The organism is Sodalis sp. RH24 (genome assembly GCF_047324145.1).
Classification (GTDB): Bacteria; Pseudomonadota; Gammaproteobacteria; order Enterobacterales; family Enterobacteriaceae; genus Acerihabitans.
This window is the reverse complement of the sequence record NZ_CP178729.1, coordinates 4252127-4366018: the sequence shown is the minus strand read 5'-3', so window position 1 is coordinate 4366018 and position 113892 is coordinate 4252127. Positions and strand designations below refer to the sequence as shown.

102 protein-coding genes, 1 tRNA gene, 3 pseudogenes and 1 riboswitch (1 of these 107 running past the window's edge) are annotated in these 113892 nt (G+C 57.1%); of the genes and pseudogenes, 48 read left to right on the top strand and 58 right to left on the bottom strand.

Features of this window, described 5'->3' with window-relative positions:
- The first annotated feature begins 344 nt into the window (after positions 1 to 344).
- Positions 345 to 1256 (top strand): LysR family transcriptional regulator, encoded by a 912-nt coding sequence (locus ACL2XG_RS19850; protein WP_410013479.1) that lies wholly within the window; start codon positions 345 to 347, stop codon positions 1254 to 1256.
- Between the two features lie 73 nt (positions 1257 to 1329).
- On the opposite strand, the gene ACL2XG_RS19845 is transcribed toward ACL2XG_RS19850, so the two are convergent.
- The 9 genes from ACL2XG_RS19845 to ACL2XG_RS19805 all read right to left on the bottom strand — a co-directional run bounded on the left by ACL2XG_RS19845 (position 1330) and on the right by ACL2XG_RS19805 (position 11807).
- Positions 1330 to 2046 carry an ABC transporter ATP-binding protein gene (locus ACL2XG_RS19845; protein WP_413721476.1) on the bottom strand — a complete coding sequence of 239 codons (717 nt, stop codon included), beginning with the start codon at positions 2044 to 2046 and terminating at the stop codon, positions 1330 to 1332.
- Positions 2043 to 2918: an ABC transporter ATP-binding protein gene (locus ACL2XG_RS19840; protein ID WP_413721477.1), complete on the bottom strand. Its 876-nt coding sequence runs from the start codon at positions 2916 to 2918 to the stop codon at positions 2043 to 2045. The genes ACL2XG_RS19845 and ACL2XG_RS19840 overlap by 4 nt, the downstream gene beginning before the upstream one ends.
- Positions 2915 to 4285, bottom strand: coding sequence for a high-affinity branched-chain amino acid ABC transporter permease LivM (gene livM, locus ACL2XG_RS19835; protein ID WP_413721478.1), 1371 nt, complete (start codon positions 4283 to 4285; stop codon positions 2915 to 2917). Before livM ends, ACL2XG_RS19840 begins: the two co-directional genes overlap by 4 nt.
- Positions 4286 to 4296: 11 nt before the next feature.
- Positions 4297 to 5211 (bottom strand): ABC transporter permease subunit, encoded by a 915-nt coding sequence (locus ACL2XG_RS19830; protein ID WP_410013475.1) that lies wholly within the window; start codon positions 5209 to 5211, stop codon positions 4297 to 4299.
- A 188-nt stretch (positions 5212 to 5399) separates the two neighbouring features.
- Positions 5400 to 6521, bottom strand: a complete 1122-nt coding sequence (locus ACL2XG_RS19825) for a branched-chain amino acid ABC transporter substrate-binding protein (RefSeq protein ID WP_410016730.1) — start codon at positions 6519 to 6521, stop codon at positions 5400 to 5402.
- A 633-nt stretch (positions 6522 to 7154) separates the two neighbouring features.
- Positions 7155 to 8015, bottom strand: coding sequence for a D-amino-acid transaminase (locus ACL2XG_RS19820; protein ID WP_410013474.1), 861 nt, complete (start codon positions 8013 to 8015; stop codon positions 7155 to 7157).
- Between the two features lie 17 nt (positions 8016 to 8032).
- Complete coding sequence (gene dgcN, locus ACL2XG_RS19815; protein ID WP_410013473.1) at positions 8033 to 9025, bottom strand: N-acetyltransferase DgcN; 993 nt, start codon at positions 9023 to 9025, stop codon at positions 8033 to 8035.
- 669 nt (positions 9026 to 9694) lie between these two features.
- A complete protein-coding gene (gene thrP, locus ACL2XG_RS19810; RefSeq protein WP_413723496.1) occupies positions 9695 to 11083 on the bottom strand; it encodes a bifunctional threonine/serine APC transporter ThrP in 1389 nt (462 codons plus the stop codon).
- Positions 11084 to 11153: 70 nt separating this feature from the next.
- Positions 11154 to 11807 carry an NADPH-dependent F420 reductase gene (locus tag ACL2XG_RS19805; protein ID WP_410013472.1) on the bottom strand — a complete coding sequence of 218 codons (654 nt, stop codon included), beginning with the start codon at positions 11805 to 11807 and terminating at the stop codon, positions 11154 to 11156.
- A gap of 133 nt (positions 11808 to 11940) precedes the next feature.
- Here ACL2XG_RS19805 and ACL2XG_RS19800 point away from each other — a divergent pair, with 133 nt between their 5' ends.
- Positions 11941 to 12834, top strand: a complete 894-nt coding sequence (locus ACL2XG_RS19800) for a LysR family transcriptional regulator (protein ID WP_413721479.1) — start codon at positions 11941 to 11943, stop codon at positions 12832 to 12834.
- A gap of 2 nt (positions 12835 to 12836) precedes the next feature.
- Here ACL2XG_RS19800 and arsC read toward each other — a convergent pair whose 3' ends face one another.
- Both arsC and ACL2XG_RS19790 read right to left on the bottom strand, forming a co-directional pair.
- On the bottom strand, positions 12837 to 13196 hold the full coding sequence (arsC, locus tag ACL2XG_RS19795; RefSeq protein WP_410013470.1) for an arsenate reductase (glutaredoxin): 360 nt from the start codon (positions 13194 to 13196) through the stop codon (positions 12837 to 12839).
- A 326-nt stretch (positions 13197 to 13522) separates the two neighbouring features.
- Entirely contained in the window at positions 13523 to 13708 is a 186-nt protein-coding gene (locus ACL2XG_RS19790) for a general stress protein (RefSeq protein WP_410013469.1), read from the bottom strand.
- A gap of 650 nt (positions 13709 to 14358) precedes the next feature.
- On the opposite strand from ACL2XG_RS19790, the gene ACL2XG_RS19785 reads away from it, so the two are divergent.
- A complete protein-coding gene (locus ACL2XG_RS19785) occupies positions 14359 to 14517 on the top strand; it encodes a hypothetical protein (protein WP_410013468.1) in 159 nt (52 codons plus the stop codon).
- Positions 14518 to 14556: 39 nt separating this feature from the next.
- Here ACL2XG_RS19785 and ACL2XG_RS19780 read toward each other — a convergent pair whose 3' ends face one another.
- Positions 14557 to 15621 (bottom strand): DUF808 domain-containing protein, encoded by a 1065-nt coding sequence (locus ACL2XG_RS19780; RefSeq protein ID WP_413721480.1) that lies wholly within the window; start codon positions 15619 to 15621, stop codon positions 14557 to 14559.
- Between the two features lie 102 nt (positions 15622 to 15723).
- On the opposite strand from ACL2XG_RS19780, the gene ACL2XG_RS19775 reads away from it, so the two are divergent.
- Positions 15724 to 16020, top strand: a complete 297-nt coding sequence (locus ACL2XG_RS19775) for a putative quinol monooxygenase (RefSeq protein ID WP_410013466.1) — start codon at positions 15724 to 15726, stop codon at positions 16018 to 16020.
- Positions 16021 to 16161: 141 nt separating this feature from the next.
- Here ACL2XG_RS19775 and ACL2XG_RS19770 read toward each other — a convergent pair whose 3' ends face one another.
- From ACL2XG_RS19770 to ACL2XG_RS19745, 6 genes are all read right to left on the bottom strand, one after another.
- The gene (locus tag ACL2XG_RS19770) at positions 16162 to 17037 is read right to left on the bottom strand and encodes an alpha/beta hydrolase (protein ID WP_413721481.1); all 876 of its coding nucleotides are present in this window, start codon (positions 17035 to 17037) and stop codon (positions 16162 to 16164) included.
- A 652-nt stretch (positions 17038 to 17689) separates the two neighbouring features.
- Positions 17690 to 18649 (bottom strand): ABC transporter permease, encoded by a 960-nt coding sequence (locus ACL2XG_RS19765; RefSeq protein WP_410013464.1) that lies wholly within the window; start codon positions 18647 to 18649, stop codon positions 17690 to 17692.
- Entirely contained in the window at positions 18646 to 19626 is a 981-nt protein-coding gene (locus ACL2XG_RS19760; protein WP_410013463.1) for an ABC transporter permease, read from the bottom strand. Before ACL2XG_RS19760 ends, ACL2XG_RS19765 begins: the two co-directional genes overlap by 4 nt.
- Entirely contained in the window at positions 19619 to 21100 is a 1482-nt protein-coding gene (locus tag ACL2XG_RS19755; RefSeq protein ID WP_410013462.1) for a sugar ABC transporter ATP-binding protein, read from the bottom strand. The genes ACL2XG_RS19760 and ACL2XG_RS19755 overlap by 8 nt, the downstream gene beginning before the upstream one ends.
- Before the next feature lie 91 nt (positions 21101 to 21191).
- Positions 21192 to 22124, bottom strand: a complete 933-nt coding sequence (locus ACL2XG_RS19750) for an autoinducer 2 ABC transporter substrate-binding protein (RefSeq protein WP_410016728.1) — start codon at positions 22122 to 22124, stop codon at positions 21192 to 21194.
- Between the two features lie 317 nt (positions 22125 to 22441).
- Positions 22442 to 24034 carry an EAL domain-containing protein gene (locus ACL2XG_RS19745; RefSeq protein WP_410013461.1) on the bottom strand — a complete coding sequence of 531 codons (1593 nt, stop codon included), beginning with the start codon at positions 24032 to 24034 and terminating at the stop codon, positions 22442 to 22444.
- A 436-nt stretch (positions 24035 to 24470) separates the two neighbouring features.
- On the opposite strand from ACL2XG_RS19745, the gene ACL2XG_RS19740 reads away from it, so the two are divergent.
- A complete protein-coding gene (locus ACL2XG_RS19740; protein ID WP_410013460.1) occupies positions 24471 to 25202 on the top strand; it encodes a helix-turn-helix transcriptional regulator in 732 nt (243 codons plus the stop codon).
- 202 nt (positions 25203 to 25404) lie between these two features.
- Here ACL2XG_RS19740 and ACL2XG_RS19735 read toward each other — a convergent pair whose 3' ends face one another.
- On the bottom strand, positions 25405 to 26034 hold the full coding sequence (locus ACL2XG_RS19735) for an acyl-homoserine-lactone synthase (RefSeq protein ID WP_410013459.1): 630 nt from the start codon (positions 26032 to 26034) through the stop codon (positions 25405 to 25407).
- Between the two features lie 222 nt (positions 26035 to 26256).
- On the opposite strand from ACL2XG_RS19735, the gene ACL2XG_RS19730 reads away from it, so the two are divergent.
- Both ACL2XG_RS19730 and ACL2XG_RS19725 read left to right on the top strand, forming a co-directional pair.
- Positions 26257 to 26925 carry a carbapenam-3-carboxylate synthase domain-containing protein gene (locus ACL2XG_RS19730; protein ID WP_413721482.1) on the top strand — a complete coding sequence of 223 codons (669 nt, stop codon included), beginning with the start codon at positions 26257 to 26259 and terminating at the stop codon, positions 26923 to 26925.
- A 253-nt stretch (positions 26926 to 27178) separates the two neighbouring features.
- Positions 27179 to 28078 (top strand): SDR family oxidoreductase, encoded by a 900-nt coding sequence (locus tag ACL2XG_RS19725; protein ID WP_410013457.1) that lies wholly within the window; start codon positions 27179 to 27181, stop codon positions 28076 to 28078.
- Positions 28079 to 28138: 60 nt separating this feature from the next.
- Here the strand turns inward: ACL2XG_RS19725 and exbD are convergent, their stop codons facing one another.
- Both exbD and exbB read right to left on the bottom strand, forming a co-directional pair.
- A complete protein-coding gene (exbD, locus tag ACL2XG_RS19720; RefSeq protein WP_410013456.1) occupies positions 28139 to 28564 on the bottom strand; it encodes a TonB system transport protein ExbD in 426 nt (141 codons plus the stop codon).
- Between the two features lie 3 nt (positions 28565 to 28567).
- The gene (exbB, locus tag ACL2XG_RS19715; protein ID WP_413721483.1) at positions 28568 to 29524 is read right to left on the bottom strand and encodes a tol-pal system-associated acyl-CoA thioesterase; all 957 of its coding nucleotides are present in this window, start codon (positions 29522 to 29524) and stop codon (positions 28568 to 28570) included.
- A gap of 426 nt (positions 29525 to 29950) precedes the next feature.
- On the opposite strand from exbB, the gene metC reads away from it, so the two are divergent.
- Both metC and ACL2XG_RS19705 read left to right on the top strand, forming a co-directional pair.
- Positions 29951 to 31177 (top strand): cystathionine beta-lyase, encoded by a 1227-nt coding sequence (metC, locus tag ACL2XG_RS19710; protein WP_413721484.1) that lies wholly within the window; start codon positions 29951 to 29953, stop codon positions 31175 to 31177.
- A 90-nt stretch (positions 31178 to 31267) separates the two neighbouring features.
- Entirely contained in the window at positions 31268 to 31933 is a 666-nt protein-coding gene (locus tag ACL2XG_RS19705) for a DedA family protein (protein WP_410013453.1), read from the top strand.
- A 26-nt stretch (positions 31934 to 31959) separates the two neighbouring features.
- On the opposite strand, the gene ACL2XG_RS19700 is transcribed toward ACL2XG_RS19705, so the two are convergent.
- A complete protein-coding gene (locus tag ACL2XG_RS19700; RefSeq protein ID WP_410016727.1) occupies positions 31960 to 32829 on the bottom strand; it encodes an AraC family transcriptional regulator N-terminal domain-containing protein in 870 nt (289 codons plus the stop codon).
- 291 nt (positions 32830 to 33120) lie between these two features.
- Here ACL2XG_RS19700 and dkgA point away from each other — a divergent pair, with 291 nt between their 5' ends.
- On the top strand, positions 33121 to 33951 hold the full coding sequence (gene dkgA / locus ACL2XG_RS19695) for a 2,5-didehydrogluconate reductase DkgA (protein WP_410016726.1): 831 nt from the start codon (positions 33121 to 33123) through the stop codon (positions 33949 to 33951).
- Between the two features lie 113 nt (positions 33952 to 34064).
- Here the strand turns inward: dkgA and ftsP are convergent, their stop codons facing one another.
- The 3 genes from ftsP to parC form a co-directional block, all read right to left on the bottom strand.
- Entirely contained in the window at positions 34065 to 35477 is a 1413-nt protein-coding gene (gene ftsP, locus ACL2XG_RS19690) for a cell division protein FtsP (protein WP_410013452.1), read from the bottom strand.
- 5 nt (positions 35478 to 35482) lie between these two features.
- Positions 35483 to 36235 carry a 1-acylglycerol-3-phosphate O-acyltransferase gene (locus ACL2XG_RS19685; protein WP_410013451.1) on the bottom strand — a complete coding sequence of 251 codons (753 nt, stop codon included), beginning with the start codon at positions 36233 to 36235 and terminating at the stop codon, positions 35483 to 35485.
- Between the two features lie 162 nt (positions 36236 to 36397).
- Positions 36398 to 38686 (bottom strand): DNA topoisomerase IV subunit A, encoded by a 2289-nt coding sequence (gene parC, locus ACL2XG_RS19680; RefSeq protein ID WP_410013450.1) that lies wholly within the window; start codon positions 38684 to 38686, stop codon positions 36398 to 36400.
- A 223-nt stretch (positions 38687 to 38909) separates the two neighbouring features.
- On the opposite strand from parC, the gene ACL2XG_RS19675 reads away from it, so the two are divergent.
- The 7 genes from ACL2XG_RS19675 to ACL2XG_RS19645 all read left to right on the top strand — a co-directional run bounded on the left by ACL2XG_RS19675 (position 38910) and on the right by ACL2XG_RS19645 (position 46820).
- Positions 38910 to 39491, top strand: a complete 582-nt coding sequence (locus ACL2XG_RS19675) for an NAD(P)H-dependent oxidoreductase (RefSeq protein WP_410013449.1) — start codon at positions 38910 to 38912, stop codon at positions 39489 to 39491.
- Positions 39492 to 39533: 42 nt separating this feature from the next.
- Positions 39534 to 39845, top strand: a complete 312-nt coding sequence (locus tag ACL2XG_RS19670; protein WP_162366350.1) for a putative quinol monooxygenase — start codon at positions 39534 to 39536, stop codon at positions 39843 to 39845.
- A 288-nt stretch (positions 39846 to 40133) separates the two neighbouring features.
- Complete coding sequence (locus ACL2XG_RS19665) at positions 40134 to 41654, top strand: sugar ABC transporter ATP-binding protein (RefSeq protein WP_413721485.1); 1521 nt, start codon at positions 40134 to 40136, stop codon at positions 41652 to 41654.
- A gap of 8 nt (positions 41655 to 41662) precedes the next feature.
- Positions 41663 to 42649, top strand: a complete 987-nt coding sequence (locus ACL2XG_RS19660) for an ABC transporter permease (RefSeq protein ID WP_413723497.1) — start codon at positions 41663 to 41665, stop codon at positions 42647 to 42649.
- 229 nt (positions 42650 to 42878) lie between these two features.
- Complete coding sequence (gene glpT / locus ACL2XG_RS19655; protein ID WP_413721486.1) at positions 42879 to 44234, top strand: glycerol-3-phosphate transporter; 1356 nt, start codon at positions 42879 to 42881, stop codon at positions 44232 to 44234.
- A 254-nt stretch (positions 44235 to 44488) separates the two neighbouring features.
- Positions 44489 to 45559, top strand: coding sequence for a sugar ABC transporter substrate-binding protein (locus tag ACL2XG_RS19650; RefSeq protein ID WP_413721487.1), 1071 nt, complete (start codon positions 44489 to 44491; stop codon positions 45557 to 45559).
- Positions 45560 to 45569: 10 nt separating this feature from the next.
- Positions 45570 to 46820, top strand: coding sequence for an LVIVD repeat-containing protein (locus ACL2XG_RS19645; RefSeq protein ID WP_413721488.1), 1251 nt, complete (start codon positions 45570 to 45572; stop codon positions 46818 to 46820).
- A gap of 293 nt (positions 46821 to 47113) precedes the next feature.
- Here ACL2XG_RS19645 and mtnK read toward each other — a convergent pair whose 3' ends face one another.
- Complete coding sequence (gene mtnK, locus ACL2XG_RS19640; RefSeq protein WP_413721489.1) at positions 47114 to 48313, bottom strand: S-methyl-5-thioribose kinase; 1200 nt, start codon at positions 48311 to 48313, stop codon at positions 47114 to 47116.
- 127 nt (positions 48314 to 48440) lie between these two features.
- Here mtnK and mtnA point away from each other — a divergent pair, with 127 nt between their 5' ends.
- Positions 48441 to 49472 carry an S-methyl-5-thioribose-1-phosphate isomerase gene (gene mtnA / locus ACL2XG_RS19635; protein ID WP_410013443.1) on the top strand — a complete coding sequence of 344 codons (1032 nt, stop codon included), beginning with the start codon at positions 48441 to 48443 and terminating at the stop codon, positions 49470 to 49472.
- Positions 49473 to 49595: 123 nt separating this feature from the next.
- Here the strand turns inward: mtnA and ACL2XG_RS19630 are convergent, their stop codons facing one another.
- The 5 genes from ACL2XG_RS19630 to ACL2XG_RS19610 form a co-directional block, all read right to left on the bottom strand.
- Positions 49596 to 50141 carry a 1,2-dihydroxy-3-keto-5-methylthiopentene dioxygenase gene (locus tag ACL2XG_RS19630; RefSeq protein ID WP_410013442.1) on the bottom strand — a complete coding sequence of 182 codons (546 nt, stop codon included), beginning with the start codon at positions 50139 to 50141 and terminating at the stop codon, positions 49596 to 49598.
- Positions 50138 to 50827 carry an acireductone synthase gene (gene mtnC, locus ACL2XG_RS19625; protein ID WP_413721490.1) on the bottom strand — a complete coding sequence of 230 codons (690 nt, stop codon included), beginning with the start codon at positions 50825 to 50827 and terminating at the stop codon, positions 50138 to 50140. Before mtnC ends, ACL2XG_RS19630 begins: the two co-directional genes overlap by 4 nt.
- The gene (locus tag ACL2XG_RS19620; protein WP_413721491.1) at positions 50824 to 51438 is read right to left on the bottom strand and encodes a methylthioribulose 1-phosphate dehydratase; all 615 of its coding nucleotides are present in this window, start codon (positions 51436 to 51438) and stop codon (positions 50824 to 50826) included. Before ACL2XG_RS19620 ends, mtnC begins: the two co-directional genes overlap by 4 nt.
- Before the next feature lie 152 nt (positions 51439 to 51590).
- Positions 51591 to 52463, bottom strand: a complete 873-nt coding sequence (locus tag ACL2XG_RS19615; RefSeq protein WP_413721492.1) for an NAD(P)-dependent oxidoreductase — start codon at positions 52461 to 52463, stop codon at positions 51591 to 51593.
- 219 nt (positions 52464 to 52682) lie between these two features.
- A complete protein-coding gene (locus tag ACL2XG_RS19610) occupies positions 52683 to 53912 on the bottom strand; it encodes an MFS transporter (RefSeq protein WP_413721493.1) in 1230 nt (409 codons plus the stop codon).
- Between the two features lie 112 nt (positions 53913 to 54024).
- On the opposite strand from ACL2XG_RS19610, the gene ACL2XG_RS19605 reads away from it, so the two are divergent.
- Positions 54025 to 54639: a TetR/AcrR family transcriptional regulator gene (locus ACL2XG_RS19605; RefSeq protein WP_413723498.1), complete on the top strand. Its 615-nt coding sequence runs from the start codon at positions 54025 to 54027 to the stop codon at positions 54637 to 54639.
- Between the two features lie 81 nt (positions 54640 to 54720).
- On the opposite strand, the gene parE is transcribed toward ACL2XG_RS19605, so the two are convergent.
- The 5 genes from parE to nudF form a co-directional block, all read right to left on the bottom strand.
- Positions 54721 to 56616, bottom strand: a complete 1896-nt coding sequence (parE, locus tag ACL2XG_RS19600) for a DNA topoisomerase IV subunit B (RefSeq protein WP_410013437.1) — start codon at positions 56614 to 56616, stop codon at positions 54721 to 54723.
- A 95-nt stretch (positions 56617 to 56711) separates the two neighbouring features.
- On the bottom strand, positions 56712 to 57293 hold the full coding sequence (gene yqiA, locus ACL2XG_RS19595) for an esterase YqiA (protein ID WP_410013436.1): 582 nt from the start codon (positions 57291 to 57293) through the stop codon (positions 56712 to 56714).
- Positions 57293 to 58120 (bottom strand): 3',5'-cyclic-AMP phosphodiesterase, encoded by an 828-nt coding sequence (gene cpdA / locus ACL2XG_RS19590; protein WP_413721494.1) that lies wholly within the window; start codon positions 58118 to 58120, stop codon positions 57293 to 57295. Before cpdA ends, yqiA begins: the two co-directional genes overlap by 1 nt.
- 27 nt (positions 58121 to 58147) lie before the next feature.
- A complete protein-coding gene (locus ACL2XG_RS19585) occupies positions 58148 to 58573 on the bottom strand; it encodes a DUF1249 family protein (RefSeq protein ID WP_410013434.1) in 426 nt (141 codons plus the stop codon).
- Positions 58573 to 59205 (bottom strand): ADP-ribose diphosphatase, encoded by a 633-nt coding sequence (nudF, locus tag ACL2XG_RS19580; protein ID WP_410013433.1) that lies wholly within the window; start codon positions 59203 to 59205, stop codon positions 58573 to 58575. The genes ACL2XG_RS19585 and nudF overlap by 1 nt, the downstream gene beginning before the upstream one ends.
- A gap of 221 nt (positions 59206 to 59426) precedes the next feature.
- Here nudF and tolC point away from each other — a divergent pair, with 221 nt between their 5' ends.
- From tolC to ACL2XG_RS19565, 3 genes are all read left to right on the top strand, one after another.
- Complete coding sequence (gene tolC / locus ACL2XG_RS19575) at positions 59427 to 60956, top strand: outer membrane channel protein TolC (protein WP_413721495.1); 1530 nt, start codon at positions 59427 to 59429, stop codon at positions 60954 to 60956.
- A 195-nt stretch (positions 60957 to 61151) separates the two neighbouring features.
- Positions 61152 to 61832: a DUF1190 family protein gene (locus tag ACL2XG_RS19570; protein WP_413721496.1), complete on the top strand. Its 681-nt coding sequence runs from the start codon at positions 61152 to 61154 to the stop codon at positions 61830 to 61832.
- A gap of 7 nt (positions 61833 to 61839) precedes the next feature.
- Positions 61840 to 63000, top strand: a complete 1161-nt coding sequence (locus ACL2XG_RS19565; protein ID WP_413721497.1) for a glutathionylspermidine synthase family protein — start codon at positions 61840 to 61842, stop codon at positions 62998 to 63000.
- Positions 63001 to 63045: 45 nt separating this feature from the next.
- Here the strand turns inward: ACL2XG_RS19565 and ygiD are convergent, their stop codons facing one another.
- Together ygiD and norR are read right to left on the bottom strand one after the other, a co-directional pair.
- Complete coding sequence (ygiD, locus tag ACL2XG_RS19560) at positions 63046 to 63831, bottom strand: 4,5-DOPA dioxygenase extradiol (protein ID WP_410013429.1); 786 nt, start codon at positions 63829 to 63831, stop codon at positions 63046 to 63048.
- 194 nt (positions 63832 to 64025) lie between these two features.
- Positions 64026 to 65546 carry a nitric oxide reductase transcriptional regulator NorR gene (norR, locus tag ACL2XG_RS19555; protein ID WP_413721498.1) on the bottom strand — a complete coding sequence of 507 codons (1521 nt, stop codon included), beginning with the start codon at positions 65544 to 65546 and terminating at the stop codon, positions 64026 to 64028.
- Between the two features lie 255 nt (positions 65547 to 65801).
- Here norR and norV point away from each other — a divergent pair, with 255 nt between their 5' ends.
- The 3 genes from norV (at position 65802) to tehB (ending at position 69334) form a co-directional block, all read left to right on the top strand.
- Positions 65802 to 67208: an anaerobic nitric oxide reductase flavorubredoxin gene (norV, locus tag ACL2XG_RS19550; RefSeq protein ID WP_413721499.1), complete on the top strand. Its 1407-nt coding sequence runs from the start codon at positions 65802 to 65804 to the stop codon at positions 67206 to 67208.
- A gap of 9 nt (positions 67209 to 67217) precedes the next feature.
- The gene (gene norW / locus ACL2XG_RS19545) at positions 67218 to 68354 is read left to right on the top strand and encodes an NADH:flavorubredoxin reductase NorW (RefSeq protein ID WP_413721500.1); all 1137 of its coding nucleotides are present in this window, start codon (positions 67218 to 67220) and stop codon (positions 68352 to 68354) included.
- Positions 68355 to 68470: 116 nt separating this feature from the next.
- Positions 68471 to 69334, top strand: coding sequence for an SAM-dependent methyltransferase TehB (gene tehB / locus ACL2XG_RS19540; RefSeq protein ID WP_413721501.1), 864 nt, complete (start codon positions 68471 to 68473; stop codon positions 69332 to 69334).
- A gap of 223 nt (positions 69335 to 69557) precedes the next feature.
- On the opposite strand, the gene ribB is transcribed toward tehB, so the two are convergent.
- Positions 69558 to 70211, bottom strand: coding sequence for a 3,4-dihydroxy-2-butanone-4-phosphate synthase (gene ribB / locus ACL2XG_RS19535; protein WP_410013424.1), 654 nt, complete (start codon positions 70209 to 70211; stop codon positions 69558 to 69560).
- A 109-nt stretch (positions 70212 to 70320) separates the two neighbouring features.
- A riboswitch (FMN riboswitch) is annotated at positions 70321 to 70496 on the bottom strand.
- A 129-nt stretch (positions 70497 to 70625) separates the two neighbouring features.
- On the opposite strand from ribB, the gene ubiK reads away from it, so the two are divergent.
- Entirely contained in the window at positions 70626 to 71027 is a 402-nt protein-coding gene (gene ubiK / locus ACL2XG_RS19530) for a ubiquinone biosynthesis accessory factor UbiK (RefSeq protein ID WP_413721502.1), read from the top strand.
- An 85-nt stretch (positions 71028 to 71112) separates the two neighbouring features.
- Here the strand turns inward: ubiK and hldE are convergent, their stop codons facing one another.
- From hldE to ACL2XG_RS19515, 3 genes are all read right to left on the bottom strand, one after another.
- On the bottom strand, positions 71113 to 72546 hold the full coding sequence (hldE, locus tag ACL2XG_RS19525; RefSeq protein WP_410013422.1) for a bifunctional D-glycero-beta-D-manno-heptose-7-phosphate kinase/D-glycero-beta-D-manno-heptose 1-phosphate adenylyltransferase HldE: 1434 nt from the start codon (positions 72544 to 72546) through the stop codon (positions 71113 to 71115).
- A gap of 104 nt (positions 72547 to 72650) precedes the next feature.
- Positions 72651 to 75515: a bifunctional [glutamate--ammonia ligase]-adenylyl-L-tyrosine phosphorylase/[glutamate--ammonia-ligase] adenylyltransferase gene (gene glnE, locus ACL2XG_RS19520; protein WP_413721503.1), complete on the bottom strand. Its 2865-nt coding sequence runs from the start codon at positions 75513 to 75515 to the stop codon at positions 72651 to 72653.
- 45 nt (positions 75516 to 75560) lie between these two features.
- The gene (locus ACL2XG_RS19515; RefSeq protein WP_413721504.1) at positions 75561 to 76868 is read right to left on the bottom strand and encodes an inorganic triphosphatase; all 1308 of its coding nucleotides are present in this window, start codon (positions 76866 to 76868) and stop codon (positions 75561 to 75563) included.
- Positions 76869 to 77286: 418 nt separating this feature from the next.
- Between ACL2XG_RS19515 and ACL2XG_RS19510 the strand changes: the two genes are divergently transcribed.
- Together ACL2XG_RS19510 and ACL2XG_RS19505 are read left to right on the top strand one after the other, a co-directional pair.
- Entirely contained in the window at positions 77287 to 77907 is a 621-nt protein-coding gene (locus ACL2XG_RS19510) for a TIGR04211 family SH3 domain-containing protein (RefSeq protein WP_410013419.1), read from the top strand.
- A 158-nt stretch (positions 77908 to 78065) separates the two neighbouring features.
- Positions 78066 to 79319: a multifunctional CCA addition/repair protein gene (locus ACL2XG_RS19505; protein WP_413721505.1), complete on the top strand. Its 1254-nt coding sequence runs from the start codon at positions 78066 to 78068 to the stop codon at positions 79317 to 79319.
- 105 nt (positions 79320 to 79424) lie between these two features.
- On the opposite strand, the gene bacA is transcribed toward ACL2XG_RS19505, so the two are convergent.
- Both bacA and folB read right to left on the bottom strand, forming a co-directional pair.
- A complete protein-coding gene (gene bacA / locus ACL2XG_RS19500) occupies positions 79425 to 80243 on the bottom strand; it encodes an undecaprenyl-diphosphate phosphatase (RefSeq protein WP_410013417.1) in 819 nt (272 codons plus the stop codon).
- Positions 80244 to 80387: 144 nt separating this feature from the next.
- Positions 80388 to 80747 (bottom strand): bifunctional dihydroneopterin aldolase/7,8-dihydroneopterin epimerase, encoded by a 360-nt coding sequence (folB, locus tag ACL2XG_RS19495; RefSeq protein ID WP_413721506.1) that lies wholly within the window; start codon positions 80745 to 80747, stop codon positions 80388 to 80390.
- Between the two features lie 105 nt (positions 80748 to 80852).
- Here folB and plsY point away from each other — a divergent pair, with 105 nt between their 5' ends.
- On the top strand, positions 80853 to 81548 hold the full coding sequence (gene plsY, locus ACL2XG_RS19490) for a glycerol-3-phosphate 1-O-acyltransferase PlsY (RefSeq protein WP_413721507.1): 696 nt from the start codon (positions 80853 to 80855) through the stop codon (positions 81546 to 81548).
- Between the two features lie 11 nt (positions 81549 to 81559).
- Here the strand turns inward: plsY and tsaD are convergent, their stop codons facing one another.
- Entirely contained in the window at positions 81560 to 82573 is a 1014-nt protein-coding gene (tsaD, locus tag ACL2XG_RS19485; RefSeq protein WP_413721508.1) for a tRNA (adenosine(37)-N6)-threonylcarbamoyltransferase complex transferase subunit TsaD, read from the bottom strand.
- Positions 82574 to 83023: 450 nt separating this feature from the next.
- On the opposite strand from tsaD, the gene rpsU reads away from it, so the two are divergent.
- The 3 genes from rpsU (at position 83024) to rpoD (ending at position 87108) form a co-directional block, all read left to right on the top strand.
- The gene (rpsU, locus tag ACL2XG_RS19480; RefSeq protein ID WP_001144069.1) at positions 83024 to 83239 is read left to right on the top strand and encodes a 30S ribosomal protein S21; all 216 of its coding nucleotides are present in this window, start codon (positions 83024 to 83026) and stop codon (positions 83237 to 83239) included.
- 124 nt (positions 83240 to 83363) lie between these two features.
- Complete coding sequence (dnaG, locus tag ACL2XG_RS19475; protein ID WP_410013413.1) at positions 83364 to 85112, top strand: DNA primase; 1749 nt, start codon at positions 83364 to 83366, stop codon at positions 85110 to 85112.
- Positions 85113 to 85266: 154 nt separating this feature from the next.
- On the top strand, positions 85267 to 87108 hold the full coding sequence (gene rpoD, locus ACL2XG_RS19470) for an RNA polymerase sigma factor RpoD (protein ID WP_410013412.1): 1842 nt from the start codon (positions 85267 to 85269) through the stop codon (positions 87106 to 87108).
- A gap of 196 nt (positions 87109 to 87304) precedes the next feature.
- Here the strand turns inward: rpoD and mug are convergent, their stop codons facing one another.
- On the bottom strand, positions 87305 to 87811 hold the full coding sequence (gene mug / locus ACL2XG_RS19465; RefSeq protein WP_413721509.1) for a G/U mismatch-specific DNA glycosylase: 507 nt from the start codon (positions 87809 to 87811) through the stop codon (positions 87305 to 87307).
- A 133-nt stretch (positions 87812 to 87944) separates the two neighbouring features.
- Between mug and ACL2XG_RS19460 the strand changes: the two genes are divergently transcribed.
- Positions 87945 to 88021: transfer RNA gene (locus ACL2XG_RS19460), tRNA-Ile, on the top strand.
- Positions 88022 to 88226: 205 nt separating this feature from the next.
- Here the strand turns inward: ACL2XG_RS19460 and ACL2XG_RS19455 are convergent.
- From ACL2XG_RS19455 to ACL2XG_RS19445, 3 genes and pseudogenes are all read right to left on the bottom strand, one after another.
- A pseudogene (locus ACL2XG_RS19455) lies at positions 88227 to 88355 on the bottom strand (ogr/Delta-like zinc finger family protein); the annotation flags it as partial.
- 4 nt (positions 88356 to 88359) lie between these two features.
- Positions 88360 to 88866: an N-acetyltransferase family protein gene (locus tag ACL2XG_RS19450; protein ID WP_413721510.1), complete on the bottom strand. Its 507-nt coding sequence runs from the start codon at positions 88864 to 88866 to the stop codon at positions 88360 to 88362.
- A 97-nt stretch (positions 88867 to 88963) separates the two neighbouring features.
- Positions 88964 to 89368, bottom strand: coding sequence for a YybH family protein (locus ACL2XG_RS19445; protein WP_413721511.1), 405 nt, complete (start codon positions 89366 to 89368; stop codon positions 88964 to 88966).
- Positions 89369 to 89763: 395 nt separating this feature from the next.
- Here ACL2XG_RS19445 and ACL2XG_RS19440 point away from each other — a divergent pair, with 395 nt between their 5' ends.
- On the top strand, positions 89764 to 90405 hold the full coding sequence (locus ACL2XG_RS19440) for a glutathione S-transferase family protein (protein ID WP_410013405.1): 642 nt from the start codon (positions 89764 to 89766) through the stop codon (positions 90403 to 90405).
- Positions 90406 to 90707: 302 nt separating this feature from the next.
- On the top strand, positions 90708 to 91001 hold the full coding sequence (gene tnpA / locus ACL2XG_RS19435) for an IS66 family insertion sequence element accessory protein TnpA (protein WP_410013404.1): 294 nt from the start codon (positions 90708 to 90710) through the stop codon (positions 90999 to 91001).
- A 355-nt stretch (positions 91002 to 91356) separates the two neighbouring features.
- Here tnpA and ACL2XG_RS19430 read toward each other — a convergent pair whose 3' ends face one another.
- Together ACL2XG_RS19430 and ACL2XG_RS19425 are read right to left on the bottom strand one after the other, a co-directional pair.
- Positions 91357 to 91818 (bottom strand): DUF5680 domain-containing protein, encoded by a 462-nt coding sequence (locus ACL2XG_RS19430; protein WP_413723561.1) that lies wholly within the window; start codon positions 91816 to 91818, stop codon positions 91357 to 91359.
- Positions 91819 to 92253: 435 nt separating this feature from the next.
- Positions 92254 to 93918: a methyl-accepting chemotaxis protein gene (locus ACL2XG_RS19425; protein ID WP_413721512.1), complete on the bottom strand. Its 1665-nt coding sequence runs from the start codon at positions 93916 to 93918 to the stop codon at positions 92254 to 92256.
- Between the two features lie 630 nt (positions 93919 to 94548).
- On the opposite strand from ACL2XG_RS19425, the gene ACL2XG_RS19420 reads away from it, so the two are divergent.
- Positions 94549 to 95874 carry a hypothetical protein gene (locus ACL2XG_RS19420; RefSeq protein WP_413721513.1) on the top strand — a complete coding sequence of 442 codons (1326 nt, stop codon included), beginning with the start codon at positions 94549 to 94551 and terminating at the stop codon, positions 95872 to 95874.
- A 2-nt stretch (positions 95875 to 95876) separates the two neighbouring features.
- Here ACL2XG_RS19420 and ACL2XG_RS19415 read toward each other — a convergent pair whose 3' ends face one another.
- Entirely contained in the window at positions 95877 to 96182 is a 306-nt protein-coding gene (locus tag ACL2XG_RS19415) for an MbeD/MobD family mobilization/exclusion protein (protein WP_410013400.1), read from the bottom strand.
- Positions 96183 to 96321: 139 nt separating this feature from the next.
- Positions 96322 to 97449 (bottom strand): 23S rRNA (guanine(1835)-N(2))-methyltransferase RlmG, encoded by a 1128-nt coding sequence (gene rlmG, locus ACL2XG_RS19410; protein ID WP_413721514.1) that lies wholly within the window; start codon positions 97447 to 97449, stop codon positions 96322 to 96324.
- A 212-nt stretch (positions 97450 to 97661) separates the two neighbouring features.
- On the opposite strand from rlmG, the pseudogene ACL2XG_RS19405 reads away from it, so the two are divergent.
- The 3 genes and pseudogenes from ACL2XG_RS19405 to ACL2XG_RS19395 form a co-directional block, all read left to right on the top strand.
- Positions 97662 to 98636, top strand: a pseudogene (locus tag ACL2XG_RS19405) (Gfo/Idh/MocA family protein); the annotation flags it as partial.
- Between the two features lie 77 nt (positions 98637 to 98713).
- Entirely contained in the window at positions 98714 to 99445 is a 732-nt protein-coding gene (locus tag ACL2XG_RS19400) for a glutamine amidotransferase (protein ID WP_410013398.1), read from the top strand.
- Between the two features lie 282 nt (positions 99446 to 99727).
- Positions 99728 to 100669, top strand: coding sequence for a TerC family protein (locus ACL2XG_RS19395; protein WP_413721515.1), 942 nt, complete (start codon positions 99728 to 99730; stop codon positions 100667 to 100669).
- Here ACL2XG_RS19395 and ACL2XG_RS19390 read toward each other — a convergent pair.
- The 4 genes from ACL2XG_RS19390 to uxaC all read right to left on the bottom strand — a co-directional run bounded on the left by ACL2XG_RS19390 (position 100666) and on the right by uxaC (position 105756).
- Positions 100666 to 101208, bottom strand: a complete 543-nt coding sequence (locus ACL2XG_RS19390) for a YgjV family protein (RefSeq protein ID WP_410013396.1) — start codon at positions 101206 to 101208, stop codon at positions 100666 to 100668. The genes ACL2XG_RS19395 and ACL2XG_RS19390 overlap by 4 nt on opposite strands.
- Positions 101209 to 101304: 96 nt before the next feature.
- Entirely contained in the window at positions 101305 to 102792 is a 1488-nt protein-coding gene (locus ACL2XG_RS19385; protein ID WP_410013395.1) for a UxaA family hydrolase, read from the bottom strand.
- A gap of 18 nt (positions 102793 to 102810) precedes the next feature.
- Entirely contained in the window at positions 102811 to 104262 is a 1452-nt protein-coding gene (locus tag ACL2XG_RS19380) for a tagaturonate reductase (protein ID WP_410013394.1), read from the bottom strand.
- Positions 104263 to 104346: 84 nt separating this feature from the next.
- Positions 104347 to 105756, bottom strand: coding sequence for a glucuronate isomerase (uxaC, locus tag ACL2XG_RS19375; RefSeq protein ID WP_410013393.1), 1410 nt, complete (start codon positions 105754 to 105756; stop codon positions 104347 to 104349).
- 555 nt (positions 105757 to 106311) lie between these two features.
- On the opposite strand from uxaC, the gene ACL2XG_RS19370 reads away from it, so the two are divergent.
- From ACL2XG_RS19370 to ACL2XG_RS19330, 9 genes and pseudogenes are all read left to right on the top strand, one after another.
- Complete coding sequence (locus ACL2XG_RS19370) at positions 106312 to 107610, top strand: MFS transporter (protein WP_331120011.1); 1299 nt, start codon at positions 106312 to 106314, stop codon at positions 107608 to 107610.
- Positions 107611 to 107882: 272 nt separating this feature from the next.
- Positions 107883 to 108659 carry a transcriptional regulator ExuR gene (exuR, locus tag ACL2XG_RS19365; RefSeq protein ID WP_410013392.1) on the top strand — a complete coding sequence of 259 codons (777 nt, stop codon included), beginning with the start codon at positions 107883 to 107885 and terminating at the stop codon, positions 108657 to 108659.
- Between the two features lie 411 nt (positions 108660 to 109070).
- Positions 109071 to 109751: a DedA family protein gene (locus ACL2XG_RS19360; RefSeq protein ID WP_413721516.1), complete on the top strand. Its 681-nt coding sequence runs from the start codon at positions 109071 to 109073 to the stop codon at positions 109749 to 109751.
- Entirely contained in the window at positions 109748 to 110137 is a 390-nt protein-coding gene (mzrA, locus tag ACL2XG_RS19355; RefSeq protein WP_413723560.1) for an EnvZ/OmpR regulon moderator MzrA, read from the top strand. The genes ACL2XG_RS19360 and mzrA overlap by 4 nt, the downstream gene beginning before the upstream one ends.
- A 153-nt stretch (positions 110138 to 110290) precedes the next feature.
- On the top strand, positions 110291 to 110596 hold the full coding sequence (locus ACL2XG_RS19350) for a DUF883 family protein (protein ID WP_162366294.1): 306 nt from the start codon (positions 110291 to 110293) through the stop codon (positions 110594 to 110596).
- Between the two features lie 4 nt (positions 110597 to 110600).
- Positions 110601 to 110984 (top strand): annotated as a pseudogene (locus ACL2XG_RS19345) (phage holin family protein); the annotation flags it as partial.
- Positions 110985 to 111058: 74 nt separating this feature from the next.
- Positions 111059 to 111343 (top strand): YqjK-like family protein, encoded by a 285-nt coding sequence (locus ACL2XG_RS19340; protein ID WP_410013388.1) that lies wholly within the window; start codon positions 111059 to 111061, stop codon positions 111341 to 111343.
- A gap of 228 nt (positions 111344 to 111571) precedes the next feature.
- A complete protein-coding gene (locus tag ACL2XG_RS19335) occupies positions 111572 to 111964 on the top strand; it encodes a DoxX family protein (protein ID WP_410013387.1) in 393 nt (130 codons plus the stop codon).
- A 184-nt stretch (positions 111965 to 112148) separates the two neighbouring features.
- A complete protein-coding gene (locus tag ACL2XG_RS19330) occupies positions 112149 to 113150 on the top strand; it encodes a glutathione S-transferase family protein (RefSeq protein WP_410013386.1) in 1002 nt (333 codons plus the stop codon).
- Positions 113151 to 113194: 44 nt separating this feature from the next.
- On the opposite strand, the gene ACL2XG_RS19325 is transcribed toward ACL2XG_RS19330, so the two are convergent.
- Positions 113195 to 113892 carry the 3' portion of a LysR family transcriptional regulator gene (locus ACL2XG_RS19325; protein ID WP_410013385.1) on the bottom strand. 193 nt of this gene lie beyond the right edge of the window, so the window shows 698 of its 891 coding nt (coding positions 194-891); its start codon lies beyond the right edge, outside the window; its stop codon occupies positions 113195 to 113197.

Here is a 113892-nt window from a genome sequence, read left to right as displayed (position 1 = left end):
GCGTTGCTGGTTAACTGTTTTTTGAATAAATCAGTTGAACAAATAAAACCATCCATAATGATGGTTTTAAGACATTACTGAACATCTCATTTTTTTTCGAGTTAAGAGCGGCATTTCTTAAAAAATATTCTAAATAAGCCTAGCGCTGTTTATTATAGTTCTCAGTAAATTCAGCAATGATTTTTCGGTTGCTGCTGACACCCTTAATATCAATAATATTAATAATAAAATAGCCTGGCAATGTTATTTGAAAAAAAACAAAATAATTTTAATAATTATTCTATTTTTAAAAATATTTTCTTATAAATCTAGTCAAGATAAGCAAAAGCCACCGGGGGCCTAATATGATCTTAATATCTAAAACATTACGGTATTTCATCGTGACCGCACAACAGCAGTCTATTCGGTTGGCGTCGATGATTCTCTGCATCACGCCATCCCCGCTTTGCCGGACAATTAAAATGTTCGAGTTAAGCCTTGGCCATAAACTGTTTTCCCGCACCAGCAATGGCTTAAAACTCACCAGTTACGGTAGCGAACTGTACGCAACGCTGCTACCGCTCTATCAGGAAGTGTGTGAACTGGAAAGCAAAATTTTGAAAAAAAACACCAATAAAAATCATATCGCCACCCAGTATAAACTGGGAATCGATCATCATGACTATTCCTATTTATCTCCTTTGCTTTCTGACTCGCCCTTCAAAAACGAGATTACCCTAGAATACTATGCTCCAGATAGCACGAGTATGGAAGACGTGCTCAAGGAGGGATTGTGCAAGATTTTTTTCTCGGATAAACCGCTACGCTGCCCGCCAGGGGTCATACATCAGCTTTTAGCGGAGGATGCCCTCATGCTGGCAGTCGGCAGCGATGTGAATATCCGCAATGTGCCCATAAATCAACTCTTGTATGATAAAGTCCTGGTGCAATACGAGGCGCAACTTCCTGGAAAGATCAATGAGGAGATAGATGCTCATTTGCAATTTAATAACTTAATGTTGAAACGGCTTCATGTCCCCACGTTTCAGGGACAGCTGTCGACGATTGAAAAGAGCGATGCCATTGGTTTTTTCCCCGCATCGGTAAAAAATATCATTGAAGAACGGCAGTATAAAATAAAATTACTGCCCTTTAAGTTCAGGAATAAAGAACTATTAATCCAGCGTCATATTTATTATTTTAAAGATGACAGCAATTGGGTTGAACAATATATCGCGCCACGCATAGCACCTGTTCCCAATAAGATAGCCTGCTGATAGTCGCGCGCCGGCGGAATGGCTGTTTAGCGCGGTCATTCCGGCCATGGAACGATATTGCGGTATTGCCGGGCTATATACCGCCTAAATAGGCCTTGCGTACCTCTTGGTTGCCCAGGAGTTCGGCCCCGCTGCCGCTAATCCGGATCTGGCCGTTGACCATGACATAGCCCCGGTCCGATAACTTCAGCGCGTGGTGAGCATTTTGCTCCACCAGAAAGATGGTCATGCCGGTGCGGGCCAGCTCGCGGAGAATCTGGAAAATGTGCTTGACGATGATCGGCGCCAATCCAAGACTCGGCTCGTCAAGCAGCAGCAGCTTAGGCCGGCTCATCAGCGCGCGCGCAATGGCCAGCATCTGCTGCTCGCCGCCGGAAAGCGTCATGGCGCGCTGGTTGCGGCGCTCACGCAGGCGCGGAAAAAGGTCGAACATCCGGAGCAAATCTTCGGCCTGATGGCGATTGCCGATGGGAATAGTGCCCATCAGCAGGTTTTCCTCCACCGTCATATCCGGGAATACCCGCCGCCCTTCCGGCGACTGGGCAATGCCGTTGGCGGCGATGAAATGAGTCGACTTGCGACTGATATCCTCTCCGCGCAATAGGATCTGCCCCGCGCTGATGCGCGGCTGGCCGAAGATGGACATCAGCAGCGTGGATTTGCCCGCGCCGTTGGCGCCGATCAGCGCCACCGTTTCCCCTTCATGCACCTGGATGGAAACCTGCCGCAGGGCCTGGATCGGACCGTAAAATACGTCTACATCGCGAAATTCCAGTAGAATGTCGGTCATAAGGCCAATTCCTCCTCGTCGGTGCCGAGGTAGGCGGCAATCACGCTTTCGTTATTCTGGATGGCTTGCGGCGTACCGGTGGCGATGACATCGCCATGATCGAGCACGATAATATGATCCGAGATGTCCATCACCATGCCCATATCATGCTCGATCAGCAACACCGTGATGCCATGGCGGTCGCGCAGCAGGCGGATAATTTTACTTAAGGTACGGGTTTCCACCGGATTAAGTCCCGCCGCAGGCTCGTCCAGGCAAATCACTTCCGGGTTGGTGCACATGGCGCGGGCGATCTCCAGCCGCCGCTGCTGGCCGTAGGACATTTCACCCGCCAGTCGGTTGGCGCAATCAACCAGTTCCACCACTTCCAGCCAGTAAAACGCACGATCCAGGGCGCGGTTTTCGGCGCGTTTATAGGCCGGCGTATTGCATATCCCGGCAATCAGGTTGCGGTTGGCCTGCATATGCTGCGCCACCAGCAGGTTCTCCACCACCGACATCTCGCGGAACAGGCGGATATTCTGGAACGTGCGCGCCAGCCCGGCGCGATTGACCAGATGGGTGCCGCCGAACATTTTATAAAAAACGCGCCGGCCCAGCCGGGCCGGATGGATAAAATCGGCGGCGCGAAATTTTTGCCCGAGGATCTGGATAATATTGGTGGGCCGCCCGCGGGTGTTGAGCATAATATTGCCGCCTGTGGCCTGGTAAAAGCCGGTCAGGCAGTTAAATACCGTGGTTTTACCGGCGCCGTTGGGGCCGATAAGCGCCGTTATGGAACCCCTGCGCACCTCGAGATTGACGTCGTTCAGGGCCTTAATGCCGCCGAAATGCATCATCAGGTGCTCGACGCTCAGGATAGTGTCGCTCATGGCGCCACCCCCTTACGGGCGGCGAAACCGGCGCGGCTGATACGGATAAGGCCGCGCGGCCGCCAGATCATCATCACCACCATCAGGATGCCGAACAGCAGCACCCGGTATTCGGCAAAACTGCGCAGCAGTTCGGGGGCCACGGTTAGCACAAAAGCGGCAATCACCACGCCGATGGTCGAACCCATGCCGCCCAGCACCACAATGGCCAGGATCAGCGCCGATTCAAAAAAGGTAAACGACGTGGGATTGACGAAACCCTGGTAAGTGGCGAAAAACACCCCGGCAATGCCGGCGGTGGATGCGCCGAGCGTAAAGGCCGACAGTTTAACCAGTACGTGGTTCAGTCCCATGGCGCGGCAGGCGATTTCATCCTCGCGCAGCGCCTCCCAGGCGCGGCCGATAGGCATGCGCGTCAGGCGGTGCTTGATATACAACACCAGCAGCACCACCAGGATCAGCACGCCGTAGATGAAAATAAACTTCAGGTTGGGATTATAGGGAATATTGAGGAACTCATGAATGGGTACCCCGCCCTCCCTGGCGCGGCGACCGAATTCCAGGCCGAAAAAGGTCGGCGACGGCACCGAGACGCCATTGGGGCCGCCGGTAAAAGCCAGCCAATTGTTTAAAATCAGCCGGATGATCTCGCCAAAACCCAGGGTCACTATCGCCAGGTAATCGCCATGCATGCGCAACACCGGGAAACCCAATAACGCGCCGGCTACGGCCGCCATGATTGCCGCCAGCGGTAGCATGGACCAAAATCCCAGGCCGAGATATTCATACCCCAGCGCCAGTCCGTAGGCGCCGATAGCATAAAACGCCACGTACCCCAGATCGAGCAGTCCGGCCAGGCCGACCACGATATTCAGCCCCAGTCCCAGCAGCACATAAATCAGGCCGAGAATTGCCACGGTCAGCAAGTATTTGGTCGCGACGAAGGGAAACAGCGCCGCGAGTACCAGGATCAACGGGATAATCCAGCGCAGGCGGCTTTTGTAGTCGGCGGGACGGACGTAGACGCCGCCGCTGTCGCCGTTAAAACGCAGTTGGAAACGTTGTCCCGGCCCGGTTTGCAGAAACAGGCTAAGGGCAAAGCGCCCCGCCATCACCGCCAGGATAATCCAGGCCAGGCGCGGAGCGTGGAAATTGAAGCTGTAGCCGTCCAGCACCACGCCCACCACCGGGCCAAAAACAATCAGGGCAATAAAACCGGCCAGGACGGCATCAAGCAGGCATTGCCGGATATCCAGCCCTGCGGGCGGAGGCGATCCCGGGGAACGCGGCGCGGAGGTTGGCTTGTCCGGTGATTGAGCCACTGGAGGAGGCGTCCCGGCGGATTGCGGCGCTGTGGGTTGCGACATTATCTCTCCCTTTATACCTTAGCCACCAGTGGCCGGCCCAGCAGACCCTGCGGGCGAAAAATAAGAATGACCACCAGTAAGGAAAATGAAAATACATCTTTGTAATCGGAATTGACCATGCCCGAAAACTGCGCCTCGGCGACGCCCAGGATCAGGCCGCCCAGCATGGCTCCAGGCAGCGAGCCGATACCGCCCAGCACCGCGGCGGTGAATGCCTTAATGCCGATGATAAAACCGGCATAAAAATCAAAGGTGCCGTAGTTCATGGTAATCAATACCCCCGCCAGCCCCGCCATGGCGGCACCGATAACAAATACCCAGGAAATAACCCGGTCGGTATTGATGCCGAGGATCGAGGCCATCTTGCGATCCTGCTGGGTGGCGCGGCACATGCGCCCCAGCCTGGTGTGGCCGATAATATAGGTTAGCGCCAGCATCCCCAGCAGCGACGCCACCAGGATAAAGATCTTGGTATAAGTGAGCTGGACAAAGCTGTCGCCGATGTGGAACCTGAGCACCCCGTCCAGCATAGTGGGAATACCCTGTTGACGTGGCCCCTGGCTGATTTGCGCATAGTTTTGCAAGATAAGCGACATGCCGATGGCGGAGATCAGGGGCGCCAGCCGGGTAGAGTTGCGCAGGGGCCGGTAGGCAATGCGCTCGATAACCCAGCCGTAGACGCCCGTAACCGCGATGGTAAACACCAGGGTGCCGAGGATGAGCAGTGGAAACGAATGCAGGCCGAAAAACGACAGCAGCGCCAGCGCGATGGCGCACAGATAGGCGGAAATCATATAGACTTCGCCGTGGGCGAAGTTGATCATGCCGATAATACCGTACACCATGGTATAGCCGATGGCGATCAAACCGTAGACGGCGCCCAGTGTCAGGCCGTTAAACATTTGCTGCAGGAAGGAAGAATCCATAGTTACACCGTCTCGTCTTGCTTACAGACCGCCCGGCGGCCAGAAAAGCGACCACCGCACGGCGCGCGGGGTATTTTCCCCCGGTGAAACATGGCGTCGGGGCCGGCCCGTCAGCGGCGACGCCCACGGACAACCCCGGCGCCTGGCCCAGGGTCCGCCTGGCGCATTACCTTTAGCCCATGGTGGCTTTAGGGGATTTCGTGATATTTACCCTGGTCGTCCCATTGATAAACCACGTAATCGGATACCTTCAGATCGCCTTTGCTGTCCCAGGCCTTTTTGCCCATCACCGTATCCACGCTGTTGGCTTTCAGCCACGCGCTGGCCTTAGCGGAATCGCTGCCGCCGACGGCGTTAAACGCCGCGGCAATAGCCTGTACCGACGCATAGGAATAGAGAGTGTACCCTTCAGGTTCAAACTTGCCGGCGCGGAACTTCTCAATCACCGCCTTGCCGTCGGGAATAACGCGGGGATCTTTGCCGAAGGTCATTAAAACGCCGTTGGTATACTGCGGACCGCCGGCGGCGGTGACCAGTTCACTGGTGACAACGCAGTCGCCGGAAAAGAATTTAGCGGTGACGCCCTGCTCACGCATCTGGCGCACCAGGGGACCCGCCTCGGGATGGCAGCCGCCGAAATAGACCACGTCAGGATCCAGCGCGCGGATTTTCGTCACCAACGCGTTGAAATCTTTTTCACCGCGCGACAAGCCTTCATACATCACCTCCTTCACGCCGCGTTTGTTCAGCTCCGCCTTGGTGGCATCCGCCAGGCCCTGGCCGTAGGTGTCCTTATCGTGGATGATGGCCACTTTTTTCGCCTTCAGCTTATCGATAATGTAGTTGCTGGCAATCAGTCCCTGCTGGTCGTCCCGCCCGCACATACGGAACATGGCGGTCTGGCCACGCTCGGTAATCTGCGGATTGGTGGAGCCGGGAGTGATGGCGATAATACCCGCCTCGTCATAGACTTCCGACGCCGGCATGGTGGATGAGGAGCAGAAGTGGCCAATCACCGCCTTCACGTGTTCCTGATCCACCAGCCGGTTGGCCACCGCCACCGCCTGTTTGGGTTCACAGGCGTCATCTCCTTGCACCAGCTTAATTTTTTCCCCCTTGATGCCGCCCGCGGCGTTAATATCCTCGGCCGCCTGGGAAGCGCCGCGCCAGTATTGATCGCCATAGGTGGCATTGGGTCCGGAAAACGGCCCGGCAACGCCGATAACCACATCGGCATGGGCGGAGAAAGCCGCGCCCAAGCAACCGATAAGCAGGGCGGAAAGCGGGGTTCTTATCAATTTCATTGACATCATCTGGTTCCTTTATACAGTTTCAGCAAAACGCCCGAGGCGTGGACCATAAATCCTGAAGCTTAAACGTACAACCCATGAAGACGACGGGTATTTACCCCAACAAAATAAGCAATTATCCGGCCATAATGGCAAATTTCCGGCACATTAGAGGCACAGACCGTTTCGCTCCGGGGAGCTATCATCAGGGCGGGCGCCGCGCCGCCCCCTTTCAGTGCGCTTGTGCCGCCGGAAAACGGCGCCGGCGCCGCGGTTGCACCATTTCGGTGATACCGTCTATTAAAGACTATCTTTTAACGTTAAAGTCTAATTTTAATAACAAATAGGACATGTATCACATTAATTATCGGCGCGCCGCGGCACATGCCGCCTGGCGATTTAGCGTTAAAAAATAGTTGGTAAACACCAACGTATTTCTGAACCTTGAGATAATAAAAAGCGGCGCCTCAACACTTTCGCTGACTAATATTTACTGATAAGAAAAAATTAACCGCCCGCGCCGGTTTTATTGCCATAAAAATCATCAGCAATAAAGAACGGGCCTGAAAATAAAGGACCGGAATACCAAAATAAGGGCGGATACACCGCCCCCGGCCGGCGAAACCGCGGCATTGCCGGCCCGGGGCGTTATTATCAGGCGGTGGCCCGCAGCGCCATATCCACATATATCGCCCGCAGCGCCCGGGTTACCGGACCGGGAACGCCGTCCCCCACCGTCCTGCCGTCGATGCCGATAACCGGCCAGATAAAGGTGGTGGCGGAGCTGATAAACGCCTCCCGCGCGGCATAAGCCTCCTCAACGCTGAATGCCCGTTCCTCAAACGGGATAGCATGGGTTTCGGCCAGCATCAGTAGCGAACGGCGGGTTATGCCGTGCAAAATCTCGTTGCTGAGCGGCCGGGTCACCAGGGTGCCGGCAGACGTGACAATCCACGCGTTACAGGCGCTGCCTTCGGTTATCAGCCCGTTCTCCACCAGGAAGGCATCGTCCGCGCCCTGGGCATGGGCATACTCCTTGGCCAGGCAAGGCGCCAGCAGTCCCACCGTTTTGATGTCGCGGCGGTGCCAGCGGATATCCTCCAGCGTCACCACCCGGATGCCGTTGATAGCCTTGGCATTATTGATAACCGGCCGCGCCTGGGTAAACAGCGTAAGCGTAGGCGGAGTGCCGGCCGGCGGAAAATCAAATTCCCGATCGCCGGTAGTGCCGCGACTCAGTTGCAGATAGACCGCGCCTTCCCGCAGTTGATTGCGGGCGATCAGCTCCCGCTGTATGGCGTCCAGTTCAGCGGGCGTAACGGGCAGGGAGAGTTTAAGCTCCCGGCAGGAGCGCACCAGACGGGCGATATGGCCCTCGTTTTCCAACAGCTTACCGTTTAATACCGCGGTGACTTCATAGACCGCGTCGGAGAACAGGAAGCCCCGGTCGAAGATGGAGATCCTGGCGTCCTGCTCCGGCACATAGTCGCCGTTAAGATAGACAATTCTGCTCATGGATTCTTCCGCCGTGGTTAAAGTTGCTCAATAATGCGCGCGACGCCCTGGCGGAACGGATCCACCACCGGCAAACCGTAGCATGTTTCCAACTCCGCCATATAGGCCAACGCGTCCGCCTCCGGCAGCAGGGCGCTGTTAACGGAGATGCCGACAAACCGCGCCTGCGGGTTGGTCAGCCGCGCCGCCCGCAGGTTCAGCGCCATACAATCGGCCAGGTCGGGCAGCGGATAATCGACGCCGCGCATAGTGGTACGCGTCGGCTCATGACACAAGACCAGCGCATCAGGCTGCGCGCCGTGGATAAGCCCGAGGGTGACCCCGGCAAACGACGGATGGAACAGCGACCCCTGCCCTTCGATGATATCCCAATGATCCGGCTCGTTGTCCGGCGCCAGGGTTTCCACCGCGCCGGCGATAAAGTCCGCCACCACCGCGTCGATACTGATGCCCGCGCCGCTGACCAGGATGCCGGTCTGGCCGGTGGCGCGAAACGTGGCTTTTCTGCCCTGTTCCAGCATGGCTTTCTCAATGGCCAACGCGGTATACATTTTACCGCAGGAACAGTCGGTGCCCACCGGCAGCAACCGTTTACCCGCGCGCTTGCGCCCGTTGCCCACCGGCAAAGCGGCGCGGGTGTGGCGCACATCGAACAGCGAGCGGCCAAGCCTTTGCGCCGTGGCTTGCAGTACCGGAACGTCCGACAGGCGATTATGCAGCCCGGCGGCCAGGTCCATGCCGTTTTCCAGCGCGTCGCGCAGCACCTCGACCCAATGCCCGGCAATCACCCCGCCGCGATTGGCCACGCCTATCACCAGCGTTTTGGCGCCCATGGCCCGGGCGGCGGCAATGTCCAGATCGGGCAGGCCGCAATCCACCTGGCAACCGTCCATGCGCAATTGGCCGACGCAGTATTCCGGATGCCAGTGGCGGATGCCGGTGGCGACTTTCGCCGCCAGCCGATCGTGCGCGTCCGCCAGGAACAGCAGATAAGGTTTTTGAATTTCCATCAGCAACGCCTCATTAAACAGTTAGGGTAAAGGGTGCGCCCCACCGATGCTGCGGACCCGTTGCTCCACGGACAGAGGCGGCCAGGGGGTTGGCGCGATACCACTACCTAGCACAGGTTATGCCAAATAGACTCCAATCCTAAATAGCGTTATAGATCAATTAAATAAAATCATCTTCCGCCATCGCGACCGATAAAGCCGCGGTCGCCGTGCTTTTTTGCACCAAATTCAGGCGTTAACGCTGCTTTATTGCCTCACCATGGTGATATTTAATAAAATATTAACAATTATCCAGGTTAAAACCCGGAATATTGGTAAAATAATGGCATAAACCACGGCGCAAAAACGGCGTTGCCACGATAAAATCCGCTGCAAACCGAATCCGCCGCTGTTTGTGCGGTAAAACCGTTATCCGGCGCTGAAAAACAACAGAGTATCTTGCCGGCGGGCAGACACGGCGGGGCGTTTTGCCGGCTGGGGGCGAAAAAAAAACCTAAACCGCTTGTTTGCCACCGCTGATACAGCGAGAGAAACAAGGAGTTTAGGTTTTACCTGGACGGCGGCGGTGCCGCCGACAACTGTGATTGATAATGCCGCCGGCGCGCTATTTTAACAAGTGCCGCCCGGAGGCAGATGTTAATAATGTGACGCCGTTCAGATTTTAATCAATCACCCGGCGTTCGGCGTCCCCGCCTGCGCCGCGCGATTAAATCCCAGCACGCGGTAAATTACGGCAACCAGGACTAAAAAGGCCGAACCTACCACCAGCGACAGCCGGGTGTCCGGGCTAAAGGCCATACCCGCCAGCACGCAGACTAAAAAGGCCATGGTCAGGTAGTTGGACCAGGGAAACCATACCGAGCGGAACGGATGCGACGCCATGGCATCCCGGTGGGCCCGGCGAAAGCGCAGCTGGCTTATCAGCACCACAAACCAGGGCACCATGCCAGGCAGAACGCTGGCGCTGTAGACATAAACGAATACCCGCTGCGGATTGGGAATAATATAATTCAGGCACGAGCCCAACAGCAGCACCACGATGGACAGCATCACCCCCACCGCCGGGATGCCGTTGCGCGAGACCCGCCCTACCGCCGCCGGCAGCTGGCGGTTTTGCGCCAGGGCGAAGAGCATGCGGCCGCAGCTGTACATGCCGCTATTGCAGCCGGACAGCGCCGCGGTGAGGATAACAAAATTGATAATGCCCGCCGCCGCGGTAATGCCGATTTTGGCGAAGGTCAGCACAAACGGGCTACCGCCGCCGTCGATTTGATTCCAAGGGTAAATCGTTACGATAACAAATATTGCCCCGACGTAAAAAATCAGAATGCGCCAGAGGATCTTGCTCACCGCGCGCCGCAGGGTCACCTGGGGATTACGGGCCTCGCCGGCGGTGATGCCGACCAGCTCCACGCCCTGATAAGACGCCACCACAATACAAAGCGCAAACAGCAGGCCCTTCCAGCCGCCGGCGAAAAAACCACCGTGGGCGGTAAGATTGCCAAGCCCCACCGCATGGCCGTGGTTGCCGATGCCGAAAAAGATAATACCCAGTCCCACCGCGATCATCACCACGATAGTGGTGATTTTGATCATGGCGAACCAAAACTCGATTTCGCCATACAGCCTGACCGCGGCCAGGTTAGCGAGCGCCACCAGGGCGACGGCGGCCAATGCCGGCAGCCATTGCGGCAGGTCGGGAAACCAGTACTGGACATACACGCCGATGGCGGTGATTTCCGACACCCCCACCGCCATCCACATAAACCAATAGCTCCAGGCGGTAAGGTAGCCGAAAAACGGACTCATATAGCGATGGGCATAGACCGCGAAGGAGCCGGCGATGGGTTCCAGATAAAGCATCTCCCCCATCGAGCGCATAATAAAAAAGACAAATAACCCGGCGATAATATAGGCCAGCAGCACCGACGGCCCGGCCCATTGCAGCGTGCTGGCCGCGCCCATAAATAAACCGACGCCGATGGTGCCGCCCAGGGCAATCAGTTCGATGTGCCGGGCTTTGAGGCCGCGCTGCAACTCCTGCTTTGGTTCCACTATCATCCCTCTGAATCCGTTGGCTCATTTCCGCGCGCGGATTTAACAATGAATATTATCGAGGGCAAGGAGATTACCGCATTTTGCGTGATATAACATGCTCCTCATCGTTTTCGCGCAGCGCTTTTTGCAGCCCGGCGGCATCGAAACGTTCGCAATACATCGGCCTGCCCCGCTGGAAACGCCACCCCTCGGCCAGAGACCCGGCATCCACGACATCAAAGCCGAATTGATCGATAAGCGCGGCGGCCTGCTGCTTTGCCTGCGCGTCGTCGCCGCTGATGGGCAGCGCGCGCCGTCCCGGCGCGCCCGCGGGCATACCGTCGCGTTCCAGATCGTTAACCCGGATGGAATTGAACGCCTTGACGATGTTCGCCCCGACAAGATGACGGGCCAGCAGCTCGCTGGTGGTGATGGATTGATTCTCCAGCTCAGGCATCTGCCCGTCGCGTTCGGGATAATAATTATTGGCGTCCAGCACCACTTTACCGACCAGGGGCGCAACCGGTACTTGCAGGTAATTTCTCAGGGGAATGGCGACTACCACCAGTTCGCCGAAAGCGGCGGCCTGTGCCGCGGTGCCGGTCAAACAGCCTATTGACGCCACCAGGCTCATCAGGGTTTGCGGGCCGCGTGAATTGCTGACCATCACCTCATGCCCTTGCTTCATCGCCAGTTGGGCGATGGCGCGGCCGATAAAACCCGCGCCGATAATGCCTATTTTCATAAGTCAGAACTCCAGTTGGAAGAAAAAAAATACCGAGGACCGACTTTACATTACCAACCGTTTTGCGATAAACAGGCATATCAGAACATATCCCGCAACCTACAGTTGTGAATTATCCGGCAGGAGCGCCGTAATGGACCGACTGACCAGCATGGCGGTATTTGTTAAGGTCGCCGACCGGGGGTCTTTTGCCGCCGCCGCCGAGGCGCTGAATATTTCAGCGCAAATGGTGGGCAAGCATGTGGTATTTCTGGAGGATCGGCTGGGGGCGCGCCTGCTTAACCGCACCACCCGCCGGCAGAGCCTGACCGAAATCGGCGTGGTGTTTTACCAGCGCTGCAAGATAGTGCTGTCCGAAGCGCAGGCGGCCGAGTCCGTAGCCCTTGAACTCAGCGCCGCGCCGCGCGGCCAGCTGCGCGTCAACGCGCCAGTGACGTTTGGCGCCTACGCCCTGACGCCGATGATTAACCGTTATCTGCTGGCCTTTCCGGCGGTGAAGGTGGATTTAACCTTGACCGACCGCTTTGTGGATGTGGTGGATGAAGGTTTTGAGGCGGTCATTCGCCTGGGCGCGCTGAAAGACTCAAGTCTTGCCGCCCGGGAACTCGCGCCCTACAGGATGATTGCCTGCGCATCGCCGGGATATCTGGCCCGTTGCGGGTTTCCGCGCCAATTAAGCGATCTTGAACGCCATGAATGCCTGGGCTATAGCTTCTGGTCGCGTCCGCCGCTCAGTGAATGGCGCTTTACCCGCGGCGGCGAGGAACAACGGGTTCGGGTGCAAAGCCGGCTACAGATTAACGACAGCTCGGCGCTGTTAACCTCCGCGCTTCACGACGGCGGGATTCTCCTCGGCCCGGAAGTGATACTGCGGCCCTATCTGGCATCCGGCCAGTTGGTGCGGGTATTGCCGGACTATGAAGCGCCGTCCCGGCCGCTGCATATCCTGTTCGCCGCCCAACGGCAGCTGACGCCGAAACTGCGCAGTTTTATCGACTGCGTGGTGGCGGAATTCGGGGCGCGCTAAGGTCAAACCGGCGGCAGGATCTCGAATACCGCCTCTTTAGGCCGGCATAACCGGGTGCCCAGGGGCGTGACGACGATAGGGCGATTGATCAACACCGGGTATTGCACCATAAAATCGATAAGCTGTTCGTCGGTCCAGCGATCTTCCGCCAGGCCCAGTTGCTGGTAAGGATCGTTTTTGGTGCGAATCAACGCGCGGACCGGCAGGCCCATATCCCTGATCAACGTCTGCAACTGCTGATGATTGGGCGGCGTTTTCAGATATTCGATAACCTTGGGCTCAATGCCCCGTTCGCGCAGCAACGCCAGCGTATTGCGGGAGGTACCGCAGGTGGGGTTGTGATAAAGGGTGACGTCACTCATAGCGTGTCTCTTGTCCTTAGGTAATGACCCACTGGTCCGGCAATCCAAACAGTATCGTCAAAACCCGGTGACGGCGCACGCGGTATTTTTGTATTGTCTCCGACCCGACATCTGGCGCAGGAAGCGCCCAAACCACGATAAGCCCGACCAGAGCGTCGGGCTTATCGTTTATGTCATGGCATAGTATTTGAATTAACGCGGCCGGATCTTGGTTTAGTCCGACCGCCTTTACCTGTTTCTATTACATAATTACTCTGTTGTGAACAGGCATAGCCACCTAACTTACAGATTATAATTATGTAGCGACGAAACAAGCATAGAACCTATTATTTCGACGGTTTTCTGCCGCCGCCATGGCTGTTGCGCCCGCCTTTTTCACCGGCTTCGGATGCGCGCTGCGGGTCGTTTTTGAAGTTGCCGCCGCTCGCCTGGCCGCCTTTCTTGCCGGCGCTGGATGCCTTTGCGCGATCTTCCGCGAAATTGCCCGATCCGCCACGATGTTGTTCAGCCATCTTAAACCTCCGGTTGAAATAAAGTGAATTTCAATTATTCTGTATCTTTTCAAAGCGGCATAAAAATAAACTGCGATAATTTAATCCGGTTTACCGCATTTTTACTCCACTTAATTGCTTTCCACCCAATAACAGATAGGCAACTCATATCATGTCATAGGTATATTTAATACTAGCCGACATACTCATACTGGCAAGTGTCATTTACAGATTGATACAAACTCCGCCCAAGGAATCAGCGTAAGTAGGTGCATTAATTTCTTAACTATCTATTATTTAAGGTTTTTTATTAAAAACATTATTTAAAGCCACATTATTTAACCCGTTATTGCATATAATTTAAAAATCGTGGGATACCTGCTGGGAACAACCGAAGCCGCAATTCTCTTTTTGCACCTAAAAATAAGAGACTTATAAGGCCTATAAAGATTATTCTCCCTATTGTCTTGTATGCCAGCCGCTTATCATGATGGAATCAGCACCCTATCATTTTTATTTCTGTCTATACTTAATGCGGACACTCATTCTATATTCGCAATCCGTGGTGTCCGACCGGTCCAGCCGCCGGCGGCAAGGTAAACATTAACCGCAAACCGCAACATTTTGCATGTTTGCATGTCGCTGCAAAAAATATTCACGGGAGAAAAACAATGTTCAGCAACCAGACCCGATACCCTGGCAAGCCCGATGGACTGCTGACAGCGCAGGCGCCGCAACCCGTGGCGCCGGCCAAGCCGGCTGATCAAAAAAGTAAGGATGACCCGGCCAACGCGCCGGAATCCGGCGACAAACTGCCCGACCAGCAATAATCAACCCGCATTGCCAGCCAGCAGTCATACACCGGGCGATTATGCATGGCTTTTTCCGGCAATTTTCATACCCGCCGTCACCAGCGCCACGATAATCCCGCCGGCCACCAGTCCCAGCAGCATATCGGTGGCGCTGGTCATCAGGGTGCCAACGAAACCGCCGTGCCCTTCTTGCATGCGGTCAATCAGGCCATGGGTCCAGGGCAAGCCGTGCGCCAGAATGCTGCCGCCCACCAGGAACATGGCGATGGTGCCGATAACCGACAGGGATTTCATCAGCAGCGGCGCGGCATTGACCACCCCGCGCCCCATGGCGCGCAACAGCTTGCGCGAGCCGCCCTGGCCGGGCAATTCGCTCAGGTAAAGTCCCACATCATCCATTTTGACGATGGCCGCCACGATGCCGTAGACGCCCAGGGTCATGGCGATGGCGATCAGCACCATCACCGCCACCTGGTTCATCAAGGGCGCGCTGGCCACGGTGCCCAATGAAATCACGATAATCTCCGCCGAGAGGATAAAATCGGTACGCACCGCGCCTTTAACCTTTTTATTTTCCAGCGCCAGCACATCTTCCGGGGTGACGCCGGATCCTGACGCCGGCGCATCCGTCTGGCGGGTCTCGTCCGGGGCCACCGAAGCGCCCTGCGCCACATCCGCCGGCGCGGCCTGCGCGGCGGTGGCCGGGACGATCGGCGGCGCATCGGCATTGAGCACCGCCATCGGCGCGGACGGGACCGGTTCAGCATGTTTTTTTTTCTGCTGACGGCGATGCCAGCTTTCGATCAGTTTTTCAACGCCTTCGTAGCACAGATAGGAGCCGCCCAGCATCAGCAACGGCGTAATGGCCCAGGGAATAAATGCGCTGATAACCAGCGCCAACGGCACCAGTATCGCCTTGTTGATCAGTGAACCCTTAGCGACTTTCCATACCACCGGCAGCTCACGGTCGGCCCTCACGCCGGATACCTGCTGCGCGTTCAGCGCCAGGTCGTCGCTGAGCACGCTGGCGGTTTTACGCGCCGCCACCTTACTCATCGCCGCCACGTCATCCAGTATCGAGGCTATATCATCAAGCAGCGCCAACAGGCTGGTTCCCGCCATATCGAATTCCTTTAATTGTGCTTTTTATCATTAGTATCGTTATGATTAAAGCAGGCTATTCCCATATTGTTAATAATTCATATCAGTTATTTGGAGAATGTTATGTCTGCAGAGGTTCATATCGTGGCGGTTGTCGAAGGTAAACCGGGCAAGGCGGAAGCTATCAAAGCGGTGATAAAACCCTGTATCGAAGCCACCCGCCGGGAAGAAGGCTGTCTGAAGTACCAGTTGCATCAGGATATTGTCCGGCCCGATCATTTTATTTTTGTCGAGCAGTGGGCAAGTGAGGAAATTGTGCAAAAACACAGCAAATCCGCGCATCTCAAAACCATGGTGGACGGGCTGACCGATCTTATCGTCACGCCGTTGGAAGTGTCGCTATTAAAAAGCATCTACTGAGCCGGCGTCTGCGCGCCGTGTTGCATGTCTGGCGGACGACGGCGACCACGGCCGCACCGATAGCATGGATACCGGCGCTTATGGCATAGCCCCGAACACAACCGGGCCGGGCAATGCCGCTGCGGCCCATGTCTGCGCCCTTCACATGTGTTTACGTAGCCAGTCCAGTTGCTGTCCTGCGACGCGATTAAGATGCTCGCCGGCAAAAACCTGGTAATGACGCGCCTTGGGCTGGATATGACAGCGTTTATCCGCGCTAATGGCCTGGTATAAAGCCAGGCCGTATTCCAGCGCGATGACTTTATCATTTTCAGCAAACACCATAAACGTCGGCTGAGTCACCCGCGCCGCAGCTTGCGCCGGATGATAAAGAATGGTTTCCCATACCGCCAGATAAGGGACTTTATTCCCCAGGACCGGGAATTCCTTTTTTTTCTTTTCAAAGAACACGCGCGACTCCTCATCGGTCATGACCTTGATAATGGGCACCAACAGTTCACTGCCGCTCTGCTGCTGCTTACTCGCCATCCTTTTCAGGGTATCCATAAAGCGGGCCTTTTCCTCTCCCCCCATATCGCCGGTCACCAATTGCTCGCCGTCGGCGAAAGCCAGTTGGCTGAGGACGCATTTTATTTCCGGGCGGCGGGCGGCCACCTCGATAACGTGACAGCCGCCAAGCGACGTGCCCCACAGGGCGATACGCCGGGCATCTATCCCGGGTTGGGCTTGGCACCAGTCCAATACCGCCATGATGTCTTCAATCTGCCGTTCCGGCACTATCCTGCCGGCGTCGCCTTCACTGTCGCCGAAGCCACGGTAATCAAAGGTAACAACGCAGTAGCCGGCCGCGGTAAAATGCTTAACAAAGCCCGATAATAAGATGTCCTGGATGCAAAAGAATCCGTGGCACATCAATACCGCCGGCAGCGGCGATGTGGTGCTACCGCCTGCACGATGTATCCGTATGGCCAGTTTGTCCCCCGCAAATTCTATAGCGTGTCGCTCAATTTCCATCATATTTTCTCCTTAGGTAACTAATAATTTCGTCGTTTTAATTACAAATTTCGAACGCGCAATGAAAGTGGCGATCATCGCTGTTCACCGACAAATATTTTCATTAAAATATCAAGATAGTTATTTTAATTGATAATAATACAAATGCTAATGATATTAGGAACTCATAAATTGATAATACCGGTAATTATTATCGTTGAGCAAGGTAAATAATTTATTATCAGGCTCGTTTTTTATTATTGAGTGATAAACAGCAGGAAAATATAAAATACTCCAATTGAGCCTTTTTTAAAGACATATTATGTTAACTGCCAGTCAATCTTAACGCTTCTACTAATAGCCAGCCATTGTATAATAACATCTCTATGTTACTCAATCAGTTAAAGAAACAGCAATCAATTGCTTGGCTAATTATTTATTAGATTTACATTTATATACTCATAAAAATGGTTATTTTGACCGATAAAATCCTGCGTTCCTGTGGGCAGTGATTAAAATCAATAAATAACTATTTTATTTGCATTTATATGAAAAGATTCTTTCACCGGCGGGGAGGATAACATGCATAACATTTTTCTGGGCAACGCGGACGGGAACGCAAGTTGCCGGGAACGCCGCACGGTTCGTCCGCCGCGCGGCGTTTTAATCGTCCCGGTTAACGGCTGGGAAAAGGTAGCCGTATGCCCTTCAGGAAGAGAAACGCCAATAACAGGCCGCCCCATAGCGCCATCGTGATATAACTGCTTATCCCCATGATATTCAGGCCGCTTTCCAGCATCTGCAGCAGGATCAGCGCCAGCACCATACCGACAATCTTGCCGAAACCGCCATCGGGATTAATCCCCCCCAGTACCGCCGCCAGGATACTCGTCAGCAGGTAGGACTCGCCGTAGGCGGCCTTGGCGGAATTCAGCTTGGACATCATCAGCAGCGCCGCGACCACGCACAACAGCGAGGAGATGACATAAACCGCCATCAGCGTGCGCGGCGTATTAATGCCGGCATAATGGGCCGCCCGCTGATTGGAGCCGATAAGATAAATACGGCGGCCCAGCGGCGACCGTTCCAGCACGATCCACATGATAAGCGCCACCAGGGCAAAGAGGTACAAGGGTACCGGGATGCCCAGCCAGTTATGGTTGTTCAGCCACAGCACATAGGCGGGAAAATTGGAGATGGCCGTCCCCTTGGATATCAGGATGGTCACCCCCTTCAGCAGGGTCATCATGCCCAGGGTGGCCAATATGGGAGAGACGCGGATGACGGCGATCAGGACCCCGTTCAGCAGGCCGATGAGACCGGCCATAGCGATACCGGCCAGCAGCATCAGCAGGGCGCTGCCTATCGACGGGGCAAAATGGGTGGCAACCCAGGCCATGACCAGGGCGCAGCAGTTGGTGGTGGCGATAATCGACAGGTTGATGCCGCCGGTCAGCATGGTCACCGCCATGGCGAACGCCAGCACGCCTAATACCGGCAATTGTGATCCGATGGACTGGAAATTCGACGCCGACCAAAATACGCCCGGAATCTGCACGCTGAAGGTCACCACCACCACCACCAGCAGCACCATCAGGTACAGCTCCACATGATCTTTCACTTTGGCGCCGCTCATGACAGGATCTCCGATTTACTGCGCTGACTCCAGGCGGTGGAGCTGATACTGACCACAATGACCAGGCCGGTAATCACCATCTGCCAATAGGAAGACACACCGATTAAATTCAAGCCGTTCTGCAGCATGGCCAGCAGTACCACGCCCAACACCGTTCCCAGCAGCGTGCCGCGCCCGCCGATGATACTGGTTCCACCCAGCACCACCGCCGCCAGCACGGTCAGTTCATATCCCAGCAGCGAGTCCGGCGCCACCGTCATCACGGTATAGGATTGCACCACCCCGGCCACGCCCGACAACAGCCCCATGAAACCATAGACAAACAGCTGTAGCTTGAAAATACCGAAGCCCAGCCGGGAAGCCGCCTCGCGATTACCGCCCATGGCATAGATTTTACGCCCGATACTGCTGCGTTTCATCAACAGGCCGGTGATGATCAATACCGCCAGCAGGGTCATAATGGGCAGGTTCAGGCCATAGTCATAGCCGTCGGCGGCGGTAAAAGTAAATAATGTCAGGCCGCCTTCGAACCAGTCGGGATATTTGTACAGCCACACGCCTTTGGAAAAATAGAGCAGTAAGCCATAAAATATATTCAGCGTAGAAATAGTGACAATAATGGAAGGCACTTTCAACCGGTTGACCAGTACAGCGTTGATCAGGCCCAGCACGGTACCGACGCCGCCGGCGATGAGGAACGCCACCAGGAAATTACCACCGTATCTCAGCAGCGCGGTGACCATGATATATTGGGCGATGATGGTCATCGCGGGAAAAGAAATATCGATGCCGCCCGAGATCAGGACGATAAACAGCCCGCAGGCCAGGATCAGCAGCATGGCGTAATTGTTGATAAGATCGTAAAGATTGCCGAAGGTGAGGAAATCGCTACTGTTCAGGCTGAACACGATCCCCATGATCAGGATGGTCGCGATCAGCAATACTTCATGCCGGTGCAATGCGGCTTTGTTAACCATTGACCACCTCCGCCAGCGCCGCTTCGGTGGTTTGGGACGTAAGGAATTCAGCCACCAGGGTGCCCGCTTTCATCACCAGAATCCGATGGCTGTTAAAATACGCCTCTTCAATTTCATCACAAATCATCAAAACCGCGATGCCCTGGGCGGCCAGCGCGTTAATAATCTGGTAAATCCCCGCCTTATTGGCAATATCGACGCCGACCGTGGGCGAATCCAGGATGAGCAGACGCGGACGGGTTGCCAGCCATTTTGCGATCGCCACCCGCTGGGCATTGCCGCCGGAAAGGGTATTGACCGGCAGCGAGGTATTATCCGACTTGATGGTCAGCCGGCCGATCATCTCATCGACCAGGGCCTGCGCTTTTTGCTTATCGATAAGGTGCCAGCGGTCTTTCACCTGCGCCAGTACCGTTGAGATGATATTGTCCTCAATGGACTGCTCCATGACCAGCCCGGTGCCCAGGCGGTCTTCTGACACATACCCTACGCCTGCGGCAATCGCATCGCGATTGCTGTTGAACGCGACCGGCCGCCCGTCGATTTTAATGCTGCCGCTGTCCGGGCGGTTCAGGCCGAACAGGCTCAGGCAAAGTTCCGTGCGCCCTGCGCCCAACAGCCCGGTGATGGCGACGATTTCACCTTGGCGCACCTGCAGCGAAATATCGTGGTATTGCCCGCGGCGGCTTAACCGCTCCACCTCCAGCACCACCGGCTTGCCGCCCGCATAAGGGGTCAGTACTCGATAATCGAACGCCAGCCCGGTCATCAGGAACGCCAGCTGTTTACTGCCCATTTCGGCGGCGGGGAAGGTGCCGATGTACTCACCGTCCTGCAACACGGTAATGCGGTCGGATACCTCCATAACCTCATCCAGCCTATGGCTCACAAACACCACGCAGATCCCCCGCGCCTTCAGCTGATGCACCAGCCGCAGCAGGCCTTTGACTTCCGTCATGGTAAGAGAGGCGGTAGGCTCGTCCATGATAATCAGCCGGGCATCCTGCGCCAGCGCCCGGCAAATCGCCACCAGTTGCCGCTGCGCTATCGACAGCGTTTCCAGGGGCGCGTCCAGGTTAAGCTGGATGCCGATATCGTCCAGGGTGCGCTGCGCCAGTTGGTAAAGATGGCGCTTATTCACCCAGAGATGGTGATGATAAAGATTGATGGCGATATTTTCCGCCACGCTCAGGTTGGGAAACAAGGACAGATCCTGGTAGATCACCTGGATGCCGCGTTTAACGGATTCCCCCGGCGTCAAATGGGAGAACTCGCGATCGTCGAGGGTGATTTTCGCCCCAGCATCCGGTTGATAAACGCCGGAAATAATCTTAATCAGCGTAGACTTGCCGCAGCCATTCTGCCCGGCCAGGCAATGCACCTCGCCCGGCAGTAACGTCAGTGCAATATCATTGAGCGCCTTCACCCCATAAAACGTTTTGCTGACATGTTCCATCGCAATTAACGGCTTCATTGCAACCTCATAGTAACGCGTCCGGGTGACTGGCCGGGGCAGTCGCCCTTCCCCGGCCAGAGCCTCGCAGGATGTAAACAGCGGCGAACAATTAATACAGGCTGTCGATGTTGTCCTTGGTAACCCGCAGCACCTTATGGAACTTAATCACTTTCTTGTCGGCATCCACTTCCGCTTTGCCCAGGCCTTTTACTTCATAGCCCGGGCCGATATTTTCGCCTTTCAGCAGGCTGGCCGCCACCGCCGTCAGGGCATACCCGGCGGTAGCCGGATCGTAGGTAATGCCTTCGGTGATATCGCCGCTTTTAATCAGCGACGCCGCCTGGGACGGAATCATCATGCCGTAGACATGGACTTTATTTTTGGCGCGTTTCTCCTTAACCGCGCGTCCCGCGCCGATGGGTCCCTGCGATCCAAACGCCACGATGGTATTCAGATCGGGATGGGCCTTCATCAGATCAAGGGTGGTACGGCGGGAGTCATCGATGCTTTCCGACACCGGCATGCGGCTGGTCACTTCATGCATATCGGGATAATGCTCTTTCTGGTATTTCACAAACAAATCGGCCCAGAGATTATGCTGGGGCACCGTCAGGCTGCCCACATAGATGACATATCCCCCTTTACCGCCGTTGGCCTTGGCGACCTCCTCCACGTTGTCGGCGGCAAACTGCTGGTTGTCGATGATTTCGACATCCCAATTGGCGCTGGGCTGGCCCGGCGATTCATTGGTTAATACCACGATGCCCGCCGCGCGCGCTTTTTTAAATACCGGCTCCAGCACATCGGCATCATTGGGCACGATGGTTATGGCGCTGACTTTTTTGGCAATCAGGTCTTCAATGATTTTCACCTGTTGGGGAGCATCGGTACTGGACGGTCCGACTTGATAGGCATTGACGGAAAGGTCCTTACCGGCCTGGGTGACGCCTTCGCCCATACGGTTAAACCAGGGCATGCCGGCGATTTTGGAGATATTGACGATTTCGGACTGCGCGGCAAAGGCGCTGGACGCGCTCAGCATCAGGCCCAGGTAACCTGCGGTTAACCAGTTGTGCAGGGTATTTGTTTTCATTTTATTTATCCTCTTGAAGCAATAAAGGTAGGAGTAGCTAGAGTTAAAATTTACAAAAAGGCCATGGAGAACAGCGTTAAAATTAAAACGCTTTTTCAAAGCGTTATATTAAAAAAATAGAGACTTATGCGAAGAAAACGATTGAAATATGGAAGGATACGGAAAAATTATCCATATACATATTGGCTGTATATATGGATAAATAAGGCACTATTTTTGTTTGGGATTAAGCTCACAAAACGATTATAAAAAACCAGCAAGCCGGATTATGGTGCTATAGCTGTGGCGGCATGGCGCGCGTGTTCCTCGCGCATATACAGGGAAAATTGCGTCAGCGCCATCGGCCTGGAGAAAAAGTAGCCTTGCTGAAAGAACACCTGTTTATCCAGCAAATACGCCTTTTGCCGCGCGTTTTCCACCCCTTCGGCAATCAGCTTCATATCCAGCTTCACCGCCAGATCGATAACCACGTCCACGATAATCCGGGAAGTGGTCTCCTCTTCAATCATCGCCACGAAGGATTGATCGATCTTCAGGAAATCGATATTCATCTTGCTCAGATAGGACAGGCCGGAATATCCCGTGCCGAAGTCGTCGATGGCAATCGCCACCCCGAGTTGTTGCAGCTCGGCCAGCACGGCCAGCGTCGTATCGTTGACGTCGATAAATTGCCGTTCCGTCAGCTCCAGTACCAGCCGGATATTTTTATCCTGCACCGTCTGCAAAAAAGTCCGGCAATCTTCCACAATCTGCCGGTCGGCAAGATGGTTAGCCGAGATATTGATGGCGACATGCAGCCTCTCCCGCCAATGCACCGCGCTATCGGCAATCACCGTAGCTACCTGCTGCATAAGCTGACGCGTTAAGGGAATGATGAGGCCCGACTCTTCGGCCAGCGGGATAAATACCTCGGGAGAAACAAATCCGTCCGTGGGATGCCGCCAGCGCGTGAGGATCTCCACGCCGGCGCAACGATCGTTGGCCACATTCATCACCGGCTGGAAATAGGGTTCAAACTCATTACGCTTCAGCGCCAGGGCCATATTGGTGCGAATGGACGTGGTAGCCGCCAGCCAGTTGCGGATAAGCAGCGACATGACCAGGCAAACCACCACTGAAAACAGGATTATGACGGCATACGTATCGACCATATAGTCAAAAAACTGACGTTGGGTAATGGCGATGCTCAACGCAAAAGGAAAAACCCGCGAAACCCGGTTGACGGCGATAAACCCGGTTTGCAGCTTGTCAGATGGGATCAGCCGCCCATCAGGCGACAGGGATTGATTCTTTATGCTCAGGAAAATCCGGTTATTGGATCCCACCGCATCCATCATATAATGCATATATTGCGTATCAATGACCACGCTGACGCCGTCATTGCCGCGATGCTTGCGCAACACGATGACGGCAATGCCGGGAAACAGGAGCGTGCCGGCGCGCAGCTCGATTTCCGGCGTCAGATCGCGCATTTCCGCTGCGTATTTGCGCGGCTTCATATTGGGCGGCGCCGGCACCGGGGAGCAATACACCAGGCCTTGATGATCCAGGATAACGGTGCGCACCAGCGAATGGCGCATGTTGATCATGCGTAATCGATCGACGATCTCCGCGCAAGGTCGGTTCAATAACATGATGGCTTCATCGGCCGTTGCGTCGGCGTCGTTTAATAGCGTGTCGACAAAGGCCAGCGTACTGCCTATCTCATGATCGGCGCGGGATTTCAACGTCTGGTAAGCAAAAAAACTAATGAGAGAAACGGAAAAAATAAAAAAGCACAAGGGAATGATTACCCAAAAGAGCATGCGATACTTGTTGGCGATTTTTGCTATGATCCTGCTTTTCAGGCTGATAGGCATTGTGCGTTCCCTACTCCTCGGCACATCCCCGGGGGAGATGCAATCCCGCGTATTCGCCTCTGCGAAACTGTGGTAACTGGTTTGAGTATACACCCAGTTAATTATTTCACTCCTAATGCTTCGGGCAGGGAGGCGATATCACAGGAGCAGCTTGCCAGGGATTATACGGACGGCCAGGCTGGCCGGCAAGCGGACAACGCCGGGCACAAGGCGCAGACAGAAAGTATCTTACACGATGAATAATATAAATTAAAATAATTAGCTTTATGCTTATATATATAATGATTTTTTTAGCGGGACGCATTTTCTCATTGACCGAATTTGTTAACTGATTTACTATCGATTAAAATAATATTATATAATAAAAACCTGCATTTCAATGTATTAAATATATCCCAGATCATTAACTAAACTCAGCTAAAATGATGAGATTCATATGCTTCTTACTGCAAATTCAATCAGGAAAAATGAACACAATCTTATCATTAAAAACATTAGCGATACTATTTTTCGTGAATTTCGCTTTCCGGCGCAAACCCGGTTTGCCTACGCCGTGATTAACAAAAGATACCCGAAGCCGCCGGTTATCTACTCCAACTATCCGGAAAAATGGATAGAGAAATATATCAATATGACATTATATAAATACGATCCCGTTGTCTTATTGGCGCGAAAAAGCATCATGCCCTTCGTGTGGGATGACAAAACGCCATTATTCAATAGTAGCGCCTATAGTAAAATTTTCTCGGCCGCGAAAGAATATAATATCCTCAGCGGTTATACTTTCCCACTGCACGATCATGAAAATAATCTGGCAACCTTAACCCTGTACGCGGAGGAAGAATGCGCGCTTCTCAAACAGCGCATCGAGGAGCATAAAAGAAATATCCAGCTGCTGCTGCTCTCCGTCCATGAGCAATTTATGCTCATACATCCCTATCATGCGCTGCCTGAGAGAGATGAAAGAACGTTAACCACCCGGGAAACCGAAGTCCTTCGCTGGGCAAGCCTCGGGAAAACCTATGGCGAGATTGCCATCATCATGGGCATAACGGAGAGTACCGTTAAATTCCATATCAGTAATGTCATTGTAAAACTTGGCGTAGTGAATGCCAAACACGCCATTAAAAAGGCATCTGACCTGCAACTGTTGAATACCCATGAATAATTGCGGCGGCGTCAAGGCAGCGGGCAATGACTGGCGCCGTCATCATCGGGAAATCGTTATGAATAATGGCGGTGGACATTGTCATGCCATGGTTACAGACCCATCCCGACCGTTACCTATTATCATCTTATTTAATTGAAACGACATTGACAATAAAACACTTAAAATAAACCCTGGCATGACCCATGATGCACCTAAGCGCTCAAAGATAAATAGGCCATTTTTTCAGATAACTTCCCTCACAATAATAATGACGGCGTATATATTTGATCAACGCGTCCTGGCTGTCTTCACCGATGCCGAGACGCAGCAAATATACCGGCTCTTTTTTTTCCGATAATCCGGTACTCTCGATCGCTATATTCCAGCCGCTCCGCTTAAGAATGGTATACATTGATTTACTGCATACCGTCATTATTGCCTGCTTACCAAGCATTCGGGCATAATTCACCATCCCCAGGAACAGCAAATGGCAAAACGGCAGCTTTGTCTCGGCAAGGTCCTTTACCCGCCCTTTATCAACAAAAAAGCGGCTGGACTCAATCAAGGCACCGTCTTCAGGCGCCTGATAATTAAAAAAATCCTTAAAAGGGCCCGTAATCATATTCGGCTGGTCCATGGTTATGAAACGCACGCTGCAGACGATTTCACCGCCATAGCATCCTAATAAATAATGGGTGTGTTCATTATCATAGCCGTCAAATTCCCGGTCGCCGACGCAGGTGACCTGCCAGTCCAGGCGATCCTTGAAGGTTTTTTTACGCAGCAGATATAATTCATCGAGTTTATCATTGATAATATCCTGGTACTTAACACTAATTAAATTAAACATAGTCCACCCTTTTATGATTATATATTAATGCTCTTTGATTTAACTTAATACAAAGTTAATTTATGGTATCAGTTAAGAAAAGCCCTAACAACCTGTACTAAAGTACAGGCAATAACTGTACTTAATACTAGCTTTTTACCCGTATCGATAACGTGTAATGTCTTTGCAACCGGTTATTTTTTATAACAGTAATTAGCATAATTAATAGTTACAAGAGGGTGTATGAGCAATCGTTTTTGTGTCATCCTTAATCAAGGAAATAATATCTTAACCATCACATCACGTCCGCACGGCAAAATACATCGGTTAAGGCAAGGCCAATTATTTATCGGTGACGGCACACCCTATAAGACGTATAATCAGGGAGATGAATCATGGCATATTATCGGCCATATCGACAACCTGCCGCTGCTAAATTACTTATTATTCAATTATTACCCCTCCGGCGCCGATCCGATCAGCGAAGAGATCATCAGCCTGGCGGTGAAGCGCCACGGCATGAGCATCATTGCGCTGCTGAAAGGTGATTTTTGCATTATCCATGAAGACGCGGAAGGTAACCTTACGCTGGTATCAGAAGAGGAAGACGAGTGGTGCGCGCCGGCGGGCGCTGATACCATCGCGGGATCCGCCGCGATAAACGATGAAGGCCCCTGCACGCCGGCGGGCGCGTATTCGTTCTACAGCGCGAACGGCAACACAAACCATTGCGACGCCGTGCCGGCATGCCTGAGTCCCGCGGGCGAATATTTGGGGCAGCGCCGTATATGCGTCACACGCTGGCGCGAGCACAATTTACATTTTATCCGCAGCTTCCGCAGCCGCGTGGACCCGGGCAGCAGGAGTGTTAACAGCGACAATCCGCCTGATGCCAAGGGTTATTTTTTCTAGACCTTGATCATTATTACTCTCTTATTTTTTTAAATAAAAACCCTGGTAATTTTATTAATTTTAGCATGGTGATTTAGCCAATTGGAACATATCCATTAATTTTAAACAAATATTAATGCACCTATTGGCATTTTTATGATTATTTATAATTGAGATTAAAATAATCGCTCGAAATTTTTATATTCGACAAATCCAGAAAATCAACTAGGCTTAAGTTTAAATAGGTATGCTTATTATTTAAAAGGAGAGAAAGATGGCTGATTTTGATCAATATACCATGCGTAATCCCGTGACCCAATATACCCGGGAGGACTTTCCTGAACAACGCCAGGACGCGCCTGGACTACAATCCGACATGACCCCGGTTCCTGATTGCGGTGAGCAAACCTATCGCGGCAGCGGCCGCCTGGCCGGACGCAAGGCCTTGGTTACCGGCGCTGATTCCGGCATCGGACGCGCCGTGGCCATCGCCTATGCCCGGGAAGGGGCGGATATCGCCCTGGCATATCATCCCGATGAACATAAAGACGCCGAACAGGTAGCGGAACTGATTAAGGAAGCGGGACGCAAAGTATTTATGCTGCCCGGTGATTTAAGCGACGAGTCGGTAAATGTCAAAGTGGTGGAAGATGCGTACAACCAACTGGGCGGGCTGGATATCCTGGCGCTGGTGGCCGGGAAACAAACGGCGGTGGAGGATATTGCCGATCTGACGACCGAACAGTTCCGCAAAACGTTTGAAACCAATGTCTTTTCACTGTTCTGGATGACCAAGGCGGCGTTGCCGTACCTGCCCGCCGGCGCGTCCATCATTACCACCTCGTCCATCCAGGCCTACCAGCCCAGTCCGTCGTTACTGGATTACGCGGCCACCAAAGCCGCCATCCTGAACTTTACCCGCGGACTGGCTAAACAGGTCGCCGCCAAAGGCATCAGGGTTAACTGCGTGGCGCCCGGCCCCATTTGGACCGTATTGCAGGTGTCCGGCGGACAGCCCACCGAAAAGCTGCCTTCATTCGGCACGCAGACCCCGCTTGGCCGTGCCGGTCAACCCGCCGAACTGGCGCCCATCTATGTCTATCTGGCTTCGCAGGAATCCAGCTACGTCACGGCCGAAGTCCACGGCGTCACCGGCGGCAATCACTTAAGCTAACCGTTCCATGGCGGGCCAGGCCCGCCAGCACCGGCTCAAAGCCGCCGAATTCACAGCAGCCTAGCGCTTGCCGCCGGATTCCGCCCCAACCAACCCCACCTTGAAGTACCCTCCCTGGCGCAGGTTATCCATTACCGACATCAAGGTCTCGTAATCAACGCTTTTATCAGCCTGGAAAAAAATCGTGGTGTCTTTATTGCCCTGGGTCAGCGTATCCAGCGACGTCGCCAGGTTAGCCGGTGTGACGGGTTGATCACCGAGGAACAACTGCTTATCCCCTTTTACCGACAGGTAAACCGGCTTTTCCGGACGCGGCTGCGGGGCCGCGGTGGAGTTGGGCAAATCCACCCGGATATCCACCGTTGCCAGCGGGGCGGCCACCATAAAAATAATCAACAACACCAACATCACGTCGATAAACGGCGTCACGTTGATATCGTGCATCTCCCCGTCGCCGTCAATGTCTTCATTCAAGTGCATTGCCATCGCTTAACCTATCCGAAACTTTGCCACGGCATGCGCGCTTTGACGCCCGGCGCTGGCGGCCAGATCCAAATCACGGCCCAATAACAGGAGAACCTGCGCGGCGCAATCTCCCACCATGGCTTTATAGCCGGCGATAGTGCGCGCAAAAATATTATAGATAACCACGGCGGGGATAGCGGCGAACAGACCGATGGCCGTGGCCAGCAGCGCCTCGGCAATGCCCGGCGCCACTACCGCCAGGTTAGTGGTCTGGGTATGGGCGATGCCGATAAAACTGTTCATGATGCCCCAAACGGTCCCGAATAAACCGATAAACGGCGAAATGGCGCCGATGGTGGCCAGAAAACCGTTGCCTTTACCCATCGCGCGGCTGGTGGCCGCGACGCTGCGTTCCAGCCGGAAGGCGACACGCTCTTTAATGCCGTTGCTGTCGTTAGACTCGGCGGAGAGATCCAGCTCATTTTGCGTCATGGCCAGCAGCCGGCCGGCGATGCTGGCTTCTTTAAATGCCGCCGCGGCCGAAAAAGCCTCGTCCAGGCTCTTCACCTCCGCAAGCGACGCCATCTCGCGGCGCAGCCGGCGTTTCGCCGACGACAGTTCGGCGCTTTTACCAAAAAACAACGCCCAGGTGATGATGGAGGCAATCAGCAGCCCAATCATCACGGTCTTGACCACCACATCGGCATGCTGATACATACCCCATACCGACAGATCCATCTGCGGCAGCAACCGCTGGCCGGAGGCGTCGACAGGTATCGCCTGCGGCAACCTTTGCGGCGCGGCGACGGCGGCGGTTCCCATCGGCGCGGGGGCGGTATCCGGCGCGGCGGCGGCGGCCGGCCCTGTCAGGCCAAATACCATAAGCGTCGCGACGGACATGCCACGCAACACTGCGGATAATGAATAAGCACGTCGCTGCGCCCTTTGGGACAGGACCTGGACCCGTTGTAAAACAGCCATTTTCACGCTGCGCCTCCACCTAAAACTTTGCTAAAAAATAATCCAGCCAGAATGATAGCAAACAGAACGGGAATTGATAGTGGTTCTCATTATTATTTGTATCAACCATTCTTGCGCCACCGACAACCCGCGATAAAATTTATCCTGCGCTCATCAACCTAATAACACCTCGCCGTGGAAAATAACGTTATTAACACTTCGGTTAAAGAACCGTTCAGTTCCCGTACGCGCGGGTTACGGCGGCGGCGGCGCTTATGCCGGATCCCTCTTTTTAAATCAAAATTAATATTATTATAAATCGTTTCAGCCCGGCCAAAACGCCTGCCGCCGCGGCGTATTCATGTTAACGTAGCACAGCGAACACCAGCGTCATTGCGCCGGTGGACCCTTCAGTACAGACAATCAGTTAAAGGCGTAGCGTGGATAATGAAGGCTAAGAAAATCGAGACGGCGTTGATTACCGCCGGCAGGGATAAAAAATATACCCAAGGGTCGGTCAATGCGGTTATCCAGCGGGCCTCGTCGTTGGTCTTTGACTCGGTCCAGGCGAAAAAAAAAGCCACCGCCGGACGTGCCCAGGGCGAGTTGTTTTATGGCCGGCGCGGAACGCTGACCCATTTTTCCCTGCAGCAGGCCATGGTGGAACTGGAAGGCGGGGCGGGATGCGCCCTATACCCCTGCGGCGCGGCGGCAGTGACCAATGCCATTCTCTCGTTCGTCTCGGCGGGCGACCATATCCTGGTTACCGGCTCAGTCTATGAGCCGACCACGGATTTTTGCCGCCATATCCTGGGCAAGCTGAATGTCGCCACCACCTGGTTCGATCCGCTGATAGGCGCCGGGATCGCCGCCTTAATCCAGGAAAACACGCGGGTGGTATTCCTGGAATCGCCGGGGTCCATCACCATGGAAGTACAGGATATCCCGGCGATCGTGAAAGCCGTTCGCGCGATCAACCCCGATATCGTGATTATGCTGGATAATACCTGGGCGGCGGGCATTTTGTTGCCGGCCCTGGAACTGGGCGTGGATATTTCCATCCAGGCCGGCACCAAATATATTATCGGTCACTCCGACGCCATGCTCGGCACGGCGGTCGCCAACGACCGCTGCTGGGATCAGTTGCGCGAACAATCGTATTTGATGGGTCAGATGGTGGATGCCGATAGCGCGTATATGGCCGCGCGCGGCCTGCGCACCCTGGGCGTGCGTCTTAAGCAACACGCCGAGAACGGCTTGCGGGTAGCCTCCTGGCTGGCTGGCCGGCCGGAAGTGGCGGTGGTCAACCATCCGGCGTTGCCCAGCTGTAAAGGCCATGCGTTTTTTGTCCGTGATTTCACCGGCGCGAGCGGACTGTTCTCTTTTGTGCTGAAAGCGCGTCTGAGCCAGGCGCAACTGGAGTATTATCTCGATCACTTCATCCATTTCAGCATGGCTTATTCATGGGGTGGTTTTGAATCGCTGATCCTGGCCAACCAGCCCGAGGACATCGCGGCTATCCGCCCCGCCGGCGGAGTCGACTTTACCGGCACCCTGGTCAGGCTACATATCGGCCTGGAAAATACCGATGACCTGATCGCCGATCTCGCCGCCGGTTTCGCCAGGATTGAGGAAGCGTCTCATCGCGCATACCCGGGATCAGGTCTAAAATAGTTAATAAATATTGTCTGATTGCGTACGCGATCGAGGACAGACAGGGATGTTAACGTTAAGCTGCCAATAAAATGAGATAAGCAGGTAGAGATGAGCGTATTACATGAGATTATCCGCGCGCTTTGGCAACAGGATTTCGCCGCCCTGGCAAATCCGCGGGTAATCGGGATAGTTTACTGTGTGATGTTCGCCACCCTATTCCTGGAAAACGGATTGCTGCCGGCCTCGTTTTTACCCGGCGATAGCCTGTTGCTGCTATCGGGCGCCATGGTGGCGAAGGGGGTGATGGCGTTTATACCCACCCTTATCATCCTTACCGTGGCGGCAAGCCTTGGCTGCTGGTTCAGTTATCTGCAGGGCCGCTGGCTCGGGGATACCCGTATTGTCCGCGGCTGGCTGCTGCACCTGCCCGCCCATTACCATCAGCGCGCCTACGCGATGTTCAATCGCCATGGCCTGATGGCGCTGCTGGTCGGCCGTTTCCTGGCGTTTATCCGCACGCTGTTGCCCACCATGGCGGGAATTTCCGGCTTAAGCAGCACCCGTTTCCAGCTGTTTAACTGGTTAAGCGCCCTGATATGGGTCGGCACGCTGCTGACGCTGGGATTCGCCATCAGCCATGTGCCGTTGGTAAAACACCATGAAGACCAGGTGATGATGATCCTGATGGTGCTGCCGCTGGTATTGCTGTGCAGCGGGCTGGTAGGCACGCTGGTGCTGCTGCTGCGCAAACGCAAGGTCAAGGATGCCGCCTAGCCCCCTTTTTCTCCTCCCGGCGGGGGTTATATCTGCAACGCCGGGTTATGTCCCGGCACGCGCACGCGCGCCACGTCTTCCCGGGGCGAGATACCGAAATAACGTTTAAACTCCCGGCTGAACTGCGAGGGGCTTTCATACCCCACCTGCATGGCCGCGGTACCGGCGTTCAGTCCGTCATGCAGCATCAGGATGCGCGCCTTATGCAGCCGGTAGGTTTTCAGGTATTGCAAAGGCGAAGTGCTGGTCACCGCTTTGAAATTATGATGGAACGCCGACAGGCTCATATTGACGTCCGCCGCGAGTTGCTCGATGGTCAGGTTATCGGCAAACTGCCGTTCAATTTTTTTCAGGATCTTGGCGATCTGGTTAAAATGCGATTGCCGGTTCGCCAGGGCGTACAGCGCGTCGCCGCATTCGCCCTGCAGCAGGTAATACAGAATTTCGCGCACCACGGCCTGCCCCAGCACCCGCGCGTCCAACGGCTTATCCATAATATCCAGCAGGCGTTCGGCGGCACAAAATAATTCTTCGGTCAGCGGCGCGGCGTTAATGCCGCTTGACCGGGGGGTAACCGGCCTGAACTGCGCATCGTCCCCCATATCGATAATCAAATCCTGCAGCATCAGGGTATCGACGCCAATAAACAATCCCACCAGCGGCTCTTCCCGCGAGGCGAACGTCTCGCATTCGAACGGCAGCGGCACGCTCAGCAGCAGATATTGGCTGGCGTCGTAAACAAAGGTTTTGCCGCCGAGATAACCGGTTTTACGGCCCTGGAACAGGATAATGATGCCCGGCTCGTACATTACCGGGGTGCGGGCATAATAGGCGTCGGCATGCAGCAGCTTCACATGGGGAATGGTCACGGCCTTGTTCTCCCGCAACAATTGCATGGCGCGCAGCGACAAACGGGTACAGAGGGATTGATTTTGCGTCATGGCAAGGTTCTCTTGTTTGTACGATCCTACAGGTATAGTGCCTTTTTTTACTCCTTTTCTATAGTCTTTTGGAGAAACAGGCAAATAGCGGACAGGAATAAGCATTGAGTCCCAGCCGTGGGATGATCACAATGGAGGGATACTCACGCCACGCAACACCGCAATTTCTACTAGAATAACTGATCTCGCAACGAGAGATCCCTGCCGGCCTGAACGGGACCGGCGCATGGAAAGTAAGGAGAAATGATGTCGACGCAACCTACAGTAAAATTTCATGATGGACGTACCATGCCACAGCTCGGGCTGGGCGTTTGGCAGGCCAGCAACGAAGAAGTCCTGAAGGCGGTGCAGGAAGCGCTGAAAGTCGGTTACCGCTCTATCGACACCGCGGCCATTTACAAGAACGAGACCGGCGTCGGCGAAGCGCTGCAGGCGGCCGCATTGCCCCGTGAACAGCTGTTTATCACCACCAAGCTGTGGAACGCCGATCAGACGGTGGCGCCTAAGGCGCTGGAAGAAAGCCTGAAGAAGCTACAGCTTGATTATGTCGATCTGTATCTGATGCACTGGCCGGTACCCTCGCAGGATACTTATGTCCAGGCCTGGCGCGATATGGTCAAGCTGAAGGAGGAGGGACTGGCAAAAAGCATTGGCGTTTGTAATTTCCATGCTCCTCATTTGCAGCGCCTGCTGGATGAAACCGGGGTTACGCCGGTGATTAACCAAATCGAACTGCATCCGTTGCTGCAACAGCGCGAACTGCGCCAATGGAACGCCGCCCACGATATCCTGACCGAATCCTGGAGCCCGTTGGCCCAGGGCGGGGAAGGCGTTTTTGACCAGGCAATTATCCGCAAGCTTGCGGAAAAATACGGTAAAAGCCCGGCGCAGATCGTGATCCGCTGGCATCTCGACTCCGGCCTGGTGGTGATACCGAAATCGGTAACGCCGTCGCGTATCAAAGAGAACTTCGCGGTGCTGGACTTCAAGCTGCAGCAGGACGAGTTGGACGCCATTGCCCAACTGGACTGCGGTAAACGACTGGGGCCAAATCCGGATACGTTTGTGAAACCCTGATAAGCGCCGGTGGGCATGACTGGCCTGGTCATATTCTCTCCGGGTCCCGCCGGGATCCGGAGGGGGGCTTACATTGCCGTGAGCCGCCGCAGTCGTATGGCCGGGCCGGCAATTTAGCCGGGACTGACGGTAAACTGGCCGGCGCAGCCGCGATCGGCCATTTCCAGCGTCTGGCTATAATACAGGAACGGGAAATGGTCGCCGGCCACCTGCGGAAACCAGACCATCAGCTCCACATCGCCGTCGACCCATACCGTATCCTTCCAGCCGCGGTCTTCCGGCAAGGGCGAATTGCCATTGACCCGCTTGATCAAAAACGCCACGCCCTGGATATGGAATGACTGCGCCGTCTCGGCGTGGATGATCCAGCGCTCAAAGCTGCCTTGCAGCGCCCGGAAATCGGTGCGGTTCATATCCCACATGGCGCCGTTGATTTCAGGCTGGCTGCCCCCGAGATGAAACTCCCGCGTGCGGGTGATATTGCCGTCGATCACCTGGTCCGACAGCAGCCGCATCGGCAGGTTATCGGTGACCAGCGGCAGCAGGCCGGTGGGTTTGAGCGTCAACACAATGGTTGAGATCAGGATCGACGAGGGTTCAAAAAAACCGCGCACCCGATCCATAATGCCCGCCGCCGCGCCGGCGGTGATCGCCACTTCTTCGCCTTTCGACATATCAATCAGGATTTCGCGCCGCTCGCCGGGGGCAAGCGAGAGTTGGCTTACCGGCACCGGGGCCGGTAAAAACCCCTGATCGCCGGCCACCACCTGCATGGTGCGTCCGTCGCTCAGCTGCAGCTGGTAGCGCCTGGCGTTCGAGGCGTTAAGCAGCCGCAGGCGCACCCAGCCCCGGGAAACCTCCACGAACGGACTCTGGGCGCCATTGGCCAGCAGGGTGTCGCCGAAAAAACCGCCGTTGGCCGGCGGGTTATAGACCGGGGCGCCAAAGTTATCCAGGCGCTTATCCTGGATGATGACCGGGAAATCGTCCACGCCGTAATGATTAGGCAGAGGTGAGGACTTACTGACTTCATCTTCCACCAGCCAAAGCCCCGCCAGGCCGTTATAGATATGCGGCGCCATGCGGTTGGGGGTGTTGGCGTGATACCAGCAGGTGCCGGCCGGCTGGCGGATGGGGATAACCGGCGACCAGTCGACGCTGGCCGACATCATGCGCGGGGCGCCGCCCATCAGCGAGCCGGGCACTTGCAGGCCGCTGACCGTCATGGAAACCGGTTCGTTAAGACGATTGTTATAGATGAGCTTAACGTCGTCGCCGTTGTATACCCGTACCGTCGGGCCAAGGTAGCCGCCGTTGATACCCCAGGTGGCGGCGCGCCTGCCGGGCATAAACTCCCAGTGCGCCCGTTGCAGCGTCAGGAACAGCGGCTGTCCCCGGCGCGATTCCAGCAACGGCGGAATGGGCAAGGCGGTCGGTTGCCCGGCGGCCCGCGCCCTCAGCGGCAGCGCGCCGGCGCATAACGCAATCCCCGATGCCTGGATAAACTGACGCCTGTTGAATGACATAGCCGTTACCCGGCCTTTTGCGGCGCCGGACGCCCTTCGCGCTGGGCCACTTCCGCATCCAGCTCCGCCAGTTTGGCCGCCATGATATCGCGGCAGTGCGCGGCCAGTTCGCGCACCTGATCGCGCCCATAAGGCGTGATATCCACCGGCGGCAGAATTTCCACGATCACCAGGCCGTTGTTCCAGCGGTTCAGCCTGATCTTACCGTTGGACGTATTGGAGACGCAAATCGGCACCACCGGCACCCCGGCGGCGATGGCCGCGTGGAACGCGCCCATTTTAAACGGCAGCAGCCCGCGGCCCCGGCTGCGGGTGCCCTCCGGGAACATCCAGATGGATATGTTTTTTTTCTTTATCTGCTTAACGATTTCAGCAATGGTGCCGTGGGCGCGCGAACGGTTTTCGCGATCGATAAGCAGATTGCCCGTCAGCCAGTAAAGCTGGCCGAAAAAGGGAATCCACAGCAGGCTTTTTTTACCCACCGTCACCGTGCGCGGCTGCACCATGCTCGCGGCGGTCACCATGTCATAATTATTTTGATGATTGGCGATATAGATGCAGTTTTGCCGGGTCACCAGCGTTTGGGGGTAACGCAGTTCGACCTTCAGGCCGAGGATGGGAGCCATTCGCCCGAACATCCGGCCGAAAGTGGCGACATGACGTGGGTTTCTCGGGCTGAACAGACAATAAATCAAGCCAAATACGCAAATACAAATAGAAAGCAGCACCACCACAATGGTACGAATAATCGCTAGCATATTAACCTCTTAACCATCAGCCGCCGCTAGTATACCGGCTTCATGACAAAATACACGGTTATTCCCCGTACGGCGCTGATAACATTTAAGTCAAACCGCGGCCGGCTGACCTCAACGCCGCCGGGGGCCCGGCGGAAAAGCGCGGGCCCAACGGCCGGACCGCTACTGGTCCGGCAGCGCGGCCTGGCCAGGATCGGCCGCGGCCAGCGGGTCGTCTATCTCAATGCGGTCGATACGCTGCAGGCCGCGGGGCAGTAGCGTTCCTTTCCGTCCCCGTTCGGCGCGATATTTTTGCAAGTCCTCCGGTCGCAGGGTTAATTTGCGTTTGCCGACATATAGCGTAGCCGATCCCTTGGTGGACAACAGCAGCATCCAGACCAGGCGATCTTTGCCGGCGGCCGCGTCGGCCGCGGCAATCGAGACAATTTTATTGCCTTTGCCCTTGGTAAGCTGCGGGAGATCGCTTACCGGGAACAGCAGCAGCCGTCCCGCCTCGGTAATCACCATCAGCAATTGCTCGATCTCATCATTCACCCAGAGCGGCGGCATGACCCGGGCGTTTTCCGGCAGGGTCAGCATTACCTTACCGGCGCGGTTGCGGGCCACCAGATCGTCGAAGGTGCAGACGAACCCGTATCCGGCATCGGAGGCCAGCAGCAGTTTCTGCTGGTCGGTGCCGGTCAGCATCTGCTCGACGGTAGCGCCGGGCGGCAGCGTCAGCTTGCCGGTTAACGGCTCGCCCTGCCCTCTGGCCGATGGCAGCACGGACGGCTCCAGCGCGTAGCTGCGCCCCGTGGAATCGATAAACACCACCGGCTGGTTGCTTTTGCCGCGGGCGGCGGAAAGGAAGTTGTCGCCGGATTTATAGTTCAGCGCGCTGGGATCGATATCGTGCCCCTTGGCGCTGCGCACCCATCCCATGGTGGACAGGATGATGGTCACCGGTTCCGACGGCGTCAATTCGTTTTCGCTCAGCGCCCTGGCCTCGCCGCGCTCAACCAGCGGCGAACGGCGGGGATCGCCGTAGGCGGCGATGTCCGCCTCGATCTCTTTCTTCAGCAGATTGCTCAGCTTGCGCTCGGAGGCCAGGATGCCCTGCAGCTTTTCGCGCTCTTTTTCCAGCTCCGCCTGCTCGCCGCGGATTTTCATCTCTTCGAGTTTAGCCAAATGGCGCAACTTTAATTCCAGGATGGCGTCGGCCTGGGTCTCGCTGAGCGCAAAGCGCTGCATCAATTGCTGTTTCGGCTCATCCTCGGTGCGGATAATATGGATGACCTCATCCAGGTTAAGGTAGGCCACCAGCAGCCCCTGCAGGATATGCAGGCGGCGCAGCACTTTTTCCAGCCGGTAGTTCAGGCGGCGGCGCACCGTGTCGCGGCGATACACCAGCCATTCGGTGAGGATTTCCAGCAGGTTCTTGACCGCCGGACGGGCGTCAAGACCAATCATGTTCATATTGATGCGGTAGCTGCGCTCCAGATCGGTGGTGGCGAACAGATGATGCATCACCGCCTCCAGGTCGACCCGGTTGGAACGCGGCACCACCACCAGACGGGTGGGATTTTCATGATCCGACTCGTCGCGCAGATCCTCCACCATCGGCAGCTTCTTCGCCCGCATCTGGGCGGCGATTTGTTCCAGCACCTTGGCGCCGGACACCTGGTGCGGCAGCGCGGTAATCACCGCCTCGCCGTCCTCGATTTTCCACAGGGCGCGCATGCGCACCGATCCGCGTCCGCTTTGGTAGATTTTGCGGATATCCTCGCGCGGGGTAATGATTTCCGCCTCGGTGGGATAATCAGGCCCCTTGACATGGTCCAGCAACTGCTCAAGGGTGGTTTTCGGATTGTCCAGCAGCGCGATAATCGCGGCGCCGACCTCGCTGACATTATGCGGCGGGATATCCGTGGCCATGCCGACGGCGATGCCGGTGGTGCCGTTAAGCAGGATATTGGGCAGCCGCGCCGGCAGGGTTTTCGGCTCCTGCAGCGTGCCGTCGAAATTAGGGGCGTAATCCACGGTGCCCTGGCCGAGCTCGCCGAGCAGCAGCTCGGCGTATTTGGACAGCCGGGACTCGGTGTAACGCATGGCGGCGAAAGACTTGGGATCGTCCGGCGCCCCCCAGTTGCCCTGGCCGTCCACCAGCGGATAACGATAGGAAAACGGCTGCGCCATCAGCACCATGGCTTCATAGCAGGCGCTGTCGCCGTGGGGATGATATTTACCCAGCACATCGCCTACGGTACGGGCCGACTTTTTATATTTGGCGTTGGCGTTTAGCCCCAGCTCCGACATGGCATAGACAATACGGCGCTGTACCGGCTTGAGGCCGTCGCCGATAAACGGCAGCGCGCGATCCATGATGACGTACATGGAATAGTTAAGGTAGGCATTCTCGGTAAATGTATGCAGCGCCAGGCTTTCCGCGCCGTCATGAGCCAAATCACTCATTGATTGTTGTTTCCTCTCACCGCGGTATGGTCTGGGTAGCTAGCCATACCCTTTGGTTTGGTGGTAATAGTCCATGATACTACCCTATCCGGCCCCCGGCTGTCACAGGGCTTGATGGCGCGGCTTTATTGCGCCGCGGACAAAAATGTTGTGCGTCAGGCGCCCTGTTTCATTTTGTCCGCGCGGGCTACACTGCCGTTCAATCTATTTAAGGCAGGATAAAATGAAAAACGTCTTTATTATTAACGCAGGTAAAAAATTCGCCCACTCCGAGGGCGCCTTAAACAACACCATGGCCGACGTGGCCGCCACGTTCCTGACGGAGGCTGGCCTGAACACCCGCGTGACGGTGGTGGACCAGGGTTACGACAGTGAACGCGAGGTGGACAATTATCTTTGGGCGGACGCGGTCATTTACCAGATGCCCGGCTGGTGGATGGGACAGCCCTGGATCCTGAAAAAATATATCGACGAGGTTTTTACCGTCGGTTACGGGCGCCTGTATGCCAGTGACGGGCGCACGCGTTCGGACAGCACGAAAAAATACGGGTCCGGCGGCCTGATCCAAGGCAAAGGCTATATGCTGTCGCTGACCTGGAACGCTCCGCTTGAGGCCTTCACGGACCCGGATCAGTTTTTCGAGGGCGTGGGCGTGGACGGGGTTTACCTGCCGTTCCATAAAGCCAACCAGTTCCTCGGCATGTCGATGCTGCCGACCTTTATCTGTAACGATGTCATAAAACAACCGCAAATTGAGCGGGATATCATAAAATATCGCGAGCATCTCGGCCGCGTCTTTGGTTAACTAGTGTCGACCCGAACTACCCATCCAAAAACTGAGGAATCGATGATCACGGTAATTGCAGAAATCAAAGTGAAACCGGGACGAAGAGAAGCGGTTTTAGCCGCCATCCAGGCACTCCGGCCCAACGTTCTGGCGGAAGACGGTTGCAGCGAATATACCTTGCTCACCGACTATAAGGCGCAGGTGCCCTGGCGCAAAACCGCCCCCGACTCCATTTTCATGCTGGAGCAGTGGAAAAGCATCCGTCATCTCGAGCAGCACCAGCAGGCGCAGCATATGGACGATCACCGCGCTCATATCCGCAACGACGTCATGGACGTGACCTTCCATATTCTGGAAAGACGCACCGATTGATTTTTGCCGGGCAGCCCCGCGCGGCTGTCACCGATAATACCAGGCCGGCAGTGACCTGCGATGCGGGGCAACTGCCGGATTATCTCCTCGCCGGTCCTTCAATGTTTGCCCTCTGCCCCGCCCATGGGGGATTCAAGGGCGTCAGCGCGTCGGCAGGGATAAAGATCAAGACCGTTTTTATGTAGCTTATGCTTTTTCCGTTATTGCCAAAACACCCCTGTTGATGAAATATTCCGTCATTATGGAATAACGGTCCTTTATGGCGTGTCGGAAAAAATCCCCGTGCTCATGTCTACACCCAGGCCCAAAGAGACGTCCCGCCTGGAAATGCGTCATATTTCCATTGCCTTCGCCGGTTTCAGGGCATTGGACCAGGTCGACTTCACCCTTGAAGGCGGCTCGGTGCACGCGTTGATCGGCGCTAACGGCGCCGGCAAATCCACACTGATGGCCATCCTGTCCGGCACCCACGCCCATTACCAGGGCGAGATCCTGATAGACGGCGAACCGGTGGATCTGCGCTCGCCGCGCCAGGCCAAGCTGCAGGGGATCCATCTGGTGCAGCAGGAAGTGGATGTGGCGCTGGTGCCGACGCTGACGGTGGGGGAAAATATCATGCTGGACAGGCTGGCGGAACGCGGCCAGCTGTGCCACTGGCCCCGGCTCTACCGGCAGGCGCAGGCGCTGCTCACGCAGCTGGAGGTCAATCTTGACGTGCGCCTGCCCGTCGGCCGTTGCACGCTGGCGGAAAAACAGCACATCCTGCTGGCGCGGGCGTTGTCCCACCGCTGCCGTTTCCTGATCCTCGACGAGCCCACCGCGCCGCTCGATCTTGCCGAAAGCGAGCGGCTGTTTGCGGTGACCCGACGTTTGCAGGCGGAAGGCATCGGCGTGGTGTTTATTTCCCACCGCATCCACGAACTGGCGCAAATCTGCGATAGGTTAACGGTACTGCGCGACGGCAGGCGGGTCGGCGACGGCCCCATGGCCGGTTTGACCAGCGCGCATATCATTGAAAAAATGCTCGGCCATCCCCTGGACGCTATTTTCCCGCCGCCGCGTCCGTCCGCCGCCAGCCCGATCCTGCTGCGGGTAGAGGGACTGCACGATGAAAGCCTGCTGCGCGATATTTCCCTTTCGCTTCGCCGGGGTGAAATCCTGGGGATAGCCGGCCTGGCCGGCGCCGGTAAAACCGAGCTGTGCAAGGCATTGTTCGGCGCCTCGGCCGCCGGCGTCGTCCACGGCGAGCTGAACGGTAAACCCTGGCGCCCGACGACGCCTTATGACGCGGTAAGGCGGGGGCTGGCCCTGGTGCCGGAGGAACGGCGCAAAGAAGGCATCTTTATCCACGAGAATATCCCCATGAATCTGAGCGTCTGCGCAGACGCTACGTTTACCCGCTGGGGCTGGTTCAGCGCCGGCCGGGCGCGGCATTTCGCGCAGCAGGTGGTGGATCGCCTGGGCATTCGCGCCAGCGGACTGGATCAACAACTGCTGCGCCTGTCGGGCGGCAACCAGCAAAAAGTGGCCATCGGCAAATGGCTGCGCGGCCACGCCGAGGTGCTGATCTTCGACGAACCGACCAAAGGCGTGGATATCAAGGCCAGGCAGGATCTGTTTGTGCTGATCGACGGCCTGGCGCGCCAGGGCAAGGGCATTATCTATGCCTCGGGCGAGTTTTCAGAGCTGCTGGGCCTGTGCGATCGGATTTGCGTGATGTGGGACGGCCGTATCGTGGCGCAGCTGGACGCGCGCGCCACGGATGAGGAAACCCTGCTGTTATATTCAACCGGAGGTACGCTCCCGTGAGCAACAACCTGTTCGTAAAGGCTGGCGCGCTACCCTGGCGCCACCGTTTGTTTGAATTTTTATACCGTTGGGGGATGCTGCTGACGGTAGTGGCGCTGGTGGCGCTGTTCGGCCTGGCCTCGGATAACTTTCTCGATCCCAATAATATCGTCAATATCCTGCGCTCCATCGCCATTGTCACCGTGATTGCCATCGGCGTCTCCCTGTCGCTGGCGGTGGGCGGTTTCGACCTGTCGGTGGGGTCGACCGCGTCGTTTGCCAACGCGCTGGTGATGTCGATGTTTGTCTGGCATGGCCTGGATACCACGCAGGCGATAGCGCTGACCCTGGCCGCCTGTACGCTGGTGGGACTGTTCAACGCCTTTCTGATCGTGGTGCTGAAAATCCCCGATATGCTGGCGACCCTGGGGTCGCTGTTTGTGGTGCAGGGCGTTGCGATGACCTACAGCTTCGGCGGCTCCATCACGCAAAATATGGTGCTGCCGGGCGGCGATATGGCGGAAGGCGAGATACCGGCGGTGTTTTCCACCCTGGGCCAGGTGCCGGTCATTGTGATTATCATGCTGGCGGTCACGGTGGTGGTGCAGCTCGGTTTATCCCTGACCAAGCACGGGCGCCGGATGTACGCCATCGGCGGCAATCCGGAAGCGGCGCGGCTGGCCGGCATCCGTACCGCACGTTACCGCATCCTCGCCTACGTTATCTCATCGTGGCTTGCCGCGCTGGGCGGCATTTTACTGGCCTCGCGCATCGGGTCTTCCCAGGTGAACGCCGGAGGCGGCTACCTGATGGACGCGGTGGCCGCGGCGTATATTGGCTTTTCCCTGGCGGGATCCGGCAAACCCAACGCCTTGGGGACGCTGGTGGGCGCGGTGATCCTGGGCGTATTGCAAAACGGCCTGGTCATGATGTCGGTACCCTACTATGCGATGGATATCATCAAGGGCCTGGTGCTGGCCGCGGCGCTGGCCATCACCTATATCCAGCGCCGCTGACGCAAGGTGGTGTTGCCGTCGCGCGCCGGGCGGACCGGCGGCATAACCCTATTAATGTAAGTGTTTCTATCAGATTCCCGCAGCATTCTATCAAAAACGGAATATTCCTCCCGACGCGGGTCGCGTAATACGTGGCCCATGCGCGACTTTGCCCCGCCGCTCCGGCCATACTTCGGTTGCCTGAATAAAAGTATAGGCAGGTCATTTTTTCAACATCACCGGAGACGAAATGCTACGTTTGTTCAAACCCGCCACCCATCAGCCCCGCGTACCCGATCATCGGGTTGATCCCCTTTACCGCCGCCTGCGCCGGCAGCTGTTTTTAGGTATTTTTTTCGGCTACGCCGCGTATTACCTGGTGCGTAAAAATTTTGCGCTGGCGATGCCTTACCTGGTTGAGCAAGGCTATAGCCATGGCGACCTGGGCGTTGCCTTCTCAGCCATTTCCATTGCCTACGGCATATCCAAATTCGTCATGGGTTCGGTGTCGGATCGCTCCAATCCCCGGGTATTCCTGCCGGCCGGGCTGTTACTGGCCGCCGCGGTGATGCTGTTTATGGGGCTCGTGCCCTGGGCGACCTCCAGCATCGCCATTATGTTCGCGCTGCTGTTTGCCTGCGGCTGGTTCCAGGGCATGGGCTGGCCCCCGTGCGGGCGCGTCATGGTGCATTGGTGGTCCCATAAGGAGCGCGGGACCATCGTCTCGGTATGGAATTGCGCCCACAACGTGGGCGGCGGCATTCCGCCGCTGCTGCTGCTGCTGGGCATGATCTGGTTTAACGACTGGCACAGCGCCCTGTATATGCCGGCCGTGGCCGCCATCGTCGTGGCGGTGGTCGCCTACGCGCTGATGCGCGACACGCCCCAGTCCTGCGGGCTGCCGCCGATAGAGGAATACAAAAACGACTACCCGCCAGAATATGATAAACACGCCGCCGAACAGGAGCTGACCACACGGCAGATCCTGCAAAAATATGTCTTCCCCAATAAGCTGCTGTGGTATATCGCCCTGGCCAACGTGTTTATTTACCTGCTGCGCTACGGCATTCTCGACTGGTCGCCGACCTACCTTAAGGAGGTAAAGCACTTCACGCTGGATAAATCCTCCTGGACCTATTTCTGTTATGAATATGCCGGTATTCCCGGCACGCTGCTGTGCGGCTGGATGTCCGATAAAGTTTTCAGGGGCAATCGCGGCGCCACCGGGATGTTTTTCATGGTGCTGGTCACGCTCGCAACGGTAGTGTACTGGCTTAATCCGGTGGGCAATCCCGGCGTGGATATGCTGTGCATGCTGATGATTGGCTTCCTGATTTACGGTCCGGTGATGCTGATAGGGCTGCACGCCCTGGAGCTGGCGCCGAAAAAAGCCGCCGGCACCGCCGCCGGTTTTACCGGCCTGTTCGGCTATCTTGGCGGCTCGGTGGCGGCCAGCTCCGTGGTCGGCTATACGGTGGACTATTTCGGCTGGGACGGCGGATTTATGATAATGATCGGCGGCTGCGTCCTGGCCGTGCTGTTGCTGGCGCTGACCATGTTCGGTGAAAAACAGCACCGCCGGCAGCAGGCGGCGGCGAACGCCTGACCGGCATCACTTCTGCGCGGCGTAGTCCGATGATACGCCGCGTTTTTATCCCCTGGGTGGCCCACCGCACGCCAATCATCCCCAAACACACGAAATGGCATAACATCTGCCAAAAAGTCATAACGGAAAACATTTCTTATTACGCGCGCGCTGGCTATGATGCAATGCCGGGCCGAATAGACATCCAGACATACAGGCTTCTATCTTATGCCCCGGCGCCCACGCTTATCCTATTTACCCTCATGGAGCCGTTGATGAAAAAATTATTCTCCCCGCTGCTGGCGCTGGGCCTGCTGGCAGGCCTGCCAGCCTTCGCCGCCGCGCCCGCGCCCGTGCCCGCCGCCATCGCCCAGCATAACGGTCCCATCCGCATCGCGGTCATCCGCAACCTGGGATCGGATGACAATACTACACAGTTTGTCTCGGGGGTCATCGAGGAGGGGAAAAAGCTGGGTTTTAAGGTCAGTACCTTTTTAAGCAACGGCGACGATGCCCGGTTCCAGGATTTTGTTAACCAGGCCATTACCCAGAAATACGACGGCATTATCCTGTCCCAGGGGCGGGACCCTTATTCCACCGAGCTGGTCAAACGCATCACCGCCAGCGGTATAGCGGTGTCGGTATTCGATACGGCGGTTAACGGCGTGGTGCCGGGCGTAACCGTCACCCAGCAGGATGACGCATCCCTGACCAGGGAATCCTTCGGGCAGTTGATCAAGGACTTCAACGGCAAGGCCAATATCATTAAATTATGGGTGGCCGGCTTCCCGCCCATGGAGCGGCGCCAGGCGGCCTATAAAGCCCTGCTGCAGGACAATCCCGGCATTCATGAGCTGGAATCCATCGGCGCGGTGTCGTCGGATGTGCAGGGCGATACCGCCAATAAGGTCGGCGCGGTGCTGGCCAAATATCCCAAAGGTAAAATCGACGCTATCTGGGGCACCTGGGACGCCTTTAGCCAGGGAGCCTATAAGGCGCTCAAGGAAAACGGCCGAACCGAAATCAAGCTGTACAGCATCGACATTTCCAACCAGGATCTGCAATTGATGCGTGAATCGGACAGCCCCTGGAAGGTCAGCGTGGCGGTGGACCCAAAGCTTATCGGCAAAATCAACCTGCGCCTGGTGGCCAATAAAATAGCCGGCGCGCCGACGCCCGCGACCTATGAATTCCGCGCCGCCGTTATCCCCCAGGCGCTGCTGGCCAGCCAGCCGGGGGCGGTGAATATGGCGTCGCTGGCGACCATTATCCCCGGCTGGGGCCGGGCGGACGACTTTGTCGCGCCCTGGTTTGCCACCCTTGAAGCCGTTCACGCCAAAAAATAAGGGCATACCGATGGCAGATAAGCAACTCCCCGTCCCGGAATACAGCCGCAATATGCGGCTGCTCAGCCATAGCGACCAAGGGGGTAGACCCGACGGCGTGCAGGTCATGGTGCACCGGGGCTACGCCTACATTGGGCATATGGTGTCGCAAGGCGTATCCATTGTGGATGTGCGCGATGTCAAGCATCCGAAACCCGCCGGTTTTATCGCCGCGCCGCCCGGTACCTGGAACGTGCATTTGCAGGCCCATGACGACCTGCTGCTGGTGATTAATGCGCGCGATTTGTTTGCCGACGCGCGTTTTGCCGATGAAAAAGTCTATTACACCCGCCAGGTCAACGATACCGTGAGCCAAGGCCCGGCGGATCGCGGCTGGAGCGCCGGTTTACGCATTTTTGATATCAGCGTTCCCGACAGGCCGCGGGAAATCAGCTTTTTATCCCTGGACGGCATCGGCATTCACCGCATCTGGTATGCGGGCGGGCGCTGGGCGTATGTGTCGGCCCTGTTGGACGGCTACAGCGATTATATTTTCCTGACCATCGATTTGGCCGATCCCGCCCGTCCCGCGGTAGCGGGAAAATACTGGCTGCCGGGCATGCACACCGCCGGCGGAGAACAGCCGGATTGGCCACAGGGCAAACGTTATGCGCTGCACCATGCCATTGTCAGCGGCGATACCGCCTACGGCAGCTGGCGCGACGGCGGCCTGACACTGCTGGATGTCAGCGATCGCACGCGACCGGCATTGATAAGCCACCGCAACTGGAGTCCGCCGTTTGGCGGCGGCACCCATACCGCCCTGCCCCTGCCGGACCGGGATCTGCTGATCGTGCTGGACGAAGCGGTGCTGGATAACCAGGAAGACGGCGAGAAACTGATTTGGGTCTTTGATATCCGCGCGCCGGCGAACCCGGTGAGCATCGCCACCTTCCCGCAGCCAAACGAAGCGGATTACGTGCGTAAAGGCGCGCATTTCGGTCCGCATAACCTGCATGAAAACCGTCCGGGCAGTTTTATCAGCTCGACGCTGATTTTCGCCACTTACCAGAATGCCGGGATACGCGCCTATGATATCAGCGATCCCTATCATCCGCGGGAAACCGGCGCGCTGGTGCCCGCGCCGCCGGCGACGCTAATGGATAAACGCCCCGGCAGGCCGAAGGTCATACAGTCCTGCGATGTCTTTGTGGATGCCCAGGGCATTATCTACGCCACGGATTACAACGCCGGGCTGTCGATTATCGAATATTTGGGCTGAGGATAAAGTACCAGCGGGCGTTCGCGGGCTGGGTCCGCGAACGCCGCACAGCAATAGCGGGAAAAAACTCAGAAGATTAATTTGAACACGCCGGTGAGGGTTAACAGACCAACAATAAAGATAATCGCAATAATCCACAGAAAAATTTTCATTCCCTTTTCCTTCTCGTTTGGGTTGTCATCGTTTAGCGCTTAAGTCGATGAAATCGTTATATCAGTATAGAAGAAGAAAACAGGAATGCAGGCCACCCGCAAGAAAAAATACGCATCATTGCGGCGGCCCGGTCCGGCGGCTCAGCCGTTCTGCCTGATGCGGGCCAGCAGCGCGTCGACATCGGGAATATGCGCCGCCGCCAGAATCAGCGTCTTGCCCAGGCTCAGCGCCTGGCGCTGGCATTGATGGCGCATTGCTTCGTCGGTGATGGTATCCAAATCCGCGACATGGGCAAAACCGATAGTGCGCCGGATTAGCTCGGTGCCGCAATATCCCACCGCATCCGTCCAGACCTGCTGCAGGAACCGCCGCGCATAGCCGGGCTCGGCCAGCATGATATCCCGGCTTTTTTCAACAGCCAGGCCCAGGAACCCTTCGGCGAACGCCTGCCACAGCGCGCGCACGTCCCTAAGGCGCTGCTCGCGGGCGCCGGCCGCCTCGCGCAGGGCCAGCAGCCCCGGCAGGCCGCAGTAATTGAGCAGCAGGTTGCCCATGGCGGTGCCGAGATCAAACCCCATCGGGCCGTAATAGCCGAACTCGGCGTCTATTACTTTTAGCCGGCCCGCGGCGACAAAGATCGACCCGCTGTGGACATCGCCGTGCAGCAACGCCTGCGCCTGGCTGAGGAAGCGATGCTTTAAACCCGCCACCGCCGCCTTCAGCGCGCTGTCGCCCTGTATCGCCGCCACCTCGTCCGTAAGCGACGGCGGGAATGCATTGCGCTCATGGGTGATATAAGGATCGGTAAAAAACAGATCTTCGGTGATCTGGCACATCTCCGGATTAGTGAAACGGCTGACCTCCGCTTTTTTGTGCTGGGGACGCTGGTAAAAATCCGAGGTATGGAATAGCGCCTGCGCCAGATATTCGCCCAGCTGGCCGGCGGCCTGGGGATAAACAGCGCCGTTGATCAGTTCACGGCGCCAGATGCTATGGTCGGAGAGATCTTCCTGAATCATCACCGCCAGGTCCGCGTCGTGGTGCAGGATGCGCACCGTGTGCCGCGGGCAGAACGCCCCGTGAATGAGCAGGGTTTCCGCTTCGATCCTGGCGCGATCGAGCGTCAGCGGCCACGATTCGCCGACGCAGCGCACATAAGGCAGCGCCTGCTTGACGATGACCCGGCTGACGCCCTGGCTGTCCAGGATTTTAAATACCAGGTTCAGGTTGCCGTCCCCGACCTCTTCGGCGGCCACCAGGGCATCCGGTTGATCCACGCCGGCATAATGGCGGGCATAATCCACGGCGTCGGCGGCGGTGAGGGTATGGTAAACAGACAAGGCGCACCTCATACAAAGGGAATTAAGGCCGTAAAGGCGTAAAAGCATGTAGACGTCTATACATCTTCCCGTCATGTTGGCAGAATAGCCATTAAGTTGCAATAACCTAAAAGGGACTTAACGATCGATGCAAAATCTTAACACCGCCAGCATGCGCGTGCGCGACGGCCGTTTGTGGATTCTGGACCAGCAGGCGCTGCCGCAGCGGCAAAACTGGTGCGCCACCGATACCGCGGCGGATCTTATCGATCATATCCGCACGCTCCGGGTACGCGGCGCGCCGCTGATCGGCCTGTCCGCCAGCCTGCTGCTGGCGCTGCTGGCGGAAAGCGGCATGGCGCGCCCGCAGCTGGCGCAATCCCTTGCCGCTTTAGGCGCGGCGCGGCCCACGGCGGTTAACCTGATGAATAATCTGGCGCGAATGCGTCTGGCGCTGGAGCAGGAGGCTTATGCCGCCGCCATGGCGGCGGAGGCGTTGCGCCTGGTGGAAGAGGACCGCTCGCTGTGCGCGGCCATTGCCGGCCACGGCGCGGCGCTGGTGCGCCCCGGCAGCCGCCTGCTGACCCATTGCAATACCGGCGGCCTGGCCACCGCCGGCATCGGCACCGCCCTTGGCGTGATAAGCGTGGCCGCCGCGCAGGGCAAGGTACAAAAGGTCTGGGTGGATGAAACCCGTCCGCTGCTGCAGGGCGCGCGCCTGACCGCCTGGGAGCTGGGAGAACAGGCCATACCCTATACGCTGATTTGCGACGCCATGGCCGCCGGCCTGATGGCGCGGCGGGAAGTGGACGCCGTTTGGGTCGGCGCGGACCGGATTGCCGCCAACGGCGACGTGGCCAATAAAATCGGCACTTATAGCCTGGCGGTGCTGGCGCGCTTCCACGACATCCCCTTTTATGTCGCCGCGCCTCACACTACCCACGATCCCGCGTGCCCCGACGGGGACGCCATTCCCATTGAGCAGCGGGCGGCAAGCGAGGTCACCGGGGTAGCCGGCAGCTTCGGCAGTTGCCAATGGGCGCCGCAAAACGCCGATGTCTATAATCCGGCGTTTGATGTCACTCCCGCCGCGCTTATCAGCGCCTGGGTGCTGGATACCGGCGTGGTGACGCCCGGGCAGGCGCAGGCAGGCATCTTCCGCCGCCCGCTGGCGTGCTAGCACCGGCGCGAAGCCACAGTCTACCGGAACGCCATCGCTCACGCCGGCCGGTAATCAACCGGGCGGCCATAGGGCATCCGGCGCGGGATGCCCCGACCGGATGCCGGGCATTGATGCGGCCGCTTATCTCTCCAGGCGCGGATAACGGTCGGCGATGGCATCGCCGGTAAACCTGGCCACCCATCCTTCCGGGTTGTCAAAAACCCGGATGGCGGTGAAATGCGGGGCGCTTCCCATATCAAACCAATGGGGCGTGCCGGCGGGCACCGAGATAAGATCGTTCTTCTCACACAGGATCTGCCAGATTTTTCCATGCAGATGCAGGCAAAACAAACCGGCGCCCTCGACAAAAAAGCGCACCTCGTCTTCGCCGTGGGTGTGTTCCGCCAGGAATTTTGCCCGCAGCTGCTCGCGCTCCGGATGATCGGCGCGCATGCTGATCACATCCCAGCTCTGATAGCCTTTCTCCGCCACCAGCCGGTCGATGGCCGGCTGATAGGCGGCGATCACCGCCGCCGGAGCCGGATCCCGCTCCAGTTCACGGTCGGCCTGCCAGCGCTCAAAACGAACGCCGATGTCGTTAAGCTGCCGGCGGATGGCCTCGGCGTCGCGGCTTTGCCACACCGGCTGGCCGGCATGGGTATCGCTGAAAATCGTTAACGCGCTCATTGGGCGATCTCCTTTAAGTCAATCTGGTCAAACCGGTTAACCTGGGGGTAATGCTGCTGCGGGTCCGCCTCGTCGCGCACCAGCTGGCACACCCGCCAGCCCGCCGCGCGCGCCGCCGCCAGCTCTTGCCCGATATCGGACAGGAACAGCAGCTCGCCGGGCGGCAGCCGCAGCTCGCGGGAAATGGCGCGATAGGACGCCGTCTCCCGTTTGGCGCCGATGCGGGTATCAAAATAGCCATCGAACAGCGGGCGCAGATCCCCGGCCTCGCTGTGGCCGAACAGTAATTGCTGGGCCTCCACCGAACCGGAGGAGTACACATACAGCCCTAGCCCCTGCCGCCGCCATTCGGCCAGTCTGGGCGCCACATCGGGATAAAGGTGGCCGAGGAAATCGCCCTCCTGGTAGCCCTCGCGCCAGATCATGCCCTGTAGGGTTTTCAGGGCGGTGGACTTGCGGTCTTCATCCATAAAACCGAACAGCGTGGCGATAAGCGCCTCGGTATCGGCCTCGGGCCGGTTGATTTCCCGCCGTAATGCCGCCAATGCCCGCGCCACGTCTTTCCCGGCGGCATGCCGGCGCACATAGCCCGCCAGCCGTTCGCGCGCGTAAGGAAACAGCACCTGATGGACAAAACGGATATCGCTGGTGGTGCCTTCGATATCGGTGACGATGGCCCTGATCATTTTGCCTCCAGCTGGCGGCGCAGCAGCTCGCACTGGAACAAGAACTCCAGCCCTTCCAGATGGCGCCGCGCCTCGAAGACATCGCGCCCCCAGCAGTAGAGGCCGTGGCCGCGCACCAGAAAGCCGTGGCGCAACGAGGTAACCTCGTGATGGGCCGCCACCCGGGCCGCCAGCGCCGGGATATCCTGATCGTTATCGAAAATCGGCACGGCCACCTGTTCCAGGTGGCTGGCGACGCCGTCGAGGGATTTTTGCATCTCGTAGCCCGTCAGCAGCAGCGCCTGGCCGGCCTCAAGGCGCGACAGCACGGTGGCATTCACCGAATGGGTATGCAAAATGGCCCCGGCCGCCGGAAAACAACGGTACACCAGGGTGTGCAACCCGGTCTCGGCGGAGGGTATGCGCGCGTCCAGCACCTGGTTGGTGGTGATATCCACCGGCAGGAAATCCTGCGCGCGCAGCCGTCCCTTATCCTTGCCGGATTCGCTGATAAGGCACAGCCCCGCCTGCGCGCGCACCGACATATTGCCGCCGGTAGCCGGGCTCCATCCTTTGGCGCCGATCCAATGGCACGCGTCCACCAATGCGGCCAACTGCTGATTCTCTGCCATACCTGTCCGTTCTCCTGCCGCGGGCGATAAGGGTCAACGTGATTTTTAGCCGTTTAACCATCCGCATGTCTTGATAGCTAAATAGTAACATCGGGGTAATGCAACGGCAACATGGCGTGAGCAGACTCTTTCCCCAGGGTATACAACAAGGATTACCGGGGAAAGTCAGGTTCATCCCTTTGTCTGTTGATGGTGAAATCCGCGACCACCGACCAATCCCGCGCCCCATGGCCTGCGGCCACGGCATCGCCCATCTGCCGATGAATGGCGGTAAGCATGGGGAGTTGCCGCCCCAGCTGTTCGGCCGCCTCCCGGGCCAGGCGCAAATCTTTAAGGCCGAGTGAAGCCTTGAAGCCGGGCTCGTAACGTTCTTGCGCGATATTGGCCGCGTACAGCTGGTAGGAACGGCTGCCAAACAGGGTGCCGAGGATCAGCTCGAAAAAGCGATCGCGCGCCAGGCCGTTAGCCTCGGTGAGCACCACCGCCTCCGCCATCGCCTCAATCGCCATGGTGATCATCATATTGCAGGCAATCTTGGCGGCATGCGCGGTGGGCGGCTGTTCGCCCATGTCCCAGACGCGCTTGCCGATAATCGCCAACAGCGGGCGAACGGCGTCGATTGCCGCCGCGGCGCCGGCGACCAGGATATTGAGCTCGCCTTTGGCGGCGACGTCCGGGCGACCCAATACCGGCGCGGCCACATAGGCAATCCCCGCCTGCTGATGATACGTCACCAACTCCTGCGCAAACGCCACCGAAATAGTCGACGCCACCACGTGCACCAGCCCGGGTCTTGCATGCGCAAACGCATTTGTATCCACCAGCACGCTGCGAATGGCGTCATCGTCGGACAGCATCGTCAGCACCACCTCTGATTGCAATACCTCAACCGGCGTCGCCATGATGTCCACCCCTTCGAGATGGCTGCCTGAGCGATTCCAGGCTGTTACCCTATGGCCGGCCGCAACCAGTTTCAATGCCATCGCGCTCCCCATTGCGCCTAATCCGATTAATCCAATGTCCATTGTTGTTCCCCTGTATCAGTGGTTTGGCGCAGCGACGGCGGCATTGAGGAAATCGGCCGTCGGCGGACTGGCGGCGGCGAAGGCCGAGGCCTCTGCCGTCACATAAGAATGGGTAAATCCACCAGTGAGGGCAGCCGCAAGCGCCCTGGGCTCCCATGCCGTACTGCCGCGCGTCGCTGGCCGGCGGTTCAACCCGCAGCGTGCAACGGCATAATTTTTCTAATCGGTAACCAAGGCGCGGTCCTGCCGGCTGCCGGCGGGAAATCCATGCCGGGAGGCGCGGGAGGCGACGGCAAGGCCTGCCAGTAAAAGGGCCAGCAGAACCCAGGGGAATGACCGTACGCCCCCATGGTCAAGCAGCAGTCCGCCGAAAAGCCCGCCAAGGGCAATGGCGCTGTTCCAAACCACGACGTTCATTGACAGCGCAACGTCCGCGCCCGCCCCGGCCGCGTCGGCCAGCGCGGTCTGGAGCAATGTGGCGGCGCCGCCGAACGTCAGTCCCCAAACGGCGACACCGGCATAGATCATCAGGGGTGAGGCGGCATTAAGGCCAAAGAGGAGTGATATCAGCGCAAACACGGATAACGAGATCAGCACCGCCCGGCGCAGATGTTGTTCGACAACGCGTCCCGTAATGGAGATGCCCCCGAGCGCGGCCAGGCCGAAAGCCAGCAATACCCGATCGACGCTGCCGGCCAGACCGGCCGGACCGATAAACGGGGCAACGTACGTATACAGTATGTTATGAGCCAGCATCCAGAGTAATACCACCGCCAGTACGGGTCTTACGCCCGGCGTGAAAAGGACTTTTTTCAGCTGCATCCGTTGCGGATCCGACTGTCCCGGATAGTTCGGCACGGCGGCAAGAACCCAAACGATGAGGATGACGGACAGTCCGGACATCACGGCGAAAGTCAGGCGCCAGCCCAGCACACTCCCCAGCCAGGTACCCAGCGGCACGCCAAGGGAAAGCGCAATAGGGGTTCCCACCATCGCCAGGGCCATTGCCCGGCCCTGTAATGCCGGCTGTACCATCCGGCGGGCGTAGCCGGCCAGCAGGCTCCAGGCGAGACCGGCGCAAGCCCCCGCCAGAAAGCGCGCCGCCAGCGTAAGCATCATGCTGGACGACATCGCCGTCAGCGTATTGAACGCCAGAAAACCGGCGATCGTTACCAGCAACACGTGCCGCCGGGGCCATGTGCGTGTCGCGAGCGTCAATGGAATGGCCGCAATCAGTGAACCGGCGGCATATACGGTCACCATTTGGCCCGCCAGCGACATCGAGATCCCCAGGCCGGCGCTGATTTCGGGTAATAAGCCAGCGGGAACGGTTTCGGTCATAATGCATATAAACCCCGTCATGGCGAGGGCCAGCAGCGCGAGTACCGGCAGGCTTTCATTTTGCTGCCGGTAGTCTTGGCGCCGGGAGGGAGAATGCTGAGATTTCATTGCGTATACTCTTGGGCTTATTTATATATCGATTAGTACAAATATCGTGAAACGAATAGGTTGTCAAACAATTATGTATCAATTAGTATAAAATTATTGAAGCAGGAGAGAGATCATGCGAACCGGACGACCGAGACAGTTTGACCGCGACGAAGCCGTGCGCCAGGCAATGCATCTGTTCTGGGAATATGGTTATGAATCAACGTCATTGACGCAACTGAAAGCGGCTATCGGCCGCGGCATCACCGCACCCAGTTTTTATGCCGCCTTTGGCTCAAAAGAAGGGCTTTTTCGTGAAGCGGTGGCCTGTTACCTGGCCACGCACGGGCGCGTCACCGAGCCGCTTTGGGATCCGGCACTGCCGCCTCGCCAGGCCATTGAGCGGGCGTTGTCGGATTCCGCCCGCATGCAGTGCGAACCCGGGCATCCCAAAGGATGCATGGTGGCGCTCGGCGTCATGTCTGCCGGCTCCCCCGAGTACAACCCGGTGCTCAAACCGCTTGCCGATTCCCGCAACCGCACACGCACCGGATTGAGAAACTGCGTTAACAGAGCTATCAGCTCAGGAGAACTGCGGGGAGAGGCCGGTACGCAGGCCCTGGTGGTTATTTTTGACAGCTTCCTGCTGGGGATATCCACGCTGGCGCGCGACGGCATACCCCTGAGCGATATCGAAGGGGCGATTGCCCAGATTATGACCTTGTGGGATGCGGCGTCCGCCAGTTAGCCCAAGAGGTTTCAGGCGGCTATCCGCGCAGCCAGCACGGCTGGCCGCCTTGCGCCGGCAGGCGCCCCTGCCGTAAGGGGACTATACCTCGATCTCGGCCTCGTCGCCTTTTTCCTGCAGCCAGTTGCGCCGGTCTTCCGAGCGTTTTTTCGCCAGCAGCATATCCATCATCGCCAGCGTCTGCTGCATATCCTCGTCGTTGATGGTGAGCTGCACCAGGCGGCGGGTGTTGGGATCGAGCGTGGTCTCGCGCAGCTGCAGCGGGTTCATTTCCCCCAGCCCTTTAAAGCGCTGCACGTTCGGGGTGCCTTTTTTGCGTTTCAGTTGCTCGAGCACGCCGGCTTTTTCGCCTTCGTCCAGGGCATAAAACACTTCCTTGCCCAGATCGATACGGTACAACGGCGGCATGGCGACATACACATGGCCTTCCTTCACCACCGCGCGGAAATGGCGCACAAACAGCGCGCACAGCAGGGTGGCGATATGCAGGCCGTCGGAGTCGGCGTCGGCCAGGATGCAAATCTTGCCGTAGCGCAGCTGGCTTAAATCATCGCTGTCCGGATCAATGCCGATCGCCACCGAAATATCATGCACTTCCTGCGACGCCAGCACTTCATCCGAGGAGACTTCCCAGGTGTTGAGGATCTTGCCCTTCAGCGGCATGATCGCCTGGTATTCCCGATCGCGCGCCTGCTTGGCCGACCCGCCGGCGGAGTCCCCTTCCACCAGGAACAGCTCGGTGCGCGCCAGATCCTGCGCGGTGCAATCCGCCAGTTTCCCCGGCAGCGCCGGGCCGCTGGTCAACTTCTTGCGCACCACTTTTTTCGAGGCGCGCAAACGCCGCTGGGCGCTGGCCACCGCCAGTTCCGCCAGCTGTTCGGCTACCTGGGTATTTTGATTCAGCCACAGGCTGAAGGCATCCTTCACCACGCCGGAGACAAACGCGGCGCACTGGCGGGAAGACAAACGCTCCTTGGTCTGGCCGGCAAACTGCGGATCCTGCATTTTCACCGACAGCACATAGGCGCAGCGCTCCCAGATATCTTCCGCCGACAGCTTAACGCCGCGCGGCAGGATATTGCGGTATTCGCAAAACTCGCGCATGGCGTCCAGGAGGCCCTGGCGCAGCCCGTTGACATGGGTGCCGCCCTGGGGAGTGGGGATCAGGTTAACATAGCTTTCGGTCAGCAGCTCGCCGCCCTCGGGCAGCCAGAGCAGGGCCCAGTCGACGGTTTCGGTATCGCTGGCAAAGGCGCCGGTAAACGGCGCCTCGGGCAGGGTAATCAGCCCGTTGATCGCCTGGTTAAGGTAGTCGGTCAGGCCGGAGGCGTAGCACCAGCGGTGCTCGGTGTTATTAACCTGATCGGTAAAGACTATTTCCACGCCGGGACAAAGCACCGCCTTCGCTTTGAGCAAATGGGCCAGCCGGGAGGCTGAAAAACGCGGGCTGTCGAAGAACTGCGGATCGGGCCAGAAATGCACGCTGGTGCCGGTGTTGCGTTTGCCGCAGGTGCCGATGACCGACAGATCCTCGACCTTATCGCCGTTTTCGAACGCGATGGCGTAGATGTTGCCGTCGCGGCGCACCGTCACATCCACCCGGGTAGACAGGGCATTGACCACTGAAATACCCACACCGTGCAGGCCGCCGGAGAACTGGTAGCTTTTGTTGGAGAATTTACCGCCCGCATGCAGGCGGCACATAATCAGCTCGACCGCCGGCACCCCCTCCTCGGTATGGATATCCACCGGCATGCCGCGGCCGTCGTCGGTCACTTCCAGGGATTGATCGGCATATAACACCACGTCGATACGCCGGGCATGGCCCGCCAGCGCTTCGTCGACGCTATTGTCGATGACCTCCTGGCCCAGATGGTTGGGCCGGGTGGTGTCCGTGTACATGCCGGGACGACGACGTACCGGCTCCAGTCCGCTTAATACTTCTATCGCATCGGCGTTATAGCTTGATTGAGTCATGGCTTAAAGTATATTTCGTGACAAATTGTTGGAGAGCCTACCGCAAAGGACACCCCCTCGGGAAGCGTTATTCGCGCGGCTCAAACGGCGGCGATTCAGACTTTATTCAGCCCCAGGAAATCAATTATGGGAGAGAAAAAATGCTCGAACCCGACAAAGGCGTGATTCCCGCCCGATTCCACGGTCTGGCGGCAGTGGGTGTAATACTCCTGCGCCTGCCGGTAATCAAGGATCTCGTCGCCTGTTTGCTGCAGCAACCAGATAAGGTCCGGCGATTCCAGCCTGTCGACATGCATCAGCTTCAGGTCGTAGACATGGCGAGACTCTAGCACATAATGTTGGCCGGTGTAGGGATTCTCATTCTTGCCCAGGAACTCCGCCAGCAGCTCGAACGGCCGCACCGCGGGGTTGACCACCACGGCGGGCAGCATAAAGGATTGGGACAGCCAGGTGGCATAATAACCGCCCAGGGACGACCCGACAATGCCCAGCGGTTCGCCGGCCCGGTCAAGGACCAGCGACTCGATCATGTCGGCCGCGTCGGCGGGATACACCGGCAACTGCGGGACGATCATCTCGATATCGGGATGATGCCGGGCGAGCCAGGCCTTGAAAGACGTGGCCTTGGCCGAGGCGGGGGAACTGTTGAAACCATGAAGATAAAGCAGGACCGCCATCAATAGCCTTCCGAATCCGTGTCGGGCAGATACTCGTCGCCGGATAACCGATGGACCTCGGTCGACAACGTGCCGTCAGGATGCAAATCGAGATAACGCCAGCCGGGCCCGACGGAATCGATTGTAAAATTGGTGCAGTGCGGTTTGAACTGCACGCAGGTGGACGGCGAGGCCAAAACGCGCCGGCCCTGCCAGTCGACATCCAGTTCCTGGTGTATATGGCCGCACAGCAGCGTGGTTACCCTGGGAAACCTGGCCAGCGTCGCCGCCAGCATATGCGCGTTGCGCAGGCTATGCTGGTCAAGCCAGATGCAGCCGGACGCGAACGGATGGTGATGCAGCAGCAGCAGCGTATAGCGCTCGGGCTGCGAGTCCAGGGCCTTTTCCAGCCATTCAAGCTGATAATCGCTCAGTTCGCCGTGCGGTACGCCGAACACCTGGCTGTCAAGCAGCACCAGTTGCCATTGATCGCCGAGCAGCACATGTTTCGACGGCGATATTCCGCCGTCCGCCAACGCCTTGACCATTGCCGGCTGGTAATCATGATTGCCTGGTAACCAGACGCAGGGCGCGGGCAACCGCGTAATGCCCCTGGCGAAGTGCTGGTAGGCCTCAAGGGAATGGTCCTGGGCCAAATCACCTGTCGCGACCACCAAATCGTAATGATGACGTTCAGCTTCAACCGCGTCCAATACCGCGCAATAGCTACGGTAGGTATTCACCCCGAGCAGCGCCTCATCCTCACCGGCAAACAAATGAGTGTCTGTGATCTGTAAAATCCTGATAATGGCCCCATTCGCCACAGGAAGTGTCAACAGGCTTTCCAAAGGGTATCCTTGGTTATTGAAATCTGCCTAACAAACGGGAACCGCCATCGCCCCATACGCTAAACAATAGCGTAGCCAATCCGCAAGGAATTGGTTGATTTGATGTTTTTCGTCACGTTGGTGTAACTTTTTATTAGGGTAATCATACCTTGCCTTGAAACGATAGATCTGCTGACTGGAACACACTTCCGCAACCATGGCGTCCCGGTACAGCCGCACGCTCATGGACGGCAGGCTCCAGTAGCTGACCAGCGGTTCGGTCTGGAGTATCTGCACCAGGGTGGTGTAACGCGTCGCCTCCAGTATGGTCAGGCGATAGCTGGCGCCGTTGACCTGATAGGTTATGGCGTCCCCCACCTCGTTGGTGCGCGGCAACAGCCGGCGCAGCTGGGCGAAATTGGTCTCGCACAGGCGCATCATTTCAGGAAAATCAGGGGTGTAGCGCTTGATCATTAATCGGCCCACTCTTTTCGTAAGGATTCATGGTGTAGTGCCAGCCATTGCAGGGCAATGACGGAGGCCGCGTTATCGATAATCCCTTCCTCAACCCAACGGTAAGCCTGCTCCCGGCTGACCACGTGAAGACGGATATCTTCGTTTTCTTCCACCAATCCGTGGATACCTTCGGCCAGCTGCGCGTCCACCTCGCCGGCCATAATCGTCAAGCGTTCGCTGGTGCCGCCCGGACTTGCCAGATAGCTTAGCAGCAGTTTGCAACGGCCGATGTCCAGCCCCGCCTCCTCAATGGACTCCCGCCGCGCCACCTGTTCGTGCGATTCGCCAGGCTCGATCATACCGGCTACCAGCTCCAACAGCCAGGGGGTCGGACTGCTATCATAAGAGGCAATACGAATTTGTTCCAACAATACAACTTCATCTCGCACCGGATCATAGGGTAACAATACCACGGCATGTCCGCGCTCTAAAATTTCCCGCCGCACCTCGCCGCTCATCTCGCCGTTAAACAGGCGATGGCGGAACCGATACAACTCCAGGGAAAAAAATCCACGGTAAAGCGTTTCGCGTGCAATAATTTCTACATCATTTTTACCAAATGTTACCGGTGAGGGTGTGGACGAAACCATGGAAACGACTCCTTTTGGGATGATTTGTCAGTAGCGACGGCGTCAGGCAATCACTTTTCTCGCTAATTAGGTGGATTGTGATAAATTTTATCCCACAGATTCAAGATGGCACATTAAGCCACCACCTACTTCTGGCGGACTCTGGTAGAATCGTGCACTATTTCATGGCTCATTATCGCCAGCGCTACCATAGCAATTTTGCTGTATCAAAAGGAATGCAAATGAAGAAACTGCTCCCCCTTCTTATCGGACTCGGCCTCGGCGGCTTCAGTGCGTTAAGTCAGGCAGAAAATCTGCTACAGGTATATCAGCAGGCGCGGTTGTCCAACCCGGATCTGCGGCAATCCGCGGCCGATCGCGACGCGGCATTTGAAAAAATCAACGAAGCGCGCAGTCCGTTGTTGCCACAGCTCGGGCTGGGGGCGGATTATACGTATAGTCAAGGCGCCCGTGATAGCAAAGACATCAATTCCGGCGTTGCCAGCGGGTCGCTGCAGCTGACCCAGACCATCTTCGATATGTCGAAATGGCGCGCGCTGACCATTCAGGAAAAAACCGCCGGCGTCCAGGACGTCTCTTACCAGGCCGCCCAGCAGACCTTAATCCTGAATACCGCCACCGCCTATTTTAACGTATTAAGCGCCATTGACGCGCTGTCTTATACCGAGGCGCAGAAACAGTCGATTTACCGCGAACTGGATCAAACCACCCAGCGTTTTAACGTCGGCCTGGTGGCGATTACCGATGTGCAGAACGCCCGCGCCCAGTATGACCAGGTGCTGGCCGACGAGGTCACCGCCCGCAACACGCTGGACAACGCGCTGGAAAGCCTGCGCCAGATAAGCGGCAACTTTTATCCGCAGCTGGCCTCGCTTAACGTGCAGCGCTTCAAGGCTGAACGTCCCCAGCCCATCGCCGGCCTGCTGAAACAGGCGGAAACACGTAACCTGAACCTGTTAAGCGCCCGCCTGTCGCAGGATGTCGCGCGCGAGAATATCCGTTATTACGAAACCGGCCATTACCCGACCCTGAGCCTGAATGCCGAGTCGTCGGTGACCAATACCGATTATAACGGATCCAGGACAAATAATGATCCGACTTACGCAAACCGGCGTGTCGGCCAGAACTCTATCGGCCTGAGCCTGAACGTGCCGATTTACTCCGGCGGTTCGGTGACCTCGCAGGTAAAACAGGCGCAGTACAGTTTCGTCAGCGCCAGCGAACAGTTGGAAAGCGCGCATCGCAGCGCGGTGCAGACCGTACGTTCTTCCTTTAATAATATTTCCGCCTCCGTCAGCTCCATCGACGCTTATGAACAGGCGGTCATTTCGGCGCAAAGCTCCCTGGACGCGTCCGAAGCTGGTTATGAAGTGGGCACCCGCACCATCGTCGACGTGCTGGACGCCACCACCACGCTCTATAACGCCAAGCGGCAGCTGTCGGATGCGCGTTATACCTATGTCATCAATCAGCTGAACCTGAAACAGGCCCTCGGCACCCTGAATGAAGGCGATATCCAGGCGCTTAACGCTTCCCTCGGCCAGCAGATTGCCACCAGTCCCGAACAGGTGGCGCCGGAAAATCCGTCCCAGGTCGCCAAGGCCGAAGGCGTCAGCCCGAGCCAGACTGCCAACGCGCCGCGCGCCAACCAAAGCCAGGAGCAGGCGACACGCCCCCAGGCCGCGACGGTCAGCGCCACCGCGCCGGTTAATTCCAGCTCCGCCACCGGCCGCAATCCCTTCAGGCATTAAGCGTTTTCCAGGCGGGCAGCCCGCCCGCCTGGCCCCTCCGGCGACATCCCGCCTTTCCGCCGCGATCCCACCTTTATGTATAACTATGTAAAGATGTTTCCGCAGTCGCCGCCGATGCTTCTTATTTAGGCATTTTTACCCTATTCTTAGAGCGTATCTCCGGGAATGTTAAATCGTTAATAAAGCAGGAAAATAATGAAACGGACAAAAGACATTAACCACGCCAGTTTCCGCAAGCAATGGCGTGCCTGCCGCATGGCGCCGGTCGCGCTGGCGGTCGGCGCGGTGTTTATGCTGGCCGGCTGCGAGAAAAGCGACGAGAACGTGTCGCTGTATCAAAACAGCGATGACTGTACCCGCGCCAATCCGTCCATGAGCGAGCAGTGCACCACCGCGTTTAACAACGCGCAGAAAGAGGCGGTGAAAACCGCGCCCAAATACGCCTCGCGCGAAGACTGCGTCGCCGAATTCGGCGAAGGGCAATGTACCCAGGCCCCCGCCCAGGCCGGCGTGGCCGCCGAATCGCAGCAAAGCGGCAGTTTCTGGATGCCCCTGATGGCCGGCTATATGATGGGCCGCATGATGGGCGGCGGCGGTTATGCGCAGCAGCCGCTGTTCACGTCGCGCGCGCCCAACAGCCCGGCGAACGGCAAGTTTGTCGACGCCACCGGCCGTAACTACGGCCCCGCCACTACCGGGCGCAGCATGAATGTGCCGAAAACCGCCATGGCGCCCAAGACGCCGACCACCAATACCGTCACGCGCGGCGGCTTCGGCGAAACGGTGGCGAAACAGAACGCCACCATGCAGCGCAGCAGCACCGCGCCACGTCGCAGCAGCACCGCGCCACGTCGCAGCATGAGCATTGGCGGCTAAGCGGGACATGAAACGAGTTACCCTGAACGAACGCCCGGACTGGCGCGAAAAAGCCGCCGAATATGGTTTTGAGTTCCATACCATGTACGGCGAGCCCTACTGGTGCGAGGATGCGTATTACCAATTTACGCTGGCGCAGATAGAAACGCTGGAGGATGTGACCGCCGAGCTGCATCAGATGTGCCTGAAAGTCGTGGCGAAAGTGGTGGACAGCGACGCGCTGCTGGCCAAATTCCGCATCCCCAAGCATACCTGGCAATTTGTGCGCAACGCCTGGCATACCCAACAGCCCTCGCTCTACTCCCGTCTGGATTTAGTCTATGACGGCCGGCAGCCGCCAAAACTGCTGGAAAATAACGCCGATACCCCCTCGTCCCTGTATGAAGCCGCTTTTTTCCAGTGGATTTGGCTTGAGGATCAGATCAAGTCCGGCCAGCTGCCGGCCGGGGCCGACCAATATAACAGCCTGCAGGAAAAGCTGATCGAACGCTTCCGGGAGCTCAAGGAGCAGCATGGTTTCAGCTTGCTGCATTTTGCCTGCTGCCAGGATACCACCGAGGATCGCGGCACGGTGCAGTACCTGCAGGACTGCGCGCTGGAGGCGGAATTACCCAATGATTTTCTGTTTATCGAGGAAATCGGCCTGGGCGAAAGAGGCCAGTTTACCGACACTGAAAACCGGGTGATCGGCAATATGTTTAAGTTCTATCCGTGGGAATTCATGCTGCGGGAGATTTTCTCCACCAAGCTTGAGGACGCGGGGGTGCGCTGGCTGGAACCGGCTTGGAAAAGCATTATCTCCAACAAGGCGCTGCTGCCGATGTTATGGGAAATGTTCCCGGGGCATCCCAACCTGCTGCCGGCCTATTTTGCCGAAGACAACCCGCCGTCGATGGATCACTATGTGGTGAAGCCGCTGTTTTCCCGCGAAGGCGCCAATATCCGCATCGTCGAAAACGGCAAGGAAACCGCCCGCGTGGACGGGCCTTATGGCGAAGAAGGCACCATCGTGCAGCAGTTTTGCCCGTTGCCGCGCTTCGGCGACAGCTATACCGTTATCGGCAGCTGGCTGGTGAACGACAGGCCTTGCGGCATCGGCATCCGGGAAGATAAAGAACTGATCACCCAGGATCTGTCGCGCTTTTACCCGCATATTATCCTCGACTGAGCGCCCCAAAGCATACGCAGCGGCAGCGCCGCTGCGTAACAGCGTTTAACCCACCTGCACCGACAGCATGCTTAACGACGCCATCTCAATGCCGTCCACCGGTATGGAAATCGCCTCTTCGCCATCCCAGGCGCCCAGTATATACAGCAGCGGCAGGTAATGATCGGGCGAGGGGTTGGACAGCGCCGCGCCGTCATGAGCCATAAAATCCACCAGCGGATGGACGCCCTGGCCGCGCCAGCCGATATTGTCGCGCACAAACTGGTTAAAGGATAACGCCCAGGGATAGGGCGGCGCCTCGCCGTGCCATTGGATCATGCGCAGGTTATGCACCACGTTGCCGCTGGCGACCATCATCACGCCCTGGTCGCGCAGCGCCGCCAGTTTTCGTCCCAGCTGGAAATGATATTCCGGCGGCTGGGTACCGTCGATACTGAGCTGTACCATGGGGATATCCGCGTCCGGATACATTTTTTTCACCACCCCCCAGGAACCGTGATCGAAACCCCATTCGGTCAAATCGGCGCTGACAGCCACCGGCAGCAGCAGTTCCTGGATGGTGGCGGCAAGGGCGGGCGAGCCCGGCGCCGGATAACGGATATCAAACAACGCCTGGGGAAAACCGCCGAAATCATGGAGGGTGCGCGGGTTTTCCATCGCGGTCACCGCGGTGCCGCGGGTAAACCAATGGGCGGATATCGCCAGGATGGCGCGGGGACGCGGCAAGGTCCGGCCGAGGCGTTGCCAGGTTTGGGTATATTGATTATCTTCCAGCACGTTCATCGGACTGCCGTGGCCGAGAAACAGCGCGGGCATACGGGGTTCGCTCATGGGTCATTCCTTCTGTATCATCTTGTCGCGCCTGGCGCCTTATGCTGATTAACTTACGCCTTGCGGCCGGAAAATAAACCCGGATAAGCATGATCATCTTATTCAATATATTTGAATAAACCTAAACGTCCGCGTGGCTCGTCCCCGCGCGCCAAGGACGATGATGCCGCGGCGCAAAGCCGGGCGGCGGCTTTTCACTTAATCCCCAGCCGCTTCGCTAGCCGGTGCAAATTGCCGGGATTGACCGCCAGCCTGCGCGCGCAGGCCGACCAGTTATCGCCGCAGCCGGCCAGCGTCATGCGGATTAAGCGGCGCTGGTAATCGTCGGTGCCGTCGCGCAGGGTAGCGGAAGCGATAGGGTCATGCGGCGGCGCGACGTGCGTTAATGGGGGCGAGGCCCCATCCAGGGCAAAATTCTCCGGCCGCAATACCACCTCGGCGTTGCCCTGCCCCGCACGCGCCAGCACCGTGGCGCGATAAATGGCATGCTCCAGCTCGCGCACATTGCCCGGCCAGCCGTTTTCCGCCAGCAGCGCCAGGGTGGCCGGCGCCAGCGCCACGCGCTGCAGTCCCAGCCGGATGCGGCTGCGTTCGCAAAAAAAACCGGCCAGCAGGGCAATATCCCGCCCGCGCTCGCGCAGCGGCGGCACATGGACGGGAAACACGCTTAAGCGGTGAAACAGATCGGCGCGAAACTGCCCGGCCAGCACCGCCTCCTTCAGCACGCGATTGGTGGCGGCCAGGACGCGCACATTGACCCGCAGGCTTTGATCGTCGCCGACGCGCTGTAAATCGCCGTACTGCAATACCCGCAGCAGTTTTGCCTGCAATGTCAGCGACAGCTCGCCGATTTCATCCAGGAACAACGTGCCGTTATCCGCCAGTTCAAATTTACCGATACGATGATGAATGGCGCCGGTAAAGGCGCCTTTGACATGGCCGAACAATTCGCTTTCCGCCACCGATTCCGGCAGGGCCGCGCAGTTAAGGTACACCAGCGGATTGGCCGCCCGTGGCGATTGCAGATGTATAGCGCGCGCCACCAGCTCCTTGCCGACGCCGGTTTCGCCGGTGATCAGCACGTTCAGATCCGAATTGGCCACGATGCCGATTTCCTTTTTCAGCTGCGCCATGACCCCGGACAAGCCGATCATTTCGTCGGCGCCCTCGGTTTGCGGCCGGCCGACGGCGCTTATCGGCGCAATGGCCTGTTTTTCCAATTGCTCCACCAGCAGCGCGTTGCTGAGCGCGACCGAGAACAGCGCCCCCACCAGACGCAGTTCCTCATCGCTGAAATGATCGAGCTGATGCGCATCCATATCGTCAATAGTCAGGGCGCCGACCAGGTTCTGGTGGGTAAACAGCGGCAGGCCGATACAGGCATGCACCTTCAATTGCTCATGGCCCGGGATCAGCCCGTCGTAAGGATCGGGCAACAGGCTGTCCGCCGGAAAACGCACCACATCGCCGGCGCGGGCGATGGCCTCCAGACGGGGATGCTCGGACAGCCGGAAACGGCGCCCCAGCACGTCGGGCGACAGACCGGCGATCGCCAGCGGCCGGAACAGCTGCTGTTCATAGCTGAGCAGCGCGCAGGCGTCGCACGCGAGCAACCGGCGCAGGCTGTTGATCAACTGCTGGAAACGGTCCCTGCCGGAGATGCCCGATTGCAGCTCAATGGCAATCCGGCTCAGGGTTTGCATGGATAACGCCATAAGGATAAGCACCTGAAAGGTAAAAAGCGGCGACAAGCCACAGCGTCATTACGCCGCGCAGGGCGGATGCGGCCCGGAGCGCCGACTATCTCATTGTGACAATAGCTGTGTCAAAAAAACATATTTCCAATTTCGTCATTTTGACAAATAAATAATTTAAATTCTTTAATTTCAATGAATTAATTATTGGCATGGGTTATGCAGCACTGATGCCATCCAGCGGTTTTCAGTGGCAATTTACCATGAGGTTTTATCATGACGGTACAGGTCAAAAACACTATTCATTGGGTGGGACAACGGGATTGGGAAGTACGCGATTTCCACGGCACCGAGTATAAAACCCTTAAAGGCAGCAGCTATAACAGCTATCTGATCCGTGAAGAAAAAACGGTATTGATTGATACCGTGGACTATAAGTTCAGCCGTGATTTCCTGCAAAACCTCGAGGCGGAAATCGATCTCGCCACCATAGATTATATTATCATCAACCACGCCGAGGAGGATCACGCGGGGGCCCTCACCGCGCTGATGGCGCGTATCCCGCATACGCCGATTTATTGCACCACCAACGCCATTGACTCCATTAACGGCCACCACCATCACCCGGAATGGAACTTTCGCACGGTTAAAACCGGCGACAGCCTGGATATCGGCAACGGCAAGCAGCTGATCTTTATCGAGACGCCGATGCTGCACTGGCCCGACAGCATGATGACCTATCTCAGCGGCGATGCGGTGCTGTTCAGCAACGACGCTTTCGGCCAGCATTATTGCGACGAGCATCTGTTTAACGACGAAGTGGACCAGAATGAACTGTTTGAGCAATGCCAGCGTTACTACGCCAATATCCTGACGCCGTTCAGCCGGCTGGTCACCGCCAAGATCAATGAAATCCTGGGCTTTAACCTGCCCCTGTCGATGATCGCCACGTCCCATGGCGTGGTGTGGCGCGACAATCCGACGCAGATCGTCGCTAAATATCTGCAGTGGGCCGACAGCTACCAGGAGGACCGTATTACCTTGTTTTACGACACCATGTCGAACAACACCCGCATGATGGCGGATGCCATTGCCCAGGGGATTACTGAAACCGATCCCGGCGTGGCGGTAAAAATCTTTAACGTCGCCCGCCATGATAAAAACGAAATCCTGACCCAGGTTTTCCGCTCCAAAGGGGTGTTGGCCGGCTCCTCCACGATGAATAACGTCATGATGCCCAAGGTAGCGGCGCTGCTCGAAGAACTGGCGGGACTGCGCTTTCGCGATAAAAAGGCCTCGGCCTTCGGCAGCTACGGCTGGAACGGCGGCGCGGTGGACCGGGTGCAGACGCGGCTGATGGACGCCGGGTTCGAAACCTCCCTGCCCCTGAAGACTAAATGGCGACCGGACGGCGCGGCATTGGACCTCTGCCGCGAGCACGGCAGGGAAATTGCGCGCCAGTGGGCGCTGCATCCTTTGGATGAGCAGGTCGCGGTTGCCCCCGCCCCCGCCGCCGCGGACACCGTCAGGATGCAATGCAGCGTGTGCCAATGGATTTACGACCCCGCCCTGGGCGAACCGATGCAGGAAGTGGCGCCCGGTACCGGTTGGCCGCAGGTGCCGGAGACCTTTTTATGCCCGGAATGCGGTCTTGGCAAAGACGTCTTTGACGCGTTGAAATAAGGCGATGAGATGAACGAAGGCATTGTTATTATCGGCTCCGGCTTTGCCGCCCGGCAGTTGATCAAGAACCTGCGCAAGCTCGATGACGGCGTGCCGATCCGGCTTATCGCCGACGACAGCTGCGATGAATACCACAAGCCGGAGCTAAGCCATGTGTTCAGCCAGCGGCAACGCGCGGACGACCTGACCCGGATGACCGCCGGGGACTTTGCCGAACAGTTCCGGCTGACGCTGCACCGTCATTCACGGGCGCAGCGTATCGATGCCGCGGCGCGGCGGGTCTATTGCAGCGACGGCGAATATGGCTACCGTCAGTTGATCCTGGCCACCGGCGCACAGGCCGTTATCCCGGCGATTGAAGGCCGGGAACTGATGCTGACGCTCAATAGCCAGCAACAGTTCCGCCGGATAGAAGACCAGCTGCGGCAGGCGCGGCGGGTCCTGTTATTGGGCGCCGGCCTTATCGGCACTGAACTTGCCATGGACCTGACCCGGGCGGGCAAACAGGTGATCCTCCTCGATCAGGCGGCCAGCATCCTGGCGTCCCTGATGCCGGCTGAAGTCAGCGCGCGTCTCCAGCATCGCCTGGTCCGGCAGGGGGTGGAGCTGATCCTTAACACCCGGCTGCTGAGCCTTTGCCCGACCGCGACCGGCATCGCCGCCGCCCTGCCGCGCGGCCGTCTGCTGGAAGTGGATGCCGCCATTGCCGCCATCGGGCTAAAGCCCGACACCGCGCTGGCCTTATCGGCCGGTCTGGATACCGGCAGGGGTATCCGGGTTAACGACAGATTGCGCACCTCGGATCCCGCCATCTATGCGCTGGGCGATTGCGCGGAAATCAACGGCGCGCTGATGCCTTTTTTACAACCGATACAGCTCAGCGCCGCGGTGTTGGCCAAAAATCTGTTGGGCGGTAACGACAGCCTGTTACTGCCGCCGATGCTGGTAAAGGTGAAAACGCCCGATATGCCGCTGCACCTGGCGGGCCAAACGCAGCGCACGGATTTACACTGGCAGATCAACTTTGACACCCAGGGTATACTGGCGCAGGGTTGGGATGAACAACGGCGGCTGTGCGCCTTTGTCGCGGGAGAAGCGCGGATGAACGAGGCGTTTTTACTGCTGCGCCAGTTGGCGCCATGCTGAACGCGTCCTCACGGCCGGCGGCCCGGCGGTAGCCGCCCGGTCGGTATTGACCCGCCATCCCCGGCATTATGTTGATAAATTGACGATGGCCGTTGCCCCCAACGGCGGAGAACGATATGCAAGATTTGATGTGTTATAAAACCCTGCCCGAATGGGATAGCCAGACGTTGCCGGAGGCCTTCCGCCAGCGGCACAATACCCAGGAGGGCGTATGGGCGAAACTCACTGTACTGCAGGGCACGCTGTCCTTTGCGTTTTTAAGCGAAAACGATGAGGTGCTGGAATCCCACGCGTTTACGCGCGACAACCCGCCGCCCCTGGTGGAGCCGCAGCGCTGGCACCGTATTGTCGCCAGCTCGGCGGATATGCGTTGCCAACTGGCCTTTTACTGCCGGCCGGAGGATTATTATCATCTTAAGCACGGCATGACGCGCACGCATTCCGAGGTGATTAACGCCGCCGCATACACGGCGCCGGGCAAAGCGCTGGATCTGGGCTGCGGCGCGGGCCGTAATGCGCTGTATCTGAACCTGCTGGGGTTTGATGTCACGGCGTATGATAAAAGCCAGCAAAGCATCGATGCCCTGAATACCCTTATCGCGATCGAGCAACGCGATCATATCTCAGCCGGCGTTTATGATATCAACGAACAGCTGATAAACGGCCGGTACGACTTTATTCTCTCGACCGTGGTGCTGATGTTTTTACAGGCCGACCGGATCGAGCGCGTTATCCGCAATATGCAGCAAAGCACCAACGACGGCGGGCTGAATCTTATTGTCGCCGCCATGTCCACCGAGGATTGTCCCTGCCCGCTGCCGTTTCCGTTTACTTTCAGCGCCGGGGAACTGTCCGGGTATTATCGCGATTGGGAAATAATAAAATATAACGAGGATAGGGGAGAACTGCATAAAACCGACGCCGAAGGCAACCGCATTAAGCTGCGTTTTGCCACGCTGCTGGCGCGCAAGCGGCTCTGACAGAACCGGGAAAGCAACCGGGCGCCCCCGGCGGCCGGGGCGGCCGGGGCTTCCCGGCACAGCGGCATCGCCAGTACATACGGACGTTTCAGGGCAGAATGCGCGCGGCGAATCTGCTACCCGCGGGGCCAGCGCCGCCTGGTCCCTTCTGCATGCCCGCACGGCGCCGGGCTATTATCCCGGCCCGGCTAAAGCTGCGGCCGCGGGCGACGGCAGCCGCGCGTCAGCTGGCCTGACGTGCCAACGAGCGGCGGTAGTCCACCAGATCTTCGATGGTGACCACCGGCATATCATACTTTTTGCCGAACGCGATGATTTCCGGAGCATGGGCCATGCTGCCGTCCTCATTGGTGACTTCGCACAGCACGCCCATCGGCTTGAGGCCGGCCAGGGTGGTCAGGTCGATGCTGGCCTCGGTATGGCCGCCGCGGGTGAGCACGCCGCCCGGCTGGGCGCGCAGCGGGAACACGTGGCCGGGACGATTGAGATCGCTGGGCTTGGCGTTGTCTTTGATGGCGGCGCGGATGGTGGTCAGGCGGTCGGCGGCGGAAACGCCGGTGGTGACGCCTTCCGCGGCTTCGATGGTGACGGTAAACGCCGTCTGGTAGTGGCTGGAGTTGTGTTCCACCATCATCGGCAGATCCAGCTGCCGGCGGCGCTCCTCGGTCAGGCACAGGCAAACAATGCCGCTGCCGTGGCGGATGGCCAGGGCCATCTGTTCAACCGTCATGCTTTCGGCGGCAAAAATCATGTCGCCTTCGTTTTCACGATCTTCATTGTCCAGCACCAGCACACCGCGACCATGGCGCAATGCGTTAAGTGCGTTTTCCACGCGTTCTGTCGGCGTACCGAACTCGGAAAGAAGCGTCTGATTCATGGTAAAAAAAACCTCATAAAGTATATGGATTACCAGAACCAGGGCAGACTTAGGAGTAGCCTTAACAGGCTAAAAGATAACGAGAATGAGCTGGCAGCTCATTGTTGGCCGTTACTCTCTCCCATCCGGACTATAACCGTCGGCCCCGGAATTACACCGGGTCTGCTGACCTCAAATCCTACGGCAATCTGAGCGCTCGCGGGCTTCCTGTGCAATAATCGTCAATAGCAATTAGCGCACGGGTTTACCGCCGGTGGGGAGTTTCGCCCCGCCCTGAGAATAAGCGGAATTACTATAACGCCATTGGATTATCGGAGCAATTAGCAAACGAATAATTTCTGGCGGCTCTTTTAGTTTCTTCTCGGCTGATCTGGCATTACACTTAACCAAAACTAACGCGTTAGGGAACTACAGATGATAGACACCAAAAAAATCGAACAGCTTGCCCGTCAAATCCATGAGTCCCTGCCAAAAGGCATCCGCGATCTGGGCGATGACGTGGATAAAAAAATCCGCCAGGTATTGCAAAGCCAGTTCAGCCGGATGGATTTAATCAGCCGCGAGGAATTTGACGTGCAGACCCAGGTATTGCTGCGCACCCGGGAAAAGCTGAACCAGCTGGAACTGCGCATCAATGCGCTGGAAACCATGCCGAACAGCGGCGGCGCCCCGACGGTGGCCGGCGCCACATCACCTGTAACCCCGGGCGCCGCCGTATCGGCCCCGGCCGCCGCGCCGGCAAGCGATGAACCGCCGGCCGAAACGCAGGCTGGAAGCATCGCCGCAGACATTAAGGACGCAGGCAAGAAGCCGTAGGCCGCCGCAAAATATCGGGCGGCCGCGGACACGTTATCCGCCGGGAAAAGCGGGGGGCAACGGCGCCGTCGCGGCGCCCTTGCCTTTAACCGCGTTTGCCGGTTTTGATGGCGTTGATGATATTGGTGGTGGAGCAGCCGTCTTCAAAGTTGAGCACCCTGACGTCGCCGCCGTTGGCCCACACTTCCTTACTGCCGGCAATCTGTTCGGGCCGGTAATCGCCCCCCTTCACCAGCACATCGGGCAATATCTTGGCGATCAGCCGCTGCGGGGTATCCTCGTCAAAGGCCACCACCCAATCCACGGCGCCCAGCGCGCCCAGGACTACCATGCGCTGCGCCAGCGGATTGACCGGCCGGGACTCGCCCTTCAGGCGCCGGGTCGAGTCATCGCTGTTTACCGCCACGATCAGCCGGTCGCCCAGCCGCCGGGCGTTGGCCAAATAGGTCACATGCCCGGCGTGCAGGATATCGAAGATGCCGTTGGTCATGACCACCTTTTCGCCGCGCTGGCGCGCCTGCGCCACCGCCTGCTCAAGCTCGGCCTCGGTCATGACGCCGAAACCGGCGTCGCCACGCCCGTGAATGGCGTTTTCCAGCTCGATGGGACTGACGGTGGACGTGCCCAGCTTGCCGACCACCACGCCGGCGGCGGCATTGGCCAGGAAACAGCACTCTTCCAGCGGATTTCCGGCCGCCAGGGCCGCCGCCAGCACGCCGATCACCGTATCGCCGGCGCCGGTGACGTCATAGACTTCCTGCGCCTGCGTCGGCAGGTTCAGCGGCGGCTTGCCGGGTTGCAGCAGCGTCATGCCCTGTTCGGAACGGGTAATCAGCAATGCCGACAGGCCGTAATCGGCAATCATCTTCATGCCGCGGGCGACCAGATCGGCTTCGTCGGCGCTGCGGCCGGCCACCGCCTCGAACTCGGATAAGTTCGGCGTCAGCATGGTGGCGCCGCGATAACGGGCGAAATCGGTGCCTTTGGGATCGACCAGTACCGGCACCCCGGCGGCGCGCGCCAGCTGGATCATATCCTGCACGCGTGCCAGCGCGCCTTTGGCGTAATCCGACAATACCATCGCGCCGGCGGCGGGCAACGCCGTCTTGATGCGCTCCAGCAGCGGTCCGGCGTCCACGCCGTCAAAGCCTTGCTCAAAGTCCAGGCGCAGCAGCTGTTGGTTACGCGACAGCACCCGCAGTTTGGTAATGGTGGGATGGGTGGACACCGCCACGAAATCACAGGTCACGCTGACGCCGTTGAGCCGCTCGCCCAGGGCGCGGGCGGCATCGTCGACGCCGGTAAGGCCGACCAGGCGCGAACCCGCGCCCAGCGCGGCGATATTCATCGCCACGTTGGCGGCGCCGCCGGGGCGCTCCTCGATGGTATCGACTTTGACTACCGGCACCGGGGCTTCCGGTGAGATACGGCTTGTTGGGCCGGACCAGTAACGGTCCAGCATGACATCACCCACCACCAGCACGCCCGCCCGGCGAAAATCAGGCAACGTAACTTTCATCCACTCGCTCCAGACTTAACGATTTTATTGCGCGGGATTCTAGCATAGGCTGCGGCAATTCTCTCCCACCCCCGATAGTGGAACGCATTTTCCCGCCCTTGCCCTCAGTCGAGCCATTTTTTCCAGTAGGCGGTAATCAGCGCGCGTTCGGTTTGAAACCGATGGCTATCCACGCGCCCCGGCAGGTCCTGCAGCGCCAGATGATGGATTTCGTCGCGCAGGGTGGTATAGGCGTCGCTTAATCGCGCGGCGTCGTCCGGGCTGATGATCCCGTGGCGCGCCATCAGCGCGAAAATGCGCACATTATCGGACCAGCGCGTCAGTTCCGGGATGGCGCAGGCATAACGCAGCACCAGGTACTGCGCCAGAAATTCAATATCGGTGATGCCGCCTTCGTCGGCCTTGATATCAAACTGTTCGCCGTTTTTACCGGCCAGGTGCCGGCGCATTTTGGCGCGCATCTCGCTGACGTCCACGCGCAAGACCGCCGGATCGCGCTCCCGGCACAGCACCTCGCGGCGGATGGCGGTAAAACGCGCCCGCAGCGCGTCGTCGCCATATACCTGGCGCGCCCTGACCAGCGCCTGGTGCTCCCAGGTCCAGGCCTCATGCAACTGGTAGTCCGCAAAAGCGTCCAGGGTGCTGACCAGCATACCGGCCGCGCCGGAGGGACGCAGGCGCGGGTCGACTTCATACAGCACGCCCGCGGGCGTGCGGGTGCTGAATAAATGCATGATCCGCTGCGCCAGGCGCAGGTAGAACTGGCGGCCGTCAATACTGCGCTCGCCGTCGGTCATCACCTCCGCCGGACAATCATGTAAAAACACCACATCCAGATCCGAGCCGTACCCCAGCTCCCAGCCGCCCAGCTTGCCATAGCCGATTACCGCGAATCCCTGGCCGCCCTGCTCGCCCAGATGGGCGGGACGGCCGTAACGCGCCACCATGGTCTTCCAGGCTTGCTGGAGCACGGCGGCAATCATGGCCTCGGCCAGATAGGTCAGGTGATCGCTGACCCGCATGACCGGCAGCACGCCGGTAATATCGCTGGCGGCAATGCGCAGTTGCTGCGCCTGCTTAAACTGGCGCATGGCGTCGAGCTGCTGCTCTTCGTCCTCCTCCGGCACCCGCAGTAAATACTGACGCAGTTCATCACCGTAAGCTTCAGGCGCCAGGGGATGGTAGAGCGTGGCCGGATCCAGCAGTTCATCCAGCAACAGCGGATGGCGGGCCAGTTGGGTGGCGATCATCGCCGAGGCGGCACACAGACGGATCAGGTGGGTCAACGCCCCCGGATACTCCACCAGCAGTTCCAGGTAAGTGGTGCGGGACACGATGCTCAGCAGCATCGGCGCCAGCCGTCCGAAGATATCGTCGGCGGCCGGCTGCGGACAGATTTGCGCCAGCAGCCGCGGCATCAGTTGATCGAGCACCTCGCGCCCGCGCGGGCCGATGGTACGTTTCGCTATGTCGCGCCGTAATTCCACCAAGCGGGCCAGAAGGCGCCCGCGCCCGGCCTCATCCAGCTGCGGCGCCAGAAGCCCGGCATCCTGCTCCGGCGCGTCGTCAAACCACAGCGCGCCATAGCGGTCGAAATCCACCGGGTCCGCCGGATCGGGCGCGTCGTCGCCGATAAGCATATCAAAGATTAACCGCACCCGCCGCATATGGCCGGACAGCGCGTCCTCAAGGGCCGGCCAGTCGGCCACCGCCATGCCGTAGGCCAGGCGGGCGCGGTTGAGCGCATCGGCCGGCAGGGTCTGGGTTTGTTCATCGTTGATGGCCTGCAGCAGGTTTTCCAGCCGGCGCAGGTAGAGATAAGCCTGGCTTAATTGTTCGGTCTGGCCGGTGGTCAGCAGGCCAAGCTCGCCGACCGCGCTCAGGGTAGGCAATAGCGAGCGCTGCTGCAGACGGGGTTCCCGGCCGCCGCGGATCAGCTGGAATACCTGGGTAATGAATTCTATTTCCCGAATGCCGCCGGCGCCCAGCTTGATATTGTCTTTTAGTCCCCGGCGCCGCACTTCGCGGGCAATCATGATTTTCATATTGCGCAGGGATTGGATCACGCTGAAATCGATATAGCGCCGGAACACAAAAGGACGCAGCAGGCTTCGCAGTTCCTGGCAGTAGGCGTCGTCACCGTCGCCCATCAGCCGGGCCTTGACCATGGCGTACCGCTCCCAGTCACGCCCCTGTTCCTGGTAATAATCCTCCAGGGCGGCAAAACTCAGCACCAGCGGCCCGCTGTCGCCAAACGGCCGCAGGCGCATATCCACCCGGTAGACAAATCCGTCGGCGGTCGGCTGATCGAGGACTTTGATAAGCCGCTGCCCCAGGCGGGTAAAAAACAGCGCGTTGTCCAGCTCGCGCCGCCCGCCCCGGGTCTGGCCGTTTTCCGGATAGGCGAAAATCAAATCGATATCGGAAGAGAAATTCAGCTCGCCGCCGCCGAGCTTGCCCATACCCAACACCAGCAGCGGCTGCGCGGCGCCGTGCGCATTAGACGGCGTGCCCCACTCACGGCAGCAGACCTGGTATAGCCAGTCGCGCGCCGCAATAATCAGCGTTTCGGCAAGCTGGCTGAGCTGGATCAGGGTATCGGTGGTCGCGCAGGCATCCAGTGCCTGCGCCCAGGCAATACGCACCAGGGCGCGGCGGCGGAACAGGCGCAGCTCACGCATCAGCGCCGCCTCGTCCTGCACCTGCGCCAGCCGCGCCTGGAGCGACGAGGCATAACCGCGCCACTCGTCCGCGCGGGGCGGATCTCGGTGCAATTCCTCCAGCCAGTCCGGCCGGGCAATCAGCGCTTCGCTGATAAAATCACTTAACGCCAGCGCGACGGCGGTGTTTTCGTCCACCACAGCAGACCCGGCGGCCGCCTCCCCGTCCGCCGGGCGGGCGGGCATCAGCCGGGCGGCCATCGCCTGCGCCTGGCGATCCAGCAGGGGCGGAAGAGGCAATTTCATCATCGATCTCCTGGGGATGTCACGGGCAACGCTGCGGCCCCGCGGGGCTTAGCGGTTATTGACGCTGCGCCAAAAACCCGGCTGGGTCAGCGCCTGGCGCCGCATATGCTCCAGATTGTTGGTGCCGGGCAGGATAATCGCCTGCTGCAGCGCCTGCCAGTGTAAAATATAAGATAAAACCTTCTTGACCGGATAGGCGCCCGACAGCAGATGGAAAGCCATGATCCGCCGCTCCAGCCGCGGCAGCTGCTGCTGGTATTCCTCGTGGGACATCACGCGGCCGAACGCCACTTTTAACTCGGCGGCGCAGCGCGACAGCATGATATCGGCAAAACGCTTAAAGGAGCCGTCCAGTTTCCGGCGCGCCTTATCATCGAGACTGTCCCGCCAGCCGGCGAGAATCAGCCAACGGGTCAATGCCAGCTTACATTGCAGGTAAGCGGCGTCATAGCACAACCGCCGGGGATCGCTGTCCGGCGGTTGCAGCCGGTCGGTCACCTCCGCCAACCGGGCGCGCAGCTCGTTGGTGGCCTTGCGCGGGATCATATTGCCCATCACCACAAAGGTTTCCCGGATCAGCATAATGGCGGACAGGATGCTTTCCCGCGCCAGCGGAATGCCCTGCAGCCACAGTTCCTCATGGTATTGCCAATGGGCCAGCGCCAGGGACAGCGCCTCGCTCAACCCCTGCTCCACCGTCGCCTTGGGCGCGGGACGCAGCAACGGCAGGGCGCGGATTTCACGCGGCTCATTGCCCGCGGCCAGATGATAGCCGCGCGCGGCCTTGCTCAGGCTGCCCTGGCGCAGGCCGCCGTCGGCGCAAAGCGTGCCGGCCAGCGCCAGTAGGTCCGCGACGTTGCCGTGCATGATTTCCAGTTCCAGTTCGCAAATGGCCTCGCTCAGCTCACCCGCCACCACTTCGCCCTGATCAAACGCCACTTCTATCTCGCTGTCACCGTAGGTTATCAACCACTTTTCACGCAGATAATCGGTACGAAACAGGGGTTGCAAGCGCTGCTGCAACGTCGCCACATCCATGTCCGGCGGCCAGATGTCGGCGGGCAACAGCGTAATATCGATATCGGGGCCGGGCAGTGGAATATTATATTCCGGGTGCTGGTGCAGGCCGCCGACGATGGTGCCGGCGGTTTTGGCCGTCATTTCGTAACGTTCGTTATTGCCGCGTACGCGTAAACCCACGCCGTGCCGGCGCAGGTCAAGCCCGACGGTGTCAAAATAGATGTTAATCAGGCGCTGCGCTGCCGTATGACTGCCTCCGCAGGCGGATACACGCTCCGCCATGGACGCCACCGCATCGGGATGAACGATAAATTTTATTTCTATTTCTTCACTCATAGCTTCGGTTACACCACTGGTTGCTCAACGAGCAGTTGCGGAACGACACCCGGCCCGGCGCCGTTTGTCACGGGGATGCCGCGCAGGTGTCGGGCTGAAGAACGTAATAATCGCCTTAATGCCGCTTATGGACAAGCACTGATATGATTTGAATGACAATTTATAACAAAAAATTAATGCGCTTAACGCGACATGCCGCCGTTTTTATCCATTACAACGTTAATCGGCGCCGTAACGGATAAATTACCCGTTCAAGAGACCGGACATGGTCATTTAAATAACGCTATTGCATCTTTCCTCCCCTGGCCGGGGCCTTGCGCAGCCTGATAGTAAGATAGTTCCCATTTCTGTTTAAGCATTGCGTCGTCAAACTGAACCCACTACTATCGACCCACATTTGCCTGAAAACGACGGAACTATGTACAAATTACGCCATATTTGCTTCGCGTTATTGAGTCTAGGCTTCGCCGCCAGCACTCATGCCGATGAGACGCGCTTTGTTTCCGATGAGCTCATCACCTATATTCACAGCGGGCCGGGCAACCAGTACCGGATCGTCGGCACGCTGAATTCCGGAGAAGAAGTCACGCTGCTGAGCGTCAGCGAAGGCAATAACTACGGCCAGATCAGGGATACCAAGGGCCGCACCGCCTGGATCCCGCTCGATCAGCTCAGCGACCAGCCCAGCCTGCGGGTCAAGGTGCCGGCGCTGGAGCAAAAGGTCCAGGACCTGACGCAAAAACTCAGCACCATCGACGCCAGCTGGAACCAACGCACCGCCGAAATGCAAAAGAAGGTCACCGAGAGCGACGGCAATATCCAGACCCTGCGCGACGAAAACCAAAGCCTGAAAGATCAGCTGGTGGTGGCCAGGAAAAAGGTGGATGCCGTGGCGGTACAGCTTGATGATAAACAGCGCGCCATTATCATGCAGTGGTTCCTGTACGGCGGCGGCGTGGCCGGCGTCGGCCTGGTGCTTGGCCTGGTGCTGCCCCATCTGATTCCGCGCCGTAAAAAAGACAATCGCTGGATGAACTGATCCCGCGGGTTTGCCTGTTGTCCTGGCGGTTTAACGTCGCCGCAGTATTGCTGTTTACGCTAAGCGCGGTAAGCATGATAACGAAGAGGGTAATCAGCGTTGCGGATGCGACTACACTTAACAGATGATGGCAAAACCGACATTGTCAGGAGTTCACAGTGAAAAAATATCTGGTCGGCGGCGCCGTCCGCGACGGATTATTGCAATTGCCGGTGCATGAGAAAGATTGGGTCATCGTGGGCGCCACCCCGGAGCAGCTGCTGGCGGAAGGCTATCAGCAGGTGGGCAAGGATTTCCCGGTATTCCTTCACCCGCGCACGCGCGAGGAGCATGCCCTGGCGCGTACCGAGCGCAAATCAGGACCAGGCTATACCGGCTTTACCGTCTATGCCGCGCCGGATGTTACGCTTGAGCAGGATCTGATGCGCCGGGATCTGACCATCAATGCCATAGCCCAGGATGAAGACGGCCGGCTGATTGATCCCTATCACGGCGTGGCCGATATCGAGCAGCGGCTGTTGCGCCATGTCTCGGACGCGTTCGGCGAAGATCCGCTGCGCGTACTGCGCGTGGCGCGTTTCGCGGCGCGTTTTGCCCATCTTAATTTTCGTATCGCCCCGGAAACCCTGGCGCTGATGCGGCAAATGGCCGAGAACGGCGAACTGCCGTCCATCTCGCCGGAACGGGTGTGGACCGAGACCGAAAAAGCGCTCGCCACCCGCAACCCCCAGGTCTATTTCCAGGCGCTGCGCGATTGCGGCGCCCTGGCGGCGCTGTTTCCGGAAATTGATCGCCTGTTCGGCGTGCCGGCGCCCGCCAAATGGCATCCGGAAATCGACACCGGCATCCATACGCTGATGACGCTCTCGATGGCGGCGCAGCTTACGCCCGACGTCGCCGTGCGTTTCGCCACGCTGTGCCATGATGTGGGCAAGGGGCTGACCCCGCGTAACCTCTGGCCTCATCATCACGGCCACGGCCCGGCCGGCGTCAAGCTGGTCGAGACCCTGTGCGCCCGCATGCGGGTGCCCAACCACATTCGCGATCTGGCAAAAATCGTCGCCGAATACCATGATTTGATCCATACCGTAGATCGCCTCACCCCCAGGACCCTGATGAAGCTGTTCAGCGCCATCGACGTCTGGCGCAAGCCGGAGCGCCTGGAGCAGATGATCATCACCAGCGAGTCCGACGCCCGGGGGCGCACCGGTTTTGAAAATAACCCTTATCCGCAGGGAGACTGCCTGCGCGAGGCATATCGGGCGGCGGCGGCGGTGACTAATCGCGAGGTGATCGAGGCGGGGTTTACCGGCGCGGAAATCGGCGAGGAGATCCGCCGGCGCCGGCTGCAAGCGCTGGCGGACTGGAAGCAACGCCAGGAACAATCGCGCGCGGAGACTCTGCAGGATTAGCCCTCCCCGCAGCCGGCCTTATCCTGACGATAAACAACGCCCCGCCGGGCGCAAGACCGGCGGGGCGTTGTTTTGGCAAACGTTAGCGTAGCGGCGTCCCCGGCGCTACATCAGCACCCAGTACACCAGTCCCGCCAGGATAAAGCGGTAGATGGCGAAAGGCACAAACGAGATACGCTTGATGATCTGCAGGAACAGCTTGATGGCTACCAGCGCCACGACAAAGGCGGTGACAAACCCCACGGCAAACATCGGGAAATCATGCCAGGAAAGGAAAGGCAGGCTTTTATAGAGATCGAGGGCAGTCGCCCCCAGCATCATCGGCACCGCCAGGATAAACGAAAACTCCGACGCCGCATAACGGCTCACACCCACCAGCAGGCCGCCGCTGATGGTGGCGCCTGACCGGGAAAACCCCGGCCACAGCGCCAGGCACTGGAAACAGCCGATCAAAAAAGCCTGCAGGTAGGTGATATCATCAATGCCTGCGGCGCGTGGCACCTTCGGCTTCAGCCACTCGCCGGCCAGCAGCAGCACGCCGCCGACCACCAGGGCGAACATGACGTATTTCGCCTCGAACAGCCCTTTGATTTGTTCATGGAACACCAGGCCCATCACCACCGCCGGTATCATGCCCAGCAGGATATGCCCCAGACGCAGGCGCCCGGTGCCGATGCCCTCGTGCGGCACCCGGCCGAAATGAATACCGATCAGGCCGAACAGCCGGCGCCAGAACATCACCACCACCGCCAGGATCGACCCCAGCTGGATAATCACTTCAAAGGTTTTTGCCTTATCATCCGTAAAACCCAGCAATGTGCCGACCAGAATCATATGCCCCGTCGAGGAGACCGGCAAAAATTCGGTTAACCCTTCCACCACCCCAAGAATAAAAGCAATAAATACATCAGGCAGTCCTGTCATACAAAACGTTCCCCTCAAGCAACCGACAACAAAAAAGCGGCGGTTTGACGTCAAACCCAGCCGCTAAAACAACCCGGAAAATGAGACAAACATACGGTAAAAAGGTTTCCGCTGCATGAATTTTAGATTAAGAGTCATAAACTTTCAGACTTTTCGGTTACCGCGCTCGATTATCACGCCAACGCTTTTCGCCTGCGGCACCGCGCCCGGCTTGCTGAGTTTAATGCGCACCCAGGGCAGGTTAAAACGCTGGCGGAGCAGCCCGGCCACGTCTTCGGCCACCCGCTCGACCAGCGCAAACCTATTGCCCGCGACAAACGACAGCACCGCTTCGCTGACATCGGCGTAGCTCAGGCAGTCGGCCACGTCGTCGCTGCGCGCCGCGGGCCCGTTATCCCACCCCATCTCGATATCAAACACCAGCTTTTGCAGCCGGGTCTGCTCCCAGTCATATACGCCGATAACCGTCATCACCGTCAGCTGTTCTATAAATACAATGTCCATGCGCCATACCCGCTTTTTGTGGATGTTGGATACCACTTCGAAAGGAATATGCGTATTATCCACACTCAGGCAAATAAAACGATGATTACGGGATGGAACTTGGTTATGAATGCTATTGCGATTGGCATGATAATCTTCGCCTATCTTTGCGGCTCGGTGTCCAGCGCGATACTGATATGCAAACTCGCCCGTCTGCCCGATCCCCGCACCCACGGCTCAGGTAACCCTGGCGCCACCAACGTGCTGCGTATCGGCGGCAGGACGGCGGCGGCGGGCGTTATGGTATTTGACGTACTCAAGGGCATGCTGCCGGTCTGGCTGGGCTACCATCTGGGGGTGCCGCCCTTCTACCTGGGGCTGATTGCCATCGCCGCCTGTATCGGACACATCTACCCGGTGTTCTTCCACTTCCAGGGCGGCAAAGGCGTCGCCACCGCGTTCGGCGCCATCGCGCCCATCGGCTGGGACCTGACCGGCCTGATGGCCGGCACCTGGCTGCTGACGGTACTGCTCAGCGGTTATTCGTCGCTGGGCGCCATTATCAGCGCGCTGATCGCGCCCTTTTACGTCTGGTGGTTTAAACCGCAGTTTACCTTCCCGGTGTCCATGCTGTCATGCCTGGTGCTGCTGCGCCACCACGACAATATCCAGCGCCTGTGGCGCGGGCAGGAAAGCCGTATCTGGCGCAAGCGGCAAAAAGACAAAGATATCGACCGCCAGGAAGGCGCGCCGGATAACAGGGACGCCGATCTGCGGGCCGGCACGCAAAACGACGCGCAGGACAGCCATAGGGACAGATAACGCCCCCTCCCTTATACCGGCGTCAGTTCGGCCAGGGGCCAGCGCGGCCGCACGGTAATGCCCAAATCCGCATGAGCGCCGTTTTGCAGGCGCACCATGCCCGCATAGGCGATCATCGCGCCGTTATCGGTGCAAAATTCCGGACGGGCGTAAAACACGTTGCCGCCGCGTTTTTGCATCATCTCCGCCAGACGCGCGCGCAGGGTTTGGTTGGCGCTGACGCCGCCCGCTATCACCAGCCGCGTCAGGCCGGTCTGATCCAGCGCGCGGCGGCATTTAATCGCCAGCGTATCCACCACCGCGTCCTCGAACGCCCGGGCAATGTCCGCCCGCGTCTGGTCGTCCTGCCCGTTGGCGCGAACGGTATTGGCGGCAAAGGTCTTCAGGCCGGAAAAACTGAAATCCAGCCCCGGACGGTCGGTCATCGGGCGCGGAAAGGTAAAACGCCCGGCCGTACCCTGGCGCGCCATTTTCGACAGCAGCGGGCCGCCGGGATAATCCAGTCCCAGCAGCTTGGCGGTTTTATCAAAGGCCTCGCCGGCCGCGTCGTCTATCGACTCGCCCAGCAGTTCATAGCGGCCGATGCCGGTCACGGCGATCAGCTGGGTATGCCCGCCCGACACCAGCAGCGCGGCGAAGGGAAACGCCGGCGGGTTATCTTCCAGCATCGGCGCCAGCAGATGGCCTTCCATATGATGCACCGCGATGGCCGGCACCTTCCAGGCATAGGCCAGGGCGCGTCCCACGGTGGCGCCCACCATCAGCGCGCCCACGAGGCCCGGGCCGGCGGTATAGGCCACGCCGTCGATATCCCGCCCCTCCAGCCCCGCCTCGCGCAGCGCGGCCTGGATTAGCGGCACGGTCTTGCGCACATGATCGCGCGAGGCCAGTTCGGGCACCACGCCGCCGTAGTCGGCATGCAGCTTGACCTGACTGTAAAGCTGGTTGGCCAGCAGCCCCGACCGCTCGTCGTAAATCGCCACGCCGGTTTCGTCGCAGGACGTCTCAATACCTAAAACTCGCATAATTTTTCATCAACTCCACGTTGTGCGGCGCATAGTCTACCATATTCCGGCCCGCGGGCACCCGCCGGCGCGGTGCCGCGGCGCGTAAATTCGGTGTCTTTATTGCCCGGGCCATGATACAAGTATGCCCCTTGCGGATCGCGGGATCCGCGGGAAGATCCAGGATCGGCCGCTCAGGATCCCGGATCAACAGGCCAGGCCACTTAATTTCATGCTTTTTAATCGAGCACGCCAATCATGTGCAGCAAATTTGGCCGTTTTGCGCTATAATAAGTCCAAGAAATCATGAATGACGCGGCAAAGACCCACGCTGTTTGCCGGCCGGCCAGCAAGATCATTGGCCGTGGCGCTTTACAAAGCAGCCCTGGTTGAAGTAAAATTCCGCACCATTTTGAAACGGCTGACACAAGGTCAGCAGCAAAATCCGAATTCTATCGAGGTGAGAGTTACATGCCGGTAATTAAAGTACGTGAAAACGAGCCCTTCGACGTAGCACTGCGTCGCTTCAAACGTTCATGCGAAAAAGCAGGTGTCCTGGCCGAAGTTCGTCGTCGTGAGTTCTATGAAAAACCGACTACCGAACGTAAACGCGCCAAAGCATCCGCAGTAAAACGTCATGCAAAAAAATTGGCTCGCGAAAACGCACGCCGCACTCGTCTGTATTAATTTTTCGGGGTGAAAACCCCAACCGCGTGATTAATCCGCAGACTTAGCAGTTGCATACGAAGGCCGTGCGATCCGGAAGGATTGCGCGGCTTGTTCTCGTTTATAGGCTAACCAATCAGGGCTTATGGCTGGACGAATCCCACGCGTATTTATCAACGACTTGTTGGCTCGCACCGATATCATCGACCTGATCGACGCTCGGGTGAAGCTGAAAAAACAAGGCAAGAATTATCACGCTTGTTGTCCGTTTCACCATGAAAAAACCCCGTCGTTTACCGTCAATGGCGAGAAGCAGTTTTACCATTGTTTCGGATGCGGCGCCCATGGCAATGCCATCGATTTCCTGATGAATTACGACCGGCTTGAGTTTGTCGAATCCATCGAGGAACTCGCCACCATGCACGGCCTTGAAGTGCCGTCCGAGACGGGCGCCGGTCCCAACCAGCAGGAACGCCACCAGCGTCAGAGCCTCTACCAGGTGATGGAGAAGCTTAGCGACTACTATTTGCAGGCGCTGCAGCAGCCCGCCGCCGCGCCGGCGCACCAGTACCTGGACAAGCGGGGGCTGAGCGCGGAGATCATCAGCCATTTCGCCATCGGCTACGCGCCGCCCGGCTGGGACAACGTGTTGAAACGCTTTGGCCGCTCGGCGGACGATCGCACGGCATTGAACGATGCCGGAATGCTGGTGACTAACGATCAGGGACGGGTTTATGATCGCTTTCGCGAGCGCGTCATGTTCCCGATCCGCGACCGGCGCGGGCGGGTTATCGCCTTTGGCGGGCGCATCCTTGGCGACGGCCAGCCGAAGTACCTGAACTCGCCGGAAACCGAGATTTTTCATAAAGGCCGCCAGCTGTACGGGCTTTATGAAGCGCAGCAGAAGCACCCGGCGCTGTCGCGCCTGCTGGTGGTGGAAGGCTATATGGACGTGGTGGCCCTGGCGCAGTTCGGCATTGATTATGCCGTCGCCTCGCTCGGCACCGCCACCACCGCCGAGCATATCCAGCTGCTCTACCGCGCCACGGATCAGGTCATCTGCTGCTACGACGGCGACCGCGCGGGCCGGGAAGCCGCCTGGCGCGCGCTGGAAACCGCCCTGCCCTATTTGAACGACGGGCGCCAGCTGCGGTTTATGTTCCTGCCGGACGGGGAAGATCCCGATACCCTGGTGCGCCAGATTGGCAAAGAAGCCTTTGAGCAGCGCATGGAACAGGCGCAGCCGCTATCGGTTTTTTTGTTCGAGACGCTGATGCCGCAGGTGGATTTAAGCAGCCCGGACGGCCGCGCCAAGCTCAGCACCCTGGCGCTGCCGCTGATAAGCCAGGTGCCCGGGGAAACGCTGCGCATGTACCTGCGCCAGCAATTGGGTAATAAATTGGGCATTTTGGACGATAACCAATTGGAAAAGCTGCTGCCGAAGCAGGCGGGCAATACAAATATTTCGCCGCAACCCCGGATAAAACGCACAACCATGCGTATACTTATAGGATTGCTGGTGCAAAACCCGCGCCTGTCGGCCCTTATCCCGTCCTTACAGGGATTGGAGCAGGCGAATCAACCGGGTGTGCCGCTGTTTATTGAATTAGTCCAGACCTGCCAGGCGCAGCCGGGCCTGACCACGGGGCAGCTGCTGGAGCTGTACCGGGATAATAAATCCAGCCCGCAGCTTGAAACGCTGGCGATTTGGAACCACATGATCATAGAGGATATGATCGAAGCGACGTTTGTCGATACCCTGACGAGCCTTTATGACTCCATACTGGAACAACGTCAGGAAGAGCTGATAGCGCGCGATAGAACGCACGGATTGACGACCGAAGAACGAAAAGAGCTTTGGTCACTGAATATGGCTCTGGCCAAAAAGACATGAATGACACCGAGGCTTAATTGCCTATAAATGGCAGGGCAATGCCCTGTGCGATGCCGTATTGGGCTGCGGCGTTAAACAAAGGCCTGCACTCTTGTTGGTGATGAAATTTCACCGACCAACACCGAATTATAATCTGAAGTGTGGATACCGTCTTATGGAGCAAAACCCGCAGTCACAGCTCAAGCTACTTGTCACTCGTGGTAAGGAGCAAGGCTATTTGACCTTTGCCGAGGTCAATGACCATCTGCCGGAGGATATCGTCGACTCCGACCAGATCGAAGACATCATCCAGATGATAAATGACATGGGCATCCAGGTGATGGAAGAAGCACCGGATGCCGACGACCTGCTGTTGGCCGAAAACACCTCCGACACCGACGAAGATGCCGCCGAAGCGGCCGCGCAGGTCCTGTCGAGCGTGGAGTCCGAAATTGGACGCACCACCGACCCCGTGCGCATGTACATGCGCGAAATGGGTACCGTTGAACTGCTGACCCGTGAAGGTGAAATCGATATCGCCAAGCGTATCGAGGACGGGATTAATCAGGTGCAATGCTCGGTTGCCGAGTATCCTGAGGCAATCACCTACCTGCTGGAACAATATGATCGCGTCGAAGCGGGCGAAGCGCGCCTGTCGGACCTGATCACCGGTTTTGTCGACCCGAACGCCGAAGAAGAGATGGCGCCGACCGCGACCCATATCGGCTCCGAACTGACCACCGCCGAACTGGCCGACAACGATGACGACGAAGAAGAAGATGACGACGACGCGGAGGACGATAACAGTATCGATCCCGAGCTGGCGCGCCAGAAATTCGTCGATCTGCGCGATCAGTACGAAGCCACGCGCAATGTCATCAAAGCCAACGGCCGCAGCCACGCCAAGTCGGCGGATGAAATCCTCAAGCTCTCCGAGGTGTTCAAGCAGTTCCGCCTGGTGCCGAAACAGTTCGACTACCTGGTAAGCAACATGCGCTCCATGATGGATCGCGTGCGCACCCAGGAACGGTTGATCATGAAGCTCTGCGTCGAAAACTGCAAAATGCCGAAGAAAAACTTCGTCACGCTGTTTGCCGGCAACGAGACCAGCGAAGCCTGGTTCAAGGCGGCGCTGGCCATGAACAAGCCTTGGTCGGAAAAACTGCGCGAAGTCGATGAAGACGTCCATCGCAACCTGCAAAAGCTGCGTCAGATTGAAGAAGAAACCGGCCTGACCATCGAACAGGTGAAGGATATCAACCGTCGCATGTCCATCGGCGAAGCGAAAGCCCGCCGCGCCAAGAAAGAGATGGTGGAAGCCAACCTGCGTTTGGTTATCTCGATTGCCAAGAAGTACACCAACCGCGGTTTGCAATTCCTGGATTTGATCCAGGAAGGGAATATCGGTTTGATGAAGGCGGTGGATAAGTTTGAATACCGCCGCGGGTACAAGTTCTCGACCTATGCCACCTGGTGGATCCGTCAGGCCATTACCCGCTCCATCGCCGACCAGGCGCGCACCATCCGTATCCCGGTACATATGATTGAGACCATTAACAAGCTCAACCGTATTTCCCGCCAGATGCTGCAGGAAATGGGCCGCGAGCCCACCCCTGAAGAGCTGGCGGAACGGATGCTGATGCCGGAAGATAAAATCCGCAAGGTGCTGAAAATCGCCAAGGAGCCGATCTCCATGGAAACGCCGATCGGCGACGATGAAGATTCGCATCTGGGTGATTTTATCGAGGATACCACCCTCGAGCTGCCGCTGGATTCCGCCACCTCGGAAAGCCTGCGTTCGGCCACGCATGATGTGCTGGCCGGGCTGACCGCCCGTGAAGCCAAAGTCCTGCGCATGCGTTTTGGCATTGATATGAATACCGACCATACGCTGGAAGAAGTGGGCAAACAGTTTGACGTTACCCGCGAGCGTATCCGTCAGATCGAGGCGAAGGCGCTGCGCAAGCTGCGCCATCCCAGCCGGTCTGAAGTGCTGCGCAGCTTCCTGGATGACTAAACCCCGCAGGACCCGGCAACGGGCCAGCCCGGCGCGTTAACGGCCGCAACAAGCCCCGCTCTCGACAGGCGGGGCTTTTTTTTTGATTGATGCCCGTGCTATTTCCCCGCGGCGCGGCACTCGCCTTACGATCGGCGCTGCGTTTGGCCCGGGCATCCGGCGGCCAGGCCTGGTTATGCCCCTTGACCGGGCCGGGTTACCGGCCCCGCGTCGCCAGTATGGCATCCAGCTCGCGATAGGATTTGATCAGCGTCTCGAAACCCATACGGTTCAGTCCGCTGGGATTGGGCAGCACCCAGATTTCGGTTTTGCCGATGGTCACCTCCTGCTTGCCCCAAATGGCGTTGCTCACCCGAAACGCCTGCCGGTACGCCTGCTTGCCCAGTACCGCCAGCGCGGTGGGCTGATACGCCTGGATCTTCTCGATCAGGCGTTTGCCGCCCTCCCGGTACTCCGCCAGCGTCAGCTCGGACGCCTCGGTGGTGGGCCGCTCTGCCAGCATGGTAATGCCGCATCCCGTATCCAGCAGTTGACGTTCTTCCTCAGGCTTAAGCTGCCGCTCGGTAAACCCGGCCTGATGGATGATTTTCCAGAACCGGTTATTGGGATTGGCGAAATGCACACCCTTATGGGCGCTCGACAATCCCGGGTTGATACCACAAAAAACCACCCTAAGCCCCGGGGCCAGAATGTCCTCTATCATCTTGAAAACTCCTGAAAATGCAACGCGCTACACACGCCGGCCAATAATAGCGCGTAATTGGCGATAAATCAGCCAAGCAAACCGGGACACTATGGATCTGTCACCGCAGTTACTCTATAATCAACGCCCACTCGGCCCCTTAGCTCAGTTGGTTAGAGCAGGCGACTCATAATCGCTTGGTCGCTGGTTCAAGTCCAGCAGGGGCCACCAAGAAAACTTATATAAATCATCCTATTACAACCACCCTTCCCCGTTTCGATTTTTCCTGTTTTACCCGAGTGTCTCAAAAGTGTCTCACCAGAAAATATCGTGCCTCATCGACGACGCAGTTTAGACATCGGAAACAGGCAAACGGCAGGCGAAAAAAAACCTGCTCTCGCAGGCTTGGCTCAGAACCAAACGCATCTTGCTTGGCCCTGGGATGGGGCGGCGCCGGATTTACCCGGCCGGGGATCATAATGGATTTCGTAATGCTTTCCATAGTCTTAAACGTATGGCCGCAATTGATATTAGTGCATTGGTGATAATGTTCTTTGGTGGTATCCCGGTTACGGAGCGGGTGCGAAGTCCAGCCTCATAAGAAGCTCGTCATGGAACACACCATCAACACATAATGCAGCGGTATCTGTTGCCCATTCTTTGAATCCAACAGAACGATAAAGCGCCTGCGCCGGACGGTTTGTCGAGACGACGGAAAGCTTCACCGTCCTCACCGTTCCAACCGCCTGCAGTGCTGCCGCCAGAAGCGCTCTGGAAAGACCGCTGCCCCTCAGTTCAGCCCGGACATACATTCCCCAAAACGTGGCCACATGGCTCAGCTTCGGCACAGTACTGAAACTGATGCCAATGATGCCCTGCAATCTATTATGCAGGTCAAACCCGCCAAATACCGTATTTAACAGCAGGCGCTCAGCAAAGAACTCATCAGGCTTCTGGCTTTCATCTGCAAATGAAGCGCCGAATGCCTCCGGGTAAAGCCTGAGAGCTTCGAGTCTGACATACCTGAAATCGCCAACATGGTTTCTGGTAACGCGGCGTACCGTAAATACGTCCATTTCCCGCTCCCTACTGCCGCAAAGATGATGTTCGTTATCCTCGGCGGGGCTGAATTTAACACCACCCCCGGCAACGCCTGCCCATCATTGCCTGTTTTCAGACGATATTATTATCCAGAAGGGAGGTGCCGTAAGAATTATCGACAGTACACAACCACCGGCCGTCGCCCTCCCGGCGGAATACATAGGTAGCCCGCCGGATGGCCTCGGCCGTTCCGCCCTGATCGTCCGGGAAACGAAGCACCGTTTCCATGATAACCAGCGCATTTCCGCCGCCTTCAATAACCTGCATTTTCCCCTGCTCCACAATGAGCCGATCCTGGAAATAGTCAGAGATGGCAATGAAAGCGCGGCGAATATCGTCTTTACCCCGGGCTATCATGCCCGGTTTAACAACCAGCGCCGCATCTTCGGCGTAATGTGCCATCAGCGCGTCAAAATCTTTTGCTGAGATAGCCTTATCACATGACGCAATGATCTGCCGGATCGGGTGTGAATTCATGTATTACTCCCCTGAGAATTAACCTTTTCTATTTACCATAACATCTAACACCCGCCCCCTGAAAGGCGCGCTAACGCTTCTCTGTAGTGTTATGCTGCCCCTCGGCGATCAACCTCAACCCGCTGGCGGCTCGCATCAGGCACGCTTTAGCCTCTTCCGGCATTAATTGTATCCCCCTGGCCCGGGTCTGTTCTATGAGGTCGGCGGTGCGGATGCGTACGCCGTTAGTTTCGGAGCAAACCACATGCGCGAAGGCATCACCTAACTCGTTCTCTCTTATCATTATCAGCCCTCGCCTATTACGGGAAAGGCTACCCGAAGTAGGGAAAAAAACGTTATTACCGGACAAACAGCAGGTAAACTATCCACTCCAATAACAGAGGCGGTGAAGCGATATGCTGCAAGTATGGGGAAGGAAAACGTCATCCAATGTCCAGGCGCTGATGTGGTGCATCGGTGAATTGCAACTCGATTATCAGCGTTACGATATCGGCCATAAATACGGCGGCAATCACACGCCGGCGTTTTTAGCCATGAATCCCAACGGCACCGTGCCGGTGTTGCAAGATAACGCTGGCCCGGCGTTATGGGAAACGGGCGCCATACTGCGGTATCTGGCAGCCAGGTATGGGAATGATGTTTTTTGGCCGCGGGATGAGAATTGCCGGGCGCAGGTGGATATGTGGGCGGAGTGGTCAAAAATTAATGTGGCGCTTAACTTTACCGCCCCCATTTTCTGGCGCGTGGTGCGCACGGCGGCGAACGAGCGGGATCCGCTGGCGATTGGCCGCGCGGTGGAAACGCTGGCAACCGTTTTATCTATCGCTGAACGCCAGTTAGCCCTGCATCCTTATCTAACGGGTCATGAATTGACTTTAGCGGATATACAGTTCGGCCATGTACTATATCGTTATTATGATATTGATATTCCTCGCCCGGCGTTGCCTCATTTGCAAGCCTATTATCAACGGCTAGCTTCCCGGCCGGCGTACAAAAAACATGTGATAATTTCTTACGAGGAATTACGCGTTTTCTGATGTCGCTAAAACAGCGGTCGCCAGGGGCCGTTTTTCAGCCTGCGCTCTTTATCTGATTTTCGCCGCATCCAAGCCATGGCTGCAAGATAAAGGTTCTCGTTACTTATCCGTGTAAATAGAACTAGTATTGTCAAAATTATTTCCAAACGATAATGTGAATGGTATATTCAGTTGCAGCGCGCCATCATGCGATAAAGCAAAAAGAATAATGAATTATATTTTCATGATTATTTATTTTGTTATTAAATTTATTTAATAATTAATTCCAATCACATGTTATAAATACATTATCGAGGTAATTAATGGCAAACCGGTATCCCCTGACTGTGCAACTGCATCATATCCAGGCATGGCTGCTCAGCGGATTGTCCAAACAGGACTATTGCGCGCGCGAAAAATTGACGTTAAGTACCTTTTATTATTGGTTAAATAAAAACAAGTTTGACGCGGAAAAAGGCAATATCGGGGCGGCCGGGCGCACCGAGCTCTTAAGAGACGACCCCAATACCGTGACCCTGCACCTGCCCAATGGCTGTTCTGTCAGCTGTTATCCCGGCCAGCTCACCACCATTATGCAAGCGTTGGCCCTGGCATAACGGCGCCGCCGCCGCGGAATTTACCGGCCGTCCGGGGTCAGGCAGTTGCCTGCGGTTGCAAAAGTACGGTTCGGCCACTGCCATTGCTACCTCATAACCGGTAAGCAGGCGACTTACCCGATGGGTAACGCGGATAGCGCTCAAGACAGGCTGTTTTATACGATGGCGGTAAAGCAACTTAGCTGAAATTGGCTGTTTCCGGCCGCCGGGGTGGTCGCCGCATGCCTGGGAATTGCCTTTGCAGAATAGCGCATGGGAAGGTTAATAATAAGAGTAAAGAAACTGTGTATCGCAGCAGGATAGAAAGCCCCCGTAACATGAACAAGGGCTTGGTCAGCGGCGGATTAACGCCGGGCTAATATATCACATCGCCGCCCGAGTAGCTCAGGCTATAAATTAACCGCAGGTTACCCAACGTAACGGTTTCGGTGCCGTTAAACTTATTAATGGTACCAAAAAAACGATTGTTATAGATCATTTTGCCATCCTGGAATTCGGATGGGCCCCGGATAGGCTGTTCAAGCGTCGACCTTGCCAGGTTTTGCCTGACAAACGCATAGATTTTCCTGACAGAATCGTCTGAATCCTCATGATTGATTACCCCGCCTTCGTATGTCATGATCCAAATGGGCTTATTATCTTTAAGTATTAAAATTTTGCCATTTAACGAGCGGTAACCTACATAATAATTCCGATAAATAAAATTATCACTGCAATGCTCGATTACTTTCATGTCACCGCTAAGGGTGTCCCTGATAAGGATATTATCAGGAAATTTATAGAGGAACTTATTTGCTTCGACTAAAAATTTAATCATTATATTTGTACAAGTCCTTGGAAAAGAGGGCGCGTTATAATAAATTCGCTACCTTGGCATTATATTAAGAAAAAGATCAAAATATTTGCCCATCAACCCAAAGAGCACCTCACAACGCCAGACTAGCATCATATTATTTGTCTTAGCAAGGCATTATATTTGTTAAATCGTCTATTTAAATATAGCTTTTACCAAATCGCAACGCATGCCAATAATTAATATACATATTATTTATTTATTTTATGTTTTTACCAGAAAAAGCAAGAGGATCTAAATGAAGGGAAAGCGGCATTTTGCCGAATAAACGCATGTCCGCAGAATGTCATGACGAAGAAAGTAGGGAACGGTAAGGATAATCGCCTTTTGCTGGTTAGTCATAAGAAACCCGGCCTGAAGGCCGGGCGAAGTATTTATCTCATTACAGGAAAACCATCATTAAAATGTCTGCCAATGCTCATCCTGGCTGGAGGGCGTCTTGCGGCCGGCAATGGCCTGCGGCGCTTTGCCTGCCGGCACCGGCCGGCCCGGAGCGGAGATACCGGCCTGTTTTAACTTGAACACTGAAACCATCTCGGTCAGATGACGCGCCTGTTCTTCAAGCGAGGCGGCCGCGGCCGCCGATTCCTGTACCAGCGCCGAGTTTTGCTGGGTGACGCTGTCCATTTCAGTTACCGCCTGGCCGATTTGCTGAATGCCTTTGCTTTGCTCATCCGAAGCCGAGGCGATTTCGCTCATGATATCGGTCACATGGGTGATGGCCTTTACGATATCCTCCATGGTTTCGCCTGCGTGCGCCACCTGGGTTGAACCGACGTTAACCCGTTCCACCGATTCGTTAATCAGGGTCTCGATTTCTTTCGCCGCTTCGCCGCTGCGTTTGGCCAGGTTGCGTACTTCACTGGCCACCACGGCGAATCCCCTGCCCTGTTCGCCGGCGCGGGCTGCTTCCACCGCGGCGTTCAGCGCCAGGATATTGGTCTGGAAGGCGATACTGTTAATCACGCCGATAATATCCACTATGCGCCGCGAACTGGAGGCGATACTGCCCATGGTGGCGACCACTTCCTGCACGCTGGCGCCGCCTTTCCTGGCGGTTTGCGAGGCCGATTCCGCCAGTTTGCTGGCCTGGTGCGCATTGCCGGTATTTTGCTGCACTGTCGAGTTGAGTTCCTCCATACTGGCCGCCGTTTGCTCCAACGCGGAGGCCTGCTGTTCGGTACGGGACGACAGATCGGTATTCCCCATGGAGATCTCGCTTGATCCCTGGTAAATCGCTTCGGCGCTGGCCCTGATGCTGGTCACCGTGGTGACCCAGCTGTTTTGCATTTCCAGCAGGAACGGAATTAACTGGCCAACGCAGTTGCGCCCGAAATTCTTGATCTCGACATCAAGCCGCCCGGCCGCCAGTTCGGTGAAATAGTATTTTATGGTGTCGAGGGGTTTGACCAGATAACGCACCAGGTAACGATCGGTAATCACCATAAGGAGAATTCCCGCCAGTAGCGCGCCCATTAGCGTGCGCTGACACCAGGAGACCAGCAGGTTTATGCGGATACTCGAATCCGCCTTGATTTTTTCTATCGAGGCATTATATGAATGCATAGCGGTAGTGAACTGTTTGCGCAATGTCAGATACGGGTCGGCGAGCTGACGCTCGGCATCGTCCAGCCGTCCGGTTTGCACCGCCAGGGCGAGCGGCTGAATGCCCTTGGTAAACAAATCGAAGGATGAGTTATAGATGTTATCTACCAGTGCCGGTTCCAGCAGCCCATGATCCATGACTTTAAACTGTTTTAATCCCGCATCGATGGCGTTCATCTCTTCCGAGACCGCAGCCATTTCATCGTCAAAAGCCTGCTTATTGCCGGCCTTGGCCTGCTTGGCGGCCCGCTCCAGCGTGGTGACCGCGCGGTAGTAGTGATCGTTGGCGCCGTTGATGACGTCACCGTTAACCTGTTGATTATCGCTAAGCTTCAGGGTTTCATTAACTTGATTTAAGGAAAATAGCGTAAACGTCGATACCGCTGCCCAGAGCAACGAAAAAATAATGAGGATGAAGACCAATACCCACCTGATTTTAAAATTTTTCAATATATTCATTTACTTTTCCTTTCGTGCTCTCTTTGTTATTCCTTGCCCGGGCATCCTCTTGACGGTTGCCTTGGCATGTCGGCTTATCTCTTGGCGCCGGTAAATCAGGTTCTGGACGGGGCCTTATGAAAATATGCCTTCTGTTAATGGCAATACCCTAATCATCGGCAAAAGCAGGCCAAGGTTTATAGTGCGGAGAATATTTATCCGCATTATTAATCAACGGCGTTAAAATTGGGTTTAAGGTAAAGATAAAAGTATTGCCATAGCCGTCAGGATGGCCGTTTAGGCGCGCAAAGCGTACATGTACTGTATGAAGGTATTATTAGACATCGAACTATATACCATCTTTGATAAGGCGTTCCCATCCTGATAGTGACCTAAGGAAGTATATTTTAAGGCATTGTAATTAGAGGTAAAAAATGACGTTACTTTTGGCATCACGCTTGTTTATTGAGAACAGTTATTTATATATTGACTCTATTACCCTGCGCGGCATACCGCGTTTAACATGATATAGGCTAAAATACAGGCCGTCATTTTCGTACCATGCTGAAATGGCTAAATGAAAAAACATGACTGTGTACAAAAACCTATTATATATCACTTATTAATATTCCATCGGTTCAAGAGGAAAGTATGCTCAGCGTTAATGCCAACGATAAATCATATTGCAATAATATAACATATAGCGAGATACCGGAAAAAAATCGCACAGACGTTAGTTTATATGATCATAAAAAATTTACCGAAAACATTAATTTTATTAAAGAAATTTATCGAGCTAAGTATCAGCCAACAACCAATATCACACCTCATGCATTCGTGAGTGATTACCTGACCGTATGTGTCGATGCATCGTCTGACTCGCCCCCCTGCCTGCCGGCGCGCAATCATGAGATAAGGCCAAGTCCCGATACCTGCCAGCGTAATTTATTCAGGTTCATGCTAAATACCTGGTTTCAGTGGTACGAAGCAGACGTTGAGGCAAACATTAAGATAAAACTTACCCAATGCATGCGTTTATTTTTGCATGAATATGAGAACTATCACTATTCTGGCACGCCGTTGTCCGACCATGCCATGCTGGAACAGACCTTCGTCCTGCCGGAGGAATTAAAATGTATCCTGCCGCCGGGAGTATTTGTGGAAAAAATCATATTGGAAACGATGATTTATTTACTTTCGCAAGAGAAAACGGATTTTTTTTGTACCCCGACCCTACTTTATGGACATCAGGCGAATAGAATCAATAACCACTTTCCTCTTTATTTAAGGGAGGATACGCAGAAGCGTTTTCACATTGCCCGTGTCAGGATGGAAACACTCGCTATAGGCCATTATCTGATGATGCCTTTATTATCTATGCAAAGAGGAGAAGATGGTATTTTATCCCAGGGTGATCATTTCAGCGCTATTTTAGTGGAAAAAAAATCAAGGGGTTTTGTTTTTAATATCTTCGACAGTTACGACTCAGGAGAGGAGAATGAAGATAAAGAAAAATTATTAGACGCTCTTATTGACGAATCAAGTGATAACGAAATTCGCTATTTTGGCCAGCAGTTTCAATTTAATAATGATTGTAGTATTCATACGTATAATTTTCTCAGATTATGCACTCTGGCGCCGTCCGCCGCATTATCTGAACAGCATCAAATTCGTCAGATGACCGAACGCTATATACTCAATATCAAATCATTGCAGCAACTGCTCGGGAGAGATGACAACGCAACAAGCCAGATGTTACGTACGTTTTTTGTTCTGGACGGGATTAAAAGCGGTTATACGCAGGGGATGACCCATGATTTCGAACTGCTGGGCAAGATCTATGATGTGCAGGAAGGCGGCGCCGTTGCCGGCAACGCCACCCGTCCCCCCGGCTTTTGGCAACGATTGCGCCGTAACCCATCATTGACCTTGAGGCCCTGGAAGCGGTGCGGCAAAAATAGCACATCGCCGGCGTGACATTAATTAGCGCCGGGCAGGGACCGGCGGAACGCCGCCGCATCCCTGGCCAGCGCGTCAATATGGGTGCCTAATATTTTGATTTTGTGGATTAACGGATTGCGATCGGGCGAGCTGTCCAGGTTGTTGAGCTGGCTTATCAGTAGCGCATTTTGTTCACGCAACTTTGCTTCGCGCCGCAGGCTCAAATCCAGTTGTTGCTGCAAAGTCTGATGGTCCAGCTGCCACAGTTTATGGTGGCGGCCAAAGCTTTGCTCCAGCTCCGTCAACGCATCGTTTAACCGTGTTTCGAACTCTTGCAACAACATAATCGTTCCTTAAAAATGACCTTTGGCGAAGTATAATCACTGTCGGCATAGCCAACAAATGCATTAGTGCCCGCCTTTTTTCACCGGCTAAATGCTTACCAAAACGTCCTGGGAAGCAGGCCGGAAACCGCTTGCGGCATCAGATTTTTACCGCGCGCAACACCACGAATTTTGGATTCGAACCAAGTGTAGTGCAGTTGCCGAATAACTGTTTGATCTGATGATAATAATCTAAGTGTCGGTTGGCAACGACGCGTAATTCCCCCCCGACGCGCAGGGTGCGCTTCGCATCCCGGAACATTTCCCTGGCGATGTGATCGGTTATCGCCTGCTGCTGGTGGAACGGCGGGTTGCATAACACCGCCTGCACGCTGCCGGCGTCATAACCCGCCAGCGAATTTTCCACGCTGAACCGGCAGCGCGCCATATCCTGGGGGCGGTTAATCTCTATATTAATCCGGCTCGATGCGACCGCCATATAGGATTCATCGACAAAATGCACTTCGGACCCGGGATTTTGTCCCAGGGCGGTTAAACCCAGCACGCCGTTGCCGCAGCCCAGATCGACCAGGGTGCCGTCGAGCCCTTTGGGCAGATGGTGCATAAAGAACCGGGCGCCGATATCAAGCGACGCGCGGGAAAACACATTGGCATGATTATGGATCTGGTATCCGCTCTCCTCAAGGGTCCAGACGCAGCGCCGATCGGGACTGTCCGCCGCTGGCGCGGTCACCTGGCTGAAAATCAGCCGGGCTTTCTTTTTGGCCAGGGACGTGCGCGTGGGCCCGAGGATATCGCTAAACCGTTGCAGGGTGGAGTTATGGATATCCTTAACCTTTCCCGCCGCGATAACCTGCGTGGCGGCGGTGGCCACCCGGCGCAGGGCATAGAGCTGATACTCCAGCAGCGCCAGGGTCTTGGGAATTTTCATCACCACCAGGCCGGGGGCGTCCGGCAGCGGGGACAGGCTGTCCAGAAAATGGATTTCACCGTCGTCGCCGGGATTTTGCCGGTCATTATGCCGGGTCGCCAACTGGCTGAGGTAGGAGTCGCCGCTGCTATAGGGCGAGAGGGCGCGCAGCGCGCAGGCCAGCGCGCCGAAGCTGTCGTTGAGAATCAGCGTCGGCCCGGCGACGGCGCCCAGGGTGGCGATATGGGCCAGCAGGTATTCGTCCGCCGCATCCCAGGCCTGTAAATTGTCATCGGCCGCGCCGGGCGGATATCTGTCAAGCTCCAGCGTGCCGGAAGCATAGTCAAAGCGGCTCATAGGCCTTTCCTGAAACAGTCAAATTGGGGTGTTTATCCCTGAAAACGCCACCGCAGTAAACTCTTTTTTCATCCGCCGGGCAAAAACCGCGCCGATCGGGGCGATTTAACGCCGGACGGGCGGGGTTAACCTGCCCGCAGGGATGTTTTCCTTCTACTATTAGCGTGCTAATCTGATGCTTCGTTTACCACTGCGCAGGATAATGATTCAGTATGATTCGCTTCGCTGTGATAGGTACTAATTGGATTACCCGGCAATTTATCGATGCCGCCCATGAGAGCGGCAAGCTTAAACTGACGGCCATCTATTCCCGCACCCTCCCACAGGCGCAAATACTTGGGATCGATTATCCGGTCCAGTACTATTTCGACTCGCTGGAGGCCCTGGCGCAATCCGATGCCGTAGACGCAGTGTACATCGCCAGCCCCAACGCCATGCACTGCTCCCAGGCGTTGTTGCTCCTGGGCAATAAAAAACATGTGATCTGCGAGAAGCCGCTGGCCTCCAACCTGCGCGAGGTGGAAGACATGATTGCCTGCGCACGCGCCAATGGCGTCGTGCTGTTCGAGGCGTTTAAAACCGCCAGCCTGCCTAATTTTCATGCTTTGCAACAAGCGCTGCCGCGCGTGGGCAAATTGCGCAAGGTGTTGCTTAACTATTGCCAATATTCCTCGCGCTACCCGAAATATCTGGCCGGTGAACAGCCCAATACCTTTAATCCGGCATTTTCCAACGGCTCCATCATGGATATCGGCTTCTATATGCTGGCGAGCGCTGTGGCGCTGTGGGGCGAGCCGCTGCGCCTGTACGCCACCGCCTCGTTGCTGGCCAGCGGCGTTGACGGCCACGGCACGGTGTGCCTGGATTATGGCGATTTTGACGTGACGCTTAGCCATTCAAAGGTCAGCCAGACCGCGTTGCCAAGCGAAATCCAGGGGGAAGACGGGTCCATGGTGATTGAAAAAATGTCCGAATGCCAGCAGATCACCTGGGTGCCGCGCAGCGGCAATAAGCAGGATCTTACCCAGCCGCAGCATATCAATACCATGCTCTACGAAGCGGAACATTTTGCCGCGCTGGTGGAAAACAACGAGGTGGAGCACGCCGGTCTGGCGCATGCGCGCGCCACCGCCGCCCTGTTAACCGAAATCCGCCGCCAGACCGGCGTGGTATTTCCCGCCGATAATCCCACGGCTAGCAGCCATGCCGTTGACGCACGCGCCGGCGGCCTGGCGATAAACGCCCGGGATGGGGGGACGGTGGCATGACGACCGCGGCCAAACCCATTCTGATCCTGCAAACCGGCGACGCGCCGCCGGATGTGATCGCGGCTAACGGCAATTACGACACGATGTTCCTGCAGGCGACCGACCTGGACCCACGGCAGGTGTGGATTGTCCACCTGCCGGGCGGCGAACGGCCCGACACGCCCGATGCCTATTGCGGCGTGCTGATTACCGGGTCGGCGGCCATGGTGACCGAACGGCTGGCCTGGAGCGAATTCGCCGCCGCGTGGCTGCGCCGGGCGATGGCGGCCGGGATACCGATTTTCGGCGTCTGCTACGGCCACCAGCTGCTGGCCTACGCGCTGGGGGGCGAGGTGGACTATCTTGCCGACGGCATGGAGGTGGGCACCCAGGCGATCGAAGTATTGCCCGCCGCCGCCAACGACCCGTTGATCGCCCGGCTGCCGGAGCGGTTCCAGGCCAATCTGATCCATTCGCAGACCGTGATCACGCCGCCCGCGGGCGCCACCGTGCTGGCCCGATCGGCGCGCGATCCCCACCAGATCCTGCGCTATCGCCATAATGTGATCACCACCCAGTTCCATCCGGAGTTTTCCGCCGCGGTGATGCATGATTTTTTAGCGGGCATGACGGCCGAGGAGCCGATGCGCGGACCGGAGCTGGCGCAAATCGGCCGCGGGATCGCCGATACGCCCGACAGCGAGGCCCTGATGGCGGCGTTTGTCCGGCAATGCCTGCGGGCGGGATAACGCGGCGCGTCCGGGGTAGCGCGAGGTTAACCGGACGGGAGATTGACTGTCGCAAATTTTTACATTAATGTTGCGCCTAGCAAAGGGGAGTAACTTCTTCGTCGGTTTGTCGTCAATACGATGCCAACGCATCCGGCTACCGGGCAATCAGGACAGCGGAATCAATCCTGTCCTGCGTTGTAAGTGAGACCTTGCCGGAAGGCGAGGTATGTTTGCATCCTGGATCAGGAAAAAACGGCTGCGTCTTCCGACGTTAGCCGTTTTTTTTTGAGGATATCCCTGATGAATACCGTTGGCACACCTTTGCTGTGGGGCGTTTTTTCCGTGGTGGTCGTTATCATGCTGGCCATCGACCTGCTGCTCCAGGGCAAAACCATGACGTTGAAACGCGCCGCCTGCTGGTCCGTGGTGTGGGTCTCCCTATCCCTGCTGTTTAACGCCGCCTTTTGGTGGTATCTCGCCACTACCCAGGGGCGCGCCGTGGCCGACCCGCAGGCGCTGGCATTCCTTACCGGTTACCTGATTGAAAAAGCGCTGGCGGTGGATAATGTCTTTGTCTGGCTAATGCTGTTCGGTTATTTCGCCATACCGGCGCAGCTGCAACGGCGGGTACTGGTCTACGGGGTATTGGGCGCCATCGTACTGCGCACCCTGATGATCTTTGGCGGCAGCTGGCTGGTGACCCGGTTCGACTGGCTGCTGTATATTTTCGGCGCCTTCCTGCTGTTTACCGGGATTAAAATGGCCTGGTCAAAAGAGGATGACGCCGCGCTTGACCAAAAACCGCTGGTACGCTGGCTGCGCGGCCATTTGCGCATGACCGGTGAAATCCACGGCGAGCGCTTTTTTGTCCGCCAAAACGGCGTACTGTTCGCCACGCCGCTGATCCTGGTGCTGATCCTGGTGGAATTCAGCGACGTCATTTTCGCCGTCGACAGTATTCCGGCTATTTTTGCCGTCACCACCGATCCCTTTATCGTCCTGACCTCCAATCTGTTCGCTATTCTGGGCCTGCGCGCCATGTATTTTATGCTGGCGGGCGTGGCCGAACGCTTCTCGCTGCTGAAATATGGCCTGGCGCTGATCCTGGTCTTTATCGGCGCCAAGATGCTGATCGTGGATATTATCCATATTCCCGTGGCGATATCCCTGGGCGTGGTGGCCTCTATTCTGGCAGCCACCCTGCTGATTAACGCCTGGGTTAACCAGCGTAAAGGGGGTTAACGCGTCGAGACGGCTTTATGTTCCGCGGCGAACGGGTCGATGCCGCGTAATTGCATACGGCGAAAGCGCACGATATTAATGCCGTTGACAATCAAAAAGCTGCCTTCGATAAGCGAGCCGCCGATAGAGCCAAGCCAGATATTATGGGTGACCCAGCCGGCGGTGGAACACCACATCACGCAGCGGGTGGTCAGCCCGCGGGTGCGGAACAGCGCCCAGGTGCTGATAACCGTACCGATAATGGGCAGCAGCTCCACGGCGTGCTTGACCTCGGAGAGCCCGAGCGCCAGGGTGAGGATAATGAATGCAAACATCACCAGAATGCTGCGGGTACGTGTTGAGATCACCGTACGCAGCGCATTCAGCACCGCGCTCATGCCCGCGGCGTTGGCGCCCATCAGGAAAAAATGGCAACCGATGATAAAGCTGTAAAGCGCGAGCTGCAGTTTGAACTTGCGATCGTCACGTTTGATAAACATGGTGATGCCGACAAAAAATGCCAACACCCCCACGCCCTGAGCGACCCAGTAAAGGCTCATGGCACGGCATTCCTGTAATTTGGGGAAAGAATAAAATGAAAACGGCGCTTCATAATTATGAAACGCCGTTCTTATAGTAAGGATTCAGGCCGGTTTTTACAACGTTACGCCGCTTTTAAATATGGCCAGTTCCCGGAAATCATTCACTTCGTTGCGCGTGTGCTTGCCATTGGCAATGGCGACGATTAAATCGACGAACTCCGCCAGCACCTGATCCATCGCGACGCCGTGAATCAACCGGCCGGCGTCGAAATCAATCCAATGAGGCTTTTTCGCCGCCAGTTCGCTGTTGGTGGCAAGCTTCACCGTCGGCACAAAACCGCCGTAAGGCGTGCCGCGCCCGGTGCTGAACAGCACCATATGGCATCCCGCGCCCGCCAGGGCGCTGGTGGCCACCGCGTCGTTGCCCGGCGCGCTGACCAGGTTGAGGCCCGGCACATGCAGGCGCTCCCCGTATTTCAGCACGTCCATCACCTTGCTCTGGCCGGCTTTTTGCGTACAGCCGAGGGATTTCTCCTCCAGGGTGGTAATGCCGCCGGCCTTATTCCCCGGCGATGGGTTTTCATAAATCGGCTGTTGATGGGCGATAAAATATTGTTTGAAATCATTGACCATATGCACGGTCTTTTCAAACGTCGCCTCGTCCCGGCAGCGGCTCATCAAAATACGCTCGGCGCCGAACATTTCCGGTACTTCGGTTAATACCGAGGTGCCGCCGTTGGCGATGACATAATCCGAGAAGCGTCCCAGCAGCGGATTGGCGGTAATGCCGGACAACCCGTCCGAACCGCCGCATTCGAGGCCGAATTTCAGCTCGCTGAGTTTGCCCGGCTGGCGCTTATCCTCGCGCATCGCCAGGTAAAGCGCGCGCAGGCACTCCAGCCCCGCCTCCACTTCATCATCCTGCTGCTGGCAGACCATAAAGGTCACCCGCTGCGGATCATACTCGCCAAGCGTGGTGCGGAACACGTCGACCTGATTGTTTTCGCAGCCCAGGCCAATCACCAGCACCGCGCCGGCGTTGGGATGGCGCACCATGTTTTGCAGCATGGTGCGGGTGTTTTCATGATCCTGCCCCAGCTGCGAGCAGCCGAACGGATGGGTAAACAGATGAACGCCGTCGATATCCTCGGCGCCAAAGGTCTCCTTCAAAAAACGCTGCTGGATCTGTTTGGCGATGCCGTTGACGCAGCCGACGGTCGGCAGGATCCACAGCTCGTTGCGGATGCCCACCTCGCCGTTGGCGCGGCGGTATATCTGAATCTCACGATCGGGCATCTGCGCCGGCAGGGTTTTGAAATCCGGCAGGTACTGATATTCATCCAGGTCGCTAAGATTGGTCTTGGCATTTTGCGAATGAATGTGCTGGCCGGGAGCGATGGGGCTCAGCGCATGGCCGATGGGCAGACCATATTTAACGATCATTTCGCCCTCGCCTATGGGCGCCAGGGCAAACTTATGGCCCCGGGCGATAGGCTGGGGCAGCGTGATGGTCACGCCCCCGATTTCCACCGTTTCATTCGTGTCGAGGTCTTGCAGGGCGACCGCCACATTGTCTGAGGAATGAATTTTAATAATATTCATGAATTAACCTTTTTGCTTTCAGCAATAGGCTGAAACGGCAGTGCGCATGCCTTGGTCGATAATGGCCTGCAACTGCTGTTCAACCTGTTTCGCCAGGCCGGGAACCTTGAGCAGATCCTGTTCCCAATGCTCTGTATCGCCCAACACGTCATTTACTAAGGTGCTTAACGCCACCTCGCCTTTGTCCACGCCGCTCCAAAGCGATTTGAAACGGGTAATCCATTTTTCATCATCCTGCATCGGGTAGCTTTCGCCGTTGCGTTCTCCGCGGTAAAACGCGATCAGCGCCGCCAGGGCGAAGGTCAGCCGGGCCGGAAGCTCGCCGTGTTTTTCACGATAGGACAACAGCTGCGGCAGGATGCGGGTACGGAATTTGGTCATGCCGTTCAGGGAGATGGACAATAACTGATGCTGGATAAAGGGGTTGCGGAAACGGCTTAGCACCGCCTGCGCAAACGAGGTCAGTTCATCATGGGGCAGATCCAGCACCGGCACGATTTCTTCGGCGATGGTTTTTTCCACATAAGCGCTGATCAGTTTATCGTTCATCGATTCGCCGACGGTGTCCAGGCCGGACAGGAACGCTACCGGCACCAGCGCGGTGTGCGCGCCGTTAAGGATGGCGACCTTGCGTTCTTTGTAGGGCTTGATGTCGTCGACGATGCGCACGTTCAGGTCCATCTGGTCCAGGCGCAGTTCCTTGGCCAGCCACTGCGGTCCCTGGATAACAAACAGATAAAAATACTCGGCGGTATCAAGGAAGGTGTCCTGGTAGCCCAGTTCGGCCTGCAGTTCTTCCACTTCGCCACGCGGGTAACCGGTCACGATACGGTCGACCAGGGTGGAGCAAAAGGTGTTGTGTTCATTGAGCCAGGTGGTGAACCCGGCCGGCAGCGCCCATTGTTGGGCGTAACGCAGCACCAGCTCTTTCAGCGCGTCGCCGTTATAGTCGATCAGTTCGCACGGCACCAGCACCCAGCCTTTATCGGCGGCGCCGTCAAAATGGCTGAAACGTTCGAACAGCAGTCGGGTCAGCTTGGCGGGATAGCTGGCGGGCGGCGTATCGGTCAGCTTGTCCCCGGCCTGGTAGCTGATGCCGGCCTCGGTGGTGTTGGAAAAGACGAAACGGATATTGGCGTCGTGCGCCAGGGCCAGGTAATCGTCGAATTCATGATAGATATTGATTTCACGGTTAACCGAGCGGATAAGCCTGGGCTCGCGCACCGCTTCGCCCTGTTCATTCAGGCCGCGGATAACGGTGGTGTACAGGCCGTCCTGGGTGCTGAGCGACGGCGGGAAATCCGTATTGATTGGACGGATGATAACGATGCCGGCGTCCAGATCGGTATGTTCATTAAGCAGATCCAACTGCCAGTCGATAAAAGCGCGTAAAAAATTTCCCTCGCCGAACTGGATGACACGCGTGGTGTACTGGGGTCCGGGAAAGTTTTGACGATTCAGCGTTTGCATGCGAAATTTACCTTAAAAATTACCCGGCTGCGGATAATAAAAAATAGCGTTTTAACCGGGCGAGCCTAAGGCCCGCCCCCAGAATCAAAGCTCAATGGCGAAGTAGTTTTTCGCGTTATCAAAGCAGATATTTTTCACCATTTCGCCCAGCAGGTTGATATCCGCCGGCGCTTCGCCCGCTTCCACCCAGTGGCCCAGCATGCGGCACAGGATGCGGCGGAAATACTCGTGGCGGGTATAGGACAGGAAGCTGCGGCTATCGGTTTGCATGCCGACAAAGCGGCTCAGCAGACCCAGGTTGGCCAACTGCAGCATCTGGCGTTCCATACCGTCTTTCTGGTCGTTAAACCACCAGCCCGGGCCGAACTGCATTTTGCCTGGCATGCCTTCACCCTGGAAGTTGCCGATCATGGTGCCGATAATTTCGTTATCCGACGGGTTCAGGCAATACAGGATGGTTTTCGGCAGGGCGTTGTTACGGGCCTGCGCATCCAGCAGGCGGGACAGCGCCATGGCGACCGGCTGGTCATTGATGGAGTCGAAGCCGGTATCCGGGCCGAGCTGTTTCAGCATGCGGGTATTATTGTTGCGCAGCGCGCCGATATGGTATTGCTGGGTCCAGCCGCGGCGGGTGTATTCACTGCCCAGGAATATCAGCACCGCGGTGCGGAACTGGGCGATTTCGTCCTTGGAGGGCAGCTTGCCGTCCAGACGGCGGGCCAGGATGCCGTTCAGGGTGTTTTCGTCCGCTTCGCCGTAAACCACCACGTCCAGCGCATGGTCGGAGACCTTACAGCCATGGGCGGCAAAATGGTCCAGACGTTTTTTCAGCGCGTCGGTCAAGGTGCTGAAGCTGGTGATGGCGGTGTCGGCAGCGGCTTCCAGCAGCTTCATATAATCGTTAAAGCCTTCCGCTTCTATATTAAAGGCTTTATCCGGGCGCCAGCTCGGCAGCACTTTGATATTGAAGCTGGCGTCTTCGGCCACCGCCTTGTGGTGAACCAGGGAATCCACCGGATCATCGGTGGTGCCGGCCAGCTTCACGTTCATCTGTTTCATGATGCCGCGGGCGGAGAAATTGTCCTGGGCCAGCATTTCGTTGCCGCGATCCCAGATTTCCCGCGCGGTGGCGGGGCTCAGCAGTTTATCGGTGATGCCGAACGGACGGCGCAGTTCCAGGTGGGTCCAATGGAACAGCGGATTGCCGATGGTATGGGGAACCGTCTTGGCCCAGGCTTCGAATTTTTCATAGTCCCCGGCGTCGCCGGTGCAAAAACGCTCGGCCACGCCGTTGGTGCGCATGGCGCGCCATTTATAGTGATCGCCTTTCAGCCAGATATCGTACAAATTCTTGAAACGGTAATCTTCCGCAATCTGTACCGGCGGCAAATGGCAATGGAAGTCATAAATCGGCTGGTCCACGGCATAATCATGATACAAACGGCGAGCGAATTCGCTATCCAACAAAAAATCTTCAGTCAAAAACTGGGACATTTCAGGCTCCTCACCTTCATTTCTTTGAGTTATGTTTCTTAAATGTTGAAAGGTGTTATACCAATTTAGCAGGAAAATGCAGATCCTGCCGGTGCTGATATACCATTTCCTGCCAAATTCAACAAAAACTCAACATATATAGGTCAGCCACAGGGCTTACGCCCGGCTAACGGGACGATTTATTATCCCTTAAAATAAAAATGGTTTTTGTGATGTCACTCAACTTTTAAATCTGTATGACAAGTTATCGTAGCGCCACATTGAGTCTGGACTCAATCATTTTGTTTAGATGACTGCACTCAGGGTCATGAATTCATCTGACGGGCCAGGGCGATGCGGATTTCCGGCGGCGATTTGCCGGCAGTCCAAACAGCGGTAAGCGGTATCGGGTTAAAGCGGCAGGCGTTGGCAAGGCGCGGGTCGTTAGACCGGATAACAGGCCGACAGAATATAACAATACCCGGAGAGCGCGCTCTCCGGCTGGCTCTATACCCGTCGTCCCCATGATATCTGGGTAGTGGTGATGACGGCTCATACTCATTGGGAGAAGTGGTAATGCGTAAAATAAAAGGGTTACGCTGGTATATGATCGCCCTGGTCACCGTTGGTACGGTGCTGGGTTACCTGACGCGTAACGCCATTGCGGTGGCAGCTCCTACCCTCCAGGACCAGCTGCATATCACCACACAGCAATATTCCTATATTATTGCCGCCTACTCTGCATGTTATACGCTCATGCAGCCGGTAGCCGGTTATGTATTGGATTTGCTGGGCACAAAAGTCGGTTACGCCGTATTCGCCATCGTTTGGGCGCTGATGTGTATGGCGACCGCGCTGGCCAGCAGCTGGGGCGGACTGGCGATTGCCCGTGGCGCCGTCGGCATGGCTGAAGCGGCTATGATTCCCGCCGGCCTGAAGGCCAGCAGCGAATGGTTCCCGGCGAAAGAACGTTCTATCGCCGTGGGTTACTTCAACGTCGGCTCGTCAATCGGGGCGATGCTCGCACCGCCGCTGGTCGTCTGGGCGATTGTGGTTCACAGCTGGGAACTGGCGTTCGTTATCGTCGGCGCGCTGAGCCTGGCCTGGGCCATCGCCTGGCTGGTACTGTATAAGCACCCGAAAAACCAGAAGAAACTGAGCGACGAAGAGCGCGAATATATTCTGGGCGGCCAGGAAGCACAGCATCAGGTAAACAACGCCAAGAAGTTGTCCGCCTGGCAGATTATCCGCAACCGTCAGTTCTGGGGCATCGCCATCCCGCGTTTCCTGGCTGAACCGGCCTGGGGTACCTTTAACGCCTGGATCCCGCTGTTCATGTTCAAGGCTTACGGGTTCAACCTGAAAGAAATCGCCCTGTTCGCCTGGATGCCGATGCTGTTTGCGGATCTCGGCTGTATCCTCGGCGGCTATATGCCTCCGTTCTTCCAGCGCATCTTCGGCGTTAACCTGATCGTTTCACGTAAACTGGTCGTGACCCTCGGCGGTTTCCTGATGATTGGCCCTGGCCTTATCGGTCTGTTTACCAGTCCTTACGTTGCCATCGGCCTGCTGTGCATCGGCGGTTTTGCCCATCAGTCCCTGTCCGGCGCACTGATTACGCTCTCCTCCGACGTCTTCGGCCGTAACGAAGTCGCCACCGCCAACGGCCTTACCGGCATGGCGGCCTGGACGGCAAGCACCATGTTCGCCCTGGTCGTAGGCGCCCTGGCGGACACCTTGGGCTTCAGCCCGCTGTTCGCGGTACTGTCGGTATTTGACTTACTGGCCGTGCTGGCGGTATGGACCATACTGCAAAACCGTCCGGTGGTGGAACTGCTGCCCGGGCAAGAGCCGCTCAAACCGGCCCATAGCTAAATGACGCCGCAACGCGCGCTGTTTTCCACGCGACGCGGCGACCAATAGCACGTCCCTGAAATCCCCGGCACATGCATGACGCATTGCCGGGGATTTTTATTCCGGGGCGGAAAAGTAGGTGTAATGGGATATGTCCATCTAGGCGCTTCATTTAATAAGTGGTATAACAAATATGTCATCGATGTGAGTTCTAAACGAGCAACTTTTGACGCGTTGCGCAGTGATGGCGCGGCACCGACTAAAACGTTACCCAACATTTAAGAGCCTGTATCATGGAATTCACCGAAACCCGACGATTATATCAACAGCTGGCCGCCGAGCTGAAACAACGCATCGAGACCGGCGTCTATCCCGTGGGTGAAAAACTGCCGGCGGAGCGCTATATCGCGGAAGAGATGAATGTCAGCCGCACCGTGGTGCGTGAAGCCATCATCATGCTGGAAGTGGAAGGCTACGTTGAAGTGCGCAAAGGTTCCGGCATCCACGTCATCTCCAGTCAGCAAAAAAACCTGCTGCTGCCCAGCGGCGAGTTTCAGTTCACCACCGCAGGTCCGTTTGAACTCCTGCAGGCGCGCCAGCTGATCGAGAGCAATATCGCCGAATTCGCCGCCACGCAGGTTACCCGCCAGGATATCGTGTTATTAATGGATATCCAGGAAAATGCCCGCCTGGAAGATCGTTTCCGCGATTCAAAATGGGATCTGAAATTCCATGTCCAGGTCGCCCTGGCGACGCAGAACACCGCCATGGCCACCATTGTCGAGCAGATGTGGAGCCAACGGCTGCACAACCCGTACTGGCGCAAGCTGCATGAACATATCGATGATAAATCCATCGAAAGCTGGTGCGAAGATCACGATCATATCCTCAAGGCCTTGATCCGCAAAGACCCCTACGCGGCCAAACTGGCGATGTGGCAACATCTGGAAAACACCAAGCAAATGCTGTTCCACGCCACCACTGATGATTTCGAATTTAACGTCGACCGTTACATGTTTACCGAAAATCCGGTCGTACACCTTGATAGCCTGGCCAACGGCACCAAATAAACCCTCGCGTTGCATGTGATGATCAGGCCGCGGCGCGCCATTGAGGGCCCGCATCCGTGTAGGTGCCCTGGCGCCACGCCGGGGGCGTTCGTTCATTTCAGGCCAATGGCGCGCCATCCTTGACTCTCCTTACCCCGTCCCAGGCGGATGTGCGCGTTTTCAACCTCCTGTTTTTTTTAGTCTTGCCAAGCGCTTGCGCCCGACGGCCGGACCACGTCAGTAAGTGTCGTTTTTCTGTCAGCCCATGTAAAAGAAGCCTTTGCCAGGCGTTTTTATTGCAATATATCCTCGCGGCGGGACGATTGTCGGTTATATTTCCCTGTCTCACGATGTCTGATTTTGTTACAGTGAGATGGCTTTTTTTACATTTTAACCAGGTTGTAAGCTGCTGTTTCAAGTTAGGAATGCTGAATGGATATACTAAAATCCCTGGTACATGCCCTCTGGCAACAGGATTTTGAAACACTTGCCGACCCTACATTGGTCTGGACCCTCTATTTAATATTGTTTGTCATTTTATTTCTGGAGAACGGCTTGTTGCCCGCGGCTTTCCTGCCCGGGGATAGCCTGCTGATCCTGGTGGGCGTGCTGATAGCCAAAGGCACCATGAATTTTCCCCTGACCCTGCTGATACTGACAGCGGCCGCCAGCCTGGGATCGTGGATCAGTTATATACAGGGTAAATGGCTGGGCAATACGCGCATGGTGCAAAGCTGGCTGTCCCATTTGCCGGCGCAATATCACCAGCGCTCGCATTCTTTGTTTTACCGGCACGGGCTTTCGGCGCTGCTTATCGGTCGTTTTGTCGCCTTTGTCCGCACCCTGCTGCCGACCATCGCCGGCCTGGCCGGACTGAGCGATACCCGCTTCCAGCTGTTTAACTGGCTGAGCGCGTTTATCTGGGTATTTATCCTGACCACCGTCGGTTTCCTGCTTGGCAAAACCGCCCTGTTCAAGCATTACGAAGATGAGCTCATGCTGGGATTGATGTTACTGCCGCTGATCTTCCTGGTGATGGGACTGGTCGGCTCGCTGCTGATATTGTGGCGTAAAAAACGCGCCACGGACGCCGTAAAAAGGTTAAGAAAGTGAATGTGAACGTAAAATGGCGGCGCGGGTGGATGACATGGCGAGCGGTATTGGTGGCGACAGCCTCGCTGCTGGTCTTGATATTGCTGCTGCCGGCGCTGATGACCAAAGAGACGGCGCTGGAGATTACCCTTGCCAGCGAACGCGGTTCCCTGCCCGACGGTTTTTATATCTACCAGCGCCTTGACGAGCGCGGCATCAGGATCAAAAGCATCACTCCCGCCAGGGACAGCCTGATTATCCTGCTCGATACGCCCGAGCAGGCGCTGGCGGCGCAGCGCGCCCTGGAAGATCTGCTGCCGGAAAATTATTCGGTTTCACGCAGCCGGCACTATCCCCGATGGCACTGGCTTCCCTATCTGCATACCGGCAATGCCCGGGTAGGCTAACCCTATTAACCCTAAGAAATTGCTATAAGTTTTTTGCGGTTTGCCAAATCCGGGGCTACGCTTACAACAAGCGCTAAATATTAGACGCCTAGGTAGTAATGATGGATTAATACGGGCTAACACTGATTCGTAAACGTCGAAGGAGTAAAAAAGATGGTTAAAGATACGACCTCTGAACATTTACGCGCCGAATTAAAGTCATTGGCGGATACGCTGGAAGAAGTGCTGCGTGGCTCCTCTCAGAAACCCAAGGCTGAATTTGACAAGTTGCGCAGCAAGGCGGAAAGCGCGCTCAAGGAAACCCGGACCCGTCTCGGCGATGGCGGCGAGCGCCTGGCCGAACAGACCAAAGTGGTTGCGGAAAAGGCCGATGAATATGTACATGACAACCCCTGGACGGGTATCGGCATCAGCGCCGTAGTCGGGTTTGTCCTTGGTGCGTTAATTATGCGGCGTTGATAAAATGATTGAACAGCAAAGCCAGGGCCCTGGCAAGGGCATTTTCACCATAGGCCAGCGTATTATTACCATTATTGTCAGTATGGTGGAGACCCGCCTGCGTTTGGCAGTGGTAGAGCTGGAACAAGAAAAATCCAATATTATCCAAATGCTGATGATGGCCGGTATTACGTTGTTACTGGCCGCTTTTGGCTTGATGAGCCTGCTGGTGCTGCTGATCTGGGCCATCGATCCGCAATACCGCCTGACGGCGATAGCCACTACCACCGCGGTGCTGTTCGTGCTGGCGATTATTGGCGCCATCTGGACGTTGGGCAAGGCTAAGCGTTCCACCCTGCTGGGTTCCACGCGCGAAGAACTGCAGGTTGACCGGAATATATTGGAAAAGGTCCAGGACGAAATTCAGGAAGAAGAGAAAGCCCGCAAGCGCGAAAAGGAAAGGGAAAGAGCCAGGGAGGACAGATGAGCGACCATCAGCCTAAAATGACCAAAACCCAACTCCTGCGCACCATACACCAGCAGCGGCTGGATCTGGGGGCGGAAAAACGCGCCTGGTATTTTGCCACCGCCCGCTACGACCGCGGCTGGAACACGGTATTGAGCCTGCGCAAGTATCTGATAGCCGGTTCCAGCATACTGGCGCTGTACAATATCCGCCATCCCAGCCGTTTTATCCGCTGGACAAAACGCGCGCTCGGCATTGTCGGTACGCTTAAACTGATTCGCACCACGCTTCAATCACGTTAATAAGCCCTCCCGCGGGCGAAAGCCCGCAGGAATCTCCACTGCCCCGCCCCTTACTCAATCTTTTTGATAATAACCGACAGTTTTAATCGCTATCACCCAACCTTTCTTACGGATAACATCTCCCTCATCAAACGCAACGGGTTCATTAAGCCGTCTAACCTGCTTTAAAACCTGCTGTAATCTGGCCTTCGTTTTGAAGGCCGTCCTTTAAAATAAGATGGGAAGAAGATGAAAAAATTAGATGATAGCGCCATCCTGGTTGCCCGGATCCTGTTGCCGATCCTATTTATCGTTTCCGGCTTCGGCAAAATAGGCGGCTACGCCGCTACGCAGCAATATATGGAAGCCATGGGCGTGCCCGGCTTTATGCTGCCCCTGACCATCTTGCTGGAATTCGGCGGCGGCCTCGCCATCCTGTTCGGTTTCCTCACCCGCACGGTTGCGTTGATCACCGTGGTCTTTGTCCTGCTGACCGCCTTTATTTTCCATAGCGATTTCTCCCAGGCTGGCAACCAGATCAACTTTATGAAGAACCTCTCCATCTCCGGCGGCTACTTACTGCTGGCGGTGCTGGGCGCCGGTTATTTCAGCATCGATCGCCTGCTCAACAAAAAGTGGTAACAGGCCGCAGAAGACAAAGCTGACTACACTTAACACAAGCAGTGTTCAAGGGAAAACGCCCCATGGCATGGTAGGCCCGCGATCATCGAGCTCACATAAGCCGTGTTAAAGGGGGAGTGTTCCATCACACCGCAGGCCCGCTGGCACCGGCCGCAATTATCCACTGACTATAAGGAACTCGCATATGGGACTGCTCGTAGAGGGCCAATGGCAAAACAGCTGGTACGACACCAAATCCACCGGCGGACGCTTCGAACGCTCGGCGGCGCAGTTCCGCAACTGGATCACCCCTGACGGCGCGCCCGGCCCCACCGGCCGCGGCGGATTCGCCGCGGCGAACCACCGCTACCACCTCTATGTCTCGCTGGCTTGCCCCTGGGCGCACCGCACGCTCCTGATGCGCAAACTCAAAGGCCTGGAGAACCTGATCCCGGTGTCCGTGGTCCATCCCCTCATGCTGGAAAACGGCTGGACCTTCGGCACTGATTTTCCCGGCGCCACCGGCGACCCGCTTTACCACAAGGATTACCTCTACCAGCTCTATCTCGAGGCCGACCCCCGCTACAGCGGGCGCACCACGGTACCGGTGCTATGGGATACCGCGGGGAAAACCCTCGTCAGCAATGAATCGGCGGATATCATCCGCATGTTCAACAGCGCCTTCGACGGCGTCGGCGCCCGCGCCGGCGACTATTATCCCCGTGAACTGCGCGCGCAAATCGATGAGATTAACGGCTGGGTTTACGACCAGGTCAACAACGGCGTCTATAAAGCGGGCTTCGCCACGTCCCAGCAAGCCTATGATGACGCGGTGGAAGGCGTATTCGCCGCGCTGGATCGGCTCGAGGCGATACTGGGCCGCCATCGCTACCTCACCGGCGACCGGCTGACCGAAGCGGATCTGCGCCTCTGGACCACCCTGATCCGTTTTGATCCGGTCTATGTCACCCATTTCAAATGCGATCGCCGCCGGATTGGCGATTACCTCAACCTGTCGGGCTTCCTGCGCGATATCTACCAAATGCCGGGCATTAGCGACACGGTAGATTTCGCCCATATCCGCAACCACTACTACCGCAGCCACGCCACGCTCAATCCCCACGGTATCATTTCCATCGGACCGCGGCAGGATCTGGACGAACCGCACGGCCGCGACGATCGTTTCGGCCCGGCGGACGAGGACTGACCGGCGCCGGGATGCGGCGGCGTCAGGTTAACAGCGGCCGGATCTCAGGCGAATAATTTCGGGATTTCGCGCAGGAACCAGGATTTGGCCTCGCCCATGCTGTCGCGGCGCCAGGCCATAATGATATCGTTCTCCATACTGTACTCGGGGCCCACGACCCGCAGGCGTCCGGCGGCAATGTCCTCCGCCACCAGCGGATAGGGCATGGTGGCCACGCCCAGCCCGGCCAGCAGCGCCCGGCGCTTATCGTGCATGGAGCTTACCGTCAGGCGTTGCTGCTTATCCAACAGCTGCACGGTCAGCACCGGACGTTCGCGGGCGGTATCGGCAATGGCGATGCCGCGGTATTTTACCCGCGTCAACTCCGACAGCGGCTCCGGCTCCTGGTGAATGGGATGATCCGGGCTGGCCACGTACACGTTGAGGATTTTATACAATTTGCGGCTGTTGATTTCCGACGAGGTGCGAAAATGCATATCCGGCGCGATAACGATATCGGCCCGGCCCTGCTCCAGCCGTTCCCAGGCACCGGCCAGCACTTCGGTAATAATCGACACCTGGGTATTGGCCTTGCGCGCCAGCTTCTCGATTAAGGGGAACAGCTTCTCGCTCGGCACCAGGGCTTCCGTCACCACGGTTAAATGGGTTTCCCAGCCGCGCGCCAGCGCCTCGGCGTCGGTGGTCAGCTTATCCGCCGCTTCCAGCAGTACCCGCCCGCGCTCCAGCAGCATGCGCCCGACGT

What these genes read in the sequence shown, in the direction of transcription:
- ACL2XG_RS19850 (WP_410013479.1), top strand. Translation starts at nt 345, where the DNA reads ATGATCTTAATATCTAAAACATTACGGTATTTCATCGTGACCGCACAA.
- ACL2XG_RS19845 (WP_413721476.1), bottom strand. Translation starts at nt 2,046, where the DNA reads ATGACCGACATTCTACTGGAATTTCGCGATGTAGACGTATTTTACGGT.
- ACL2XG_RS19840 (WP_413721477.1), bottom strand. Translation starts at nt 2,918, where the DNA reads ATGAGCGACACTATCCTGAGCGTCGAGCACCTGATGATGCATTTCGGC.
- livM (WP_413721478.1), bottom strand. Translation starts at nt 4,285, where the DNA reads ATGTCGCAACCCACAGCGCCGCAATCCGCCGGGACGCCTCCTCCAGTG.
- ACL2XG_RS19830 (WP_410013475.1), bottom strand. Translation starts at nt 5,211, where the DNA reads ATGGATTCTTCCTTCCTGCAGCAAATGTTTAACGGCCTGACACTGGGC.
- ACL2XG_RS19825 (WP_410016730.1), bottom strand. Translation starts at nt 6,521, where the DNA reads ATGTCAATGAAATTGATAAGAACCCCGCTTTCCGCCCTGCTTATCGGT.
- ACL2XG_RS19820 (WP_410013474.1), bottom strand. Translation starts at nt 8,015, where the DNA reads ATGAGCAGAATTGTCTATCTTAACGGCGACTATGTGCCGGAGCAGGAC.
- dgcN (WP_410013473.1), bottom strand. Translation starts at nt 9,025, where the DNA reads ATGGAAATTCAAAAACCTTATCTGCTGTTCCTGGCGGACGCGCACGAT.
- ACL2XG_RS19805 (WP_410013472.1), bottom strand. Translation starts at nt 11,807, where the DNA reads ATGAAAATAGGCATTATCGGCGCGGGTTTTATCGGCCGCGCCATCGCC.
- ACL2XG_RS19800 (WP_413721479.1), top strand. Translation starts at nt 11,941, where the DNA reads ATGGACCGACTGACCAGCATGGCGGTATTTGTTAAGGTCGCCGACCGG.
- arsC (WP_410013470.1), bottom strand. Translation starts at nt 13,196, where the DNA reads ATGAGTGACGTCACCCTTTATCACAACCCCACCTGCGGTACCTCCCGC.
- ACL2XG_RS19790 (WP_410013469.1), bottom strand. Translation starts at nt 13,708, where the DNA reads ATGGCTGAACAACATCGTGGCGGATCGGGCAATTTCGCGGAAGATCGC.
- ACL2XG_RS19785 (WP_410013468.1), top strand. Translation starts at nt 14,359, where the DNA reads ATGTTCAGCAACCAGACCCGATACCCTGGCAAGCCCGATGGACTGCTG.
- ACL2XG_RS19780 (WP_413721480.1), bottom strand. Translation starts at nt 15,621, where the DNA reads ATGGCGGGAACCAGCCTGTTGGCGCTGCTTGATGATATAGCCTCGATA.
- ACL2XG_RS19775 (WP_410013466.1), top strand. Translation starts at nt 15,724, where the DNA reads ATGTCTGCAGAGGTTCATATCGTGGCGGTTGTCGAAGGTAAACCGGGC.
- ACL2XG_RS19770 (WP_413721481.1), bottom strand. Translation starts at nt 17,037, where the DNA reads ATGATGGAAATTGAGCGACACGCTATAGAATTTGCGGGGGACAAACTG.
- ACL2XG_RS19765 (WP_410013464.1), bottom strand. Translation starts at nt 18,649, where the DNA reads ATGAGCGGCGCCAAAGTGAAAGATCATGTGGAGCTGTACCTGATGGTG.
- ACL2XG_RS19760 (WP_410013463.1), bottom strand. Translation starts at nt 19,626, where the DNA reads ATGGTTAACAAAGCCGCATTGCACCGGCATGAAGTATTGCTGATCGCG.
- ACL2XG_RS19755 (WP_410013462.1), bottom strand. Translation starts at nt 21,100, where the DNA reads ATGAAGCCGTTAATTGCGATGGAACATGTCAGCAAAACGTTTTATGGG.
- ACL2XG_RS19750 (WP_410016728.1), bottom strand. Translation starts at nt 22,124, where the DNA reads ATGCTGAGCGCGTCCAGCGCCTTTGCCGCGCAGTCCGAAATCGTCAAT.
- ACL2XG_RS19745 (WP_410013461.1), bottom strand. Translation starts at nt 24,034, where the DNA reads ATGCCTATCAGCCTGAAAAGCAGGATCATAGCAAAAATCGCCAACAAG.
- ACL2XG_RS19740 (WP_410013460.1), top strand. Translation starts at nt 24,471, where the DNA reads ATGCTTCTTACTGCAAATTCAATCAGGAAAAATGAACACAATCTTATC.
- ACL2XG_RS19735 (WP_410013459.1), bottom strand. Translation starts at nt 26,034, where the DNA reads ATGTTTAATTTAATTAGTGTTAAGTACCAGGATATTATCAATGATAAA.
- ACL2XG_RS19730 (WP_413721482.1), top strand. Translation starts at nt 26,257, where the DNA reads ATGAGCAATCGTTTTTGTGTCATCCTTAATCAAGGAAATAATATCTTA.
- ACL2XG_RS19725 (WP_410013457.1), top strand. Translation starts at nt 27,179, where the DNA reads ATGGCTGATTTTGATCAATATACCATGCGTAATCCCGTGACCCAATAT.
- exbD (WP_410013456.1), bottom strand. Translation starts at nt 28,564, where the DNA reads ATGGCAATGCACTTGAATGAAGACATTGACGGCGACGGGGAGATGCAC.
- exbB (WP_413721483.1), bottom strand. Translation starts at nt 29,524, where the DNA reads ATGGCTGTTTTACAACGGGTCCAGGTCCTGTCCCAAAGGGCGCAGCGA.
- metC (WP_413721484.1), top strand. Translation starts at nt 29,951, where the DNA reads ATGAAGGCTAAGAAAATCGAGACGGCGTTGATTACCGCCGGCAGGGAT.
- ACL2XG_RS19705 (WP_410013453.1), top strand. Translation starts at nt 31,268, where the DNA reads ATGAGCGTATTACATGAGATTATCCGCGCGCTTTGGCAACAGGATTTC.
- ACL2XG_RS19700 (WP_410016727.1), bottom strand. Translation starts at nt 32,829, where the DNA reads ATGCAATTGTTGCGGGAGAACAAGGCCGTGACCATTCCCCATGTGAAG.
- dkgA (WP_410016726.1), top strand. Translation starts at nt 33,121, where the DNA reads ATGTCGACGCAACCTACAGTAAAATTTCATGATGGACGTACCATGCCA.
- ftsP (WP_410013452.1), bottom strand. Translation starts at nt 35,477, where the DNA reads ATGTCATTCAACAGGCGTCAGTTTATCCAGGCATCGGGGATTGCGTTA.
- ACL2XG_RS19685 (WP_410013451.1), bottom strand. Translation starts at nt 36,235, where the DNA reads ATGCTAGCGATTATTCGTACCATTGTGGTGGTGCTGCTTTCTATTTGT.
- parC (WP_410013450.1), bottom strand. Translation starts at nt 38,686, where the DNA reads ATGAGTGATTTGGCTCATGACGGCGCGGAAAGCCTGGCGCTGCATACA.
- ACL2XG_RS19675 (WP_410013449.1), top strand. Translation starts at nt 38,910, where the DNA reads ATGAAAAACGTCTTTATTATTAACGCAGGTAAAAAATTCGCCCACTCC.
- ACL2XG_RS19670 (WP_162366350.1), top strand. Translation starts at nt 39,534, where the DNA reads ATGATCACGGTAATTGCAGAAATCAAAGTGAAACCGGGACGAAGAGAA.
- ACL2XG_RS19665 (WP_413721485.1), top strand. Translation starts at nt 40,134, where the DNA reads ATGTCTACACCCAGGCCCAAAGAGACGTCCCGCCTGGAAATGCGTCAT.
- glpT (WP_413721486.1), top strand. Translation starts at nt 42,879, where the DNA reads ATGCTACGTTTGTTCAAACCCGCCACCCATCAGCCCCGCGTACCCGAT.
- ACL2XG_RS19650 (WP_413721487.1), top strand. Translation starts at nt 44,489, where the DNA reads ATGAAAAAATTATTCTCCCCGCTGCTGGCGCTGGGCCTGCTGGCAGGC.
- ACL2XG_RS19645 (WP_413721488.1), top strand. Translation starts at nt 45,570, where the DNA reads ATGGCAGATAAGCAACTCCCCGTCCCGGAATACAGCCGCAATATGCGG.
- mtnA (WP_410013443.1), top strand. Translation starts at nt 48,441, where the DNA reads ATGCAAAATCTTAACACCGCCAGCATGCGCGTGCGCGACGGCCGTTTG.
- ACL2XG_RS19630 (WP_410013442.1), bottom strand. Translation starts at nt 50,141, where the DNA reads ATGAGCGCGTTAACGATTTTCAGCGATACCCATGCCGGCCAGCCGGTG.
- mtnC (WP_413721490.1), bottom strand. Translation starts at nt 50,827, where the DNA reads ATGATCAGGGCCATCGTCACCGATATCGAAGGCACCACCAGCGATATC.
- ACL2XG_RS19620 (WP_413721491.1), bottom strand. Translation starts at nt 51,438, where the DNA reads ATGGCAGAGAATCAGCAGTTGGCCGCATTGGTGGACGCGTGCCATTGG.
- ACL2XG_RS19615 (WP_413721492.1), bottom strand. Translation starts at nt 52,463, where the DNA reads ATGGACATTGGATTAATCGGATTAGGCGCAATGGGGAGCGCGATGGCA.
- ACL2XG_RS19610 (WP_413721493.1), bottom strand. Translation starts at nt 53,912, where the DNA reads ATGAAATCTCAGCATTCTCCCTCCCGGCGCCAAGACTACCGGCAGCAA.
- parE (WP_410013437.1), bottom strand. Translation starts at nt 56,616, where the DNA reads ATGACTCAATCAAGCTATAACGCCGATGCGATAGAAGTATTAAGCGGA.
- yqiA (WP_410013436.1), bottom strand. Translation starts at nt 57,293, where the DNA reads ATGGCGGTCCTGCTTTATCTTCATGGTTTCAACAGTTCCCCCGCCTCG.
- ACL2XG_RS19585 (WP_410013434.1), bottom strand. Translation starts at nt 58,573, where the DNA reads ATGATCAAGCGCTACACCCCTGATTTTCCTGAAATGATGCGCCTGTGC.
- nudF (WP_410013433.1), bottom strand. Translation starts at nt 59,205, where the DNA reads ATGGTTTCGTCCACACCCTCACCGGTAACATTTGGTAAAAATGATGTA.
- tolC (WP_413721495.1), top strand. Translation starts at nt 59,427, where the DNA reads ATGAAGAAACTGCTCCCCCTTCTTATCGGACTCGGCCTCGGCGGCTTC.
- ACL2XG_RS19570 (WP_413721496.1), top strand. Translation starts at nt 61,152, where the DNA reads ATGAAACGGACAAAAGACATTAACCACGCCAGTTTCCGCAAGCAATGG.
- ACL2XG_RS19565 (WP_413721497.1), top strand. Translation starts at nt 61,840, where the DNA reads ATGAAACGAGTTACCCTGAACGAACGCCCGGACTGGCGCGAAAAAGCC.
- ygiD (WP_410013429.1), bottom strand. Translation starts at nt 63,831, where the DNA reads ATGAGCGAACCCCGTATGCCCGCGCTGTTTCTCGGCCACGGCAGTCCG.
- norR (WP_413721498.1), bottom strand. Translation starts at nt 65,546, where the DNA reads ATGGCGTTATCCATGCAAACCCTGAGCCGGATTGCCATTGAGCTGCAA.
- norV (WP_413721499.1), top strand. Translation starts at nt 65,802, where the DNA reads ATGACGGTACAGGTCAAAAACACTATTCATTGGGTGGGACAACGGGAT.
- norW (WP_413721500.1), top strand. Translation starts at nt 67,218, where the DNA reads ATGAACGAAGGCATTGTTATTATCGGCTCCGGCTTTGCCGCCCGGCAG.
- tehB (WP_413721501.1), top strand. Translation starts at nt 68,471, where the DNA reads ATGCAAGATTTGATGTGTTATAAAACCCTGCCCGAATGGGATAGCCAG.
- ribB (WP_410013424.1), bottom strand. Translation starts at nt 70,211, where the DNA reads ATGAATCAGACGCTTCTTTCCGAGTTCGGTACGCCGACAGAACGCGTG.
- ubiK (WP_413721502.1), top strand. Translation starts at nt 70,626, where the DNA reads ATGATAGACACCAAAAAAATCGAACAGCTTGCCCGTCAAATCCATGAG.
- hldE (WP_410013422.1), bottom strand. Translation starts at nt 72,546, where the DNA reads ATGAAAGTTACGTTGCCTGATTTTCGCCGGGCGGGCGTGCTGGTGGTG.
- glnE (WP_413721503.1), bottom strand. Translation starts at nt 75,515, where the DNA reads ATGATGAAATTGCCTCTTCCGCCCCTGCTGGATCGCCAGGCGCAGGCG.
- ACL2XG_RS19515 (WP_413721504.1), bottom strand. Translation starts at nt 76,868, where the DNA reads ATGAGTGAAGAAATAGAAATAAAATTTATCGTTCATCCCGATGCGGTG.
- ACL2XG_RS19510 (WP_410013419.1), top strand. Translation starts at nt 77,287, where the DNA reads ATGTACAAATTACGCCATATTTGCTTCGCGTTATTGAGTCTAGGCTTC.
- bacA (WP_410013417.1), bottom strand. Translation starts at nt 80,243, where the DNA reads ATGACAGGACTGCCTGATGTATTTATTGCTTTTATTCTTGGGGTGGTG.
- folB (WP_413721506.1), bottom strand. Translation starts at nt 80,747, where the DNA reads ATGGACATTGTATTTATAGAACAGCTGACGGTGATGACGGTTATCGGC.
- plsY (WP_413721507.1), top strand. Translation starts at nt 80,853, where the DNA reads ATGAATGCTATTGCGATTGGCATGATAATCTTCGCCTATCTTTGCGGC.
- tsaD (WP_413721508.1), bottom strand. Translation starts at nt 82,573, where the DNA reads ATGCGAGTTTTAGGTATTGAGACGTCCTGCGACGAAACCGGCGTGGCG.
- rpsU (WP_001144069.1), top strand. Translation starts at nt 83,024, where the DNA reads ATGCCGGTAATTAAAGTACGTGAAAACGAGCCCTTCGACGTAGCACTG.
- dnaG (WP_410013413.1), top strand. Translation starts at nt 83,364, where the DNA reads ATGGCTGGACGAATCCCACGCGTATTTATCAACGACTTGTTGGCTCGC.
- rpoD (WP_410013412.1), top strand. Translation starts at nt 85,267, where the DNA reads ATGGAGCAAAACCCGCAGTCACAGCTCAAGCTACTTGTCACTCGTGGT.
- mug (WP_413721509.1), bottom strand. Translation starts at nt 87,811, where the DNA reads ATGATAGAGGACATTCTGGCCCCGGGGCTTAGGGTGGTTTTTTGTGGT.
- ACL2XG_RS19450 (WP_413721510.1), bottom strand. Translation starts at nt 88,866, where the DNA reads ATGGACGTATTTACGGTACGCCGCGTTACCAGAAACCATGTTGGCGAT.
- ACL2XG_RS19445 (WP_413721511.1), bottom strand. Translation starts at nt 89,368, where the DNA reads ATGAATTCACACCCGATCCGGCAGATCATTGCGTCATGTGATAAGGCT.
- ACL2XG_RS19440 (WP_410013405.1), top strand. Translation starts at nt 89,764, where the DNA reads ATGCTGCAAGTATGGGGAAGGAAAACGTCATCCAATGTCCAGGCGCTG.
- tnpA (WP_410013404.1), top strand. Translation starts at nt 90,708, where the DNA reads ATGGCAAACCGGTATCCCCTGACTGTGCAACTGCATCATATCCAGGCA.
- ACL2XG_RS19430 (WP_413723561.1), bottom strand. Translation starts at nt 91,818, where the DNA reads ATGATTAAATTTTTAGTCGAAGCAAATAAGTTCCTCTATAAATTTCCT.
- ACL2XG_RS19425 (WP_413721512.1), bottom strand. Translation starts at nt 93,918, where the DNA reads ATGAATATATTGAAAAATTTTAAAATCAGGTGGGTATTGGTCTTCATC.
- ACL2XG_RS19420 (WP_413721513.1), top strand. Translation starts at nt 94,549, where the DNA reads ATGCTCAGCGTTAATGCCAACGATAAATCATATTGCAATAATATAACA.
- ACL2XG_RS19415 (WP_410013400.1), bottom strand. Translation starts at nt 96,182, where the DNA reads ATGTTGTTGCAAGAGTTCGAAACACGGTTAAACGATGCGTTGACGGAG.
- rlmG (WP_413721514.1), bottom strand. Translation starts at nt 97,449, where the DNA reads ATGAGCCGCTTTGACTATGCTTCCGGCACGCTGGAGCTTGACAGATAT.
- ACL2XG_RS19400 (WP_410013398.1), top strand. Translation starts at nt 98,714, where the DNA reads ATGACGACCGCGGCCAAACCCATTCTGATCCTGCAAACCGGCGACGCG.
- ACL2XG_RS19395 (WP_413721515.1), top strand. Translation starts at nt 99,728, where the DNA reads ATGAATACCGTTGGCACACCTTTGCTGTGGGGCGTTTTTTCCGTGGTG.
- ACL2XG_RS19390 (WP_410013396.1), bottom strand. Translation starts at nt 101,208, where the DNA reads ATGAGCCTTTACTGGGTCGCTCAGGGCGTGGGGGTGTTGGCATTTTTT.
- ACL2XG_RS19385 (WP_410013395.1), bottom strand. Translation starts at nt 102,792, where the DNA reads ATGAATATTATTAAAATTCATTCCTCAGACAATGTGGCGGTCGCCCTG.
- ACL2XG_RS19380 (WP_410013394.1), bottom strand. Translation starts at nt 104,262, where the DNA reads ATGCAAACGCTGAATCGTCAAAACTTTCCCGGACCCCAGTACACCACG.
- uxaC (WP_410013393.1), bottom strand. Translation starts at nt 105,756, where the DNA reads ATGTCCCAGTTTTTGACTGAAGATTTTTTGTTGGATAGCGAATTCGCT.
- ACL2XG_RS19370 (WP_331120011.1), top strand. Translation starts at nt 106,312, where the DNA reads ATGCGTAAAATAAAAGGGTTACGCTGGTATATGATCGCCCTGGTCACC.
- exuR (WP_410013392.1), top strand. Translation starts at nt 107,883, where the DNA reads ATGGAATTCACCGAAACCCGACGATTATATCAACAGCTGGCCGCCGAG.
- ACL2XG_RS19360 (WP_413721516.1), top strand. Translation starts at nt 109,071, where the DNA reads ATGGATATACTAAAATCCCTGGTACATGCCCTCTGGCAACAGGATTTT.
- ACL2XG_RS19350 (WP_162366294.1), top strand. Translation starts at nt 110,291, where the DNA reads ATGGTTAAAGATACGACCTCTGAACATTTACGCGCCGAATTAAAGTCA.
- ACL2XG_RS19340 (WP_410013388.1), top strand. Translation starts at nt 111,059, where the DNA reads ATGAGCGACCATCAGCCTAAAATGACCAAAACCCAACTCCTGCGCACC.
- ACL2XG_RS19335 (WP_410013387.1), top strand. Translation starts at nt 111,572, where the DNA reads ATGAAAAAATTAGATGATAGCGCCATCCTGGTTGCCCGGATCCTGTTG.
- ACL2XG_RS19330 (WP_410013386.1), top strand. Translation starts at nt 112,149, where the DNA reads ATGGGACTGCTCGTAGAGGGCCAATGGCAAAACAGCTGGTACGACACC.